This is a genomic window from Blautia sp. HA8986, from assembly GCF_056504635.1.
The window spans coordinates 346,029-439,564 of the sequence record NZ_JBWLUQ010000002.1; the positions used below are offsets into that span (position 1 = coordinate 346,029).

The 93,536-nt window shown below is 44.1% G+C and carries 90 protein-coding genes, 2 tRNA genes, 3 rRNA genes, 1 other RNA gene and 1 pseudogene (1 of these 97 only partly in view); 78 read left to right on the plus strand and 19 right to left on the minus strand.

The annotated features are described in order from the left end of the window. From AC04Q4_RS14300 to AC04Q4_RS14355, 12 genes are all read left to right on the plus strand, one after another. A protein-coding gene (locus AC04Q4_RS14300) for a hypothetical protein (protein WP_173737930.1) crosses the window boundary here: on the plus strand, window positions 1–201 show its 3' portion. 54 nt of this gene lie to the left of the window's left edge; the window shows 201 of its 255 coding nt (coding positions 55–255); its start codon lies off the left edge, out of view; it ends in the stop codon at window positions 199–201. 16 nt (window positions 202–217) lie between these two features. Then, a complete protein-coding gene (locus tag AC04Q4_RS14305; protein ID WP_476389185.1) occupies window positions 218–1,204 on the plus strand; it encodes a WYL domain-containing protein in 987 nt (328 codons plus the stop codon). A 264-nt stretch (window positions 1,205–1,468) separates the two neighbouring features. Then, window positions 1,469–2,473, plus strand: coding sequence for a biotin--[acetyl-CoA-carboxylase] ligase (locus AC04Q4_RS14310; protein ID WP_330604257.1), 1,005 nt, complete (start codon window positions 1,469–1,471; stop codon window positions 2,471–2,473). Between the two features lie 181 nt (window positions 2,474–2,654). Further along, window positions 2,655–3,320 (plus strand): F0F1 ATP synthase subunit A, encoded by a 666-nt coding sequence (locus AC04Q4_RS14315; protein ID WP_179976586.1) that lies wholly within the window; start codon window positions 2,655–2,657, stop codon window positions 3,318–3,320. A 48-nt stretch (window positions 3,321–3,368) separates the two neighbouring features. Further along, window positions 3,369–3,587, plus strand: coding sequence for an ATP synthase F0 subunit C (gene atpE, locus AC04Q4_RS14320; protein ID WP_021652814.1), 219 nt, complete (start codon window positions 3,369–3,371; stop codon window positions 3,585–3,587). Between the two features lie 50 nt (window positions 3,588–3,637). Continuing rightward, on the plus strand, window positions 3,638–4,138 hold the full coding sequence (gene atpF, locus AC04Q4_RS14325) for a F0F1 ATP synthase subunit B (RefSeq protein ID WP_476389186.1): 501 nt from the start codon (window positions 3,638–3,640) through the stop codon (window positions 4,136–4,138). Beyond that, entirely contained in the window at window positions 4,119–4,622 is a 504-nt protein-coding gene (gene atpH, locus AC04Q4_RS14330) for an ATP synthase F1 subunit delta (RefSeq protein ID WP_173737927.1), read from the plus strand. Before atpF ends, atpH begins: the two co-directional genes overlap by 20 nt. Before the next feature lie 7 nt (window positions 4,623–4,629). Continuing rightward, window positions 4,630–6,138, plus strand: a complete 1,509-nt coding sequence (atpA, locus tag AC04Q4_RS14335; RefSeq protein ID WP_173737926.1) for a F0F1 ATP synthase subunit alpha — start codon at window positions 4,630–4,632, stop codon at window positions 6,136–6,138. A gap of 8 nt (window positions 6,139–6,146) precedes the next feature. Next, window positions 6,147–7,037, plus strand: a complete 891-nt coding sequence (gene atpG, locus AC04Q4_RS14340; RefSeq protein WP_173737925.1) for an ATP synthase F1 subunit gamma — start codon at window positions 6,147–6,149, stop codon at window positions 7,035–7,037. Between the two features lie 5 nt (window positions 7,038–7,042). Further along, the gene (atpD, locus tag AC04Q4_RS14345; RefSeq protein ID WP_173737924.1) at window positions 7,043–8,440 is read left to right on the plus strand and encodes a F0F1 ATP synthase subunit beta; all 1,398 of its coding nucleotides are present in this window, start codon (window positions 7,043–7,045) and stop codon (window positions 8,438–8,440) included. 9 nt (window positions 8,441–8,449) lie between these two features. Beyond that, the gene (atpC, locus tag AC04Q4_RS14350) at window positions 8,450–8,857 is read left to right on the plus strand and encodes an ATP synthase F1 subunit epsilon (protein WP_173737923.1); all 408 of its coding nucleotides are present in this window, start codon (window positions 8,450–8,452) and stop codon (window positions 8,855–8,857) included. A gap of 186 nt (window positions 8,858–9,043) precedes the next feature. Continuing rightward, entirely contained in the window at window positions 9,044–9,892 is an 849-nt protein-coding gene (locus tag AC04Q4_RS14355) for a hypothetical protein (RefSeq protein ID WP_173737922.1), read from the plus strand. Window positions 9,893–9,948: 56 nt separating this feature from the next. Here the strand turns inward: AC04Q4_RS14355 and AC04Q4_RS14360 are convergent, their stop codons facing one another. From AC04Q4_RS14360 to AC04Q4_RS14370, 3 genes are read right to left on the minus strand one after another with little or no spacing between them, the layout of a single operon-like run. Further along, window positions 9,949–10,662, minus strand: coding sequence for a hypothetical protein (locus AC04Q4_RS14360; RefSeq protein WP_173737921.1), 714 nt, complete (start codon window positions 10,660–10,662; stop codon window positions 9,949–9,951). Window positions 10,663–10,666: 4 nt separating this feature from the next. Further along, on the minus strand, window positions 10,667–11,161 hold the full coding sequence (locus tag AC04Q4_RS14365) for an anti-sigma factor (RefSeq protein WP_173737920.1): 495 nt from the start codon (window positions 11,159–11,161) through the stop codon (window positions 10,667–10,669). Continuing rightward, complete coding sequence (locus AC04Q4_RS14370; protein WP_408609589.1) at window positions 11,162–11,590, minus strand: RNA polymerase sigma factor; 429 nt, start codon at window positions 11,588–11,590, stop codon at window positions 11,162–11,164. Window positions 11,591–11,834: 244 nt separating this feature from the next. On the opposite strand from AC04Q4_RS14370, the gene AC04Q4_RS14375 reads away from it, so the two are divergent. After that, the gene (locus AC04Q4_RS14375; RefSeq protein WP_173737919.1) at window positions 11,835–12,986 is read left to right on the plus strand and encodes an alanyl-tRNA editing protein; all 1,152 of its coding nucleotides are present in this window, start codon (window positions 11,835–11,837) and stop codon (window positions 12,984–12,986) included. Between the two features lie 5 nt (window positions 12,987–12,991). After that, window positions 12,992–13,882, plus strand: a complete 891-nt coding sequence (locus AC04Q4_RS14380) for an amidohydrolase family protein (protein ID WP_173737918.1) — start codon at window positions 12,992–12,994, stop codon at window positions 13,880–13,882. Here AC04Q4_RS14380 and AC04Q4_RS14385 read toward each other — a convergent pair. The 4 genes from AC04Q4_RS14385 to AC04Q4_RS14400 all read right to left on the minus strand — a co-directional run bounded on the left by AC04Q4_RS14385 (window position 13,852) and on the right by AC04Q4_RS14400 (window position 16,816). Further along, on the minus strand, window positions 13,852–15,015 hold the full coding sequence (locus tag AC04Q4_RS14385) for a hypothetical protein (RefSeq protein WP_173737917.1): 1,164 nt from the start codon (window positions 15,013–15,015) through the stop codon (window positions 13,852–13,854). The two genes, AC04Q4_RS14380 and AC04Q4_RS14385, sit on opposite strands and share 31 nt — an antisense overlap. 27 nt (window positions 15,016–15,042) lie before the next feature. Then, complete coding sequence (locus AC04Q4_RS14390; RefSeq protein ID WP_173737916.1) at window positions 15,043–15,237, minus strand: hypothetical protein; 195 nt, start codon at window positions 15,235–15,237, stop codon at window positions 15,043–15,045. A 134-nt stretch (window positions 15,238–15,371) separates the two neighbouring features. Then, window positions 15,372–16,136, minus strand: a complete 765-nt coding sequence (locus AC04Q4_RS14395; protein WP_476389187.1) for a GNAT family N-acetyltransferase — start codon at window positions 16,134–16,136, stop codon at window positions 15,372–15,374. A 2-nt stretch (window positions 16,137–16,138) separates the two neighbouring features. After that, window positions 16,139–16,816, minus strand: coding sequence for an SGNH/GDSL hydrolase family protein (locus AC04Q4_RS14400; protein WP_173737914.1), 678 nt, complete (start codon window positions 16,814–16,816; stop codon window positions 16,139–16,141). Between the two features lie 191 nt (window positions 16,817–17,007). Between AC04Q4_RS14400 and AC04Q4_RS14405 the strand changes: the two genes are divergently transcribed. The 13 genes from AC04Q4_RS14405 to AC04Q4_RS14465 all read left to right on the plus strand — a co-directional run bounded on the left by AC04Q4_RS14405 (window position 17,008) and on the right by AC04Q4_RS14465 (window position 27,702). After that, window positions 17,008–17,079 (plus strand) — tRNA-Glu (locus tag AC04Q4_RS14405). A gap of 274 nt (window positions 17,080–17,353) precedes the next feature. After that, window positions 17,354–17,866, plus strand: a complete 513-nt coding sequence (locus tag AC04Q4_RS14410; RefSeq protein ID WP_476389188.1) for a prepilin peptidase — start codon at window positions 17,354–17,356, stop codon at window positions 17,864–17,866. Then, window positions 17,863–18,876 (plus strand): P-loop NTPase family protein, encoded by a 1,014-nt coding sequence (locus AC04Q4_RS14415; protein ID WP_476389189.1) that lies wholly within the window; start codon window positions 17,863–17,865, stop codon window positions 18,874–18,876. The genes AC04Q4_RS14410 and AC04Q4_RS14415 overlap by 4 nt, the downstream gene beginning before the upstream one ends. Continuing rightward, window positions 18,873–20,063 carry an ATPase, T2SS/T4P/T4SS family gene (locus AC04Q4_RS14420; RefSeq protein WP_178773377.1) on the plus strand — a complete coding sequence of 397 codons (1,191 nt, stop codon included), beginning with the start codon at window positions 18,873–18,875 and terminating at the stop codon, window positions 20,061–20,063. The genes AC04Q4_RS14415 and AC04Q4_RS14420 overlap by 4 nt, the downstream gene beginning before the upstream one ends. Next, complete coding sequence (locus AC04Q4_RS14425; protein WP_476389190.1) at window positions 20,060–20,842, plus strand: type II secretion system F family protein; 783 nt, start codon at window positions 20,060–20,062, stop codon at window positions 20,840–20,842. The genes AC04Q4_RS14420 and AC04Q4_RS14425 overlap by 4 nt, the downstream gene beginning before the upstream one ends. 6 nt (window positions 20,843–20,848) lie before the next feature. Further along, entirely contained in the window at window positions 20,849–21,886 is a 1,038-nt protein-coding gene (locus AC04Q4_RS14430) for a type II secretion system F family protein (RefSeq protein WP_243251423.1), read from the plus strand. A gap of 32 nt (window positions 21,887–21,918) precedes the next feature. Beyond that, window positions 21,919–22,098 carry a Flp1 family type IVb pilin gene (locus AC04Q4_RS14435; RefSeq protein WP_173737909.1) on the plus strand — a complete coding sequence of 60 codons (180 nt, stop codon included), beginning with the start codon at window positions 21,919–21,921 and terminating at the stop codon, window positions 22,096–22,098. Between the two features lie 55 nt (window positions 22,099–22,153). Then, window positions 22,154–23,647 (plus strand): DUF5702 domain-containing protein, encoded by a 1,494-nt coding sequence (locus AC04Q4_RS14440; RefSeq protein ID WP_476389191.1) that lies wholly within the window; start codon window positions 22,154–22,156, stop codon window positions 23,645–23,647. Between the two features lie 19 nt (window positions 23,648–23,666). Further along, a complete protein-coding gene (locus tag AC04Q4_RS14445) occupies window positions 23,667–24,455 on the plus strand; it encodes a hypothetical protein (RefSeq protein WP_173737907.1) in 789 nt (262 codons plus the stop codon). 17 nt (window positions 24,456–24,472) lie between these two features. Further along, window positions 24,473–24,889, plus strand: coding sequence for a prepilin peptidase (locus AC04Q4_RS14450; protein WP_173755851.1), 417 nt, complete (start codon window positions 24,473–24,475; stop codon window positions 24,887–24,889). Window positions 24,890–25,061: 172 nt separating this feature from the next. Further along, window positions 25,062–25,493 carry a TadE/TadG family type IV pilus assembly protein gene (locus tag AC04Q4_RS14455; RefSeq protein WP_476389192.1) on the plus strand — a complete coding sequence of 144 codons (432 nt, stop codon included), beginning with the start codon at window positions 25,062–25,064 and terminating at the stop codon, window positions 25,491–25,493. A 1-nt stretch (window position 25,494) separates the two neighbouring features. Further along, window positions 25,495–26,979, plus strand: coding sequence for a DUF6382 domain-containing protein (locus AC04Q4_RS14460; protein ID WP_476389193.1), 1,485 nt, complete (start codon window positions 25,495–25,497; stop codon window positions 26,977–26,979). 120 nt (window positions 26,980–27,099) lie between these two features. Continuing rightward, window positions 27,100–27,702: a rhomboid family intramembrane serine protease gene (locus AC04Q4_RS14465; protein WP_330594818.1), complete on the plus strand. Its 603-nt coding sequence runs from the start codon at window positions 27,100–27,102 to the stop codon at window positions 27,700–27,702. On the opposite strand, the gene AC04Q4_RS14470 is transcribed toward AC04Q4_RS14465, so the two are convergent. Beyond that, window positions 27,669–28,343, minus strand: a complete 675-nt coding sequence (locus tag AC04Q4_RS14470) for a sensor histidine kinase (protein ID WP_173737903.1) — start codon at window positions 28,341–28,343, stop codon at window positions 27,669–27,671. The two genes, AC04Q4_RS14465 and AC04Q4_RS14470, sit on opposite strands and share 34 nt — an antisense overlap. A 129-nt stretch (window positions 28,344–28,472) precedes the next feature. On the opposite strand from AC04Q4_RS14470, the gene AC04Q4_RS14475 reads away from it, so the two are divergent. Both AC04Q4_RS14475 and AC04Q4_RS14480 read left to right on the plus strand, forming a co-directional pair. Continuing rightward, window positions 28,473–28,877: an HIT family protein gene (locus AC04Q4_RS14475; protein WP_178773373.1), complete on the plus strand. Its 405-nt coding sequence runs from the start codon at window positions 28,473–28,475 to the stop codon at window positions 28,875–28,877. A 24-nt stretch (window positions 28,878–28,901) separates the two neighbouring features. After that, window positions 28,902–29,432, plus strand: a complete 531-nt coding sequence (locus AC04Q4_RS14480) for an RNA polymerase sigma factor (protein WP_173737901.1) — start codon at window positions 28,902–28,904, stop codon at window positions 29,430–29,432. Window positions 29,433–29,500: 68 nt separating this feature from the next. Here AC04Q4_RS14480 and AC04Q4_RS14485 read toward each other — a convergent pair whose 3' ends face one another. Next, a complete protein-coding gene (locus AC04Q4_RS14485; protein ID WP_173737900.1) occupies window positions 29,501–30,568 on the minus strand; it encodes an undecaprenyldiphospho-muramoylpentapeptide beta-N-acetylglucosaminyltransferase in 1,068 nt (355 codons plus the stop codon). Window positions 30,569–30,660: 92 nt separating this feature from the next. Here AC04Q4_RS14485 and AC04Q4_RS14490 point away from each other — a divergent pair, with 92 nt between their 5' ends. The 3 genes from AC04Q4_RS14490 (at window position 30,661) to AC04Q4_RS14500 (ending at window position 33,989) form a co-directional block, all read left to right on the plus strand. Continuing rightward, complete coding sequence (locus tag AC04Q4_RS14490) at window positions 30,661–31,536, plus strand: DUF4367 domain-containing protein (RefSeq protein WP_476389194.1); 876 nt, start codon at window positions 30,661–30,663, stop codon at window positions 31,534–31,536. Window positions 31,537–31,595: 59 nt separating this feature from the next. Beyond that, entirely contained in the window at window positions 31,596–32,066 is a 471-nt protein-coding gene (locus AC04Q4_RS14495) for a DUF6147 family protein (protein ID WP_476389195.1), read from the plus strand. Window positions 32,067–32,372: 306 nt separating this feature from the next. Next, window positions 32,373–33,989 (plus strand): MBL fold metallo-hydrolase RNA specificity domain-containing protein, encoded by a 1,617-nt coding sequence (locus tag AC04Q4_RS14500; protein WP_173737897.1) that lies wholly within the window; start codon window positions 32,373–32,375, stop codon window positions 33,987–33,989. 66 nt (window positions 33,990–34,055) lie between these two features. Here AC04Q4_RS14500 and AC04Q4_RS14505 read toward each other — a convergent pair whose 3' ends face one another. Further along, window positions 34,056–34,304, minus strand: coding sequence for a TIGR03905 family TSCPD domain-containing protein (locus AC04Q4_RS14505; RefSeq protein WP_173737896.1), 249 nt, complete (start codon window positions 34,302–34,304; stop codon window positions 34,056–34,058). Window positions 34,305–34,650: 346 nt separating this feature from the next. On the opposite strand from AC04Q4_RS14505, the gene AC04Q4_RS14510 reads away from it, so the two are divergent. The 9 genes from AC04Q4_RS14510 to AC04Q4_RS14550 all read left to right on the plus strand — a co-directional run bounded on the left by AC04Q4_RS14510 (window position 34,651) and on the right by AC04Q4_RS14550 (window position 47,071). Then, window positions 34,651–35,352, plus strand: coding sequence for a 5'-methylthioadenosine/adenosylhomocysteine nucleosidase (locus AC04Q4_RS14510; protein ID WP_173737895.1), 702 nt, complete (start codon window positions 34,651–34,653; stop codon window positions 35,350–35,352). A gap of 78 nt (window positions 35,353–35,430) precedes the next feature. Then, complete coding sequence (locus AC04Q4_RS14515) at window positions 35,431–35,805, plus strand: hypothetical protein (RefSeq protein WP_173737894.1); 375 nt, start codon at window positions 35,431–35,433, stop codon at window positions 35,803–35,805. 61 nt (window positions 35,806–35,866) lie between these two features. After that, entirely contained in the window at window positions 35,867–37,030 is a 1,164-nt protein-coding gene (locus AC04Q4_RS14520; protein WP_476389218.1) for a methyltransferase, read from the plus strand. A gap of 1 nt (window position 37,031) precedes the next feature. Then, a complete protein-coding gene (locus AC04Q4_RS14525; RefSeq protein WP_476389196.1) occupies window positions 37,032–39,485 on the plus strand; it encodes a cysteine peptidase family C39 domain-containing protein in 2,454 nt (817 codons plus the stop codon). Window positions 39,486–39,623: 138 nt separating this feature from the next. Next, window positions 39,624–41,114 carry a UDP-glucose--hexose-1-phosphate uridylyltransferase gene (gene galT / locus AC04Q4_RS14530; protein WP_173737892.1) on the plus strand — a complete coding sequence of 497 codons (1,491 nt, stop codon included), beginning with the start codon at window positions 39,624–39,626 and terminating at the stop codon, window positions 41,112–41,114. A 105-nt stretch (window positions 41,115–41,219) separates the two neighbouring features. After that, window positions 41,220–42,701: an InlB B-repeat-containing protein gene (locus AC04Q4_RS14535; RefSeq protein WP_173755842.1), complete on the plus strand. Its 1,482-nt coding sequence runs from the start codon at window positions 41,220–41,222 to the stop codon at window positions 42,699–42,701. Window positions 42,702–42,900: 199 nt separating this feature from the next. Further along, on the plus strand, window positions 42,901–44,292 hold the full coding sequence (gene asnS / locus AC04Q4_RS14540) for an asparagine--tRNA ligase (protein WP_173737890.1): 1,392 nt from the start codon (window positions 42,901–42,903) through the stop codon (window positions 44,290–44,292). 106 nt (window positions 44,293–44,398) lie between these two features. Further along, window positions 44,399–45,460: a DNA repair exonuclease gene (locus tag AC04Q4_RS14545; RefSeq protein ID WP_178775231.1), complete on the plus strand. Its 1,062-nt coding sequence runs from the start codon at window positions 44,399–44,401 to the stop codon at window positions 45,458–45,460. 57 nt (window positions 45,461–45,517) lie between these two features. Then, window positions 45,518–47,071, plus strand: coding sequence for an ATP-binding protein (locus tag AC04Q4_RS14550; RefSeq protein WP_173737888.1), 1,554 nt, complete (start codon window positions 45,518–45,520; stop codon window positions 47,069–47,071). Between the two features lie 109 nt (window positions 47,072–47,180). Here AC04Q4_RS14550 and AC04Q4_RS14555 read toward each other — a convergent pair whose 3' ends face one another. The 4 genes from AC04Q4_RS14555 to murC form a co-directional block, all read right to left on the minus strand. Next, complete coding sequence (locus AC04Q4_RS14555; RefSeq protein WP_173737887.1) at window positions 47,181–48,365, minus strand: ribose-phosphate pyrophosphokinase; 1,185 nt, start codon at window positions 48,363–48,365, stop codon at window positions 47,181–47,183. Window position 48,366: 1 nt separating this feature from the next. Continuing rightward, window positions 48,367–49,353: an ATP-binding protein gene (locus AC04Q4_RS14560; protein ID WP_173737886.1), complete on the minus strand. Its 987-nt coding sequence runs from the start codon at window positions 49,351–49,353 to the stop codon at window positions 48,367–48,369. Between the two features lie 23 nt (window positions 49,354–49,376). Beyond that, window positions 49,377–50,489 (minus strand): DnaD domain protein, encoded by a 1,113-nt coding sequence (locus AC04Q4_RS14565; RefSeq protein ID WP_476389197.1) that lies wholly within the window; start codon window positions 50,487–50,489, stop codon window positions 49,377–49,379. 372 nt (window positions 50,490–50,861) lie between these two features. Further along, on the minus strand, window positions 50,862–52,241 hold the full coding sequence (gene murC / locus AC04Q4_RS14570) for a UDP-N-acetylmuramate--L-alanine ligase (protein ID WP_476389198.1): 1,380 nt from the start codon (window positions 52,239–52,241) through the stop codon (window positions 50,862–50,864). 315 nt (window positions 52,242–52,556) lie between these two features. Between murC and AC04Q4_RS14575 the strand changes: the two genes are divergently transcribed. The 4 genes from AC04Q4_RS14575 (at window position 52,557) to AC04Q4_RS14590 (ending at window position 57,054) form a co-directional block, all read left to right on the plus strand. Further along, window positions 52,557–53,834: a glucose-1-phosphate adenylyltransferase gene (locus tag AC04Q4_RS14575; RefSeq protein ID WP_173737883.1), complete on the plus strand. Its 1,278-nt coding sequence runs from the start codon at window positions 52,557–52,559 to the stop codon at window positions 53,832–53,834. After that, window positions 53,831–54,952 carry a glucose-1-phosphate adenylyltransferase subunit GlgD gene (glgD, locus tag AC04Q4_RS14580; RefSeq protein WP_476389199.1) on the plus strand — a complete coding sequence of 374 codons (1,122 nt, stop codon included), beginning with the start codon at window positions 53,831–53,833 and terminating at the stop codon, window positions 54,950–54,952. The genes AC04Q4_RS14575 and glgD overlap by 4 nt, the downstream gene beginning before the upstream one ends. A 59-nt stretch (window positions 54,953–55,011) precedes the next feature. After that, entirely contained in the window at window positions 55,012–55,305 is a 294-nt protein-coding gene (gene spoVG, locus AC04Q4_RS14585; RefSeq protein ID WP_119239840.1) for a septation regulator SpoVG, read from the plus strand. Between the two features lie 363 nt (window positions 55,306–55,668). Then, on the plus strand, window positions 55,669–57,054 hold the full coding sequence (locus AC04Q4_RS14590) for a PcsB-like coiled-coil domain-containing protein (RefSeq protein WP_476389200.1): 1,386 nt from the start codon (window positions 55,669–55,671) through the stop codon (window positions 57,052–57,054). A 288-nt stretch (window positions 57,055–57,342) separates the two neighbouring features. Here AC04Q4_RS14590 and pduB read toward each other — a convergent pair whose 3' ends face one another. Then, window positions 57,343–58,065: a microcompartment protein PduB gene (gene pduB / locus AC04Q4_RS14595; protein ID WP_173737880.1), complete on the minus strand. Its 723-nt coding sequence runs from the start codon at window positions 58,063–58,065 to the stop codon at window positions 57,343–57,345. Window positions 58,066–58,381: 316 nt separating this feature from the next. Here pduB and AC04Q4_RS14600 point away from each other — a divergent pair, with 316 nt between their 5' ends. The 4 genes from AC04Q4_RS14600 (at window position 58,382) to AC04Q4_RS14615 (ending at window position 61,020) form a co-directional block, all read left to right on the plus strand. Beyond that, window positions 58,382–58,933 (plus strand): biotin transporter BioY, encoded by a 552-nt coding sequence (locus tag AC04Q4_RS14600; RefSeq protein WP_173737879.1) that lies wholly within the window; start codon window positions 58,382–58,384, stop codon window positions 58,931–58,933. After that, window positions 58,923–59,363 carry a DUF1284 domain-containing protein gene (locus AC04Q4_RS14605; protein WP_476389201.1) on the plus strand — a complete coding sequence of 147 codons (441 nt, stop codon included), beginning with the start codon at window positions 58,923–58,925 and terminating at the stop codon, window positions 59,361–59,363. Before AC04Q4_RS14600 ends, AC04Q4_RS14605 begins: the two co-directional genes overlap by 11 nt. Before the next feature lie 162 nt (window positions 59,364–59,525). After that, a tRNA-Pro gene (locus AC04Q4_RS14610) sits at window positions 59,526–59,599 on the plus strand. A 296-nt stretch (window positions 59,600–59,895) separates the two neighbouring features. Further along, the gene (locus tag AC04Q4_RS14615) at window positions 59,896–61,020 is read left to right on the plus strand and encodes a DUF6128 domain-containing protein (RefSeq protein ID WP_476389202.1); all 1,125 of its coding nucleotides are present in this window, start codon (window positions 59,896–59,898) and stop codon (window positions 61,018–61,020) included. 52 nt (window positions 61,021–61,072) lie between these two features. On the opposite strand, the gene AC04Q4_RS14620 is transcribed toward AC04Q4_RS14615, so the two are convergent. Then, window positions 61,073–61,768, minus strand: a complete 696-nt coding sequence (locus AC04Q4_RS14620) for an anaerobic ribonucleoside-triphosphate reductase activating protein (RefSeq protein WP_476389203.1) — start codon at window positions 61,766–61,768, stop codon at window positions 61,073–61,075. A 205-nt stretch (window positions 61,769–61,973) separates the two neighbouring features. Here AC04Q4_RS14620 and AC04Q4_RS14625 point away from each other — a divergent pair, with 205 nt between their 5' ends. The 15 genes from AC04Q4_RS14625 to AC04Q4_RS14695 all read left to right on the plus strand — a co-directional run bounded on the left by AC04Q4_RS14625 (window position 61,974) and on the right by AC04Q4_RS14695 (window position 75,563). Beyond that, entirely contained in the window at window positions 61,974–63,170 is a 1,197-nt protein-coding gene (locus AC04Q4_RS14625; protein ID WP_476389204.1) for a helix-turn-helix domain-containing protein, read from the plus strand. A gap of 202 nt (window positions 63,171–63,372) precedes the next feature. Next, window positions 63,373–64,806 (plus strand): glycoside-pentoside-hexuronide (GPH):cation symporter, encoded by a 1,434-nt coding sequence (locus AC04Q4_RS14630; RefSeq protein WP_476389205.1) that lies wholly within the window; start codon window positions 63,373–63,375, stop codon window positions 64,804–64,806. Between the two features lie 94 nt (window positions 64,807–64,900). Then, window positions 64,901–65,827: a nucleoside hydrolase gene (locus tag AC04Q4_RS14635; protein WP_476389206.1), complete on the plus strand. Its 927-nt coding sequence runs from the start codon at window positions 64,901–64,903 to the stop codon at window positions 65,825–65,827. A gap of 19 nt (window positions 65,828–65,846) precedes the next feature. After that, complete coding sequence (locus AC04Q4_RS14640) at window positions 65,847–66,761, plus strand: ROK family protein (RefSeq protein ID WP_476389207.1); 915 nt, start codon at window positions 65,847–65,849, stop codon at window positions 66,759–66,761. A gap of 88 nt (window positions 66,762–66,849) precedes the next feature. Continuing rightward, entirely contained in the window at window positions 66,850–68,253 is a 1,404-nt protein-coding gene (locus AC04Q4_RS14645) for a 6-phospho-beta-glucosidase (protein ID WP_476389208.1), read from the plus strand. A gap of 144 nt (window positions 68,254–68,397) precedes the next feature. Then, window positions 68,398–68,700 (plus strand): urease subunit gamma, encoded by a 303-nt coding sequence (ureA, locus tag AC04Q4_RS14650; protein ID WP_173757458.1) that lies wholly within the window; start codon window positions 68,398–68,400, stop codon window positions 68,698–68,700. Window positions 68,701–68,712: 12 nt separating this feature from the next. Next, entirely contained in the window at window positions 68,713–69,072 is a 360-nt protein-coding gene (ureB, locus tag AC04Q4_RS14655) for an urease subunit beta (RefSeq protein WP_119240702.1), read from the plus strand. Between the two features lie 12 nt (window positions 69,073–69,084). Next, the gene (ureB, locus tag AC04Q4_RS14660; RefSeq protein WP_476389209.1) at window positions 69,085–70,806 is read left to right on the plus strand and encodes an urease subunit beta; all 1,722 of its coding nucleotides are present in this window, start codon (window positions 69,085–69,087) and stop codon (window positions 70,804–70,806) included. Between the two features lie 265 nt (window positions 70,807–71,071). Then, window positions 71,072–71,578, plus strand: a complete 507-nt coding sequence (locus AC04Q4_RS14665) for an AmiS/UreI family transporter (protein WP_173737869.1) — start codon at window positions 71,072–71,074, stop codon at window positions 71,576–71,578. Between the two features lie 18 nt (window positions 71,579–71,596). After that, entirely contained in the window at window positions 71,597–72,076 is a 480-nt protein-coding gene (locus tag AC04Q4_RS14670; RefSeq protein WP_173757460.1) for an urease accessory protein UreE, read from the plus strand. 9 nt (window positions 72,077–72,085) lie between these two features. Continuing rightward, entirely contained in the window at window positions 72,086–72,799 is a 714-nt protein-coding gene (locus AC04Q4_RS14675) for an urease accessory UreF family protein (protein ID WP_476389210.1), read from the plus strand. A gap of 19 nt (window positions 72,800–72,818) precedes the next feature. Next, window positions 72,819–73,427, plus strand: coding sequence for an urease accessory protein UreG (ureG, locus tag AC04Q4_RS14680; protein ID WP_173737866.1), 609 nt, complete (start codon window positions 72,819–72,821; stop codon window positions 73,425–73,427). 17 nt (window positions 73,428–73,444) lie between these two features. Then, window positions 73,445–74,239 carry an urease accessory protein UreD gene (locus tag AC04Q4_RS14685; protein ID WP_476389211.1) on the plus strand — a complete coding sequence of 265 codons (795 nt, stop codon included), beginning with the start codon at window positions 73,445–73,447 and terminating at the stop codon, window positions 74,237–74,239. 222 nt (window positions 74,240–74,461) lie between these two features. Beyond that, window positions 74,462–74,992 carry a tRNA adenosine(34) deaminase TadA gene (tadA, locus tag AC04Q4_RS14690; RefSeq protein ID WP_173737864.1) on the plus strand — a complete coding sequence of 177 codons (531 nt, stop codon included), beginning with the start codon at window positions 74,462–74,464 and terminating at the stop codon, window positions 74,990–74,992. 133 nt (window positions 74,993–75,125) lie between these two features. Beyond that, complete coding sequence (locus tag AC04Q4_RS14695) at window positions 75,126–75,563, plus strand: GatB/YqeY domain-containing protein (RefSeq protein WP_173737863.1); 438 nt, start codon at window positions 75,126–75,128, stop codon at window positions 75,561–75,563. A 221-nt stretch (window positions 75,564–75,784) separates the two neighbouring features. On the opposite strand, the gene ffs is transcribed toward AC04Q4_RS14695, so the two are convergent. Further along, window positions 75,785–76,046: signal recognition particle sRNA large type (gene ffs, locus AC04Q4_RS14700), an RNA gene on the minus strand. Window positions 76,047–76,192: 146 nt separating this feature from the next. Beyond that, window positions 76,193–76,948, minus strand: coding sequence for a hypothetical protein (locus AC04Q4_RS14705; RefSeq protein ID WP_173737862.1), 756 nt, complete (start codon window positions 76,946–76,948; stop codon window positions 76,193–76,195). A gap of 302 nt (window positions 76,949–77,250) precedes the next feature. Here AC04Q4_RS14705 and AC04Q4_RS14710 point away from each other — a divergent pair, with 302 nt between their 5' ends. The 8 genes and pseudogenes from AC04Q4_RS14710 to AC04Q4_RS14745 all read left to right on the plus strand — a co-directional run bounded on the left by AC04Q4_RS14710 (window position 77,251) and on the right by AC04Q4_RS14745 (window position 84,950). Then, window positions 77,251–78,333, plus strand: coding sequence for a 6-phosphofructokinase (locus AC04Q4_RS14710; protein WP_119240660.1), 1,083 nt, complete (start codon window positions 77,251–77,253; stop codon window positions 78,331–78,333). Window positions 78,334–78,399: 66 nt separating this feature from the next. Then, a complete protein-coding gene (gene dnaX / locus AC04Q4_RS14715) occupies window positions 78,400–80,022 on the plus strand; it encodes a DNA polymerase III subunit gamma/tau (RefSeq protein WP_173737861.1) in 1,623 nt (540 codons plus the stop codon). Between the two features lie 26 nt (window positions 80,023–80,048). Then, window positions 80,049–80,405: a YbaB/EbfC family nucleoid-associated protein gene (locus tag AC04Q4_RS14720; protein WP_173737860.1), complete on the plus strand. Its 357-nt coding sequence runs from the start codon at window positions 80,049–80,051 to the stop codon at window positions 80,403–80,405. Next, window positions 80,405–81,001, plus strand: a complete 597-nt coding sequence (gene recR / locus AC04Q4_RS14725) for a recombination mediator RecR (protein ID WP_173737859.1) — start codon at window positions 80,405–80,407, stop codon at window positions 80,999–81,001. The genes AC04Q4_RS14720 and recR overlap by 1 nt, the downstream gene beginning before the upstream one ends. A gap of 65 nt (window positions 81,002–81,066) precedes the next feature. Next, window positions 81,067–82,155 carry a substrate-binding domain-containing protein gene (locus AC04Q4_RS14730; protein WP_173737858.1) on the plus strand — a complete coding sequence of 363 codons (1,089 nt, stop codon included), beginning with the start codon at window positions 81,067–81,069 and terminating at the stop codon, window positions 82,153–82,155. Between the two features lie 304 nt (window positions 82,156–82,459). Next, window positions 82,460–83,113, plus strand: coding sequence for a fructose-6-phosphate aldolase (gene fsa / locus AC04Q4_RS14735; RefSeq protein WP_015525668.1), 654 nt, complete (start codon window positions 82,460–82,462; stop codon window positions 83,111–83,113). A 53-nt stretch (window positions 83,114–83,166) separates the two neighbouring features. Continuing rightward, window positions 83,167–84,024 (plus strand): annotated as a pseudogene (locus tag AC04Q4_RS14740) (transketolase); the annotation flags it as partial. Beyond that, window positions 84,012–84,950 carry a transketolase family protein gene (locus AC04Q4_RS14745; RefSeq protein WP_173737857.1) on the plus strand — a complete coding sequence of 313 codons (939 nt, stop codon included), beginning with the start codon at window positions 84,012–84,014 and terminating at the stop codon, window positions 84,948–84,950. The pseudogene AC04Q4_RS14740 and the gene AC04Q4_RS14745, both read left to right, overlap by 13 nt. A gap of 59 nt (window positions 84,951–85,009) precedes the next feature. Here the strand turns inward: AC04Q4_RS14745 and yyaC are convergent, their stop codons facing one another. Further along, window positions 85,010–85,564: a spore protease YyaC gene (gene yyaC, locus AC04Q4_RS14750; RefSeq protein WP_173737856.1), complete on the minus strand. Its 555-nt coding sequence runs from the start codon at window positions 85,562–85,564 to the stop codon at window positions 85,010–85,012. A 161-nt stretch (window positions 85,565–85,725) separates the two neighbouring features. Here yyaC and AC04Q4_RS14755 point away from each other — a divergent pair, with 161 nt between their 5' ends. The 6 genes from AC04Q4_RS14755 to AC04Q4_RS14780 form a co-directional block, all read left to right on the plus strand. Further along, window positions 85,726–87,090: a LysM peptidoglycan-binding domain-containing protein gene (locus AC04Q4_RS14755; protein ID WP_476389212.1), complete on the plus strand. Its 1,365-nt coding sequence runs from the start codon at window positions 85,726–85,728 to the stop codon at window positions 87,088–87,090. Window positions 87,091–87,153: 63 nt separating this feature from the next. Beyond that, window positions 87,154–88,386: a DUF5711 family protein gene (locus AC04Q4_RS14760; protein WP_330594812.1), complete on the plus strand. Its 1,233-nt coding sequence runs from the start codon at window positions 87,154–87,156 to the stop codon at window positions 88,384–88,386. 10 nt (window positions 88,387–88,396) lie between these two features. Next, entirely contained in the window at window positions 88,397–89,110 is a 714-nt protein-coding gene (locus AC04Q4_RS14765; RefSeq protein WP_173737854.1) for a CvpA family protein, read from the plus strand. A gap of 499 nt (window positions 89,111–89,609) precedes the next feature. Further along, window positions 89,610–91,140 (plus strand): 16S ribosomal RNA (locus AC04Q4_RS14770). 64 nt (window positions 91,141–91,204) lie between these two features. Next, window positions 91,205–91,322: ribosomal RNA gene (rrf, locus tag AC04Q4_RS14775) — 5S ribosomal RNA — on the plus strand. A 331-nt stretch (window positions 91,323–91,653) separates the two neighbouring features. Further along, window positions 91,654–93,536, plus strand: a 23S ribosomal RNA gene (locus tag AC04Q4_RS14780); the annotation flags it as partial.

The window sequence follows — 93,536 nt, forward strand, 5'->3', positions numbered from 1 at the left end:
GAGACAGGTGACAGTCATTACAGGAAGAAGAAACTTTCTTCCGGAATGGCTATGATACTGGGAGCACTTCTCACAATAGAGATCATGATTGGAGGGGCAATGCTTTTTAATTTTGATTTCCGGGGAGCTGATATCGTTGCCGTTGTACTTGCATTCATGGTATTATATTTTGCAGTAGTAGCTTCGCTGACAGATAAGTAGAACAGGAGGAATGCAGATGCCCAGGGTTTTTAACCAGAAAATAAAAATTTTATATCTGATGCGTGTTTTTCTGGAGAGAACCGATGAAGAACATCCTATGTCTGTGAAGGATCTGATCATTTATCTGAACAGTCTGGGAATCAGTGCAGAGCGTAAGACTATATATGATGATATTGAGACATTGCGGAATTTCGGCATGGATATCCTGAACCGGAGGGAGAAGCCGGCCGGCTTTTATCTGGCCAGCAGGGAATTTGAGCTTCCGGAACTGAAGCTTCTGGTAGATGCCGTGCAGTCCTCGCGATTTATTACCAGTGGTAAATCACGTCAGCTGATCGGGAAGCTGGAGAGTCTTGCCAGCGTGTATGAGGCCAGACAGCTTCGAAGACAGGTCTTTGTGGAGAACAGGGTCAAGACCATGAATGAGAGCGTGTATTATAATATTGATGAGATCCACAGGGCACTTACCGATAACAGGCAGATATCTTTTCAGTACTGTGAATGGACAGTGGAGAAAGAACTGCGGCTTAAGAAGAACGGTGATCGGTATTGTGTCAGTCCGTGGGGACTTGTCTGGCAGAATGAGAATTATTATCTTGTAGCTTATGATGAGAAATGCGAAACAGTGAAGCATTACCGTGTAGACAAGATCCTGCAGATCCGAATTGAGGAGGCTTCACGTAATGGTCGGGATATTTTTGAGAATTATGATGTAGGAGAACTGACATCCAGAACCTTCGGGATGTTTGGCGGCAGAGAGGAAACCATATGTCTTGAAGCACACAACCGTCTGGTGGGAGTTGTGCTGGACCGTTTCGGAAGAGACATTATGATACAGAGGAAGGATCATGAACATTTCAAAACGCTGGTTCGTGTAAACGTCAGTGGTCAGTTTTTCGGCTGGATAGCCAGTCTTGGACCGGATGCAGTGATCGCGTCACCGGATCGTGTGCGCGATGAGTACCGGGAATTTCTTGAGAAAAGTCTTTCTAATTACAAATGATAAATAATATTTACTTGATGAGGAATCTGCATATTATAGTGATTCAGGAAATTTTACCCTGAATCAGCAGATTTTCATAGAAATTATCTCTAAAAAAAGATATTAAAACAGACAAAAATGAGAAAAATCATATAATAACCGTATTTGAAATACAAAATTAATATGGAGAGCATGTCTAAAAAAGATAATAGACATTGCGATGTTTAAGTGCTATAATGCTTTCGTCTCTTAGAAGGGAATAAATTTTGCCATTTCAGGCAGATTATGGACGGTGAAGATATGACTGTAAAAGCAAGAATGCTGAAGCTTCTGGAGCAGCACGAGAATGAACTGATATCCGGAGAAGCGGCAGCAGCAGAACTGAACTGCACAAGAGCGGCCATCTGGAAAGCTGTGAAATCCCTTCGGGAAGAGGGATACACCATAGAAGCAGGACCAAACAAAGGCTATGTGCTTCGCGGCGGCAGCCGGTTATCTGAAGAAGGGATCCGGCTTTATCTCAATCATCCAGATGCTTCTGTAAAGATATACAGGGAACTGGATTCTACGAACAGAGCAGCCAAGGAGGCTGCATTTTCAGGAGAAGCAGGGCATGGCGCACTGATACTGGCGCGTCAGCAGAAAAATGGAAGAGGCCGGAGAGGCCGGAGTTTTTATTCCCCTGAAAATGCAGGACTGTATATGAGTATCGTTCTAAGACCGGAGCGAACGCTGAAGGAAGGACTCCTGATCACTACAGCAGCGGCAACTGCAGTTTACCGGGCTGTGAAGAAGATCTGTGGAATCGACCTCGGGATTAAATGGGTTAATGACCTGTATCTTCATGATAAGAAGGTGTGTGGGATACTGACAGAGGCTGTTACAGACTTTGAGAGTGGAAACATTGAGTTTGCTGTTGTGGGGATCGGCCTGAATCTGTATATACCGGAAGACGGTTTTCCGGAAGAGATACAGGGAACAGCAGGAGCATTGTTTGGAGGCAGGAAGGAAGCAGAACATATAAACTGCAGTCTTCTTGTTGCAGAAATTGTCAACCAGCTTCTTATGGAAGCAGAAACTCCGGAACTTTCCAGAGAATATACAGAAAATAATATCATTCCTGGAAATATGATCGTGATCACTGACGGAACGCGTACACGGGAAGCTTATGCAAAGACGATTGCTTCTGATGGAAGGCTGCTCGTTAGAGAACAGGATGGTTCAGAAACCCTGCTTTCTTATGGAGAAGTATCTGTGCGCAGGAAACCGGAAGAAGATCAGTCAAATTAATTGTTTATTTTGTATAAAAAAAAGATTCTTTTTTGTACAAAACAGGCAAAAATAATATTGACATTCTGGAAATGCGGAGTAAAATAAAGTCAACTACAAGGCGTGGTCATACCAATTATAAAAAGATGCGATCAGCGCCAAGAGAAAAGGAGGGAGAAAAACGGGAGATTTATCAAGTACACTGGCAGAAGAGCTGAACAGTAAGACAGCCTTTACCATTCCTGTGTTTGGTGGAATACCGATTGCAGAATGTGTAGTAGTCACATGGGTCATTATGGCGGTTCTTGTGATCCTGTCTCTGATTCTGGTTCGGAATCTCAGTGTGGAAAATCCGGGTAAGAAGCAGTTACTTCTTGAGTCCGGAGTAAGTTTTCTTCAGGATTTCTTTATGGGAATTCTTGGAGAAGAAGGCAAACAGTATGTGCCTTATTTGATGTCAACCGTAATTTTCATCGGAATAGCCAATATCGCAGGCGTGTTTGGATTTACACCACCTACCAAGGATATGAATGTGACCATTGCGCTGGCGCTTATGAGCATTATTCTGATCGAGTATGCAGGCTTTCATAAGAAAGGCCTGAAGGGCTTCTTGAAAAGCTTTGCGGAGCCGGTTCCGATCATGCTTCCAATCAACATCCTGGAAATCGCGATCAGACCTACATCTCTCTGCATGCGGTTGTTTGGTAATGTTCTGGGAAGCTTCGTAGTTATGAAGCTGCTGGAGTTTGTTTGTCCGGCTATTCTTCCCATACCATTCAGTCTGTATTTTGATTTCTTCGACGGATTCATACAGGCGTATGTATTTGTATTCTTAACATCCTTGTTCATCAAGGAAGCAATTGAGTAATCAGGCATTAAAAATGAAAAAAATTGTATTTTACAGGAGGAAAAAACTATGTTAATCGCAATTGGTGCAGCTATCGCAGTTCTTACAGGTATCGGAGCAGGTATTGGTATCGGTCTTGCAACATCTAAGGCAGTAGAAGCTATCGCAAGACAGCCGGAGGCAGAGAGCAAGATCAGTAAAGCACTTCTTCTTGGATGTGCTCTTGCAGAGGCAACAGCTATTTACGGTTTCGTAATCGGTCTTCTGATCATTATCATGCTTGGCTAATAGGTAAAGACGAGATACTAATTCAGGATTAAGAGAGGCAGGTGGACCAGGTGATTAAAATTGATATCAACCTTGTCTTTACTATTATAAACCTGATCGTTCTTTATCTTTTAATGAAAAAGTTCCTGTTCGGCCCAATCATCGGTGTCATGGAGAAGAGAAAAGCCATGATCGATGAGCAGTTTGCTTCAGCAGAAAAAACAACAACTGAAGCAAACCAGCTGAAAGGACAGTATGAGGATGCACTGAAATCTGCGAAGGAAGAATCCTTCAACATTGTAGAGCAGGCTAAGGACGAGGCAAAAGTACAGGCAGACAGCATCGTGAAGAAAGCTAATGATCAGGCTGGCGAGATTCTTGAGAAAGCAAGAAGAGACATCAGTACTGAGCAGGAAGCTGCTATGAAAGCGATGGAAGGCAAGGTAGCTGAGCTGGCTATGGATGCAGCATCCAGAATCATGGGAAAAAAGAACGACGAAGCACAGGATATGTCCCTATATGACCAGTTTTTAGAAGGAGCAGGTGATCCTCATGACAGAGACGTCCATTAATTATGCAAAAGCATTATACGGTCTTTCTGTCCCTGAGGAGGCAATCTGTGAAACCGAAAAGATTTTTGAGAATACCCCTGAAATAGGAAAAATGCTTGAAAATCCCCTGGTTTCTCTCAAAGAAAAAGAACAGGTAATAGAGCGGGTTTTCCCGCAGGAAATGAAGAATTTTCTTAAAGTAACCTGCAAGTATCAGAAGATAGACAGCATTCAGGAGATCATCGAGGCTTATGATGCTTACAGCCGGGAACAGAAAGGAATTCTCAAGGCAGAGCTTCTTTATGTGACATGTCCTACCGAAGCGCAGGAAGATAAGATGAAGGAGTTTCTCCGTAACCAGTTTTCTGCCAGCGAAGTAGAGCTTACCCTTACAGAGGACAAGAATCTCGTAGGCGGATTTGTTCTGCGGGCAGGAGATCGTGAGTACGACTGGAGCCTCATCGGACGTTATAAGAAACTGAAACAGAAATTAACCCGGAGGTGAAATTGAATTGAGTGCAATAAATCCAGATGAAATCATTTCGATTCTCAAGGAAGAAATAAAGAACTATGACGAAATCAGCAAGGACCAGGAAGTAGGCACCGTCATCTCCGTGGGAGATGGTATCGCAACTGTTTATGGCATTGATCATGCCATGTACGGTGAGGTCGTGACCTTCGAGAATGGTCTCAAAGGTATGGTACAGGATGTCCGTGCCAACAGCATGGGATGTATTCTTTTCGGAAAGGATACAGGAATCAAGGAAGGCACCAAGGTTGCCAGAACTGGCAAACAGGCAGGTATTCCGGTAGGTGATAAATTTATCGGAAGAATCGTGAACGCACTTGGTGAGCCTATTGATGGAAAGGGAGAGATCGAGGCGGAGGAATACCGGCCGATCGAGAACCCGGCTCCTGGAATCATTGACCGTAAATCTGTAACTGTACCGATGGAAACAGGAATCCTTTCCATTGATTCCATGTTCCCGATTGGCCGTGGACAGCGTGAGCTTATCATCGGCGACAGACAGACAGGTAAAACATCCATCGCAACAGATACGATCATCAACCAGAAGGGTAAAGATGTAATCTGTATCTATGTTGCTATCGGACAGAAGGCTTCTACTGTTGCAAAGGTAGTTTCCAATCTTGAAAAATATGGTGCAATGGAGTATACAACAGTATTCTCTGCAACAGCCAGTGACTGTGCACCTCTTCAGTATATCGCTCCTTATGCAGGTACTGCTCTTGCAGAGTATTTCATGTATCAGGGTAAAGACGTACTGATCGTATATGATGATCTTTCCAAGCATGCAGTGGCATATCGTGCATTGTCACTTCTGCTTGAGCGTTCTCCGGGACGTGAGGCATATCCTGGTGACGTATTCTACCTCCATTCCAGACTTCTGGAGCGTTCCAGTCGTCTGAGTGAAGCGGCAGGCGGTGGATCCATCACGGCACTTCCGATCATCGAGACACAGGCTGGTGATGTATCTGCATACATTCCTACTAACGTAATTTCCATCACAGACGGTCAGATTTTCCTGGAGAGTGATCTGTTCTTCTCAGGTATGCGTCCGGCAGTTAATGTTGGTCTTTCCGTATCCCGTGTTGGTGGTGCCGCACAGACCAAGGCTATGAAGAAAGCTTCCGGTAGTGTACGTATCGATCTGGCACAGTACAGAGAGATGGAAGTGTTCACTCAGTTCAGTTCTGATCTGGATGAGGCCACAACTGCACAGCTGAAATACGGAAGTTGTCTGATGGAGCTTCTGAAACAGCCACTTTGCAGTCCGTTAAGTCTTCATCAGCAGGTAATTACTCTCTGTGTTGCGACTCACAAGCTGATGGTAGATGTAGAAAAGAAAGAGATCAAGAAATATCAGAAAGATCTTCTGGAGTACTTTGATAATGTATATCCTGAGATCGGCAAAGAGATCGAGACTACAAAGCAGCTCTCTGATGAGCTTGTAGAGAAAATCGTAAAGGCGGCAGAAGAATTCAGAGATAAGAGCAGGTAGGTGTTGATATGGCAAATGCAAAAGAAATACAGACTCGTATGAAAAGCATTCAGGACACCATGAAGATCACCAATGCGATGTACATGATTTCTTCTTCCAAGATGCAGAAGGCGAAGAAGATCCTGCAGGACACAGAACCATATTTCTATAATATGCAGGCTGCCATTGCCAGAATCCTCCGTCATATGCCGGATATCCAGCATCCTTTCTTCAGTGAACGTCATCTTGTTCCGAAGGACGAAAGGAAGATAGGTACCATTGTCATTACAGGCGATAAAGGTATGGCTGGTGCATACAATCATAATGTACAGAAAATGACAGAAGACTTCATGGAAGAAGTACCGGGACATCATAAACTGTATGTCCTGGGTATGGTAGGGCGTCAGTATTTCGGCAAGAGAGATGTGGACATGGACGGCAGTTTCCACTATACTGTGCAGAAACCGACCATGCACAGAGCACGCCTTATCACTGAAGAGATCGTACGAGCATTTCTGGAAAGAGAGCTGGATGAGATTCACATTGTTTATACACAGATGCAGAATGCAATGGCAATGGAGAATGTGAATATGCAGCTTTTACCGCTGAAAAAAGCTGATTTTAAAATGGGTCAGGTTCCGGCAGATATCTATCAGGAGGAGATTGTGTTATCTCCGTCTGCAGATGTGCTCCTGGATACTATGATTCCGAACTACCTTACAGGTGTGATTTATGGATGTCTTGTAGAGGCATATGCCAGTGAGAACAATGCGAGAATGACAGCAATGCAGTCCTCTACAGATAATGCGAAAGCGATGCTGAAGGATCTTTCCATTCAGTACAACCGTGCACGTCAGGCTGCGATCACGCAGGAAATCACAGAGGTTATCAGCGGTGCTAAAGCACAAAAAAGGAAGTGATGACTATGAATAAAGGTAAGATTGTACAGGTTATGGGACCTGTTGTAGACGTTGTTTTTGAAGATGGACAGCTTCCGGATATCAAGGATGCCCTTGAAGTCGAGAACAACGGTAAGAGATGCGTTATGGAGGTGTCCCAGCACCTTGGAAATAATATCGTACGCTGCATCATGCTGGGAGCCAGCGAAGGTCTGCAGCGAGACAGAGAAGTAACAGCTACCGGAAGCGGTATTAAGGTTCCGGTTGGAGATAAAACACTGGGTCGTCTGTTCAACGTTCTTGGAGATACCGTAGATGGCGGTGATTCCCTGGACGGTGAAGAGCATTGGGTCATCCATCGTGATCCGCCTTCATTCGAAGAGCAGAAACCGGCTGTAGAGATCCTGGAAACAGGTATCAAGGTTATCGACCTTCTTGCACCATATGCCAAAGGTGGTAAGATCGGTCTGTTCGGTGGTGCCGGTGTTGGTAAGACAGTTCTTATTCAGGAGCTGATTCAGAACATCGCAACTGAGCATGGCGGATATTCTATTTTTACCGGTGTCGGAGAGCGTTCCCGTGAAGGTAATGACCTTTGGACCGAGATGAAAGAATCAGGCGTTCTCGAGAAGACAGCCTTAGTGTTCGGACAGATGAATGAGCCGCCAGGAGCACGTATGCGTGTTGCCGAGACAGGACTTACTATGGCAGAGTATTTCCGTGATCAGGAGCACAGAGATGTACTTCTTTTCATTGATAATATTTTCCGTTTTGTACAGGCAGGATCTGAGGTTTCCGCTCTGCTTGGTCGTATGCCGTCCGCAGTAGGATATCAGCCTACACTGGCAACTGAGATGGGTGAGCTTCAGGAACGAATCGCATCCACCAAGGAAGGATCTGTTACATCTGTACAGGCTGTATATGTACCGGCCGATGACTTAACTGACCCGGCTCCGGCAACAACATTCGCCCATCTGGATGCAACAACCGTTCTTTCACGTAAGATCGTTGAGCAGGGTATTTATCCGGCTGTAGACCCACTTGAGTCTACTTCCCGTATCCTGGAGGCAGATATTGTCGGTGAGGAACATTACGAAGTAGCACGTAGAGTACAGGAGATTCTTCAGAAATATAAAGAGCTGCAGGACATCATTGCTATTCTTGGTATGGAAGAGCTCTCAGAGGAAGATAAGCAGACTGTATTCCGTGCAAGAAAAATCCAGAAATTCCTTTCTCAGCCGTTCCATGTAGCTGAGAACTTCACCGGTATCAAAGGTAAATACGTACCACTGAAAGAGACGATTCGTGGATTTAAGGCGATCATTGACGGTGAGATGGATAATTATCCGGAGAATGCATTCTTTAATGTTGGAACCATTGATGACGTAATTGCAAAAGCAAAAGCCGAGGAGAACCGGCAGTAAGGAGCGGCTATGAGTGAGACATTTGGCCTGGAAATCTATGCCAGCAATAAACTGGCTTATGCAGGACGTGCCCAAAAGCTTATCATCCCGGCAGTGGATGGTGAGCAGGGATTTCTTGCTCATCATGCAAATGTCGTAGCAGCCATCATTCCCGGTGAGATGCGTTTTGAGGATGCAGAAGGCAATGAGCACGTTTTTGCAGTGAGCAGCGGTTTTGTTGAGATGATCAATAACCGTGCCAAGCTGTTCTGCCTCAGCGTAGAGAGCCCGGAGGAGATTGATATCCGCCGTGCCCAGGAAGCCAAGGAGCGTGCAGAAGAGCAGCTTCGTCAGAAGCAGAGCATCCAGGAGTATCATATGAACCAGATGGCTCTTGCGAGAGCGATGACACGTCTTAAAGTAACACATAAGCAGTAAAAAATATATTACAGAAAGCACCTGTTGAATAGTAAAATAAACGTAGATCATAAGTTGGTTACGTTTATGACCATGTGACAGAGCGGAATGAGAACAGCCGCTTTGTACAGAGAATATTCAAAAGGTGCTTTTTTATTATACTGATATAAAAAAGCCAGAGTATGCAAAGAAAAAGGAGGAGAAATAATGAAGAAAGGAAGAGCAAAAAAATTACTGGGTATCTGTATATTTCTTATGGGTTTCATGATCTTTTCCGTACTGCCAGTGCAGGCGGCAGCACCCAGGATGTATACAATTCAGCCGGGAAAAACCTGGACAAGGTATGATATCACCGGCGATGGAAAGAAAGACAAGATTAAGGTTGTCCGGAAAAAAAGTCAGTATGATGGGTGCTGGAACGGTGCAGATATTTATGTAAATAATACAAAAGTCTGTGCAATAAATAAAGCTTTTATGGATATGTCCATTCGTATTATTACATTATCTAATGGAAAACCTTTCCTGTGTCTGAGAGGTGGTACGGATAATGATATCAGTGTATTCCACGGACTTTATCAGTACCGTAACGGAAAAATCGTTCAGGTTGTAAATTTCATTAATGAAACATATGGACGACCGGTAAATGAAGCGAAAATTTACCTGAGTGGTAATACAGTTCGTGTAAGAACGGAGGCTATGTCATATTCTCTTGGATATTGTACAACAGAATTTACGTACAAATATCAGAAAGGAACATTACTTCGTACATCCAATTACGGAAAATATATAAAACTTAATGCTGCTAATAAGAGAACAGGACTTTTTGCAGCGGCAAAGAACATACAGGCGTACACAACTCCCACTTCCGGAAGTAAAGCATTTGTGATCCGCAAGAATACTGGCGTGAAAATTCTGAATTTCTGGACCGCTGGGAATAAGATGTATATCCGTGTAAAAAATGGTTCCAAAACAGGCTGGATCAAAGCAGTAACATTTAAGGAATCACAGGGCTATGCAGGGTCACCGCAGTTTTCCAGGGTTATGTATACAGGCTGATGAAAATAAAAAGATCCGTTGTCGGGAGACTTCGGATCTTTTTTTGAAGTTACTGATTATTCAGAGGGAGAGGTATCTTCCTTATTTTCGGAAAGGACAGTATTTTCAGAAGGAATACTATTTTCAGAAGAAATATTGTCCTGAGAAGAAAAGGTCTCAGGATTTTTTTCAGCAGCTTCTGAATTATCATCAGGGGAAGCTATTTGCTGATATGGACGGTACGGTTCCCAATAATGCTCATCTTTATTTTTTTCTTCCTCCAGTTTCTTTTTTTGTTGAGTGAGCAGATAAATACCTGCAGCAATGATACCGATAGCAATGGCAATCTGAGGAAGACTGTTGCAGATATTGTATACATAGTCTTCCAGATCATACGGTACAATGAGGTACAGAAGACTTGTGAAACGACTCCACAGGATACAGATACCAAACAGGATCAGGATCCAGGCAGTTGTATTTCGATGCTTCTGTAAGAATTTTCCGATATCACCGGAAAACTGATCCATGTGAAGAATGTAATTATCATCTACAGAATAAAATTCTTCTTCTGACAGTGACTTCAGATTATGGACATTGAAAAAACTGTAGAACCATATCACAGGGAGAAACATGGCCAGCCATCCAAGGCCGGTAATGGAAGCCAGCGCAATTGCTCCCCAGAACAGCAGCATAATACTGATTCCCTGTTTTTTGAATCCCATATACATTTCTCCGGCACCGGGGATCAGGGAAAAGATAAATACCCAGAAACCATGTTTTTGTTTTTTCATATATTTACTTGCCTCCGTTTATAATTTTATTCGTAAGATCACTCAGATTATCACTGATATTCTGAGAATTTTCACTGAGCTGGGAACCTACCTTCCTGGAAAGCTGGCTCAGATTGAAACCAATGTCAAGGGATGAAGATATCTTAGCTTTTGTTTCCGGTGAAGTATGAAGAGCTGTAAAATCTGTCTGTGATACAGAAAAAAGCATGATCAGCGCAAGACCCATACCCACTGCAGTACGTAAGCCTGTGCAGAGAAGCTTCATCCAGTAAGCAGTTTCATGTATTTTTCTGGAAGTTTGTACTTCAGGAGAAGCTGCTTTTTTCAGAATTTTATCCTGAAGATAGGCAGGAGCATGTTCAGAAGAAGTTTCTTCATCCTGAAGCAGCTGTTCCAGGCAGAAATCACATTGATCTATATGTTCCAGAAAATGGATCATTTCGTCTGTATTCATAGTCCCATCTTGAAATTTCTGTAATTCATCCTGTGGTATATGCATCTAATCACTCCTTTCCAACAGTGCCTTCAGCATAGATCTTGCACGGTAGATCTGAGTCTGGACTGTCTTTGTATTTTTATTTTGTGAAGCTGCAATCTCGGCTGCAGTTTTTTCTTCACAGAAATGAGCGGTGGCCACTTCTCTGTAGGGACTTTTCAGATCGGAACAAAGCTGTCGGATCCGATTCTGGAAATCTTTGTCCAGACAGGCCTCTTCTGGGGAGAATTCTTTATCACGGAGCTGTTCAAAATAAGTATCCTCTGTGGGAATGGTACGTCTGCCGGCAGCCTTCAGGTGATCCAGGCATTTTCGAACTGCGATTTTGCTGAGCCAGGCTTTTTCGTAGGTACCGTCAAAACGGGAGAGATTTTTGTAGGCGGAAAGAAAAACATCCTGTGTCAGATCTTCGGCGTCAAACGGATTGCCCACCGATTTCAGACAAATGGAAAATATTAAATTTTGGTATGTATGTATCAGATATTCCAGATATTCTTCCCGTGTAATGTGATCAGCTCCTTTCTCATCCCGTTCACTTATTATAACGCGTAAGACAGGGATAAAACTTCATTTTTTAAAAGCAATTTTTGAAAAAATTGGAATTCTTATAGCAGGGAGCCCCAAATTGGTCTATACTATAAAACGTCAAAGCAGAGATGCAGAAAGGATGGGACAGATGACAGAGACAAAACGTTTATATTATGAAGATGTATATAAAAAAGAATTCACAGCTAAAGTCCTGGAGTGCAGAGAAGCGAAAAAAGGTTTTCACATTATTTTGGACGAAAGTGCTTTTTATCCGGAAGGTGGCGGACAGCCAAGTGACATCGGATATCTGGGCGATGTGAAAGTAAAGGAAGTTCACGAAAAAGACGGGGAGCTTCTTCATTATACAGATAAGCCGTTAGAGGTGGGAGCTGAAGTTCAGGGACAGATCGACTGGGCAAGAAGATTTGACCTGATGCAGCAGCATTCCGGTGAGCATATGGTCAGCGGTCTGATCCATGAGGCTTATGGATATGATAATGTAGGATTTCATATGGGAAGTGACACCATTACTGTAGATCTGAACGGTCCGCTGGATGAGGCACAGCTTGCTGAGATTGAACGAAAAACAAATGAGAAGATATGGGAAGATTCTGAGGTGAAAATTCTTTATCCTACTTCGGAAGAACTGGAAAAGATTGATTACAGAAGCAAAAAAGAGCTTACAGGGCAGGTGCGTATCGTAGAATTTCCAGGTGCGGATATCTGTGCATGCTGCGGAACCCATGTGACACATACCGGAGAGATCGGCATGGTGAAGCTTCTTTCTGTGGAAAAATTCCGCGAAGGAGTCCGTATTGAAATGATCTGTGGAAAACGTGTTCTGGATTACCTCAATATGGTTAATGAACAGAATCATCAGATCTCAGTGAAACTTTCTGCGAAAATTGATAAAACCGCACAGGCAGTAGAGCGTCTTCAGGATGAAAACTTCCGTCTGAAAGGACAGGTCAATCAGTTTGTGGATGATATGTGCCGTAAAGAAGCGGAACGTTATGCAGGAAGCGGAAGTGTTCTGTTATTCGTAGACGGAATGGACAATGATGGAGTGCGTAAACTAGCAGATGCCGTGACACAGACATGTCAGGGTTGCTGTGCAGTATTTTCCAAAAATCCGGATGGAAGCTATAAGTACGCAATGGGCGAAAAAGATGGCGATCTCCGTCAGTTTACAAAAGAAATGAATACGAAATTAAACGGACGCGGAGGCGGTAAGCCATTCTTCGTACAGGGGTCCGTACAGGCAGCGGAGGAAGAGATCAGAAGATTTTTTGAGCAGTGATAAAAATGTTTGGAGAATGTCATGCACATATATTTCTCAATGGCTATGATTACCGAAAAGCTGTTGAGACACAGAAAAACGGACCGCAGGACGAGCTGATCCGTGCTCATCTTGAGGAATACCGGAAGCGTGGAATCCGTTTTGTAAGAGACGGAGGGGATCATTACGGTGTGTCAAAGCGGACTGCCAGACTGGCTCCGGAATATGGAATTGACTATCGCACACCGGTTTTTGCTATTTATAAAGAAGGTCATTACGGGAAGATCGTTGGAAAAAGCTTCTCAGACATGAAGGAATATCACAGAAGAGTTCTGGAAGCTGCCGCTGAAGGTGCGGATTTTATCAAGATCATGACTACAGGGCTTCTGGATTTTGAAGATCATGGAAGGATAACGGGAACTCCGCTTTCTGTTGAAGAAGTAAAAGAAATGGTACATATTGCTCATGAAGAAGGGTTTGCCGTGATGAGCCATACCAATGGTTCTTATGGTGTACAGGCAGCAGTGGAGGCTGGCGTTGACAGCATTGAACACGGAAATTATATGGATGATGAGACGATTTCCATGCTGGCAGACAGCGAGAGTGTGTGGGTGCCTACACTTGTAACGGTGAGAAATCTTAAAGGCTGCGGAAGATTTGAAGATACGATCCTTACTTCTGTTATCAGGACAGGTGCGCAGAATCTGAAGAAAGCTTTTGAGAAAAAAATCCATGTGGCAGTGGGAAGTGATGCCGGTGCATACCAGGTTCTTCACGGACAGGGTGTGCAGGATGAATGCAGAGCTTTTTTTGACATACTGGGTGATACACCGGAGGTACGAAGCTGGATGGAAGACGGGGAAAAAAGGATCCGGACCATCTTCCGTCACGGGTCTTCGAATTTAATACAGGAATAAATATTGGAGGTGCGTGATTTCGCAGGGTTAAAAGTAACCCGGAGGTCCGCACCTTCTTCCATTCCGCTGGTGGAAAGATCCTGGGCGTTTTCGCGGTCGCAGAGGATTTTTACTCCATCGTAAGTCTGGATCAGGACAGTATTGGCCGTTGTTCCAAGAATAGTTCCGGTTACAGTGGAAGAGATATTGCGGACAGAAAGTGTATCCGGATCTTCTCCTGTAACGCCGCGGATTTTCATTCCGCTGGTGGATTCTCCATTGAAATTCCCTGTGTAAGTAATGTTTACATAAGCTCCGGGAGCAATTCCACCTTTGAAATATACGGGAACAGAAGAAACAGGAACATTCAGTTCTGTATTTGCGGTCTGGGGAACAACAGTTATGGTATTGGTGCTGACACTTACAATTCTGGCCCGGAGATGCTGCTCTTTTTTCTTCGGCTCCGGCGAAGGGGTCGGAGTAGGCTCAGGAACTTTCATGGGATCTACATCAGAGACGCTGATTACTTTTGTGAAGCTTCCGTCATACTGTTTGGTGTCTATCTGGGATGAGCCTATGAATTTTCCACGGAAGTGAACATAAACCCACCGGCCTGCTTTGATGCCTTTTTTATAATACTGTTTTACGCCTGTTACCGGGAAGGTGACGGTATTACCTTTTTCTGTTACCATGACAAGAGCGTTGGCTGTAAGACGTTTTATTTTGCCTTTCAGGGTGCGGTCTTCCAGAGGAGTTTCATTGTGATACTGATCGGTTACTTTGATGGGAGCAATCGTGCTGATGTCAGTTCCGGAAAGCTGTCCCTCATAGATTATGCTTACATTATCACTGAGTACAATGCCATATTTACATTCAAGCCGTGTTTGTGAAACATCAAATGTATAAGTTTCTCCGTTACTGGAAATGGTAAGGTGGCTTCCGTCAAAATTCTGCAGAGAACCGGAAAGTTCATCCATATAGACACGGTCGTCCTGGGAAGAATTTCGGGTTTCCTGCTGTGCAGAAACAGAATCTGCTGCATCTGAAATTTTGTCCTGAAGAGAAATAATATGATCATCAGCGTGATCGTTGCTGCAGCCGCCCACAAAAAGGGAAATGCCGAGAATTATACATGCAGCAGACAGTTTTTTCATTTGTGTCCTCCGACCCTGGAATAACGGTCAGTCCTGTTTTTCTGTAAGATCTGGGGGCTCCGGCGTGAAATCAAAAATCTGCCGGAAAGAATCCCACTGCTCACGGCTGTCTATTCCATGGTTGATCAGACCCGTGCACTCAGTACAGGCATTGGTATCCAGATAATTTTTATATTGAATATGATAGGGATTTTTTGTATTTTTTTCCTGTGGATCTTTCATATGATCATTCTCCTTATATTTGATAAGGAGTAGTGTATGAAGACAGGAAGAATATTATGTAAGATAAAAGTATTATAGCAAAAAGAAATTTGAATTTCTACAGGGAGTTGGGGAAAATCCCCACAATCCCTGACTTACTGAAAACGCGTTCCCACAGGCTGGACGCGGAACCAATATGTGTAAAAATACCGGAATCCAAGCGAAGCGTAAAGTTTTTCAGCGGAATCATTATTTTTGACCACCTGGAGGTAAGCGTGGCTGGAACCTCTTTTTTTGCCTTCTTTGAGAAGTCCGGATACGATCTGACGGGCGTAGCCTCTGCGGCGGTAATCTTCACGTACATGAATAGCATAGATGCCGATATGATCACGATCCAGAATTCCAAGACCGGTGGCAATAATCTGGCCGTTTTTTGTAATAGAAGCGCAGACTGTTTCCTTGAGGATAGCGCGGTACATAGAAGGAACAACGGTTCTGTGGACCGGATTTGTAGTTCCTTTCAGATCAAACAGGCTGCGGATCCAGAAATCAGGGATTTCATTGGTAAAAAGAACGTCTGTGACAGGCGTATCCAGAACTGCTTTGTCCAGGTCTACAGTCATAACGTTGGTTACGTGCTGTACGGAATATCCACGGTTTTCCAGCATATAGTCGAAGTCCGGGGATACGAGAGGGCTGATCTTGAAGATGGCAGGTGTTCCCAGACGTTTGTAAACATCTTCACAGTAGGGGATTTTTTCCCTCCAGGGAAGAGTGGAGGTTCCGAATTGCTCCACGCTGTTGGTTCTGTGTGTATAAAAATAAGAAAAACGGAGGATCCAGCCATCGTAAAGCTCCATCTTGTGAGAGGGCCAGGCATTCAGAGACATATCCTCGATTTTTTTGATTGCTGTTTCCATATTTAAAACCTTTCTGTGATTGATGAATAAATTTTTTCAGCAAGGAACTGATGTCCCAGAGGTGTAAGGTGAATACCGTCGATGGTTATGGCATCCATCCCGACCCGGGAGGCTTCCTTTATCAGAGCATCCTGCAGAGGGACAAAAACGGCTCTGTATTTTTTACTGATTTTCAGAATCTGACCGGACATCTGCGTAAGAAGCGGCATCCAGGAGATGTAGCATTGCGGCCATGGGAAGATAAACGGTTCCAGAACAAAGAGCTTCCGTGTCGATGGTGAAGGAGTTGTGTGCTGTATTGCAGAGAGATTACGGATCAGTATTTCATATCGCACAGAAAATTCCTTCATGAGAGTCTGCTGCTGTTGGGGAGTACGGCGGGTGTTCATCATGATACCAATATCATTGATTCCGATAAGAACAGTGACAATATCCGGATCACAGGCAGTTATCCAGCCATCAATATTGTGGAGAAGCTTCTCGAGGGTAAAACCATCAATACCTTTATTCTCTATGGAAAAATGTCTGCCAGCAGCATGCAGCAGGACCGAAAGCTGTTTTACATATCCATTACCCAGCGGATCAGGAGAAAAAAGACGGCCGCAATCAGTAATACTGTCACCGAGGCACAGAAGATGAGTCATGGCAATTCCTTCTTTCTTGTGTTTTGATAGTAGCACTAACAACCACCGCGGTCAAGCATGAGAAATCCCTGAAAATGGGTAAAAAACGAATAAACATGAAAAACGTGAAAATTTTTAAAAAAAATTAAAAAAAGTACTTGCATTTTGAAAGAAAGTGTTATATACTAACGAAGTCGGTTGAGGGAAACAACAAATAACGAAATCAAGCGACACAAAAATATGAATATGGCCAGTTGGTCAAGGGGCTAAGACGCCGCCCTCTCACGGCGGAAACACGGGTTCGATTCCCGTACTGGCTATTAACTGAAAGCAGTTAGAATTTTATTCTGACTGTTTTTTTGTTGTTTCGAAAGAGATAAAAAACATAGGTGTCATCAAAAGTGTAATACAGATATTTGTGTTACTTTGGTATGGTCGGAATTTGTCGAACGAAAATGCTGGACAAAGCATTTGCAGAGTCCTATAATAAATCTCACCAGAGATCTTCTGGTATCGATCACCGCCAGGTCAGGCGGGAATTTCCACTATTATTTATTATAATTGAGGTATGTTTTTGGGTGAAAGGGGGCGCGTATGTCTTTTTATATGATTTTACCTGTGGTTATCTCCGCAATGGCTGTCTGGATGGACTTTAGAGAGGCATCTGTGGACAATGGATGGATTCTTTTTTCCTTTGTAACAGGGTTTCTGATCCAGATTACCGAAAGAGGACTGAAAGGCGGAGCCATATTCCTGACTGGCGTAGCAGTTCCGGTTATCCTGTTAGGGATTCTGTTTGTGTTCCGGATGCTTGGAGCTGGTGATATTAAGCTTTTGTGTGCTTTGGGCGGGATTATGGGACCGCGGACAGTTACAGAATGTATCTTTTATTCTCTGCTTGCAGGTGCAGGCATTTCTCTGGCAATTCTTATTTCTACAGGCGGTATCCGCCAGCGATTCCTTTATTTCTATCAGTATATGAATGAATTTTACTGTACAGGTGAAATGCGGCCTTATTACAGAAAGGGGACAGGCTTTCCGGAGAATTTTCATTTTACAGTACCGATATTCTTGAGCGCAATGCTTTATGCAGGAGGTGTGTATTGAAGAAAAACATATTTGCAGTCTGTGATCTGGAAGTAGATTATGCCTTCAATTTCATGGATTATCTGAACCAGAAAAAGAATCTTCCTTTTGAGATTCAGGCATTTACTACAGCGGAGAGTTTGCTGGCCTATGGAAAAGAAAACCATATTGAGTTGCTGCTGATTTCTGACAAGGCCATGCAGAAGGAGATCCGTGAGCTTGGAATTGGCAAGATCATTATTCTTTCGGAAGGAGTTCACCCGCCGGAATTGGATCAGTATTCAAGTGTGTATAAATATCAGTCATCCTCCGATGTAATAAGAGAAGTAATGGCCTGCTATGGAGAGGAAAAGGCATTAAATCCAGTGGCTTTTCCTGTGCTGAAAAGGACGATGGAGGTTATCGGCGTTTATTCACCTCTTGGCAGATGTCTGAAAACCTCTTTTGCACTTGCTCTGGGACAGATCCTGGCTAAGGACAAGGCTGTTCTTTATCTGAATCTTGAAGAATATTCAGGATTTGAGGAACTGCTTGGTAAGAAATTTCCTACAAATCTCAGTGATCTTTTTTACTATGTGAGGCAGGGAAATGAAAATCTTATCCATCGCATGAACGGGATGATTCAGACGGTAAATAATCTGGATTTTGTGCCGCCGGTAAGGACTCCATCGGATATCCGGACTGTGTGTTGGGAAGACTGGGAGCAGCTTTTGCAGGAGATTACTTTGCACAGTTCCTATGAGGTGTTGATCCTGGATATGGGAAGTGGTATAGACGAGAATTTTCAGCTGCTGGATCTATGTGGGAAAATTTATATGCCAGTTCTTAAAGATGCCGTATCTGTGTGTAAAATGACTCAGTTCGAAAATCTTCTGCGTATCTGGAACAAAGATAAGATTCTGGAAAAAACCGAAAAACTGCATCTTCCTTTTCATATGGACAGCATATCTTCGGAATCTTATGTGGAACAGCTGGTGTGGAGTGAGCTTGGCGATTACATACGGAAGCTTCTGAGAAAGGAGTATTCATGAACAGAGAAAAATTCCGGAAGCTCCATGATCTGCTTATGGGACAGCTGGATGTTTCCAGGGAATTGTCTGATGAGGAAATCCTGGAGGTGATCGATGATCTGATATTAAATCAGGTAAGAGAAGAATTTTTTTCGCTGAAAGAAAAAGTGGATCTCCGGCAGGAACTGTTCTGTTCTGTGCGAAAGCTGGATGTATTGCAGGAGCTTATTGAGGACGAAAGTGTAACGGAGATCATGGTTAACGGACCTGATGCTATTTTTGTGGAAAGAGCCGGTAAGCTGGCCAGGTGGAACAAGGTTTTTACATCCAGAGAGAAGCTGGAAGATGTGATCCAGCAGATCGTAGGACGATGTAATCGCGTTGTAAACGAATCGTCACCAATCGTTGATGCAAGGTTGGAGAACGGGGCACGTGTCAATGCTGTAGTCTATCCGGTAGCTTTGAATGGGCCGATCCTCACGATCCGGCGTTTCCCGGATGATCCGATCACAATGGAGAAACTGATTTCCCTGGGAAGTATTACCCGGGAATGTGCAGACTTTCTGAAAAAACTGGTGCAGGCCAGATATTCCATGGTAATCGGCGGAGGAACCGGAAGTGGAAAAACTACTTTTCTTGGGGCTGTTGCAGAATATATTCCAAAAGATGAACGGCTGATAACGATCGAGGATAATGCTGAACTGAAAATCAGAGGAATTGATAACCTGGTGTGTCTGGAAGCGAAAATGGCCAATATGGCAGGAGCAGCTTCTGTAACAATACGTGATCTGATCAAATCGGCCTTGAGAATGCGGCCGGATCGGATAATCGTTGGAGAAGTCCGCGGCGGGGAAGCCGTAGATATGCTGCAGAGTTTAAATACAGGTCATGATGGCAGTCTTTCCACACTTCATGCCAACAGCAGCCGGGATATGCTTTCCAGAATTGAGACCATGACTTTGATGGGGATTGACCTTCCGTTGGAAGCAATACGAAGGCAGATTGCGTCAGGTGTGGACATTCTGGTACATCTTGGAAGGATGCGTGATAAAAGCAGAAAGCTTCTGGAAATCACAGAGGTATGTGGGTTTGAGAATGGAGAGATCCAGACACATCCACTGTATCGTTGGGAAGAAGAAAACGGGCTTGTAAAGGCAGGAGAACTTTTACATTGTGAAAAATTGGAACGGGCAGGAATTAAGTTATGAAAGAACGGAAAGGAAAAAATCAAAGATGGGAATTTACGAGGAAAGATTACAGGACGTATCATTTTACGGCGAAGGAGATTGTAAGATATCTTCTGGAGGGAGCTGCCGTATGCGCTGCAGCCGATTATCTGTTTTATCAGAATATTCTGGCACTGCTGTTTATGATTCCGGTATCAGTGCTGTATCTGAAGATGCAGAAAAAGAAATGTATTGCCAGACAAAAGCGGGAGCTGAATTACCAGTTCCGGGATGCGCTGACCGCTATGAATGTAGCAGTTCAGGCAGGATATTCAGCGGAAAATGCAGTGCGGGCCAGTGTAAAGGATCTGGGAAGACTCTACGAGAACGGAAGTGATATTCTGGATGAATTTCGATATATTGAGAGCCAGATCCTCTTAAGTGTTCCGGTAGAAGATTTATTTATAGATCTTGGAAAACGAAGTGGTGTGGAGGATATCGAGAATTTTGCGGCAGTGTTTTATACAGCGAAACGGACAGGTGGAGATATGACACAGGTAATTCAGAAAGTAGCCAGAATGCTGGGCGATAAGATTGAAGTAAAAAAAGAGATCGAGGCAACACTGGCTGCAAAAAAATCAGAACAGATGGTTATGAGCATAATGCCGGCAGGTATTATCTGCTATCTGAAGCTGACTTCTCCGGGTTTTATGGATGTACTGTATGGAAATCTTTTTGGAATCTGTGCCATGACAGTATGTATGGTAATTTATGGATTTTCCTACTGGCTTGGCGTAAAAATCGTAGATATAGAAGTGTAGGTGTTGATGATGTGGGTACATATTGTGATATTTATGTTGATTCTGGGAGCTTTTCTTGCGGGAAAGCTGGGGCGGCTGCCTCCGTGGGCTGACAATGCAGAGGGACAGAAGCTTTTTGTACTGGTAGCACTTGCCGGAAATATCATAGGAATGCTTCTGACATTTCAGAGTGGCGGTGGTACGGTGTATTCATCCGGATACCGTATGGAAAAAGAGGAGACAGGTGCTTATGAAGAGAAATTTATGGTATCTGTAGACGGAAAAAAATCCGGTTCTCTGTATGTGCAGGTACCGGAAAAAGAGACGGAAGAATCGGGCGAAGAGCCGGAAACAAAAAAAGAACTGAGTGAGGAGCAGCAGCGCGAGAAAGAACTGCAGGATATGATCGTACAGTACAACCAGAAAAAGAATGATCCTGAGTATTATTATCTACCGGATGAATGGAACGGCAGACATCTGGAATGGCAGCAGCCAAAAGACACTACGGGAAGTCTGATCTCAGGGTTGGGACTGATTGCGGCGGCAGTGCTGGTGATCGCAAAAAAACGGGAAGAACAGAATGTTCAAATAAAACGAAGAGAACAGATGTTGATGGATTATCCGGGGCTGATCATGAAATTTACACTTCTTGTGCAGGCAGGCTTAACTGCAAAAAAGGCATTTCAGAAAATTGCCTTAGATTACGGAAAGAGAGAAGATGAAGGAAAACGTGCAGCTTATGAAGAAATCCGGACAGCATGTTATGAGATGGACAGCGGGATATCCGAAGCAGAGGCCTATCGAAGATTTGGAGAGCGATGTGGGCAGGTGAAATATAAAACCTTGTCAACGCTTCTGATTCAGAATCTTCAGAAAGGAAGCCGGTATCTGTCCGATCTGCTGGAAAAAGAGGCTGTAGAAGCCTGGGAGGAAAGAAAAAGAAAAGCAAGAGTACTGGGGGAGGCAGCTGCGACGAAACTTCTTCTGCCAATGATCCTGATGCTTCTTGTAGTAATGGCTGTGATCATGCTTCCGGCCGGTCTTTCCTTTTACAGTGGAACATAACTGTTAAAGAGCATGGAAATGTGAGGTGACAAATGAAAAATCTGTGGAAATATATGAAAGAGTTTGCGATGGAAGAGGATGCAGTAGGAGTTGTGGAGATTATCCTGATTCTGGTGGTTCTGATCAGTCTGGTCGTCATCTTTAAGGAACAGCTCACATCTCTCGTAAAAAAGATCCTCTCAAAAATCACAAAACAGAGCAATGCGATCTGACAAGACTAAAAAACGGTAAGTTCTGATCTGCCGTTTTGGAAAGGAGAAGTACCCCTTGGCGAAAAAACTCAAAAAAGGCAGTATTACCATTTTTCTGGCTCTGATCCTGAGCCTCATACTTTCTCTTGTATGCGCCAGTATTGAATCTGTGCGGATGGCAGCTGCCAGAACCCAGATAATCAACAGTATGGATATCGGACTTTACTCTCTGTTCGGGCAGTATGACAGGAATCTTCTGGAAGATTATGATCTGTTTGCTTTGTATGCGGGTGGAAAAGAAGAACCGGATAGGGCATCAGTGTATGATAATTTTCAGTCTTATATGAAACCTGTATTAAAACAGAACAGTCAGAAACTTACTCTTCTTCAGGGGGGATTTAACGGATATCAGCTGTTGACAGATGGAAATGGAGAAGTTTTTTATCAGCAGGCTGTGAAAACTATGAAAGAGACTCTGGGGAGCCAGGGGGTACAGGTCCTTCTTCGTAAATTGAAAGATCAGCAGAAGAAAACTGATGAAGCAGAGAAAAAAGGGCAGCAGGCAGAGAATGGAGGAACATTAAAATCTTATGATTCTGAAATTTCTGACGCTACACAAAAAAGTGAGGAAGCAGAAAAAGAACAGCAAAATCAGACAGATTCGGGTGAACCTGGAGATGGAGGAGATGCAGATGATTTTACAGGTGGTATAAATACAGAGGTGGAGAATCCAATTCCTGTTATTCGCAAAGTACGAAAAATGGGACTGCTGGATCTTGTAGTTCCGGCAGAGAAGGGAATTTCTGATTCTTCTGTTAATAAAAAATACCTGGCATCAGGCAGAAAACTACAAACGGGCCTGGAAATGGATACTAATATACAATCTGATAGTTCGTATACGTCTGGAATACTTTTTGATCAGTATCTTCTTAACAAACTTGGAAATTATACAAAGCCAGCTTCGTCAGGCCTGAAATATCAGGTGGAGTATATTCTTGGTGGAAAAAATAATGACAGGGAAAATCTGAAATCGGTTGCTGCGAAACTTCTTCTGATCAGACAGGGAGTAAACATGGCCTATCTTATTTCAGATGGAGGAAAGAGGATTCAGATAGAGACACTTTCCCTGGCTATTGCATCCGGTTTTCTGGTTCCGCCGGCAGCAGTTGTGATAGAGGCGGCATTGATATTCTGTTGGGCATTTGCAGAGAGTATTCTGGATGTGAGAGAACTTTTTGCAGGAGGCCATGTACCGCTTGTAAAAACTGCATCTGACTGGCAGCTGTCTCTGAGTAATCTGTCCAATATTCTGGACAGTTTAGATTCTTCAAGAAAGGATTCGGGAGCCGGTATGTCTTATGAAGATTATCTTCGGATAATGCTTATGACAACAGGAAAACATCAGCAGGTTACGAGAGGAATGGATATGATCGAATGCACGATCAGAGATAAGGGAAACAGACCGCAGTTCCAGATGGATCACTGCATCGTTGCTCTTGAAGCATCAGCAGATGTGAGGGCAAATAAAAAGAAGATATTTACAGTTACAAGACGATATGCTTATGAGTAGTAAAGAGAGGTGCGCAGGGATGCTTTTTCAGAAAGAAAAGAATGATAGTAATCAGATAGACAGACTGGATCAAAAAAGAGAAAGGCGCTCTCCGAGAAGAAGATATTTCCTGTTTCCCCCGATAATCAGGAATCTGCTTTCTGGAAAAGTATCCCTGTGTACCTTTCAAAATAAGCTGAAAAAGGCAAGTCTTACAGTTGAGGCTGCTCTGGTACTTCCGCTTTTCTTTTTCGGAGTGATCACTTTGCTGTCCTTTATGGATATTTATAAAATTCAGACAGAGCATCTGACAAAGCTCTGCCAGAATGCAAAGGAAGCAGGAATGTACGCGTACGGAGCAGGAGGTTCAACAACGGACAATATTATACTGCCGGATGTGTATAGCTATCAGCCTGTGGGCGGACTGATTCCTCTTCCGAAAATCTGGTTTCATAACACTGTGAAAGTTCATGCATGGACAGGTGTTCAATATGAAAATGAAAAGAATGAAACTGCAAATCAGCCTATGGTGTATGTAACAGAATCAGGAACCGTCTATCACAGGAAACTTGGATGCAGTTACTTGAATCTTTCTGTACAGCAGATTTCCGGGGCAGTTGTAAAAACAATGAAAAACACTTATGGTGAGAAATATCAGGCCTGTGAACTATGCAGTCGTGGACAGGAACCGGCAGGCGTAGTGTATATAACGAAAAAAAGTAACCGCTACCATAACAGGGAGAATTGCAGCGGGTTGAAAAGATCTGTACGTATGGTAAAGGAATCAGAAGTTTCCGGTGAAATGAGTGCCTGCGGACGGTGTGGCTGAGAGGAGATGCAGACAATATGAGCAGCAGTGAATTATGTATGGTGGTATTTCTGGGAATTAATACATGGACAGATATTCGAAAGAGGGAGATTTGTCTTCCAGTGTTTTTGCTGTTTCTCGCAGGTGGGATTTTGTGGAGAATAAAAGCTGGAACTGTGTATCCGGAGGGAATACTTTCTCTGGGAATTGGAGTTGTAGCAGCAATAGCATCTGTACTGAGCAGAGGAAAAGTGGGTATGGGAGATGGATTGATGATCTTTGCCATGGGTTCGGTACTAAATGCAGGAGAATTAATAGAGATTCTTTGCCTGTCATTTCTTTTGTGTGGAATTTATGCAGGACTTCAGTTAGGTCTATTAAAAAAGAAACGTAATACGGAAATACCATTTGTTCCGTTTTTACTGGTGGGTTATCTGGGAGGAATTCTCACATAGTGAACCTGTTTAATGATATTTCCACCTAAAAAAAGAGGTGCACCTGCATATCAACAACAAAATGGGCGGGCAGATCTGATATTGATGCCGGGATGCCTTAATAATCAAGGTGACTGTAACAAGATTTCATTACTATCTGTGCCGACGACTTGGCGGCTGAATGGAGATTTTTATGAGAAAGATTAAAAAAGGAAGTTTTACAGTGGAAGCGGCACTTCTGATGCCTGTAATTTTTCTGGTACTGATGGGACTTTTGTATCTGAATTTTTATGTACATAACAGAGCGTGGCTGACTGCAGCTGCTTATGAAGCAGCAGTCAGCGGAAGCATGGAAGGATACAGTAAAAATGGAAATAGCTATGAAAAAGCAGATAATCAGGGAAGAATGTTAGGAAGTACAGGGCTGCCAGGTGGCGAAAACCTTCGTATGCAGATAAGTACAGGTAAAAGCGTACAGGTGACATATCGGATGGAGATACCGGCAGGCTTTCTGGGACTGAAATGGAAAATAAAAGCAACGGGGAAAGCAGTACCTTTGCGTCCGGTCGGATGGATACGAAAAGTAAAGAGTTCCAGGGATGCGGTGGAAGAGGTGAGGCAGTAAAATGAAATCAGAGTATAAAAGAGATATGAACCATAATTACCTGATCCTGACTGGAGAAGATGTAATTAATACAGATTCCTATCAGGTAAGAATGATCGTGGCTAATGTAGTTCCGGATCTTCTTCAGTGCAGGATACAGGGAATAGATGGGAAATTTATGGTGTATTATGATGTGACCTCCAGACATTCGCTTACTGCACTTTTTGAAGACAGAAAATTGGGGATAGAAGAACTGCAGGTAATTCTTGGAGGGTTTATACAGGTGATGGAAGAAATGTCAGAGTATCTTTTAAATCCCTGCCAGCTGATTCTGGAACCGGAATATATTTATATGGATTCAGAAAAGAAAAATGTTCGTTTCTGTTATCTTCCGGGATTTCATGGAGAAGTACAGAAACAGTTTCAGAATCTTGCGGAGTATTTTCTGCCAAAACTGGATCATGAGGACGGAAAAGCGGTTATGCTGGGATATGGGGTATATCGCAGGGCTTTGGAGGATAGTTTTCACCTGGAGCATATCAAAGAAGAACTGTATAAAGTACGGGAAGGCAAAGAGTCCGATTTTATGGATTATGAAAAGAAAATAGTACAGCAGCCGGAGAAGATAGATTCCGGAAAAGAAGAACAGCAGAAGGAATTATGGGAGAGTGGCAGCTGGGAAAGAGAAAACAATGTAAATTCAGAAAAGAAAATACAAAAAAGGAGGAGCGAGAAGAAAGATAAAACTAAGAAAACAAAAGATGTCAAAATATGGAAATCCGTGGCTGGATTTGCAGGAGCACTTTTGATTTTACTTGGTATTACAACAGGAATGGCTGGAGGATATCTTCCACGGGTAAGTACAGAAATTCTTCTTGGAGTGATTCTGTTGTTAATGGTACTGGGAATGTTAGTATATATTTTATTAAAAAAAGTTTCAGGAAATGAACAGAAAAAGAGCGATATAGAAGAAAAGGTACAAAGTACTGATGAACGATATAACAGACAAAAAGAAATGATGTTGCAGACTTGCGAAGCAGGCGAAAAGAAAAACAGGATGGAAGAAGCAGCTGTCGCCGGAGAAGGTATTACAGAAAAGAGGAATCCTGTAAGTGAAAAGATAACAAAGGATGTAGAGAAAAGAAAGAAAACAGAAGAAGTTTCGGAGGGATTTGGTGAGACGATGGTTCTTTCTTCAGGGGCAGTAAAAGGTCCGGCCACACTGGTGAGCAGGGAACCAGGAGAACTTGCCACGATCTATCTGGATCAGGATATCACTGTAATAGGAAAACTGAAGACTGCAGCAGATGCAGTTATCAATGTTCCCACGGTAAGCCGTATTCATGCAAAAATAAGAAGAAGGGATGGTGAGTATTATCTGACAGATCTGAATTCCAGAAATGGAACATCTGTAAACGGACAGATGTTGAAAACAGGAGAAGACTATTTCTTAAAAGATGAAGACGAAGTAGATTTTGCACAGGCGCGTTATATTTTTTTGAAATAGAAGAGAGAAAATAGAGCTGTTTTGTCGTATTATATAAGAGACACAGGTTGTGCAAAAATCCAAAATCTGTTAAAATGTCCAAAAATCTGTTAATTATCAGAAATGGAAAAGAGGATTTAAGTGGAAGAAATAAAAAAAGAGCCTGTGACCGTATTACTGATTCTGTTAAATACACTGATCTTTCTAATCGTAGAATTCACCGGTGGCTCAGAAAACGGACAGCATATGCTGGAATGCGGAGCTGCCTATGCGCCTCTGATCCTGGAACAGGGACAGTGGTATCGAGTTTTTTCAAGCATGTTTCTACATTTTGGGGCACCCCATCTTATTAATAATATGCTGGTTTTGTTTGTACTTGGACAGCGGTTGGAACCAGCTGTTGGCAGACTGAGATTTTTACTGATTTATATTGCAGGAGGTCTGGGTGGTAATTTTATTTCTCTGTTCTGGGATATGCGTACAGGCGATTATTCTGTATCAGCAGGTGCATCCGGGGCTGTTTTTGCAGTTATGGGAGGTATGATCTATGTGATCATCCGGCACAGGGGAAGAGTTGCAGACCTTACTATGAAACAAATGCTTATCATGGCCGCATTCTCTCTTTATTTTGGCTTTGCAAGTGAAGGTGTAGATAATGCGGCGCATGCAGGTGGTCTACTGTGTGGTTTTCTGGCAGCGGTAATATTTTATCATCCAAGAAAAATATGGAAAACAGTTCCCTGATCTGGGGTGCTTTCAGCAGAGATAGAACCATGATGTGCTTCAACGATCTGTTTTACAACAGGAAGGCCCAGTCCGGTTCCGGATTCTTTGGTTGTGAAAAAGGGTTGAAAAATAGTTGCCTGATCTTCCGGTGAGATTCCGCATCCGTTGTCCTGAATATCGATGGCGATGCCGTGATTTTTCGAATAGGCGGATACAGTTATTTTTCCACCAGGAACAGGAACTGCTTCCCAGGCATTCTTCAGAAGATTAATCATCATCTGTCGGATTTTGATCTGATCGAGCATCATTACAGGAAGAGAATCCGGGATATCTGACTCCAGTGTGATTTCGAGGTAGTCCAGAGTAGGTTTGACAGAAGAGAGAATCGTTTTCAGATAGGCACAGGTGTCTGTGGCTTTGGGTGTGATACGGTTTGCATTGTTAAATGCGGAAAGCTCATCAAGAAGATCTCTGACATAGTCAAGATTATCTATGACATCGTCCCATTGTTTATATTCCTGTACTTCCGGATGAGCAGCTGCGATCATCTGAAGCTCACTGTTGATGAGCGTTATAGGATTTCGGATCTCATGAGAAAATTTCGAAAGAGTATAATGGAATTCATTTTTTAATTTGTCAACTGTATTATCGTTGCACATATTATCACCTCGAAAAAATATTAACATCAGAAATTTTAAATATCAACAAGAACAGTATTGAAAAAATCGAGAAAATACGACAAAATAAGGATAACCAGAAATCTATTTTCAGAAGAGGAGGATACAGAAATGGGAGACTGTATATTTTGTAAAATAGCGAACGGAGAGATTCCGTCAGCAACACTTTACGAGGACGAAGAATTTCGTGTGATTCTGGATCTTGGACCTGCGAGTAAGGGACATTCTCTGATTTTGCCGAAGAAGCACGCTGCCAATATTTATGAACTGCCGGAAGAGACTGCTGGAAAAGCTATGATACTTGCAAAAAAAATGGCTGGGAAGCTGACAGATGCACTGAACTGTGATGGTTTCAACATTGTTCAGAATAACGGAGAGATTGCAGGACAGACAGTATTTCATTTTCATATGCATCTGATTCCGCGATATGAGGGAGATGGTGTAGGTCTGACCTGGAAACCGGGACAGCTCAGCGATGAGGATAAGGAAGAAATCCTGAATAAAGTAAAAGAGTAACTGTAAATTTACCAAAGAGAAAAAATGAACGAAATTGAATATGAAGAATTTTATTTGAAATATCGTCAAATAGCTAAATCATATGCATATGGAATTCTGGAGGATTGGTATCTGGCGGATGATATCAGTCAGGAAGTACTTTATAAAATGTACACCATAAGAAATGATCTGGATCTCGAAAATGAAAAAATGCTATATGCGCTGATCCGGAGAGCTGCTGTAAACAAAGCTCTGGATTATAAAAAGAAATCCAGCACAAAACATGAATTCTCCTGTCACGATGATGAGACTGCATCGGTTCTGGATCGGAGAATTCATGTGAATGCAGAAGATCAGATATTGAGGCAGGAAGAAAATAAATTTATGCATATGATACTGGAAAGATTTCGCGCTGAACAGCCAATTAATTATGAAATTCTGATTCAGACAAAGTTTATGAATGTTCCTGTTGAAACAGTGGCAGAAGAGTTCGGACTGACAAAGAGTGGTGTGAATAACAGGATCTATAAGGCGAAACGCTGGTTGAAAGAAGAGTATGAGAAAACTTATGAATAAAAGAAAACTCTGCCAGCTCCCAAATGGGCAGTGGCAGAGTCTTTCATACAGGAATATTAATATTGCTGTCAGGAGCGGGCACATTCTTCAATAAGATCTGTGATCTTACGGATGGAGTCTACGTGACCGTTTCCTGCCATGGCATCAATATATTTCTGGCGGTCTGTATAAAGCTGGCGGATAGTATCCAGAAGCTTGGCTTCTGTGATTTCTTCTTCCTCAAGAACCATGCTGAATCCCTGACGTTCAAATGAACGTGCGTTAAGAATCTGGTCACCTCGGCTGGCTTTTGCTGAAAGGGGAATCAGAAGATTTGGTTTATGGAGTTCGCTGATCTCACAGATTGCATTGGCACCTGCACGGGAGATTACGATGTCGGCAAGAGCAAACAGATCCGGAAGTTCATCTTTGATATATTCATACTGAACGTAACCGGCAGTTCCGTTTAAACTTTCATCGGTTTTTCCTTTTCCACAGAGGTGCACAACCTGGAATTCTTTCAGAAGGTCAGGAAGGATCTTGCGGATATTGTCATTGACGGAAGCTGCTCCAAGGCTGCCGCCAATAACCATAAGAACAGGTTTGTCAGCATTGAAACCACAGAATTTACGACCGGCTTCTGCATTTCCGGAAAGGAGTTCCTGACGAATTGGAGTTCCGGTAAGAACAGCCTTATTAGCAGGAAGATTGGATACTGTCTCCGGGAAATTGCAGCATATTTTTGTTGCGGAAGAGAGGCAGAGCTTGTTGGCAAGACCAGGAGTCATATCAGACTCATGAATAAGTGCCGGAATTTTCAAACGGCTGGCTGCGATTACAACAGGAACCGTAACAAAGCCTCCTTTTGAAAAAACAACATCCGGTTTCAGCTGTTTCAGAATTTTTCTGGCCTGGCTGAATCCTTTCAGTACGCGGAATGGATCGGAGAAATTCTTGAGATCAAAATAACGTCTCAGTTTTCCTGATGAAATTCCGTAATAAGGGATACCAAGCTCTTCAATGAGCTTTTTCTCGATTCCTTCATAGGAACCGATATAGGAAATTTTATAACCAAGCTCCTGGAGTCTTGGAATCAAAGCAATATTAGGGGTTACATGGCCGGCAGTACCACCGCCGGTAAGTACGATGTGTTTCATTTGGATTCCTCCTGAATAGTCATATACTATCATTAAATATGAACTCTAAAGAGGAAATTGTCAAGAAAAGATGGGTTTACAGGTGAAAAATAATGGGAAATTTCAGCGATGAAGAACTGAAAAAATGGTTGACTGAGGAATATAATAAAGAAATTGATGAAATGGAAAAAATTATGTTTCCAGATGGCAATATTCCTGAGGATGGTGAAACCGAAGAAGAAGCCAGAGCTGCATATGCAAGACTTGTAGAGAGACTGAAAGCAGATGGCATTTATGAAGAAGAAAATGTCAGTGAGAAAGCTGATAATCATAGAAAAATTAACGAAAAGGCAGAAGAACCGGAGAAGGTAAAAATTGTTTATCTTCCTGCAAAACCTGAAAAAAGAAATAGGCTTGCCCGTGTAGCGGCAGTGATGTTGGTATGCGCTGCCGGAGTATTTGCAGCGAGTATGACTAGCCAGGCTAATAGAAGTTATTTTATTGATTCCGTGAAGCTTTGGACTGGGAATGATACGAAGATAGTGCTGGGAAACGATTCAAGAAATGATTCCAGCAAGATGGAGGAGGATGAAGAAGGAGCAATAACCAATATAAGTGAACAACTTAAAATAAATGTTCCGCGGTTTGTGTATCGACCTAACACATTTGAATTTAAAGATTATGAAGTTGATAAAAACTTAAAATTTGGTTTAATGGAATATCAATATAAGAATACAATTGTAACTTTGTATGTAGATCAGAATAGAGATGTGCAAAATAGCAGTGCAATTGGTTTAGATGGTCGTGAAATAAAAAAAATAGAATTTAGTGATGACGATATTGTAATTACATTAATGGAAGTGGAAGATAAAAAGGACCAAGATAGAAATTATGTAGCATACTGGAAACAGGAGGCAGTATATTATCAAATTAGTGGAAAAATGGAAGAAAAAGAATTTGAAAAACTTATTAAAAATATACGATTTTAAGCGAAAACCTAAATATAAATTCGTATTAAATATGTAATGGAAGTTTGGAAGGAGAGAAGATGCGAAAAAAGATATTTAGGTTAATTAGTGTTATTATGATTGTCGGAATTTTATGTGGAATGAATATCACAGCAGTTTTGGCAGAAGATATTTCAGATAATGTGTTAGAAACAGATCTGGATTTCTCTGAAGATACTACATATAGTGTACTTCGAGGCACGAATTTGAATTATGGAACTACAAAGATTGCTAAATTAGCAAGTAATAAAGTTGCTGTTGGAGGAGTTACGCAGTGCCATCATAATTGTACTAAAGTCTATTTAGATTTATATTTGGAAAGAAAAGTCAATGGTACATATTCTACATATAAAAGTTGGAGCTTCACGGCAGCAGATGTAAGTCATTTGGCTAAAAGCTTGGAAGTAATTGTTCCAAGGGGCTATTATTATCGTGTACGCGGTTATCATGCAGCTAAAGATGGAAGCAAAGAGTCTGTAAAGACTTTAACAAAAGGCGTTTTAATCAAGTAATCAAGTAAAACTCATCACCATCCCCAGCGGTGCCCCAAACCCCCATTAAAAAAATCCAGTAAACTTACATTACCATCGCTGGGGAATCTTGAAAAAATCTGAAAAATAAAACAATTCTAATCGAATTTTACAATCTCCGTTAATTCTAAGAGAAATCAATACAAAAAATCATATATATCTCACAAAAAGACTATTAAAAATCACGAAATTCATGTATAATAAATACAATAAAATAACAGTTAATAAACGAAATATCTATCATTTGCTTTCATAGTTGTAAATAGACGGACAAAAGGGGGCTTGTTCATGAAGATAATGTTTATCGGTGCAACGCATGAGGTGACCGGAAGTTGTTATTATCTGGAAGCTGCAGGAAGGAAATTTCTGGTGGATTATGGTATGGAGCAGGGACCGGATTATTATGAGAACAAGGATCTGCCTATAGCTCCGGGAGATCTGGATTTTGTACTTCTAACACATGCGCATATGGATCATTCCGGAAATCTTCCGGCATTATATGCCAAAGGATATCAGGGACCAATCTATGCAACAGAAGCAACCTGTAATCTTTGTGATATTATGCTTCGTGACAGTGCGCATATCCAGATGTTTGAGGCTGAATGGCGAAACCGTAAGGGGCGAAGGGAAGGTAAACCGGAATTTATTCCTGCATACACAATGGAAGATGCCATGGGGGTTCTGCGTAATTTTGTCAGATGTCCTTATGATAAGATTATTAAACCTGCGGAAGGAATTGAAGTACGTTTCGTGGATGCCGGTCATCTTCTCGGTTCCAGCAGTATTGAGATTTGGATGACAGAAGACGATAAGACAGAGAAAATTGTATTCTCAGGAGATATCGGAAACGTAAATCAGCCGCTGATCAAGGATCCTGTATATATTAAAGAAGCAGATTACGTTGTTATGGAATCCACGTATGGTGACAGAAGCCATGGAGAACGTCCGGATTATCCGGTGATGCTGGCTGAGATTATCCAGAGAACTTTTGACAGAGGCGGAAGTCTGGTAATCCCGTCTTTTGCAGTGGGCAGAACTCAGGAGATGCTTTATTTTATACGGCAGATCAAGGAACAGGGGCTTATCCACGGGCACGATGGTTTTACAGTATATGTAGATAGTCCGCTTGCTAATGAAGCTACTACGATTTTCAGTGAGAATGCGTATACCTGTTATGATGAGGAAGCGATGGATCTTCTGAAAAAGGGAATCAATCCGTTGTTTTTTCAGGGCCTGAAGACATCTGTTACAACGGATGATTCCAGAGCTATCAACTTTGATGCAGATTGCAAGGTTATTATTTCCGCAAGTGGCATGTGTGATGCCGGACGTATTAAGCATCATCTGAAGCATAATCTGTGGAATCCTAAGAATACAGTACTTTTTGTTGGATATCAGGCAATTGGAACCCCTGGCCGTGCTCTTCTGGAAGGTGCAACGGAAATGAAACTGTTTGGTGAAACTGTTCAGGTAGCTGCTGAGATATGTAAAATGCCGGGAATCAGCGGTCATGCAGATGTGAACGGACTGCTGGACTGGGCCAGAGCATTTGATAATAAGCCGAAGCATGTGTTTGTTACACATGGTGACGATACAGTGACAGAAGTTTTTGCACAGAGACTGAAAGAAGATCTGGGATATGATGCTACAGCACCATTCAGTGGAACGGAGTATGATCTTCTTGAGAATAAATGTATCCATGAGGCTCCGGGAATCCGTATTGTCAGGGCTACGGCATCTCCGAAAGCAAGTCGTGCTACACGTGCATACGAGAAGCTTCTTGCAATGGGCCGCCGTCTGATGACAGTGATACGCAAGAATGAAGGCTGCCCGAATAAAGATCTGGACCGTTTTGCAAGAGACATACAGTCGCTGTGCGATAAATGGGACAGAGATGATATCTAAATAAAAAGAGCACACTGTCAGGGATTATTCGCTGACAGTGTGCCCGAAATATTACAAGGAATTCTCTTAATTCTCTCCAATAGCCTCGCGGATAGCCTTAGCGAGCTGATCCGGACATGAAGTTGGCTTGAAACCGCAGCGGATACCTTCCAGACGGCTGATAACCTCATCTGCATCCATACCTTCTGCAAGCTGAGCGACACCCTGGGTATTTCCGGAGCAGCCGCCTGTGAATTTTATGTTGTGAACTTTCTTATTATCATCGATCTCGAACTCAATTCCCTGAGCGCAGACACCTTTTGTCTTATAAACCATTCTATTTACCTCCATTTTGATATTTATTAATACGATATACGTTACTGTTCACTCCGTTCTCAGCAACACGCTTCGCGATGCACAGAATTTATGCTTATCGCATAAATTCGCGCGGCATGTCTCGGGTTTTCTGTGACCTTCGTTCACAAAAAACACCTCGCGGGATATTACCAGTGAACGGTAACCGATATACGTCAATGATTATATCATCTCCGAAAAAAAGTTTCCATAAAAAATAAAATTTGTTATAATGAACGTTGTAGAAAAAGAAAATGAGATGCCAGAAAGAAAATTTTAGCCCATCTGGTACTATAACATACAGGCAGAAAGAGAGGATTTGACAATTATGAAATGCGTTGGAATCATAGGTGCAATGGAACAGGAAGTTGCCAGACTGAAAGAGGTCATGGAGAATGTAAAGATCACAACAAGAGCAGGAATGGATTTTTATGAGGGTATTCTGGAAGACAAGAAGGTAGTTGTAGTACAGTCCGGAATCGGTAAGGTAAATGCAGGTATGTGTACACAGATTCTTGCAGATCTTTTCCAGGTTGAGGCTGTGATCAATACAGGTATTGCAGGAAGTCTGAATAATGATATCAATATTGGTGATATTGTTCTTTCCACAGATGTACTTCACCATGACATGGATGCGACAGGTTTTGGTTATCCCAAGGGACAGATTCCACAGATGAAAGAGTTTTCCTTCCAGGCCGATGAGGGTCTTCGTAAGATCGCTCATGAGGTGTGTGCAGAGGTAAATCCGGAGATCCAGGTATTTGAAGGCAGAATCGCTTCCGGAGACCAGTTTGTATGTGATCAGGGAGTGAAAGATAATATTGTAAAAGAGTTCAGCGCATATGCAGTTGAGATGGAAGGCGCAGCGATCGGACAGGCAGCAGCACTTAATGGGATTCCGTTTCTGATCATCCGTGCGATTTCAGATAAAGCTGATAACAGTGCAAATATGGATTACCCTGCTTTTGAGAAACTTGCCATTGAGCACAGTGTCCGTCTGACTCAGGGAATGCTGAAACGTATGGCTTAAGGCCGGATAAAAGAAGCACCGTCATATTTCTGCTGCATATACTGTAAGAGATAACAGTGAGAGGACAGCAGAATAGTTATGCTTTATCAAGAGTTTTATCCGTTTTATGCTGCACAGGGAAATCCTGGTTTTTATAATGAAGAGAGAGAGCAGGAAAGAGAATTTGACCTGATGAAATCTTATTATCCGGATACAGCCAGAAAGATCCAGGAGAAAGCAGAAGCACAGTGCCAGCTTCTGGATTATGAAGGCAGCCGGCTTTATGATGAATGTCCGGATCGTTTCATGCTGTATCATATATGCAGCCAGGTAAAAGAAGAAATATCTTCTGACACCAGTGCGCAGGAGATGCCAGGAAGTTTTCTGGACGATCTGATCGAAGTGCTAGTCTACCAGGAGATTTCCAGAAGACGGTGCAGACGGCGCAGATGCAGACAGTGTCGAGTGTTATGACAGATTCTGCTAACATCTGTCCATATACAGGAAAATAGAAAATGAATATAATGGGAATATGATGAAAACAATAAGGGAATTTTTAGAAGAACAAATTAATGAACAGCTGATCCAGGCTGTTTTAAGCGGCCGCAGGACTGGCGAAGGCCCTTCAAAGGTGAAGCTTCGTCCTGTGGAGCTGAAAGGAAAGATTTGCTACCAGGCCTCTATGACAGAAGGCCCTAAGGTTTATCATAAGAATTATTCAAGAGAAGAGATTATTGATTATCTGGAGAGCTCCATGGAGGAATTTCGTCAGCTGCAGACAACAGGACGCAGACAGGACGGAAGCATTCTTATCAGCAAAAAAGGAAAGGCAACCATTAAGACGAAGCACCACGAAGCTGTACAGAATGCGAAGATCGCTCCGCATAATCGTGTGAAGCAGTATATTATGAAAGAAGGAACTGCAGCTCCGTTTCTGGTAGATCTGGGAGTTATGACAAAAGATGGAAAGATTGTAGCTTCCAGGTATGATAAATTCCGCCAGATTAACCGTTTTCTGGAATTTATCCGTGATATTCTTCCGAAACTTCCGAAAGACAGGGAGATCACTATCCTGGATTTTGGCTGCGGGAAATCTTACCTGACTTTTGCAATGTACTATTACCTCCGGGAGCTGGAGGGATTTGATGTGAATATCATAGGCCTTGACCTGAAGGAAGATGTGATCCGTCACTGCAGTGAGCTGGCCAGATCTTACGGCTATGAGAAGCTTCATTTTTATCAGGGAGATATTGCCGGTTATGAAGGCGTATCTTCTGTAGATATGGTTGTTACGCTTCATGCCTGCGATACAGCTACTGATTTTGCTCTGGCAAAGGCTGTGGAATGGGGAGCACAGGTGATTTTGTCCGTTCCATGCTGCCAGCATGAACTGAACAGACAGATCAGAAATGATGTGCTGCAGCCTGTTATGCGTTACGGTATCCTGAAAGAGAGGATGGCAGCGCTGATCACAGACGGTTTTCGGGCAGAACTTCTTGAGAGTAAAGGTTATGAGACTCAGCTTCTGGAATTTATTGATATGGAACATACACCTAAGAACATTCTGATCCGCGCAGTAAAAACCGGAAAGAAAAAGAGCAGAGACAGTTTTGCTGAGTCTATGAAAGCACTTCATGTAAATCCTACTCTGGATCGTCTTCTTTATCCGGAAGAGTCGATCTCACAGAAGGGAGAATGACATGAAGAAGATCATATGCAAAGGAGCAGTATTACTGGTGCTTTTCGTAGTGGTTGTGGCTGGAAGTTCTCTTCTTATGAATAGCCAGTCTACAGATAACCGCTCGGATATGAACGATGCTACGCTTCCGGAAGTCATGGTAAAAATTGGAAGTACCCAGGCAAATAAGATGTATGGCTATAAACAGGCTATGCAGACAGACTTTATGCGAGGCAGTATTACACCGCTGGATACGACCAAGAAGCTGACTTTTGAGATTAATCCTTATGCGGATTCTGTGACAGGACTTGCTTATGAGGTACGTACTTCTGACGGAAGCAAAGTCATGGAGAACCGTAAGATCAAGAATCTTACAAAGGAAGAGAATGGTTATCTGAGTGCAGAGATCGAGATTGGAAGTGACTTGAGAATGAACCAGGAATATTCCATGCAGATCACTTTGGATACCAGCGAAGGTGAGGTTTATTACTATACAAGAGTTGTTTCCAGAACTCAGCTGAATACAGAATCTTATCTGCAGTTTGTAAAAACGTTCTCTGCCAATTGTCTGGATAAAGAGAAGGCCGATAAACTGACAGGTTATCTGGAGGCAGAAGATACCTCCGGTGGAACCAATTTCAATAATATTACTATTAATTCCGGACTTTCCAATATCAGCTGGGGTTCACTTGCTCCGAAGCTCTATATGGAAGGTGTGCCGCTGATTGATGATATTAATGAGACAACTGCCAGTATTACACTGAACTATCAGGTTTCGGCAGAGGATGATGAGGGAGAAACAGAAATCTATGATGTTACGGAATTCTATCGTATGCGTTACACAGAAACCAGGATCATGCTGCTTGATTTCAAGCGTTCCGCTACGAAAGTTTTCGATCCGTCACAGACAGTTGTTTCAGATGCGGGACTTCTTCTTGGAGTCAGGGACAAAAATGTAACCTATTCTGCGAACAGTGATGGAACGATCGTAGTTTTTGAGCAGGATGGAGATCTGTGGTCCTATGCGCCGGCCGGTGGTAAGATCACCAGAATTTTCAGTTTCCGTAAAGAAGAAAACAACGATTCCAGATATGTGCGTAATGAACATGACATCAAGATCATTCGAGTGGCAGATAATGGAGATGTGGATTTTGTGTTATATGGATACATGAACAGAGGAATCCATGAAGGATACAGCGGTGTCTGTGTTTACCATTATAACAGTGACCGGAATGTGGTTGAGGAGAAGGTTTTCATACCAAGCACAGAATCCTACGAATTTCTGAAGGAAGATCTTGGAACTCTTACTTATGTAAATAAAGATAATCAGCTGTTCTTGCTTTTCGCGCAGAAGCTGTATCAGGTAAATATAGAGGAAGGAACTTCTGAGATTCTTGAGGAAGGTATCAAGCAGAACTGTTTTGTGGTTTCTGACACGAAAGCTCATGCAGCATGGCTTATAACATCAGGTGATGATGAAGGAAAGATCAGAGAGATTGAGTTCGATTCCCTGAAGACAAGGGATATTGCCCCTGAAAGCGGACAGAAGCTCCGTGCACTTGGATTCATGAACGAAGATTTTATTTATGGAATTGTTGCAGATGGAGATATCCTCACAGATGAGAATGGTCATGAGAAAGAGGGAATCAGTACTTTCCGTATTGAAAGTTTTGAAGGAAAACTGAAAAAAGAATACCATCAGGACGGGCTTTACATTACAAATGTAACGGTTGGTACAACAATGATGGAATTCGAACTTTCTGCAAAATCCGGAAATACTTATACAGCCCAGAAGAAAGACAATATCATGAACAATAAGAAGGTATCCGGAAGTCAGATAGATGTGGCTCTGATTACAACAAACCGGGCAGGAACGCTGATCCGTCTCACGATAGGCCAAAAGCCGGAAACAGATGATCCACTTCTTGTTTATTCCAAGATCGAGAGTATGGAGGATGTCTCTGTAACGTTGGATACAACGGTTCCGCAGGGTGAACTTTATTATGTTTATGCTTATGGATCTCTGGATTGTATCTATACAGATCCGGCAGCAGCTGTGAAACGTGCTGACGATCAGACCGGTGTTGTACTTAACCGTGCACAGCAGTATGTCTGGGAGAGGGGAAATAAGAAAACGAAGATCCAGCTTAATATAGAAGATGTACCGGAGATCATCCGCACAGCGAACTGGAAGAAACAGGAACTTCAGGATGGACTTGGCGATGCGGGAACTGTAATTGATCTTACAGGCTGCAGCCTTGATAATGTTCTTTACGAGGTAAGCGCGCAGCGTCCGGTAATTGCAAAAACAGGGGATAATTCAAGTGTTGTGATCGTAGGTTATGATGAATACAACACATATCTTTATGATCCGTCAACAGGGCAGACAAGCCCATATGGAATGAATGACAGCACGGCATTGTTTCAGAGTGCAGGAAATGTATTTTTGACCTATATAGAAAACGTTACAGAGTAACGGGGATCCTGTGATCCGGGTATGGATAATGGGATGAAGCAAAGACAGCGAAACGGAATTATCCGTTTAGCATAAAAGGCGGACAGGCTGAATACCTGTCTGCCGAAGCAAAAGCGCGACAGGAAAGGGGAAAATGCAATGTTAAGTGAAAGTATCAAAAAACTGGTGCAGTATGGAGTAGAAAGAGGAATCACACCGGAGTGTGAGAGAATCTATACGACGAATCTTCTTCTGGATGTTTTTGGTGAAAGTGAGTATACAGAACCGGAAACAGAGTATGCTAAAATTGACTTGGAAGAAGTATTGAATGAGCTTCTGGATGAAGCTGTAAAGAGGGGAATTATAGAGGACAGTGTTGTATACAGAGATCTTTTTGATACAAAACTTATGAATTGTCTGATGCCCCGTCCGGCACAGGTTCAGAAAGAGTTCTGGGATGCTTATAAGGAAGACCCGGAGAAGGCTACCGATTATTTTTATAAGCTGAGCCAGGACAGTAACTATATCAGACGCTACCGCGTTAAAAAAGACCAGAAGTGGACAGTTGACAGTGAGTATGGTAAGATTGACATCACCATCAACCTTTCCAAACCGGAGAAAGACCCGAAGGCGATTGCTGCTGCTAAGCTTGTAAAATCCAGCAGTTATCCGAAATGCCTGCTTTGTCCGGAGAATGAAGGTTATGCAGGAAGAGTCAATCATCCGGCGAGAGAGAACCACAGGATCATTCCGATCACTGTTAATGACAGTCCGTGGGGATTCCAGTATTCACCGTATGTTTACTATAATGAGCATTGTATTGTGTTCAACAGCCAGCATACACCAATGAAAATCGAGAGAAATACATTTGTGAAACTGTTTGATTTCGTAAAACTGTTTCCACATTATTTCCTGGGCTCCAATGCAGACCTTCCGATCGTAGGCGGATCAATCTTAAGCCATGATCATTTCCAGGGTGGTCATTATACATTTGCCATGGCCAAGGCTGAGATTGAGAAACATGTGACGATTCCGGGATATGAAGATGTAGAAGCCGGTATTGTGAAATGGCCTCTTTCTGTTCTGCGTATCCGCAGCAAAGATGAGAAGAGACTGATCGATCTGGCAACGCATGTACTGGCGAACTGGAGAAGCTACACAGATGAGGCAGCATTTATTTTTGCAGAGACAGACGGAGAGCCGCATAATACAATTACGCCGATCGCACGTAAAGTCGGAGATACTTTTGAGCTGGATCTGACATTGCGTAATAACATTACAACAGAAGAGAACCCGCTGGGTGTTTATCATCCACATGCATGCTATCACCATATTAAGAAAGAGAACATCGGACTTATCGAGGTTATGGGTCTGGCTGTTCTTCCGGCACGTCTGAAAGAGGAGCTGGAGCTTCTGGAAGAGTACATCTTAAGTGGCAGAGATGTCGCTTCCAATGAAAAAATCGAGAAGCATGCGGCATGGGTTGCAGAATTTCTGCCGAAATATGAGAAACTTGACAAAAATAATATCCAGGAAGTTCTCCGCAGGGAAGTTGGAAACGTATTTGTTCATGTTCTGGAGGATGCCGGCGTTTATAAATGTACACCAGAGGGCAGGGATGCATTTATGAGATTTATCAACACTCTGTAAGGCTTCAGAGGCAGACCGGTAATCTGATATCTCCGGCTGTGGCAGCCGGAAAGAGAATTTCCTGTATGAAACATGACAGATGTATATTTCAGGAGGAGCATTTATATGAAGAAAACAGAAAGAACCGGAAAAGCCTTTCGTATAAAATGGCTTTTGCTGGCGGTTGTTGCAATGGCACTGATCTTTATGCCGGCAGCTTCACAGAAGGTATCTGCAAGCAAGCTTGTATATACAGTGAAGTTCAATAACAACTCTGGCACCAGTACAAGCAAGACGTATACGTCACTGACAAGAAATGTTACGCTGAATACCAGGATCAAGCTTCCGGCAGTTCCGAAAGCTGTAGGCTATCAGAGTCTTGGATGGACCACGACCAAGGGAAGCAGCAAGGTGGTATATAAAGCCGGAGCCAGAGTGAAAGTCAAAAAAGATATGAAACTCTATGCTGTCCGGAGAAAGAGTAAATATTATACAGTAAGCTTTTATCTTGGAAATGGAAGCAGCAATGCTGCATATAAGAAGCTTCAGAAAAAAGTAGAAGAAGGTACGTACTATACATTGCCGTCAGTTCCAGCAAGAACAGGTTATGTAAACCTTGGATGGTCCACCAGTGTAAACGGTAAGACATCTACAGCGAAGAAGGCCGGAACCAAGATCAAGATTGCCGGAAATATCAAGTATTATGCAGTACAGATGCAGTCGGTAAGTGTGAAGCTCTGTAAGGCAAACGGAACAGTATGGAAGACAGTTACTCTTGGAAAGGGCGGTTATCTGAAACTTCCTTCAGCATCTAACAGTACAGGATATACGTTTATGGGATGGGCCAAAACCAAACGGAGCGGATCTTCGGCAGCACCGGATTATGAAGCAGGAGAGCTTTTGAAGATCAGCAAGACTACTACGCTGTACGCAACAGTGTTTAATCGTGCCACTGAGAAGGATATCAGTTCAGAAACAATGGCGCGTCCGGCGATCAACATGAAGTACAGCAAGGTGATTTTTGTCGGAGATTCCCGTACAGTGGGAATGAATGCAACGCTGAACAAACAGATGAGCAGTTCTGTTACCAGCGGAGTTTCATTTATTGCCAGCGCAGGACAGGGATTAAGCTGGTTCAAGAGTGAGGGATATTCACAGCTTCTGAAAGAAATCAATAAGACGGAAGGTACACTTCCGATTGCGGTCGTCTTTAACCTGGGTGTGAATGATATGGCTAATGTAAGCAATTATGTAAGCTATATGACAGGTATTGCATCAACGCTGAAGAGCAAAAACTGCAAGCTTTTCTATATGTCAGTGAATCCTCTGAACAGTACCATGATCGCAAAGGCAGGAAAAGGTGCCCGCACAGAGGCACAGGTGCGGGAATTTAACAGCAAGATCCATTCCGGTCTTTCTTTAAATTACAAATACATTGATACTTACAATGTGCTGATGAAAACAGGGTATGGAACCAATGCTTCCTATGTTGGTACAGACAGAGATTCTGATGACGGACTTCATTATACAACCAGGACCTACAAGAGAATCTACTATTACAGTGTGATATATCTCAATACAGGAAGTATCAACCAGATTTACTATTAAAAGAACAAAAGATTCCGCATGTCGGCACATTTTCCGGCATGCGGGATTTTTTATGTCACAGGAATTATACCAGGGCAGCTAATTCCTTCCAATTACTCCTTGCGCGAACCATAAGAATAGTCTATACTTAATTCGATACGGACATTTATATGTCCGAAGGGACGGGAAATCCTGAATTATGAGGAATGAGGTATAGATTATGAAACTGACAACAGTTAAAGAGATTTACAGAAACCGTGAACAGTATCTTGATAAAGAGATCACAGTAGGTGGCTGGGTGCGCAGCGTTCGTGATTCCAAGGCATTTGGTTTTATCGTGCTTCATGATGGAAGTTTTTTTGAAACTCTTCAGATTGTATATCATGATAACATGGAGAATTTTGCAGAAGTTTCCAAATTAAATGTAGGTGCAGCCATTATCGTTAAAGGAACACTGGTAGCAACACCGCAGGCGAAACAGCCATTTGAGATCCAGGCATCAGAAGTATTCGTAGAGGGAGGTTCTGCTCCGGATTATCCGCTTCAGAAGAAACGTCACAGTCTTGAATATTTAAGAACTATGACACATTTAAGACCGAGAACAAACACTTTCCAGGCAGTATTCCGTGTACGTTCTCTCTGTGCATATGCGATTCATAAATTCTTCCAGGAGAGAGATTTTGTCTATGTGCATACACCACTGATCACAGGAAGTGACTGTGAGGGCGCAGGAGAAATGTTCCAGGTAACAACACTGGATCCTAAGAACATACCGATGACAGAGGATGGAAAAGTAGATTATTCTCAGGACTTCTTCGGAAAAGAGACTAATCTTACAGTAAGCGGTCAGCTCAACGGTGAGACATTTGCACAGGCATTCCGCAATATCTACACATTCGGACCAACTTTCCGTGCAGAGAACTCCAATACAACACGTCATGCAGCTGAGTTCTGGATGATCGAGCCGGAGTGTGCATTTGCAGATATTCAGGATGCTATGGAGCTTGCAGAAGCTATGCTGAAATATGTGATCCGTTACGTTCTTGAGAATGCACCGGAGGAGATAAATTTCTTCAATTCCTTCGTAGACAAGGGACTTCTTGACAGACTGAATCATGTGCTGAACTCCGAGTTTGCACATGTAACATACACAGAGGCTGTTGAGATCCTTGAGAAAAATAACGATAAATTTGATTACAAGGTATTCTGGGGCTGTGATCTTCAGACAGAGCACGAGCGTTATCTGACAGAGCAGATCTACAAGAGACCTGTATTTGTTACTGATTATCCGAAAGAGATCAAGGCCTTCTATATGAAACTTAACGAAGATGGTAAGACTGTAGCAGCTATGGACTGTCTTGTACCGGGAATCGGAGAGATCATCGGAGGAAGCCAGAGAGAGGATGACTACGGTAAACTGAAAGCACGTATGGACGAGCTTGGACTTAAACCGGAAGATTACGATTTCTATCTGGATCTTCGTAAATACGGTTCTACCCGTCATTCAGGATTCGGACTTGGATTTGAGAGATGTGTAATGTATCTTACAGGAATGGGCAACATCCGTGACGTGATCCCATTCCCGAGAACTGTAAAGAACTGCGATCTTTAATCTGCTCTGATATCAGCAGCATGAACATTTTGTGCTGTAAGCGGCAGAGCTGAAGAACAGGTTCTGTAACACTGATTTTGAGTAATACACAACAAGGGAGAACATTATGAGATTTATTCATCTTGCAGACGTGCACCTGGGAGCTGTTCCTGACAGGGGATGCCCATGGAGCAAAGAGCGGGAGGAAGAAATCTGGAATACTTTCCGCCGGGTTATTGCGGGCATCCGCCAAGACCCGGTGGATTTGCTATTTATATCCGGAGATCTGTTCCACCGCCAGCCGCTAATGAGAGAACTTAAAGAAGTAAATTATCTGTTTTCCACCATCCCGGATACAAGGGTATATCTTATGGCCGGAAACCATGATTTTATCAGCAGGGATTCTTTTTATAATACATTTGAATGGAATCCCAACGTCACATTCTTTAAGAACAGAGAGCTTACTTACGTTAAAGATTCGAAACTGGATGTTTATGTATACGGACTCAGCTATTATGACAGGGAAATAAAAGAGGGGCTTTATGACAAAGCATCTCCGATCCAGGAGGAAGGCATTCACATTCTTCTTGCACACGGCGGGGATGAGAAGCATATACCGCTCAGTGCTGCATCTCTGGCAGCAGCAGGATTTGATTACATAGCACTTGGACACATTCATAAACCACAGATCCTCATCAGGGATCAGGCCGCTTTTTCAGGGGCACTGGAACCGATAGACAGAAATGATACAGGTGATCATGGATACATGGAAGGAAGGCTTATAAATGGCAGAATCCGTACGGAATTTGTGCCTTTTGCATGCCGTTCCTATCAGCAGCTGATACTGACACTTCACGAGGAAACCACGCAGATATCGCTGGAAGAAGCTGTGAAATCGCAGATATTCCGCAGAGGCGGAAGAAATATCTACCGTATTATCCTTCAGGGAATGCGGTCACCGGATCTTCTGCTGATCCCGGAAAAACTGAAAAATCTGGGAAACATCACAGATGTGATCGATGAATCCTGGCCAGCCTATGATCTTTCGGAGCTTTACAAACGCTACAGCGGTACGCTGATCGGTGATTATATCGGTTATTTTCTCTCAAAGGGAGAATTGGATACTGTAGAAAAAAAAGCTCTGTATTACGGCTTGCAGGCTCTTCTGGAGACTGGAAGCAGGAGATGACAGGGAAAGGCGGAAGACAGGATAACGGTTGCTGTTCACAGGAGGATTGCTGAAAAAATGGTCATCAGACGTTTGAAAATAAAAAATTTCGGTAAAATACGGGATAAGGATGTGGTACTTTCTCCGGGACTGAACGTGCTCTATGGAGAGAATGAAAGCGGTAAAACAACGACACATACATTTATCCGTTCCATGCTTTACGGAGTGCGCAGGCTCCGCGGCAAAGCGGCGCAGAACGATACATATACGAAATATGAGCCCTGGGAGAATCCGGTTGAGTATGGTGGAATCATGTGGTTTACATCCGGCGGAAAGAATTATCGTCTTACCAGAAATTTTTATAAAGAAAAAAAATTCGGAGAACTTCTCTGTGAGGATGACGGAAGCCTTGTGGATGCAGAACAGGGGGCTTTGGAGGCCATTCTCGGAAATGTAAGTGAAGCTGTTTATGACAATACGGTTTCAGTAGCACAGCTTAAGAGTGTTACAGGCCGTGATCTTGTGCGGGAGCTGCAGAATTATATGGCCAGCTATCAGGGAGCAGGAGACAGTTCCATTGATATGGGCAGAGCTATGCAGATGCTTAAGATGTCAAGAAAAGGTTATATGACAGAATCTGCCCGCAGAAAGAAAGAACTGGAAAAAGAGCGGGAAAAGATTTCTTCCAATATGGATTATATCCGAAAAGAGATCCGGGAACTGGATGAGAAGCGGAATAAAGTAACGCAGCAGCAGGATGGAATGAATATGGGAACCCGGGACAGAAGTGCTGAAGATCTGCTGGATCTGCGTATTGACAGGGTAAAAAAGAGACGGGAAGCGACAGATGCTGTACTTGCTGTGGCAGTAATTGGAGGAATTGCAGGTACTGGCTGTCTGGCGGCTTTTTCCAGCTATGTGATCTTAAGTGTCCTGGCCGGCGTTGCAGCTGCGGCAGTCAGCGTTGCGGCGTTGTTTTTCCGTACAAGGCTTAGCCGTGAGCTGAACAAGCGTGAGCGGCAGAGAGAACGCTGGCTTTCCAGACATGATGAACTTACCTGGAGCAGAAACAATCTGAATCAGGATTATGAGGAGAAATATACGGCTCTTTCCAATCTTCAGGCTGAGCTTGCTGAGTGTGAGGAGAATACCGAAGTAATGACGCCGGAGGAAACGGAGATACAGGCACTTAATATGGCGATGGAAACCATAGAGGCTCTTTCCGGAAATATCACGGATCAGGTCGGGGACAGGCTGAAGCACCGTACTTCGCAGATCCTAAGTGAGATCACCGGCGGCAAATATAAAGAAGTGATCATGGACGAGGAGCTTCATATTTTTGTTAATACAGGAGAACGGACAGTTCCGGCCGGAAGACTGAGCAGAGGAACTCTGGAGCAGATATATTTTGCACTGCGTATGGCAGCAGGAGAGCTTTTTTGCAGGGAAGAAGCTTTTCCGGTGATCCTGGATGATGTGTTTGGAATGTATGATGAAGAACGTCTGGCCTCTGTGCTTCGATGGCTTGATAAAGAAAACAGACAGGTGATCATAAGCACCTGCCATAAAAGAGAGATGGAGATCCTGGATAAAGAGGGAATTTCATATCAGAAAATATTGCTGCAGGTATGATCAGTGCGTTAAAATGCCCCGGTTTTCAGCGAGTGCGGATTACGAATATCCGTCCGAACAGAGAACCGGGGTATTTTTGTTATAGCTTTATTGTATTTCAGGTGGAAAATTATTTCTCATACTGGCTCATGTAGTTGTTTACACAGCGTTTGATTCTGTCTACCGGGTTGAGAAGGTGGCTGATAGATGTATCATGATTCAGTGTATCAATGATCAGCGCAATATACTTGCTCATGTCACAGCTGATGTAATACGGTTTCTCAAGAAGCTCCGGTGACTGGTAAACCAGGTTGGTTGTGAGGAGCTTGTCAAAGTAACCTTTCTTATGAGCTTCATCGAATTTCTCAAGTCCGTCTGTGAAGAATCCGAAAGTGGAGCAAATGTAAACTTTGCCGGCACCTTTCTCTTTAAGGAGAGAAGCAATTTTAATGATGGTATCGCCAGAAGAGATCATATCATCGATGAGGATCATGTCTTTGCCCTCAAGCTTCGGTCCAAGGAACTCATATGCAGCGATCGGATGGCGGCCGTTTACATATCTTGAGTAGTCGAGACGCTTGTAATACATACCCATATCAACACCAAGTACGTTGGCAAGATAGATGGCACGGCTCATGCTTCCCTCATCCGGGCTGATGGTCATGAAATGATCTTTGTCAATATGAAGCCCCTCTTCGTTGTTAAGAAGAGCTTTGATAAACTGATAGGATGGCTGTACAGTTTCGAATCCGTGGAGCGGAGTAGCGTTCTGTACACGGGAATCATGTGCATCGAAAGTGATGATGTTCTCAACTCCCATATCGATCAGTTCATGAAGTGCATTGGCACAGTCAAGAGACTCTCTTCCGACACGTTTGTCCTGGCGGCTCTCATAAAGATATGGCATGATTACGTTAACTCTGCGGGCTTTTCCGCCGATGGCAGCAATGACACGCTTCATATCCTGGAAGTGATCATCCGGAGACATGAGGTTGGTGTAAGGTCCGATCGGATAGGACAGGCTATAGTTAGTCACATCTACCATAACATAGATATCGTCACCGCGGACGGATTCGTTGATGGTACACTTGGCTTCACCGGAACCGAAACGAGGATTCTTGGCTTCAATAATGTAGGAATCGCGTTTGTATCCCTCGAATGCGAAAGAATCCATTCCCGGATACTGTCTCTCGACACGCCATTTAACCAGCCAGTCATTCACCTTACTGCCTAATGTGCTGCAGCTCTGAAGGGGAATCAGTCCAAGTCTTCCTACCGGAAGTGTGGAAAAATCTTTTGTAGTTACCAGTGCCATTTTAATTTCCTCCTAAAAAAATTTTCTGTATACGGATGTCTTTCCCGATCAGTGAGATCATCTGATAGTTGCTTGCGATTCGGGAAAAAGTTCTCTCGGAATAGGTATCCGAGAAATTTTTGAGCGTCAGATTCGTGGAAATGATCGTAGATTTCCTGCGCATGATACGCTCATTGAGACAGAGAAAAAGCTGCGAGGACACAAAGCTGTTGGTAAGCTCCGTTCCAAGGTCATCAATGATAAGAAGGTCGCAGTCATAGATCAGTTCTTCATCCGTGCCTGTATCTTTTCGGGAAAAAGAATTCGCAGCCATCATATCAAAGAGATCATAGGCTGAAAAATACAGGACGCAGTGAGTGGATCTGAGAAGCTCCCGCGCGATGCAGTGTGAGAGAAAAGTTTTTCCCACGCCGGTATCGCCATACAAAAACAGATTTTCGAATTTGTGATCGAAGTCCTGCACAAAACGCTGTGCAGTGTCGTAGGCCCGCCTGGCTGTATCCAGAGCAGACAGTCCCGTGGCTTCGTTTTTTATTGTAGCAGAATAATAGTCAAATGAAAAGCTGTCAAAATTCTCTTTTTCAAGAATTTCGTTAAGATTAGACTGTGCATAAAGCAGTTCGATCTCAGCTTTCCTGAAACAGGTGCATTTTTTGCTGCCAATATAGCCGGTGTCCTGGCAGAGCGGGCAGGTGTAGGGCATCTCCAGATAATCCCCGGGAAAACCGTTGGCAACGAGAAGAGTGATCCTCTCATCGGAAAGCTCCTGGATAGCTGCTTTCAGATCAGAAGTTCCCTTTTCCCTGCCGCTTAAAAGCCGCCGTACTTTGTCAGCACTTAAAGTAGCAACCTCATCGTCAATCTCCTTAAGACGGGGAATCTTCGCATAAGCCCGGGAAGTGTGCTCCTCCAGGATACGGTGGTTCTGGGCCTGACGGCGACTGTATTCTCTCATTATAGTATCATACTGAAAATTCTGTAAAGGCATAAAAAGCTCCTTATTGATAAAGCTTACTGATTATTTAAAAGACGTTTCTCATACTCTGCGAAATCATAGTCTCTCTGATGGAAATTATTGAAGCGGTTATTCGCCTGCGGCTGTTTAGCCGGCTGTTTCTGGTGGGAAACGGATTTCTCAAGCTGACGTTTCTTATGCTCTGCATCCAGCAGCCGGATATCTTCCAGAGTATGTACGTTTTTCTTTTTCCAACCGGACAGGATCTTATCTGCGTACTGGAAACTTGGCTGCCCTGTTGTGAGGACTGTCCGGCTGCAGGCTTCCTGGATCAGCTCCAGATCAAAGCCGTAAGTCTTGCGCCAGGTATCAATGTAAGAAATCTCGTTCTCCACAGGATTCCGTCCGCTGATGCCCATTGCTTTCAGGATCGTGTAATAATCCCTGGAAAAACGGGAGCTTGCCTCGCGGGCCATTTCCACAGTTGTAACTCCGTCCCTGAACCAGGCAAGGGCAACCGTTTCAATGTATCGTATACTCTTGCGTCCTCTGGAGACACAGTACTCCACAAGATATTCGATAAGATCCGCTGACATTTTAAGTTCATCATAAAAGTAAAGGATCTTCTGTATTTCAGTAGGTGTCAGCGTTTTGCAGAGATATTGCTCGGTGATGTAGAGAAGCTGGCTGACCTCCTCGTTCTGTTTGAGCTCTTTTACCCGGTCAGGAGTGAGCCGGCTGGCTGTATTCGCATTCGTCTGTGTGGGTGCGGCAGAAACAGGATCTGTTCCGACAGCAGAAGCAAATGCAGAAGCTGTTCCGCCGGAAAATGCTCCCTCACTGGAAACACTGCTCTCAAGCTGCCCGGCATCACCAGGTTCCAGAAGGGTGATGCCGGACAGCAGCTGGTCTGTTGTGTAAGTCAGGGAGATCAGCTTCTCGGCTTCCCAGTATTTCAGTGCGCGGGAAATGTCTCTGTCTGTACAGAGAAGACGATCTGCCATATCCTCCAGATTAAAAGAAGAAGGAGCTGCAGATACCACCCGGAGAAGGTAGATATATACCTTCACAAATTCTCCGTTGGCACGAGGCATGAAGTTGTCAATAAAACGGTTGGAAAGAACCGTAACCTCCGTTTCGGAGGAATTTTTAAGAGAAATCAGGCTCATGATCTGCGCTCACCTTTCTTTTTAATATATTGACAGCGATTTGGAATCTATAGCACTCCCGGCAGCTGTCACGTAAATTACAGCGGACATAAAAAGTCCGCCATGCTAATGAGGATTATAGCACAACCACTTTTAAATGAGAATAGTTTATTTTCACAGGAGCTATCCACCAATCCACATGTGGAAAATGTGGATAGTGTGGATAATTTTGAGGATAACATTATTGGAAACTTGAATAAACCACGATTTTATAAGAAAATTGCGGTATTTGCAGAAATATGTTGTCGAGTTATGTCAAGTGGGTTATACACAAAAAAATCCACATGCCGGGCACCTCTGGAATGTGCATAAGCATGTGGATAATGTGGATAACTATTTTCCGAGGATGTGTTCTCCAATATTTACAACGTCTCCCGCGCCCATAGTTATCAACAAATCACCATGTGCACAACTTTTTAAAAGAAAGCTCTCGATCTCATCGAAAGTCGGGAAATATTCACAAGGGGTTCCCAGTTCCTGGATCTGTTTCTGGAGATCCTGGGAGGAAATGCCAAGGTCATCCGTCTCACGTGCTGCGTAGATATCAGCAAGAACTACGTGGTCAGCAAGAGTCAGGGCTTTGGCAAATTCAGGAAGCAGAGCCTTGGTACGTGTGTAAGTATGCGGCTGGAATACGCACCATACTTTCTGATGAGGATAATTCTTCGCTGCGTGAAGAGTTGCCTCGATCTCTGTTGGATGATGTGCGTAGTCATCAATAATGGTAACGCCTCCGATTTCGCCCTTATACTGGAAACGGCGGTCTGTACCTGTAAAGCTTCCAAGTCCTTTAACGATCACCTCATCAGGAAGGTTGAGAAGACGTCCTACGGCGATGGATGCAAGTGCATTGGATACATTGTGGATACCCGGTACACGGAGATAGTAGCTGCCGATTTTTTTGCCCTGGAAAAGGACGGAGAAAGAAGGATGTCCGTATTTATCCCAGGTGATATCTGTGGCTGTGTAATCAGCATCGTTCTCAAGGCCATAGGTAAGTACCTGACATGGGAGGTCACGGGTGATCGTTTCATATTCCGGGGTGTCCGCGTTGATGATCAGCGTTCCGTCAGCCGGCAGAAGCTCTGCAAACCTGCGGAAGGAGTGGCGGATATCATCAATGTCCTTGAAGAAATCAAGATGATCTGCATCCATGTTCAGGATCACGCTGATCTTCGGGAAAAAGCTGAGAAAGCTGTTGGTGTACTCACATGCTTCAGTGACAAAAGTCTCAGAATTTCCAACACGGATATTGCCGTGGATGGCAGGAAGGATACCGCCAACACTGATGGTAGGATCGCAGTCACCCTCAAGAAGGATGTGGGAAACCATGGAAGTTGTGGTTGTTTTGCCATGGGTACCGGAAATCGCAATCGGTGTGTCGTAGTTGCGCATGATCTGTCCAAGAAGCTCTGCACGTGTGAGCATTGGAAGACCTTTCTCCCTGGCGCAGGCGAATTCAGGGTTGTCCGGATGGATGGCTGCTGTGTATACAACAACATCTACATCATCCTTGATATTGGAAGCGCGCTGTCCATAGTAAATCACTGCACCGCGCTCCTCCAGTGTGCGGGTAAGCGGGCTGGCTTTTGCATCGGAGCCGGAGATCCTGAAATTCTCTTCAAGAAGGATCTCTGCAAGGCCGCTCATGCTGATGCCGCCGATTCCGATAAAATGAATGTGAAGCGGTTTGTGAAAGTCTATCTGATACATAATAATCTCCTTATATATATGTGTTGTTTTCGGGATTCTCTGATCTGTTTTATTATACCGCGTCCGGAATCAATTGAAAAGTGGTACTTTCGGAGAAAAAAGTGGTTTTGCGCGGATTATAAAAGTAGCCAGAAAATATCGTCGAAAAATGTTGAAATTTACCAGAAGAACAGAAAAAATGATTAGTCAGACCAATTTATAGTATACAATAGCGATAAAAAAAATAAAATGTAGACAAAATAATTGTAAAAAATGTTCACTAATACGGTAAAGTATGCTATAATTAAATAATCATAACATACAAGAGGTGATCGCATGATTAAGAAAGAGATGATTGCCATGCTCTTGGCCGGTGGGCAAGGCAGCAGGTTAGGAGTTTTGACAGAAAAAGTTGCAAAGCCGGCAGTCGCTTTTGGTGGTAAATATCGTATTATCGATTTTCCACTGAGCAATTGTATTAACTCAGGAATTGACACAGTGGGTGTGCTGACACAGTACCAGCCACTACGTCTGAATACACATATCGGCATCGGTATTCCGTGGGATCTGGACCGCAATGAAGGCGGTGTCACAGTCCTGCCGCCGTACGAGAAGAGCACAAGCAGTGAATGGTACACAGGAACTGCCAATGCAATTTATCAGAACCTGGCGTATATGGAGCAGTATAATCCGGATTATGTACTGATTCTTTCCGGAGACCATATCTATAAGATGGATTACGAAGTAATGCTGGATTTCCACAAGGCGAACAAGGCAGATATCACGATTGCATGTATGCCGGTTCCTATTGAGGAAGCCAGCCGTTTTGGTATTATGGTAACTGATGAGAGCAACCGTATTACCGAGTTCGAGGAGAAGCCGGAGCATCCAAGCAGCAACCTGGCATCCATGGGTATTTATATTTTCTCATGGCCGGTTCTGAAAGAAGCACTGCTCGCACTGAAAGATCAGAATGGATGCGATTTCGGTAAACATATCCTTCCGTATTGCAAGGAAAAAGATCAGCGTCTTTTTGCCTATGAATACAATGGCTACTGGAAAGATGTCGGAACTCTTGGTTCTTACTGGGAAGCTAATATGGAGCTGATCGATATCATTCCGGAATTTAATCTTTACGAGGAATTCTGGAGGATCTATACCAAGGGAGATGTAGTTCCGCCGCAGTACATTGCTGCAGAGGCAGTTGTGGACAAGTGTATCATAGGCGAGGGAACTGAGATTTATGGTGAAGTACATAATTCTGTTATCGGTCCTAATGTAACCATCGGCAAGGGAAGTGTGATCCGTGATTCCATTATCATGAAGAACACTGCAGTTGGAGAGAATGTTGTTATGGATAAAGCGATTGTAGCTGAGGATGTATCCATCGGAAACAACGTTGTGATCGGCTGCGGTGAGGAAGCACCGAATGTTCTGAAGCCGGCAGTATATTCCTTTGGCCTTGCTGCTATCGGAGAGAACAGCGTGATTCCGGATAATGTGAAGATCGGTAAGAATACCGCTATCTCAGGCGTTACAACAAAAGATGACTACCCTGACGGAGAACTGGCAGGTGGCCAGGTAATTGCAGCAAAGGACGGTGGGAAAGAATGAGAGCGATAGGTATTATTTTGGCAGGCGGTAACAATAACCGCATGAGAGAATTATCAAACAAGAGAGCGATAGCAGCTATGCCTATTGCAGGAAGCTATCGCGCAATTGACTTTGCTTTAAGCAACATGGCGAATTCACACATTCAGAAGGTTGCTGTTCTGACACAGTACAATGCCCGTTCCCTGAATGAGCATTTAAGCTCTTCCAAATGGTGGGATTTTGGAAGAAAGCAGGGAGGTCTTTATGTTTTCACTCCGACTATTACCAAGGACAACAGCTTATGGTATCAGGGAACTGCAGATGCGATCTATCAGAATCTCACATTCCTGAAGAACAGTCATGAACCGTATGTTGTGATCGCTTCCGGTGATGGAATCTACAAACTGGATTACAATAAAGTTCTGGAATACCATATTGCGAAACGGGCAGATGTTACAGTTGTATGCACTACCTGTCAGGATCAGAGCCAGGTTGAGAGATTTGGCGTGCTTCGCATGAATGAAGACTGCAGGATCGAGGAATTTGAGGAGAAACCAATCGTTTCTTCTTATAATACTGTATCTACAGGTATTTATGTTATCCGAAGAAGACAGCTGATCGAGTTGATCGAGCGTGCTGCTCAGGAAGGAAGACATGATTTTGTAAATGATATTCTCATCAGATATAAGAATCTCAAGAGAATTTATGGCTATAAGATCGATACTTACTGGAACAATATTTCCACAGCAGAGGCTTATTATCAGACAAATATGGATTTCCTGAAACCGGAGATCCGCGATTATTTCTTTAAACAGGAGCCAGGGATCAAGACAAAGATCGCAGATGTGCCGCCGGCTAAATATAATCCGGGTGCAGATGTGAAGAACAGTCTGATCTCCAGCGGATGCATCATTAACGGTACAGTGGAGAATTCTGTCCTGTTCCGTGATGTATTTGTAGGCAATAACTGTGTTATTAAAAACTCTGTGATTCTTAATGACGTATACCTTGGAGATAATACGCATATCGAGAACTGCATTGTTGAGAGCCGGGATACGATCCGGGCGAATTCATATTACTGCGGCGAAGAAGGAGAAGTGAAGATCGTCGTGGAGAAAAACGAACGCTACGTATTATAAATTGCAGAAATTCAGAAATTCCCGCAGATACGTTAGGCGGTATGAAAGGGGCAAGTAGCATGAATATTACAGATGTACGTGTGAGGAAGGTAGCAAAAGAAGGGAAGATGAAGGCCGTTGTGTCTGTCACAATAGATGACGAGTTTGTAGTACATGACATTAAGGTTATCGAAGGTGAGAAAGGCCTGTTTATCGCAATGCCAAGCCGTAAGGCCAGTGACGGGGAATACCGTGACATTGCACACCCGATCAATTCTGCTACCAGAGAGCGAATCCAGACTATCATCCTGGACAAGTATCAGGAAGTGATGGCTGAGGAAGCTGAAGGAGAGGTTCTGGAGGCCGCAGAATAAAACGGCTATGGGTTTGACAGCGGAGAAAGATCCGCCTGACTGACGACGTGGGAATTGAAACTGCGTAGGATTATTTTAAGAGAGGCTGCTGCTTTGCGGGGAAACCTGTGAGGCGGCAGTTTTTTTACGTCATAGGAAATTACTCCGTAGCGCAGGATTCTTTCTTATTAATGGTGGGAATATCTTAAAAATTACAGAAACATATTTTGTAATAATTTTATAATATAAACTTACTTCTACAATGAGATTTCATGGTGCTGGAAAACTAAATATTACGTACTTGTTACAAAAATAAAATAAAAATGTTGCTTTTTATGAAAAATATGTTATACTAGTACCCATGAAAGGACGAAAGGTGTTTATATGAAGAATAGAAAAGTTTTCACATTACTGCTTACAGGTATGCTTTCATTTTCCATGGGAAGCAACGTATACGCATCCAGCACAGAAGCCGCGATCGCAGATGCACAGGCGCAGAAACAGGCCGCTGAAGAAGGTCTTGCACAGGTACAGAGCAGCATCGGCAGTCTGGAGAGCAAGAAGCAGGAGCTGGAGAGCTATCTGGCCGATTTAAACGCACAGTATGAGGATCTTACCAACAGCATCTCTGAACTGAGTATTCAGGCTGCTGAGAAGGAAGATGAATTAAATAAAGTAAAGACAGAACTTAAGAAAGCGAAGAAAGCTTCCGCAGACCAGTATGAGTCCATGAAGCTTCGAATCGCATATATGTATGAGAATGCAGGATCATCTGCTCTGGCAACCCTGCTTTCCTCTGAGAGCCTGGCAGAGTTTCTGAACCGCGCAGAGAATGCGATCCAGATTTCTACATACGACAGGAATATGCTGGATAAATATGTAAGCCTTCAGGAGAACATTCAGGAGAATGAGGAGAAGGTTGAGAAAGAGTCAGCAGAGATCGATAATCTGATGACAGAGCGTGCGGCTAAACAGCAGGAAGTACAGTCTATGGCTGCAAGTACAAGTGATGATATCAGCTCTTATGTAAATCAGATCAGTGCCAGCCAGGAAGAGGCTCAGCAGCTGATGGCAGATATCAGCAACGCAGACAGTAATATTACTGCACTTGTTCAGCAGGCAGAAGAAGAGAAGGCTGCAGAGGAGAAGGCAAGAGCTGAGGCCGCAGCAGAAGCAGCTGAGGAAGCACAGAATACAGAGTCTGATTCTGACAGCTCCGGCGATACAGAGGATGATTACGGATATGATCCGGATGAGGATACAACAGAGTCTTCCAGCAGTTCTACAAGTTCAGATGTTGTTGTAGAGGAAGAAGAAGATGAGGAAGACGATGTTCAGTACGGAAATTCTGAGGATGAGAGCAGTGAAGATAGTTCTTCTGAGGATTCTTCTTATGATGAGTCCGGGGATACATCTTCAGAGGAGACTTCTTCCGATGAGGCAGCTGATACATCAGCAGATACTTCCTCAGATTCCGGTTCTTCCAGCCAGGGAACATATCTTGGCAACTTTACACTGACTGCATACTGTAACTGTGCACAGTGCTGCGGTACAGCAGGTAATCTGACAGCCAGCGGTACAGTTCCGACAGCAGGACGTACAGTAGCCATGGCAGGAGTTCCTTTTGGAACTAAGCTTCTGATCAATGGAACTGTTTATACAGTAGAGGATCTTGGAACTCCTTACGGACATGTAGATATCTACTGCGGAAGCCATTCAGAGGCATTAAGCTTTGGACTTCAGTCCGCAGATGTATATCAGGTGGGCTGATAAGCGGGGAAAAACAGTTCGGATATTGAGAATATAAGAAATGATAACAGCGTTATGGGATCATATGTGTTGATGATCCTGTGACGCTGTTTTTTGCGTAAAATCATGTTATGAATGTTTGATAATATAATGAAGCGATAAATGCCTATATGTGATAGAGAAACGAATGTGGATTATGAATATTCGTTTGATATGCAATGTGCGGTTGAAATACAGAATTATGGTTTATACGAAAATCCCACTCTGTAATAGGGTGTTATATCCTGGCTTACAGAGTGGGAAAATTTTTTATAAATATGGTGTACCTGGAATTTCAGGATAAGTTCCCATACCGATCAGAAGCTCGAGACCGGTCTGGCGGCCTTCCAGCACGGCAGCTTTTACTGCACTGGCGTCACCGGAGATGGCAATGATCACCTCGTTGGAATGGCTGGTCCCAATATTCGGAGTCATGTATTTCGTAATAGAAACAGCGGCAGATTTTATAGCATTGTCAGCCATAACAAGACCGATAGCAGCAGGGGAACCGGCCATAAATCCGAAAGCTTCGCCCAGCGGCGTGCCAAAAGCCTTATGGATCGCAGGGCCTGCGCTTGCGGAAAAAGCAAATTCCAGATGACCGGATTCGCTGATGTAAACCTCACCAGCATATTTATTGGTAAGCTCTAATGCCAGGGAAATGGCATGACGCACATCGGAAACATCATTTCCTCCAAGTACAATGTAGTTGCCGTGACCGCCCCATCCCTTAGTATCTCTTGGAAGCTCAATGGAAAGAACCTCCGTGTTGGTAGCTTTGACTGCGTCATCAATAGCTGTGATCTGACCGGCAGCGCCTGTACGGGAGCTGAAAAGTCCCAGACAGTGATATTTCGTGCCAATGTTCATCTCCTTAAGCAGAGAATCGTCAACTCCGGAGATTACAAGACCGATCGTGTCAAGGACCGCAGTTCCTACGAATTCAGTTCGTGTGCAGCTGGTACTGATATTTTGGATATCCTGTATATTCATGTGGAAAAATCCCCCTTTTTGCTGAAAAAATCGTTAATTTTAGTATAACATTGGACGTGGGGATTTGAAAGCGGAAATTAGAAATAAGCAGATATCATGTTTTACATAATGAACTGCCTGAATTTTATTTGTCAAAGTGAATGATACGGCACCCTGGTAAATTTGATGAAAAATGTAAACTGTAAAATATAAATGCGTTGACAATCGGGACGACGTGTGTTAAATTGTTAACAGCTAAAAACGGATATCATCAGAGAAAAGATGAGATGATCTTCAGCAGCGGAAAGCAGCAAAGGAAAGAGAGGATAAGATTATTATGACAACAGCGGCAGCAACCAGAAGCAAGACATACGATCTTGTTTATATTGCAGTTTTTGCAGTAGTTATGGCAGTCTGCTCATGGATTTCCATTCCGGCGCAGGTACCGTTTACCCTGCAGACATTCGGAGTATTCATGGCAGTAGGCGTACTTGGAGGTAAAAGAGGAACGATGGCAGTTCTGGTTTACGTTCTTCTTGGTGCAGTAGGAGTTCCTGTTTTTGCAGGATTTTCCGGAGGAATCGGAGCTCTTCTCGGAAATTCCGGAGGATATATCATCGGATTTATTTTCTCTGCACTTGTGATGTGGGCATTTGAGAAATTCCTGGGAAGAAAACCGGTAGTTCAGATTATTTCCATGATTGTTGGTCTGATCGTATGCTACGCATTTGGGACAGCATGGTTTATGGTTGCTTATACAAGAAGCACTGGTGCAGTAGGTCTGATGGCAGTTCTCGGATGGTGCGTATTCCCGTTTATCATTCCGGATCTGATCAAGATTGCACTGGCTTATGTTTTATCAGGAAAGGTACGTAAATATGCAAGATAAGAGCATGGCTTCGGCATATGCTTCTGATGAGGGCACAGAGGAAAAAGCGATTCCCCTGCGCCCTCATCATGGTATGTGCCTGGCTTATTTCAAAGGTGAAGGGTACAGTAACGGTTTTACCGCCCATATGGCAGAGATGCTGGAGATTTTTTTGTCAGGAAGAAAGATAAGGCTGCATGTAGATACAGATGAAATCTGTTCAGCCTGTCCAAATAACTGCGGAGGCCACTGTACACCAGGCGGTAAGGTTGTGGAGTACGATCAGGCAGTGCTGGATCGCTGTGGATTTGAGGCTGGTCAGGTTCTGGAGTTCAAAGAATTTACACATCAGGTTCAGAAAAAAATCCTCGCGACAGATGGCAGGAAGGAAATCTGCGGAAACTGCCAGTGGAACAGTATCTGCGAAGAGCAGAAGAGCCGTTGGGCATAGAAAAACTGCTTCGGGTCTGCAAAAATGCACTCCCGAAGCAGTAAAAAAGAAAAAATTCGATTTTTTTGAAATTTTTTAATTTTTTCTATTGACAAAAAACAGAAACTCTAATATAATAGCTCTTGCAGTTGAGCAACACACAAACAACTGAAAACAAAATAACGAAGCGTGGCTCAGTTTGGTAGAGCGCTGCGTTCGGGACGCAGAGGTCGCAGGTTCAAATCCTGTCGCTTCGACTAAAGCTTTGAGAATCCCTTGGTTGAGGGATTCTTTTTTGTTTGTGAAAAATAAAAGAATGTAGGTTTGTGTTACTTCAATGAGAAAAGAAAGGAGTATCTGCTACATTTGCCAGGAAAAAATAAAGATAAAGGAAAATAAGAGATCAGATATATCCGATAGAAAGTTACATATCTGAGAAACAGGGAGAATATTTTGTTTATAATTTGCAGGTGCAGTGTAGCTGAAATGTAAGGAATGATTTCCCGCAATCTTCATATATATTAACGAAGCCGAATTACCGGAGGGACACGCGTTGGCTGGATATCAGCGTTTTGTTGCGTATGTGTACGAGTATCGTAAGGGGAAAAAGGATGGCAGCAGTGGTTATGTGAGAGTGGAAGCCATGGACCGGAAGTGTCGGATGGAGGTTCATCTGCGCTGTGTTGGGCTGGAACCGGGGAGCAGGTGCCGGGTGTATGGCTTTGTGCGGCGGGAAGGGCTGATGGACGGGATTCTGATCGGTAGCTGTGTTACAGGGCAGGAGCGGATCGAGTGTATGCTGGAGACGGATGCCGGAGATATCGGAGGCATGGGAAAAAGTCTTCAGGATCTTGGAGGAATGCTGCTGATCTCGGATGCAGGTGGATTCTGGGGAACAGAATGGGACGATCAGCCGATCCGGCCTGAGAATTTCCGGGAGTGGAAAGAGGAGAAAACAGAATCTCAGAAAGAAGAGGAAAGGAACAGAAAAGAACGAGAGAAAAATAAAGAAACAGAAGAGGGAGAGATGGAGCAATCGGGAGCTTCTTCTGAATTATCAGAAAATGAAGAAGCCAAGATCATGAAAGCGGAGGAAGTTCTGGAAGAAGATATTGGGTTTTCAGCAGAATCAATACAGCAATCTATGGAATTTCAGCAGGAGAGTACAGGGGCAGCAGAGACAGGGTTACCCAAACCACCAGAACCGCCCCGGCGAGATCAAGTGAATCCGGGTTCTGATCCGCGCCCGCCGGAACCGCCCAGACCAGGTCAGCCACGCCCGAATCCAGGTCCACGACCGCCGCAGCCAGGGCCAAATCACCCGAATCCGGGCTCGAGACCGCCCCACCCACTTCCTGGCATACCTTGCGATGTACCTTTCAATGACGGCCAGTTCACAGACTGTCGGAAGATCAAACCTTCTGATTGCTCTATTTTATGTAAACAAAACGGCTGCTTTTGCAACAACCGTTTTGTCATATATGGATATCAGAATTTCGGGCATCTTCTGCTATGCAGGAATCACCGGGGGCAGTACATACTGGGAGTTCCCGGCGGATACAGCCAGCAGGAAAGGTTTATGGCCAATATGTTTGGATTTCCCTACTTTAAGGAATGCCCGGATATCCACATTCCAGGTGGCAAAGGTGGATACTGGTACAGCTTTATCAACGTCTGATCGAAAAGTTTTCAGATATACGAGTAAGCAGATTGTTTTGCAGATCTGCAGCTTACAGATCCATACCGCGAATTTCAACTACCGGGATCGTCTCAAGGAGGATATCCCGGTAGTTTTTCATTTCTTCCTCGGAGCAGGCGGAGAATCCCGGCATCAGAACCCCGTCAGAATCCCGGTAAGCCTGGAGATAATAGGATTTCGCACCGCTTAGCCACTGACTGATCTCCTGAAAATCTTTTTCAGAATGAAGCTCACGTACAACAGTAGTACGAAATTCATAATCAAGATCTCCGTTCAGCAGCCATCCGGCAGTTTCACGGATCGCGTCCAGATCAACATTCACGCCGGTAAGCACATGATAGTTGGAAGGACAGGCCTTGATATCCATTGCGACCTTGTCAATGAGGCCGTCTGCTGCGAGTTTTTTTACCACAGAGGGACGTGACCCGTTGGTATCAAGTTTCACATCATAACCAAGATTTTTGATCTCGTGAAGAAAATCCGGAAGTCCGGCAGAAAGCGTCGGTTCGCCTCCGGACACGCATACTCCCTCCAGAATCCCTTTTCTTCTTTTCAGAAAAGCCAGAATTTCATCCTGAGAATAACCAGGCTGGGTGTCCGCTTCCACTACCAGAGCTCCGTTCTGGCAAAAAGGACAGCGGAAGTTGCAGCCACCCAGGAATATAGTGCAGGCCACCCGCCCCGGGTAATCCAGTAAAGTTGTTTTGTTAAATCCGCATATTTTCATAGGAAAATCCCCTTGTTTCTCTTATTTATGATATTACTAGCATACTCTCCTACGAAAAAAGCCGCAAGACTTTTTAACCGAATCAAGTAAGTTCCCTGCGGAGTTGTGAAAAGTAATAAGTGGTTGGTGACTTGCACATGGAAGAAAAAAAACATATAATTTATTCCAATAACAGTTCTATAAATACGGATGAAAGGATATTGACATGGCAGAATATACATTGCTGAGAAAACTGGAAAGTCTGTGGGGAATTCCCATTTTTTATGCAGATGAAGCAGGGGGGAATATCCGGAGTCTTGGGGTTTTTTCCGAAAAACAGAATCCGCTGACTGTATCAGAGGAATTGCGTCGTTCCCTGATCTGCCAGACAAAGGAAAAGAATGTACCGACTGTTTATAAGGTCTTTGATAAAATTTATTTCTTCTGTGTTCAGAGCGGTCAGGATTTCTATCTGTCAGGTCCGGTATGTGCAGAAGAGCTCAGCTATGTGGAAATCCATCAGTTTTATAAGAAATATCATATGTCAACGAAAGAAGAACGTCATCCGGACAAAATGACACTGAACCGAATGCTGAATTTCGTAAGTTTACTGTATGAGCTTCTGGAGGGAAAGGATATTCAGCCAGACGACCTTATGGAAAAAAATAATCTCATTGAGGAAAAAGAGGTTTGGCAGGAGGGCGAAACAGTTCGCATTGAACTGGACAAATCGGATACGGCAGCCTATCATCATACATACATAGAAGAACGATATGTACTGGACAGTATACGTGAAGGAAATGTGGAAGAGGTTAATGAACGAGCCACGGCACTTTTGGAAAAGGGTGGGATTCTTTCCAGAAAACATTTTAATCATCAGAGGAATCAGGCTATTGTGATAACTACACTGGCAACAAGAGAAGCTATAGCAGGAGGAGTCTCGCCGGCAGATGCATATCGTCTCAGTGATTATTTTATCAATCAGATCGATCAATGTCGGACTATGGAAGAAATGATCGAACTGAATCAAAGATGTTTTTATAAATTTACAAAACTGGTGGCTGATACCAGAAAAACCAGAAGTTTTTCCAGCTACACAGAACAGTGCAAAGATTATATTTCACAGAATTACCACCACAAGATCTATATGGAGGACATTGCAGAAGCAATCGGGATCAGCCAGGGGCATCTGTCCCGGGTCTTCCGTCAGGATACCGGAGAAAAAATCCAGGACTACATTCTGAAATTCCGGATAAAAAGAGCTGCCAATCTTCTGAAGTATTCCGATGCCACCCTGTCAGAGATCAGTGACTATGTATGCTTTAACTCCCAGAGCCATTTTGGCAGCGTATTCAAAGAATATATGAAGATGACCCCAGGACAGTACCGTGAGAAATATAAACGCAAGGAATTTTATTTCTGAATAAGTTTATAAAAATATTAGAAATATGTTGAAAAAATGATAAATACATCAAAAATATGATAACAAAAACGGAAAATCTTTGCTTATAATATGCTTGTCGTTGAGACATACCTGATTGATCCGCCAGAAACAGGGCGCGCAGAAAAAATTTACATGTTCCTGAGTGGATCGTTAAATCAACATAAAAAGGTGGAGGAAAGAAATGCAAAAGTTAAAACACGAACCGGCATATTATGAAACAACAAAGTTCAAATGGAGACAGCGTATCGGTTTTGGTATCAGTGATTATGCTTGTAATCTTGCATACCTTCTTGCCAATACATATCTTCTCTTTTATTACACAAACTGCGCGGGACTTGCAGCCGGCGCTGTTGGATTTATGTTCGTTGTAACAAAATTCATCGATGCATTCACAGACTATATGGTAGGTGCAATGATCGACCGTACAGATACAAAAATGGGACGTTACCGTCCATGGATGCTTTACGGTGCACCGGTCCTTGCAGTTGGTATGGTTCTTCTGTTTTCCGTTCCGACAGGATGGAGCGCAGGTGCAAAGCTTGCATGGGCATACATAACTTACGTTATCTTCTCATTTGGCTACACTCTGGTAAATATTCCGATGGCACCGATTGTATCTTCTCTGTCAGCATCCGCAACAGAGCGTACCAAGATTTCTACAACACGTACTGTATTTTCAAACCTTGGATCACTGACATCTTCCTTGTTCGTGCTTCCGATGGTATACTTCTTCTCCGGCTCCAAGGATGCAACGGGTGCAGCGCTGGCTACCGGATACCGTAACACAAACATTGTACTTGGAATCATCGTTATCATCATCATGGCAATCTGTGTATTCTCTATCGTAGAGATCAACCCGCCGACAAAGTCAGCAGGAAAGAGTTCTCTGATCAAGGATATCGGAAGTCTTGTAAAAAATAAATATTACCTCATGTTCCTTGGCGAGGTATTTTTCCTTTTCCTTGGATATCTTTCCATGTACGGAGCAATGCAGTACTATTATACTTACATTGTTGGTGATGTAAGCGGAATGTCACTGGCACTTACTTTACTTACCTTACTTGCAATCCCGACTATGATCCTTGCAGCTTATCTCAATGGTAAGGGAATTGCCAAGATCAAGCTGATCCAGTTTGGAGCGATCGTAGATATCGTTGGATATGCGATCCTGTTCTTCACATCTGACGGAACAATCGCAACAGCAGCACTTGGACTGATCGGACTTGGATTCGGTTTCCGTTCCAGTATGTTCTTCTCGATGATGCCTGATATCTTTGACTATACAGAGTGGCAGGTAGGAAGAAACCTTGGCGGAACACAGAATGCAATCCAGGGATTCGTAAACAAGGTTTCCTCAGCAGCAGCGTCAGCTATCGTATCTGCTCTTCTTGTATGGGGTAACTATGATGCAGCAAAGCTTGATAAGGCAGTGGCAGAGGGTATCAGCATTGCAAAGGAGTTCCCGCAGACACATACAGCGATCAATTTTGCATTCGGTGGTCTTGCACTGGTAGCTACAATACTTTCTATCGTTGTGCTGATTCCATATGATCTGGATAAAAAATATCCGCAGATCCGTGCAGAGCTGAACCAGCGGAATAAAGAAAACGCATAAATTAAAATCGAACAAAAAAAGAAAAAATAAGGAGCATCGAAAGGTGCTCCTTTCGATTACCAGAACATCTATTTTATATAAGGAGGAAAATATTATGTGGAATTACGCCTATACAGTACCGGAAAACAAAAAAGTAAGGGTGATCGTACATACAGACTGCAAAAACGAGGCAGATGACCAGTATGCAGTAGCACATCATCTCATGACACCAAGATTCGACGTAAAAGGCCTTGTTGCAGGTCATTTCTGGAAAAACCCACAGCAGTACGGCGAGCTTGGTACTGCACAGGCAAGCTACGATGAGATCATCAAAGTTATGGATCTTATGGGACTTAAGGACCAGTATCCGGTAAAGCTTGGTGCACCGCGCGCCCTTGAGGATGAGCATACACCAATCGATTCCGAGGGTGCAAGATTCATTATCGAGGAAGCGATGAAAGACGATAAGAGACCGTTATACATCGCATGCCAGGGAGCAATCACAGACGTTGCATCCGCACTTCTGATGAAACCGGAGATTGCAGAGCGAATGACCGTGATCTGGATCGGCGGAGCTGACTACCCAAAGGGAGGATTTGAGTTCAATCTGATGATGGATATCAACGCTGTAAACGTGGTATTCTCCTCCAAAGTGCCGGTATGGCAGGTACCGATGAGCCTTTACAAAGTGATGGCTGTTTCTCTTGCAGAGCTTCAGCTGAAGGTACGCCCATGTGGAAAGATCGGAAAATATCTTTTTGAGCAGCTGGTGGATTTCAATCATGTAGCAGCCAAGTACGAAATGGACTGGCCACAGGGCGAGATCTGGGGACTTGGTGATCAGGGAACCATTGCCGTTCTGATGGAAGAACTGGAAAAGGTAAGCTACGATATGGTACCTGCACCAAGAATTGCAGAGGATATGACATACATCCATGGTAAGGACAACCGTGAGATCCGTGTTTACAAATATCTGGATGCAAGACTGACACTGGAAGATTTCTTTGCAAAGCTTGCGTTGAATTTTGGTGATGAGAAATAAAGTTTGAGGTAAAATGAAAATGAAAAATTATCTGGTTTTTGATGCAGGCGGAACATTTACGAAATACGCGTTAATGGACGAAAATGCGGAAATTCTTGAAAAAGATAAGGTTCCCACACCAGACTATCATACAAAGACAAAAGAGGACTATTATGCAGTTCTGGACAGTGTTGTGGAGAAATACAAAAACCGCATTGAAGGTATTGCCATCAGCATGCCTGGTATGCTGGACAACAGGAATGGATATTGTGTAACAGCAGGATATCTTGCATATCTTGCAGGAAGTACTGTTGGCACAGAGCTTTCCCAGCGTTACGGAATTCCGGTTTCCGTGGAAAATGATGGAAAATGTGCAGCACTTGCCGAGTTCTGGAGAGGAAGTCTTAAGGGCTGTACAAATGGGGCTGTTATTGTTATCGGAACCGGTGTTGCAGGCGGGATCATCCTCAACGGAAAGCTTTTCCGCGGAAATCATTTCACCGCAGGCGAATACAGCTATATATGCACAGAGGCGAAGAATCCGGCAGAGATGGACAACTACTGGGGAATGATCAGTGGTGCGGAAGGACTTGCAAAGACTGTTGCAAAGCATACAGGAGAGGACTGGCAGATTTACGACGGATTGAAGATATTTGGTCTGGCAAATGAAGGTGATGAGAAAGTTCTGGCAGGTCTGAGAGAGTTTACAGACCGTCTTGCAGTACAGATCTATAACCTGAATATTTATCTGGATCTGGACATCATTGCTATTGGCGGAGGCATCAGCCAGCAGCCGCTTCTGCATGAATATCTTCAGAAGAGCCTGGATGAAGTAATGAAGAATATTCCACTGCGAAAGATAACACCATATGTTCCGGAGCCGAAGATCACAAACTGTCAATTCTACAATGACGCAAATTTAATAGGTGCTTTATATCACTTCATGAACAAATAAGCGGTTATTCCGCTTATTTGTTCATGAGGAAGTAGCGAAGCGGATTCCGAATGTCCGCTTGAATATATTACATAAGGAGGATTCCAGAATGTCATTTCCAAAGAATTTTTTATGGGGTGGCGCAGTTGCTGCCAACCAGTGCGAGGGTGCATACAACGAAGATGGAAAGGGTTTATGCACACAGGATGTAACACCACACGGAATCGTAGGCCCCAGAACGGAAGAGCCTACACCGGATAACATGAAACTTATCGGAATCGATTTTTATCATCGTTATAAAGAAGATGTGAAATTATTTGCGGAGATGGGTTTTAAAGTATTCCGTACATCTATTGCATGGAGCCGAATTTTCCCTAATGGCGATGAGGAGACACCAAACGAAAAAGGTCTTCAGTTTTATGATGATCTTTTTGACGAATGCCATAAATACGGAATCGAGCCACTGGTCACAATCTCCCATTATGAGACCCCGCTTCATCTTGCAAAAACCTACGATGGCTGGGTAAACAGAAAGATGATCGGTTTTTATGAGAGATATGTGAGAACTATTTTTGCAAGATACGGCAAGAAGGTTAAATACTGGCTGACCTTCAATGAGATCAACTCTGTTCTCCATGAGCCGTTTTTAAGTGGTGGTATTTATACAGAGAAAGACAAGCTTTCCCAGCAGGATCTCTATCAGGCCGTGCATCATGAGCTGGTCGCAAGTGCCCTTGCTACAAAGATCGGACATGAGATGATGCCGGATGCAAAGATCGGCTGCATGATCTTAAGCATGCCTACCTATCCTCTGACCCCATGCCCGGACGATGTGATCAAGACTATGGAGAGTGTTCACAAGAACGATTTCTTCGGTGATGTACATGTCCGCGGATATTATCCGGGATATATGAAACGTTATTTCCGTGAAAATAACATTGAGATCAAATTTGAGCCAGGCGATGAGGAAATCCTCAGGAATACAGTAGATTTCGTTTCCTTCAGCTATTACATGAGCATCTGTGAGACAGCAGATCCGGCGCAGGCAAAAGGAAAGGGTAATCTTATGGGCGGTGTTCCGAACCCATATCTGGAAGCATCTGAATGGGGATGGCAGATCGATCCGCAGGGTCTTCGCTATGTGCTGAACTACTACTGGGATCGTTACCAGAAACCGCTGTTCATCGTTGAGAACGGACTGGGCGCAGTAGACAAGCTGGTTGAGAAGGACGGCGTTATGACAGTTGAGGATGACTACCGTATCGACTACCTTCAGAAACATCTTCTTCAGGTTGAAGAGGCTGTCAGGGACGGCGTAGATGTTATGGGCTACACATCCTGGGGCTGCATTGACCTTGTCAGTGCGTCTACGGCAGAGCTGAAAAAACGCTACGGCTACATCTATGTGGACCGCAACGATGACGGAACAGGTACACTGAACCGTTATAAGAAGAAATCCTTCTACTGGTATAAAGACGTGATCGCTACCAATGGAGAGTCACTTCATAAATAATTTCACTGCTTGACTTTACAGAAAAAAACAGATATAATGCAGACATTGACGCAGACAATGGAGTTCGCGAGAGCTTCCGTTGCCTGCGTTTTTTTACTGGACTAAATTAGTGAAGACTAACAGGCGAAAAAGGAGGAAGAAACAATGAGACTTACCCCGAAGGAACAGGAAAAACTCATGCTCCATATGGCCGGAAATCTGGCGAAGGAGAGGAAGGAACGCGGACTGAAACTGAATTATGTGGAAGCATTGGCTTATATCAGCTCTGAGCTTCTGGAGCTGGCTCGTGACGGAAAAACTGTTGTAGAGCTGATGCAGCTTGGAACCAGGATCCTCACAAAAGGTGATGTGATGGATGGTGTGGCAGATATGCTTGGTGAAGTACAGGTTGAGGCAACATTTCCTGACGGAACAAAGCTTGTGACTGTACATAACCCGATTCAGTAAGGAGGAATTGACATGAAGATTGGCGAAATCATTCCCGCAGACAGAGAGATCGTACTTAATGAAGGGAAAAAGACCACAAAGATCATGGTTGCCAACAAAGGTGACCGTCCTGTACAGGTAGGCTCTCATTTTCATTTTTTCGAAGTAAACAAATGCCTCTCTTTTGACCGTGAGGCTGCATATGGTTATCATCTGGATATTCCGTCCGGTACTTCTGTCCGCTTTGAGCCGGGAGAAGAAAAAGAAGTGCAGCTGACTGAGATGGGCGGCAGAAAACGCGTATTTGGTCTGAATGACCTGACAAGAGCAAGAGCAGCAGAGGACACGAAAAAGGCCTCCATGGAAAAGGCAGCATTAAAGGGATTCTTATAAGGAGGGACACAAATGAGCGTAAAAATTTCCGGTGAAAAATATGCAATGATGTACGGCCCTACAACTGGTGACAAAGTAAGACTTGCAGACACCAGCCTTGTAGTGGAGGTTGAGAAAGATTACACCACATATGGCGATGAAGTAAAATTCGGCGGCGGTAAAACTATCCGTGACGGAATGGGACAGTCTGTAAAAACCTGCAGCTGTGACGGTGATCTGGATCTTGTTATCACCAATGCCCTGATCGTGGATACCACAGGAATCATCAAGGCAGATATCGGAATCAAAGATGGAAAGATCGCAGGAATCGGTAAAGCGGGAAACCCGGATATCATGGATGGGGTGACACCTGGAATGACTGTCGGAGCATCCACAGAGGCACTGGCAGGAGAAGGAATGATCGTTACAGCCGGCGGTATTGATACCCATATCCATTTCATCAGTCCTCAGCAGATCGACTGTGCACTGTACAGCGGTGTTACAACCATGATCGGAGGAGGAACAGGCCCTGCAGACGGAACCAATGCAACTACCTGTACACCTGGCCCATGGAATCTTCGTATGATGCTGAAGGCAGCAGAAGAATATCCTATGAACCTTGGATTCCTTGGAAAAGGAAACTGCTCCGATGAGGCTCCGCTGATCGAGCAGGTAAAAGCCGGTGCCATGGGTCTGAAGATCCATGAGGACTGGGGTGCAACACCGGCAGTTATCGATCATTGCCTGAATGTTGCAGATGAGTATGATGTACAGGTTGCCATTCATACAGATACTCTGAATGAGGGTGGATGTGTGGAAGATACACTTGCAGCTATTGGTGGAAGAACGATCCATACATATCATACAGAAGGTGCAGGCGGCGGACATGCACCGGATATCATCCGCGCCGCAGCAGCAGGAAATGTTCTGCCGTCTTCGACCAATCCTACCATGCCATATACAGTAAATACACTGGATGAGCATCTGGACATGCTGATGGTATGCCATCATCTGGATAAAAAAATTCCGGAGGATGTGGCTTTTGCAGATTCCCGTATCCGCCCTGAGACTATTGCAGCAGAGGATGTCCTTCATGACATGGGAATTTTCAGCATGATGAGTTCCGACTCCCAGGCTATGGGCCGTGTTGGTGAGGTGATCACACGTACCTGGCAGACAGCCAGCAAAATGAAGGATGAGCGTGGTGCCCTTCCGGAAGATGAAGGTAAAGGAAATGACAATTTCCGAGTAAAACGCTACATTGCAAAATATACCATCAATCCTGCTATCACACATGGAATTTCCGGCTATGTAGGCTCTGTTGAGAAAGGAAAATTCGCAGATCTTGTTCTGTGGAATCCGGCATTTTTCGGAGCAAAACCGGACATTATCATCAAAGGCGGCATGATCATTGCATCCAAGATGGGTGATGCCAACGCATCCATTCCGACTACACAGCCGGTAATGTATCAGCCGATGTTTGCAGCGCATGGAAAAGCAAAGAACGAAGCGTGTCTTACCTTTGTTTCCCAGGCTGCATATGAGGCTGGAATCAAAGAAGCCTATGGCCTGGAAAAAACAGTGGTTCCTGTAAAGGGATGCAGAACTATCGCTAAGAAGGACATGGTATTTAATAACCGTACACCGAAGATCACGGTGGATCCGGAGACATACGAGGTAACAGTAGACGGGGAGACAATTACATCCAGACCTGCGGAAAAGCTTCCGCTTACACAGCTCTACAATCTGTTCTGAAAAAATATAACACGCAATATTTGTCCGGGCACAGCCTTGCAGAGCTCATAAAGTTATGCTGAGGTTGCCATCCGGGCAGACAGACTTTAACCGAATCAAGTAAGTCCCCTGCTTCAAGTGCGAGGAGCAATAAGCAGTGGGTGGGACTTACTTGTATCAGGAGGGGTACAAGCCCCTCCTGATAAACTGCGGAGCAGTTATTCGGTTATGAGCAAGTAGCGAAAGCGGATTGCGAATATCCGATTGACTATAGGGAGGAAAACAGATGTTAGGAGTATGCCTTTTATTCGTAGGAATCGTTCTGATCAATAATGGAATGTGCACCTTATATAACGTAGATGGAAAATCCACAGCTGTCATGAATATTTTTACTGGTGGACTTTCGCTGTTTATTAATTTTGTGAATCTGGTACAGGGAAACTATTATGCAGCAGGAACAGGACTTCTGTTCTGCTTCACTTACTTGTTTGTAGCTTTTTCTAAGATACTGAAACTGAGTCCGATCCCGTTTGCATGGTTTTCCACATTTGTGGCTGTCAATGCAGTGGTATTTGGAACTATTGAAGGATTTCTGGGAAGCAAAACACTGGGGATCACACCGGATATCCGCTGGGCAGGAATCTGGTATCTCTGGGCGATTCTCTGGGGAACTGCCTTTGTAGAAGATATCATGGGAAAAAAGCTCGGAAAATTTGTTCCGGTGCTTCAGGTGATCGAAGGCGTAATTACGGCCTGGGTGCCGGGAGTGATGCTGCTCCTTGGAGTATGGTAAGAATAGAGGAGAAAATATATGCTTTGTGAAAAAATTCTGGGAAAACTAAAGGATTTTGATCTGACCGGAAAAACGGTGGAATATGTGGATGTTGAGTGGCATGAAGCATTTAAAAAAATCCACAGAAAAACTACAGACAGTGGCCGGGAGGTAGGAATCCGGCTGGATGATTCTGTGCTTACAAGAGGACTTTTTCAGGATGATGTGATCTATTCGGATGAAAATCTGGTGATCGCAGTAAATACACCACCCTGCGAAGTGATAGAGGTATCTCTGAAGCCGGGACACGAGAAATATGTGGCAAAAGTCTGCTACGAGATCGGAAACCGCCATGCACCGCTTTTCTGGGGAGATCAGGAAAATACATTTATTACGATCTACAATGAGCCGATGATGGTCATGCTGGAAAAGCTTCACGGTGTAAAGGCAGAGAAAAAGACAGTGAAGCTGGATTTTGACCGCAGGATCTCAGCTGCCATCCATAATCATCATCACTGAGGAAATTATATGGATAAAATAAAAGAAATCCGCCGTTTTTTTCTTCTGCAGGTAAATGATGCGCTTTTTCCCATAGGAGGCTACTCACATTCTCAGGGACTGGAAACCTATATCCAGCAGGGTATTGTGCACGATGAAAAAACAGCGGAAGACTATATCAGAAGAAAACTGAAATTGAACCTGGCCTGCACCGATCTTCTTGGAGTACGTCTGGCTTACGAGTATGCACTGAAGGAAAATGTGGCGGCACTGGATGATTTGGAGGAGATCCTTGGGGCATCCAGGATCCCCATGGAGCAGAGGGAAGCATCCAGAAAAATGGGATCCCGTTTTACAAAGACAATCTGTAAACTGCCCCAGGAAAATATTCCCATGGAAAAAAGGGAAATCTTTGAAGAATATCTGGAAGCCCGGAGGGGGAAGCCTGTAAGCCATTGCTGCGCATATGGGGTTTTTTGTGCAGCAATGGGAATCGAAGAAGAGGAAACCCTGTATCATTATCTCTATGCCCAGACCTCTGCAATGGTGACAAACTGTGTAAAAACCATTCCGCTGAGTCAGAGCGCAGGGCAGAAGCTTCTCTGCGGATGTTATGAAGAGTTTGAAAATATACTGTCCTATATTTCGGACTGTACGGAAGATGATCTTTGTCTGTCGGCACCAGGATTCGATATTCGGGGAATCCAGCACGAGAAGCTTTATTCCAGACTTTATATGTCGTAAACAGAGAGGAGTAATTTTTATGTCATATGTAAAAATCGGTGTTGCCGGACCGGTAGGTTCCGGTAAAACAGCTTTGATCGAGGCTTTGTCAAGAAAAATGGCAAAAGATTACAGCATTGGTGTTATCACGAATGACATTTACACCAAAGAAGATGCTCAGTTTCTTGCAAAAAACAGTGTACTTCCGGTAGAGCGCATTATTGGCGTGGAGACAGGAGGATGTCCTCATACTGCTATCCGCGAGGATGCGTCCATGAATCTTGAGGCTGTAGATGAGATGATGGAGCGTTTTCCGGATATCCAGATCCTTTTTATTGAGAGCGGCGGAGATAACCTTTCTGCTACATTCAGTCCGGAGCTTGTAGATGCTACGATCTTTGTTATTGATGTGGCTGAGGGAGACAAGATCCCGCGAAAGGGCGGCCCTGGAATCACAAGGTCAGATCTTCTGGTGATCAACAAGATCGATCTTGCACCTTATGTAGGCGCAAGTCTTGAAGTTATGGATCGGGATTCCAGAAAAATGAGAGGAGAAAGACCATTTGTTTTCACAAATATCCGTGGTGATGAACAGGTAGATACTGTTGTGGAATGGATCAAAAAAAATGTGCTTCTGGAAGACATGTAGGAAAGGCGGGCTGATCTTTGACAGAAAATAAATTCGGAAAACTTTCCAGATTGTCTCTGAAAACCGGCATCAGAGAAGGAAAAACCATCGTGGAAGATGTGGCTTTTACAGCCCCCTATAAGATCATGAATCCTTTTCCGAAGAAAAACGGCGGGATCTCTGTTATGCCGCTTTGTGCTTCAGCGGGGATCATGGAAGGAGACAGGCAGGAGTTTGATTTTTTTGTGGCAGAAGGAACGGAGCTGGAATTTCTGTCCCAGTCCTTTGATAAAGTCCACAGGATGAAAGATGGGGAAGCTATCCGCCATGTAAAGGCGAAGGTGGAGAAAAATGCGGTTTTTTATTATTATCCGCAGCCGGTGATTCCCTATGCCCAGTCTGCTTTTGACAGCACCATGGAATTTGATCTGGCAGATGAAAGCTCCGGACTTTTTCTGCTGGAGATCATCTCCTGTGGAAGAAAGGCTTCTGCTGAGCGGTTTTTGTATCGTAAATTTGCCTCCAGGGTAAATATCAGACGTGCCGGGAGACTGATCTATCGTGATAATACCCGCTATGAGCCTGATAAAATGGACATGGAAGGGCTTGGCATGTATGAAGGATATACGCACATGGCCAATATTTTTCTGAGTGGACCGGCCTGCGATATGCAGGAAAAAATATGGGAAGTTCTTGAAAATGAGAAGGAATGTGCCGGCGGTGTAACACAGCTGGTTCATGGAGATCTTGCTGTCCGTATTCTGGGACGTCGGGCACAGAAGCTGCAGGAAACAGCAGAGGAAATAAAGGCGATTTTTGAAGAGAATAATTAGGATGAATTGCAGACGCTGCGGGAATTATTATGAGAAATTCCTGCGGCGTTTTTTAATGTCAGGGTAATGTGACTTTGCTGTGCGGCAGGAGCGTTGAGCAGTGAAAAAAATGAAATCAAGAGAATGAAGAGAGCATTTGGAGGCAGATTGACACCGAATACGAGGAAAGATATAATCGAATGGATAAATGTATGAAATACCATAAACACAGGAGGAACGAACGTGACAGACCAGGAACGTTTTATGAAAGAGGCGATACGCCAGGCGAAAAAAGCCCGCGCATTGGAAGAAGTGCCTATTGGCTGTGTGATCGTATACGAAGGCAAGATCATAGCCAGGGGCTACAACCGCCGCAATACAGATAAGAATACCCTATCCCATGCAGAACTCAATGCTATCCGCAAAGCCAGCAAAAAGCTGGGCGACTGGCGGCTGGAGGGCTGCACCATGTATGTGACCCTGGAGCCCTGCCAGATGTGCTCCGGAGCTCTTGTACAGTCCAGAATTGATGAAGTAGTGATCGGCTGCATGAACCCGAAAGCAGGATGCGCAGGCTCTGTTATGAATCTTTTGCAGATCGAAGGTTTCAATCATCAGGTAAAGATCACAGAAGGCGTTCTTGAAGAAGAATGCTCTGAAATGCTTTCCGCGTTTTTTAGGGAACTGAGGGAAAAAAAGAAGCAGGCAAAAATTTTGAAAAAACAGGAAGCAGAGCGCCTTGTCGGGCAGCAGATGCAGGAAGGACAGGTGTAGCAGATATTTTCTCTTGACAGAATTACAGGGAAATATCAAAATAAAATCATAAATGAGATTCCGGAGAAAGGGGTTTCATTCAGATAAAACGAGAGCTGTCCGGATTGGAGCAGCAGAAATGGAGGATCACATAATGGAACTTGAAGTTTTAAGAAAAGATATGGTAGCAGCAATGAAGGCTAAGGATAAGGTAACTAAGGAAGCAGTTTCTGCATTGATCGCAGCAGTGAAGAAAGTTGCCATTGATGAGGGATGCCGTGATGACATCAAGGGTGATCTGGTAGACAGAGTTATCCTGAAAGAGCTGAAGACAGCCAAAGAGCAGATCGATACATGCCCTGCAGACCGTACAGACCTGAAAGAAGAGTATCAGGCAAGATATGACATCATTGCAAAATATGCTCCGAAGCAGATGGATGAAGCTGAGATCAAAGCTTATATCGAAGAGAAATTTGCAGATGTTCTTGCAACAGGAAACAAGGGCCAGATCATGAAAGCAGTCATGGGCGACCTGAAAGGCAAGGCGGACGGCAAGCTGATCAACCAGGTAGTTGCTGGCTATTGTAAATAATTAACCAAATTAAGGAAGTTCCTGGATTTAGCTGCAAATATTTGCTTGATCCAGTAAGACTTATCATGTATGCAGAAAACCGCCGTATGATATCAGAAGTATACGGCGGTTTTTGTATGCATGATTTTTGAAGAGGCAAATAAAAAATCCCGCCGGATCAGTCATAAATGACGAACCCGGCGGGAATGCTGTTTATATAGAGATCATTATAATCTTTATTTACGCGCGCCGCACCTCGGAATGGTCTCACAGACGTTACCTCTACAGTTAACTCAGCCCAGGCACCCTCACGGCACACAAGAGCTTCTGCTTAGTGCTGCTGCATTCCTGCCCTGACACGGTTCACAGATTCCTGTTGCGTAAGACCCAAACGTCAACGCCACTTATAGAGGGCTGCTCCACAAGATACAAGCCTCAGATTGGCATCACCCCTGCTGTAGCGGATTGCAGGTACAGGGCACCGCTATCTCCCCGGCTGCGCGGAATTTAATTATAGACTCTTAAACCGGATTTGTCAAGGCGCGATACATGGAAAAAAATAAAAAAGGAGCTCCCCGTCGCTAAGAGGGGAGCTCCTGAAAAAAATACAGATTCAGTATAAATGTGCAGGTTTTGTAAGGATGACAGGATCAGCTGAGATCAATATAGCAGTTCTGTGAACCACCGGTCTTGGTATTGGTCAGATTAACTGAAATATAGCCAGTCTGTTTTGCTGCGAGAGTTCCGGCGTGAAGAGTAACGGAAGAAACACCTTTGTTGCTGTAAATATTGCGGGAAATACCAGTTTTTTTGTTGTAGTAATAAATAGACTCGATCTTCCAGCCGCTTGCAGCAGTACATTTGATAAGGGCGTTGCTTTGAGCTTTTTTGATCCGAAGGTTGGAAGCAGAGCTGTTTTTGCTGAATCTTGATGCAAGATTTCCAACGCCTGTTACGGTAAGGCTCTTGAGCGGGTTGGTGTATGGAAGAACCTTTACTGTGGTGGAGTAGGTTTTGCGTCCAACCTTGTACTGAATCTTGGCAGTTCCGGTCTTGAGCATATTGTAACCGATTCTGTAAGTGTGGTTAGAATAGGAATAAGCTTTAGCTCCTTTTGCGAAGTATTCGGTACGGCCGCTGGATACATCTTTGGTAAGGCTTTCAAGGGAAACGACAGACTTTCCGGAAATAACCTTAATGTTGGATTTTGAAATGCTTGATTTACTTGGAACATTGTAAAGCTGGATAACACCATATGCATAATAGTTTGATTTGGCACCCATGTAGGAAACCTGAGTCTTCGGTGGAACGAAACTGGAATCTGCACTTGCAGTAAATGGTGTGATGGCGCAGATCATAGCTGCAGCCAGTAAAGCGCAGGATAATTTCTTGAAAATATTTTTCATACAATTTCTCCTTCCTCTGAGATAAATTTTGATAAAAAATGGTAAACCTGCAAAACTTACTGATAGCTATATTTTACGACCGGAAGCAAATAAAGTCAACAAATATACTCTGTATTTCCAGGCTTTTTTGGCTATTGTATGCGGACTGAAAATGCTTTATAATATTATAATGTGTAAAGCTCTGTAAGAAGAGAAAGCAATGGAGCTGTTTTGCAGGAAAAGATCCGCAGAAATGCCGGTTTACTGTAACGGACAGCAACAAATAAAATGTGCACATAAGAGAGCACAGAATGGAGGACGCTATGATTAAAAGAATCGGCCTGCTGACAAGCGGCGGTGACTGTCAGGCACTGAATGCGACCATGAGAGGCGTTGTAAAAGGACTGAGCAACAGCGTTGAGAACCTCGAGGTATACGGATTTGATGATGGCTACAAGGGACTGATCTACGGGAAATACCGTATGCTCACAGCTAAGGATTTTTCCGGAATCCTGACACAGGGCGGTACCATCCTGGGAACATCCAGACAGCCGTTTAAACTGATGCGTGTACCGGATGAGAAGGGGCTGGATAAGGTTGAGGCCATGAAACAGACTTATTATAAGCTCTGTCTCGACTGTCTCGTGATCCTCGGTGGAAACGGCACACAGAAAACAGCCAATCTTCTCCGTGAAGAGGGACTGAATATCATCCATCTTCCGAAGACCATTGATAACGATATCTGGGGCACAGACATGACATTCGGTTTCCAGAGTGCACTGGAGATTGCAACCAATGCCATTGACTGCATCCATACAACAGCAGCATCCCACGGACGCGTATTTATCGTTGAGATCATGGGACACAAGGTAGGAAGCCTTACACTGAATGCTGGTGTTGCAGGTGGCGCAGACGTTATCCTGATCCCGGAGATCCCATACGATATCAACAAGGTTGCAGAAGCTATCCAGAAACGCAACAAGGCAGGCAAGCGTTTTACCATTCTTGCAGTAGCTGAGGGAGCCATTTCCAAAGAAGATGCGGAGCTTCCGAAGAAGAAATACAAAGAGAAACTGACAGAGAGAGTGAAGAAATATCCGTCTGTATCCTATGAGATCGCAGATCAGATCCAGGCAGTAACCGGAAGTGAGGTACGTATCACAGTTCCGGGACATATGCAGCGAGGCGGAGAACCATGTGCATATGACCGCGTTCTTTCTACAAGGATCGGTGCAGGCGCAGCACAGGCTATCATGGATGAGGAATATGGTATCATGATCGGTGTTATCAACGGAAAGATCAAACGTGTTCCTCTTGCTGAATGTGCAGGCAAGCTGAAGATGGTATCACCGAAAGATCAGCTTGTAAAAGCAGCCAAACAGATTGGAATCAGTTTTGGTGATTAATTATAAGTCATATGGCCGCCGCGGAAGTCTTTCCGCGGCGACTGTGGCGAAGAGAAGGAGTGTTTTATGAGTTATACTGCTCTTTACCGTAAATTTCGTCCTGATAATTTCGACGATGTAAAAGGCCAGGATCATATCGTGACAACACTGACCAACCAGATCAAGGCCAACCGTATTGGACACGCATACCTGTTCTGCGGAACCAGAGGTACCGGTAAGACTACGGTTGCGAAGATCCTAGCGAAGGCAGTAAACTGCGAACATCCTGTAAATGGCAGTCCCTGCAATGAATGTGCCATGTGCAAGGCCATCCAGGCAGGAACCGCTATGAATGTGATCGAGATTGATGCCGCATCCAACAATGGTGTTGACAACATCCGTGAGATCCGCGAGGAGGTAGCCTACCGTCCTACAGAGGGGAAATACAAGGTTTACATCATCGACGAGGTGCATATGCTCTCAACAGGAGCATTTAACGCTCTTCTGAAAACACTGGAAGAGCCGCCCTCCTATGTTATTTTTATTCTTGCGACAACAGAAGCACATAAGATCCCGATCACCATTTTATCCAGATGTCAGCGTTATGATTTCCATAGGATTTCTATTGACACCATAGCAGCCAGGCTTTCCGAACTTCTGAAAGCAGAGGGGGTGGAAGCAGAGGAGAAGGCAGTGCGCTATGTGGCAAAAAAAGGCGACGGTTCCATGCGAGATGCCTTAAGTCTTCTGGATCAGTGCATCTCTTTTTATCTGGGACAGGTTCTTACCTATGATAAAGTCCTGGATGTACTGGGAGCTGTAGATACCGAGGTATTCAGCAAGCTTCTCCGAAAAGTTCTCGGAGGAGATGTGACAGGTTCCATCCATGTGCTGGAGGATCTGATCACAGGAGGTCGTGAGCTTGGACAGTTTGTGACGGATTTTACCTGGTATATGCGTAATCTCCTCCTTGTAAAAACTTCCGGGAATCCGGAAGATGCGATCGATGTTTCTTCTGAAAATCTGAAGCTTCTTAAGGAAGAGAGTGAGATGACAGATGTGGAGACACTGATGCGGTATATCCGTATTTTTTCTGATCTGTCAAACCAGATCCGTTTTGCAAGTCAGAAGAGAGTACTGGTGGAGATCGCACTGATCAAGCTTTGCAGGCCGGCTATGGAGACCAATCTGGACTCCGTTCTGGACCGTATCCGTGTTCTGGAGAAACAGATCGAAGAACGTCCTGTTCAGCAGGTGATCGTCCGCGATGGCGGTGACGGAGCAGCACAGGAACCGGGAATGGCAGCAGGCAGTGCAGTGCAGAGTCAGCAGCCGGCACCACAGAAAGCAGCACCGGAGGATCTTCAGAAGATCGTTGCAGGATGGCGTGCCATTGTGGGGCAGACAACAGGACTTTTTAAACAGTCACTGCAGAGAGCAATCCCCAAGTATAACGGAGAGACCGGAGATCCCGTACTTTTTGTGGAATTTCAGGATTTTCTGGGACAGAATTATGTGGATAATCCGGAAGCCCAGCAGGAGCTTCAGGACATTATCGCAGCCCGCACAGGGAAAAAAGTTGAGATACATATGCTGGTAGCCAATAAACATCAGCATACCAATCTCGCACAGATCACAGTAGACGATGCACTCCGGGAGAACATCCATATGGATATCGTAGTGGAAGAAGACCCGGACGACGAAGTATAAATTAAAAAAATCAGGAGGACTTTTTTATGGCAAAAAGAGGTGGATTCCCAGGTATGGGTATGCCGGGGAATATGAACAATCTAATGAAGCAGGCGCAGAAAATGCAGCGCCAGATGGAAGAGAACCAGAAGGCTCTCGAGGAAAAAGAATTCACAGCAACAGTAGGCGGCGGAGCTGTTTCCGTTACTGTTTCCGGAAAACGTGAAGTAACAAAAGTTACACTTTCCGAGGAAGCTGTAGATCCGGATGATATCGAGATGCTTGAGGATATGATTGCAGCAGCAACCAACGAAGCTCTTCGTCAGGTTGAGTCTGAGTCTGCGGCAGTTATGTCTAAACTTACAGGTGGTCTTGGAGGACTGGGCGGAGGCCTTCCTTTCTGATGGAATATTACAGCAGCCATATCAATAAACTTATTGAGCAGCTATCCCATCTTCCGGGAATCGGAGCCAAATCCGCACAGCGTCTTGCGTTTCATATCATGAACATGCCGAAAGACCAGGTGGAGCAGCTGACTTCTTCCATCACGGATGCAAGGCAGAATGTTCAGTACTGCAAATGCTGCTACACACTGACAGATCAGGAACTTTGTCCCATCTGTGCCAATCCGAAACGTGATCACAGCACCATCATGGTAGTTGAGAACACAAGAGATCTGGCAGCCTACGAAAAAACCGGAAAATTTGACGGTGTTTACCATGTGCTTCATGGTGCGATCTCCCCGATGCTGGGAATCGGACCGGATGATATCAAGCTGAAAGAGCTGATGACACGTCTTCAGGGAGATGTAAAGGAAGTGATCGTGGCGACCAACTCAAGTCTTGAAGGCGAGACAACAGCGATGTATATCAGTAAGCTGATCAAGCCCACAGGGATCAAGGTCAGCCGTATTGCCAGTGGAGTTCCGGTGGGCGGCGACCTGGAATACATTGATGAAGTGACACTTCTCCGTGCACTTGAGGGAAGAGTGGAACTTTAAACGAATGAGGAATCCGAATATACGACTGACTGAGGCGGTATTTTCGTGCCGGAGGAGGTGAGACGGTGGCTAAAAAGAAAACAACTTCTTCAGACGTGGCAGCGCGTGCCGGGGTTTCCCAGGCAACCGTATCCATGGTCCTGAACCGGAAATATAATGTTTCTTTTTCCAGGGAAACGGTGGAACGTGTAGAGCAGGCGGCAAGAGATCTGGGCTATGAGCTGCCGGGGCGCCGGAAGCGGAAAGACAGCCCGAAAGAAAAACTGATCGTTGTTTTCTGTCCTACGCTCACAAGCCCCTACTATGTACTGCTCCTTCAGGGTATTGAAGCCGTGGCAAATGAACAGGGCTACGGAGTGTTTATCTGCAATACCCAGAGAGATGCCGGACTGGAAGAGAAATATCTCCGGATGATGCAGACCATGCAGCCCTGTGGGATCATCTATACCTGCAATCCTCATCCTGATTTTCAGCATCAGGTGGAAAAGATTGCAAAAGAGACCCCTTTGGTCATCATCAGCAATAAAGAAAAAACTACCACAGTGGATGCCATTAATCAGGATAATTCCGTAGTGGGAAAAATGATGGCCAGACATCTTCTGGATCTTGGACATACAGACGTGGCTTTTATCACGCCGCCTCTTACCAAACGGCAGTGGCAGCGCTCCAAAAGAGTAGAAGGCTTTGTACGCGAATTCGAGAAAGAAGGAAAAAAAGATCATGTGATCATCAAGGCGGCAGATGAATCCAATGACAGAAAGATCCCCCGTATGGATTCCGAGTATGCCATGGGATATGATCTGACCATGGAACTTCTCAATGAAGGAAAAAAATTCACAGCGATTGCAGGCCAGAATGATATGATGGCCATCGGAGCCATTGATGCGCTCCGTGAGATGCGCCTTCATGTGCCAAAAGATGTTTCTGTTATCGGCTGTGATAATATTTTTTATTCCGGTATCCAAAGAATTTCGCTGACGACTATCGATCATTTTGTTGCGCTGAAAGGCCGTGATGCCTGCGATATCGTTATCCGGAAGATTGATATGAATGATAAATTTTATTTTGATGAAAGACCTGCAAGTCTTTACAATATTGAGTATACTCCGAAGCTGATCATGCGCCGGACAACGGGGTATGCAAAGGTGGATTGAGATAGGTCTGCCGTCAGAAAAATAAATAATGGCGCATAAATTATTAATAATAATATATAGAGAGACTTCCGCAAGTACATTTAATTGTAAAAGTTAAAAAAACCGATATTTACAGCAATGTGTGAGGTTTTGGAAAATGAATGTAAGCTGTTATGGGTGAAAAAATTGACAGGCTCTGTTAATAAAACATAACTTTATTAATAAAATATTTATTAATAAAAAATAAGAGCCTTGACCCTCACAATGAGTTTGTTATAATGAAATCATCAAGAAAAAGAACGAACGTAAACAGGAGGAAAAAACAATGAAATTTTTTATCGACACAGCTAAAGTAGAGGATATCAGAGAAGCTAATGACATGGGAGTTATTTGTGGTGTTACAACCAACCCGTCCCTTATTGCAAAAGAGGGAAGAGACTTCAACGAAGTAATCAAAGAGATCACAACTATCGTTGACGGACCGATCAGCGGTGAGGTTAAAGCTACAACAACAGATGCTGAGGGCATGATCCGTGAGGGACGTGAGATCGCAGCGATCCATCCGAACATGGTTGTTAAGATTCCGATGACAACAGAAGGACTGAAAGCGGTTAAAGTACTTTCTTCTGAGGGAATCAAGACAAACGTTACTCTGATCTTTTCCGCTAACCAGGCACTTCTTGCAGCAAGAGCAGGTGCTACATATGTATCTCCGTTCCTTGGAAGACTGGACGACATTTCTACAGATGGTGTTGAGCTGATCCAGCAGATCGCTGAGATGTTTGCGGTTGCAGATATCCCGACAGAGATCATTGCAGCAAGTGTTCGTCATCCAATGCACGTAACAGCATGTGCACTTGCAGGTGCTGACATCGCTACTGTACCGTTCAAGGTAATTGAGCAGATGACACATCATCCGCTGACAGATGCCGGTATCGCTAAATTCCAGGCTGACTACAAAGCAGTATTCGGTGAGTAATTAACTGGAAGCTCTTTTATATATAAACACTCCGGCATGACCGGAGCACCAAAAAAGGAGACATTTATAACATGGATAAGTTAGAACTTCAGAAAGTTGCCAACGAAGTCCGCAAGGATATCGTAACAGCAGTCCATGCAGCAAAGGCCGGACATCCGGGTGGATCCCTTTCTGCAGCAGATGTGTTTACTTACTTATATTTCGAGGAGATGAACATCGACCCGAAGGATCCTAAGAAAGCAGACCGTGACCGTTTTGTTCTTTCTAAAGGACATACAGCACCAGGACTTTACTCTGTACTTGCAGAGAGAGGATACTTCCCGAAAGAAGACCTGAAAACACTTCGTCATCTTGGTTCCTACCTTCAGGGACATCCGGATATGAAACATATCCCGGGCGTTGATATGTCAAGCGGTTCCCTTGGACAGGGGATCTCTGCAGCAGTAGGTATGGCTCTTTCCGCTAAACTGAGCAATGATGATTATCGTGTATATACATTGCTTGGAGATGGTGAGATTGAGGAAGGACAGGTATGGGAGGCTGCTATGTTTGCAGGATTCCGTAAACTGGACAACCTGGTTGTGATCGTGGACAATAACGGACTTCAGATCGACGGTGATATTGCAGATGTATGCTCCCCGTACCCGATTGACAAGAAATTCGAAGCTTTCAATTTCCATGTGATCAATGTTGCTGACGGCAACGATATGGATCAGCTGAAAGCTGCTTTTGATGAGGCAAGAGCTACCAAAGGTATGCCCACAGCTATCATCATGAAGACCGTAAAAGGCAAGGGCGTTTCCTACATGGAAAACGCAGTAGGCTGGCACGGAAAGGCTCCGAATGACGAGCAGTATGCACAGGCAATGGAAGATCTGGAGAAGGTAGGTGAAGCGTTATGTCAGAAGTAAAGAAAATCGCAACAAGAGCAAGCTACGGCAGTGCCCTTGTAGAATTAGGTAAAAAACACGAGAATCTTATCGTTCTGGACGCTGACCTTGCTGCAGCTACACAGACAGGTATGTTCAAGAAAGAATTTCCGGAGCGTCACATTGACTGCGGTATCGCAGAGTGCAATATGATGGGTATTGCGGCAGGAATTGCTTCCACAGGCAAGGTTCCTTTTGCAAGTACATTTGCTATGTTTGCAGCCGGACGTGCTTATGAGCAGGTTCGCAACTCCATCGGATATCCGAAGCTTAATGTAAAGATCGGAGCAACTCATGGCGGTATTTCCGTAGGTGAGGACGGTGCCACACATCAGTGCCTTGAGGACTTTGCACTTATGAGAGTAATTCCTGGAATGGTTGTTGCAAGCCCGTCTGATGATATCGAGGCTAAGGCTATGGTTGAGGCCGCTTATGAGCATCAGGGACCGGTATACATGAGATTTGGACGTCTTGCAGTTCCGGTTATCAATGACAGACCAGATTATAAATTTGAGCTTGGTAAAGGTATCGTTCTCCGCGAGGGAAAAGATCTTACCATCATCGCAAACGGACTTTGCGTTGCTCCTGCTCTTGAGGCAGCTGAGAAGCTTGCAGCAGACGGAATCGATGCAAAAGTTATCAATATCCACACCATTAAACCTCTTGATGAGGAGCTTGTTGTTGCAGCTGCCAAAGAAACAGGCAAGGTTGTAACTGTTGAGGAGCACTCCATCATTGGCGGTCTTGGCGGAGCTGTCTGCGAGTGCCTGGCTGAGAAGGCTCCTGTACCGGTTAAACGTATCGGAATCCATGATGTATTCGGTGAGTCCGGTCCGGCAGCAGAGCTTCTTCATAAATATGGTCTTGATGCAGATGGCATCTACAGCCAGATTAAAGACTTTGCATAAAATCGCGAAGTGATTTTATACATGTAGCGAAAGCGGAATGAGAAGCTCCGCTTTGTAAATCAACAGGAGATTATATCTGTCTCTGCGGGAAGGATCTTTAAAATTCCTTCGGCAATGGCATCTGCCAGTGCTACTACGGTGGAGAGCCGTGTTGTCTGCAGAGTGAGATGTTCCAGCATTCCGGCAATGTTCACAATGCCTGTGATGTGGATATCTCCAACAGGCGGAAGGTTTTTCTGAACACCAGCACCTGGGTACAGTGCACCATTTCCAATGGTCACATAGCCCAGGTGCTTTTTTTGTCCAAGAGAAGCATCGATAGCAATGACCAGGGCATGAGGGTGGAGCTGTCCGATAAGCCTGGAGCATTTTTCCAGATTCAGGGCATGTACCGGGTCGGAGAGCGTTCCGTAGACAAAGATCCGCGGACTTTCGTGGGGGTGAAGCAGGTGTCCTATATATGGGCCTAAGCAATCGCCGGTGATCCGGTCACTGCCAATGCATAAAAAAACAATCTCAGTCCATTTTTTTGGACAGTGAAGAATGCATTTTTTTAAAAGATATGCAATTTCTCCGGAAGAACCGGTTTTATTTGAATCAATGTAAAAAGCCATGGGGAACCTCGATTCTTTTCTTTTCCCTTCATCTTATCCCGAAAATGGAAAAAATATGCACGTTGCAGAATCTGTCGGTAAATTATGGGAAAAGCATCTTACATTATGATAAATTCCGCGTTTTTCCTGTGCTATGCTGTTATCTGAAGGGGTGATATAAGATGATAGAGGTCATTTATAAGGAGGAAACAGCAGAGCAGGATGGAGTGCAGGAAACTTTTTCCATGCCGAGAAACGTCCGGCAGATCGGACTTGCCAACGGAAATTACAGAATTTATGTGGAGGATTATGTATATACATTTCTGAAGCGGCTGTCGGAAGAGGAGAAAGAGCAGGGAAAAGTAGCTATTCTCACAGGTGAGATCAAATGGACAGAGGATATGATCTGTGTTTTTGTAAAAGGAGCACTGGCTGCAGACGAGATGGAAGCCACGGTGGAACATATTGATTTTTCAGAAGAGATATGGCAGAGACTGCAGGAAAACAAAGAAAAATATTTTCCGGATCAGGAAATTGTTGGATGGTTCTTTGCACAGCATCAGTCGGCTGTGGAGATCACGGATCTGCTGGTGAAAACACATTTAAGGTATTTTGGAGGGGAAAAGATCCTGATACTGATGGAACCGGTGGAACGTGATGAGGCATTTTTCCGTTATGATGGCGGAACGATGGTGAAGGTAGAGGGCTATTACATTTATTATGAAAAAAATTCTCAGATGCAGACGTATATGATCGAAAGAAATCAGAACGCCGGACCGGAAACATCTGAGAAAGTAGAGGATAAAGCTGTCCGGAATTTTCGCAAGATCATAGACAGCAAAAAGCCGGAGGAACGGGAGGAGGAAAAGACTTCCGTTTTTTCTTATGCAGCGACGGTGTGTCTGGCCCTGGCAGTGCTGGCAACCGGAGTGGCATTTTTTCAGAACCGGCAGAACAGCTCCGGGATTCCGGAAGATGCTGCAACTGCGTCTGCAGTGATCGCACAGGAGACACCGGAAGTAACTGTGGCAGTACAAAACAGTACAGATGAAAAGCCTGCCGGCGAGGTGGCTCCTGTACCGGAAAAGTCAGTATCGATCGTACCGATAACTGCCGCAGTAACCCTGAAAGATGACAGGCCGGCTGCCGCGGAGACACCTGCTGATGCCGGAAAAAATGATATTACACGGACACCGGCACCATCTGTAACAGAAAAGGCTCAGAAATTTGCAGAGGATAATTCAAGAAGTTCAGGAGCGAAAAAAAATCAGAAAAGTTACCCGGAGAAGAAATCTGAGAAAAATATAAATGAAGACAAAGACACAGATAAAGATCAGAATGCACAGCAGAATACCCGGCAGACAGCAGAAACAGCAGCATCAGCAGAGAATACACATTCGACATATGTGATACGGCCAGGAGATACTTTGTACCAGATCAGTCTGCGATGCTATGGAAACGCGGGAGCTATGGAGGAAATCTGCAAATTGAACGGAATTTCTGCTGACGAAATTATTTATCCCGGGCAGGTAATTGTTTTACCCTGACTGAATGTGCTATAATAACTGGAAAACCAGTTTACAATCAATGATAAGGTAAGGGATACAGTTGTGAATATCATAAAAAAACTTCAAAAGAAACAAAAGCGTAAAAAGCTGATAAAGCAGAAAGCCAGGCTGGCTCAGGAACAGGCTGACAGAAGCAGTGTTTACCGTGGAAAGAATTCGCATCGCCGCAGGATTTCAGGTAGAGGAAAAAAAGCGATCACAGTTGTGGCGGTGATAGCGGCAGTATGCCTCGTTTTTCTCTATGTTGAGAAGCGGAGCTACCATAGTTATAAAGTGCTGAATACCAGTGAACAGGAAGATGTTGTTTCTACTCAATATGTAGAGATGGATGGTGATATCCTGAGATACAGTCCGGATGGAGTGTCTGTGGTTGACAGCAGTATGAATACAGTGTGGAATGAAACCTATACCATGCAGAATCCTATTGCAGATGTTAACGGAAGCAGGGCAGTTATTGCAGACAGTGAGGGAACATCTCTTTATATCTGCGATAAGAAAGGTGTTACAGGAACTGTTACAACATCCTATTCCATTGTAAAAGTGCGTGTTGCAGCCAATGGAATGGTAGCCGCGATCCTTGACAATGATGAAAATACCTGGATCAATTTTTACAATTCAGACGGAAGCCTGGTAGCAGAAAACCTTACGAAGATAGATGATCCGGGATATCCGATGGATGTTGCTGTTTCTGATAATGGCGTGATGATGGTAACATTCCAGTATGTAGATGGAAGCAAGACTACCAGCTATGTTGCTTTTTATAATTATGGAGATGTAGGACAGAACGAGGATGATAGGATCGTGAGCGGTTACACTTATGAAAATGTGGTGATTCCGCAGGTTGAATGCATCAGTGAAAGTCAGTACATTGCTCTGCGGGATGATGGATTTTCTACTTATCAGGGAAATCAGATTCCCAAAGAGGTAAAAACTATCAATGTAAAACAGGAGATCGTAAGCACATTTTTTGATGATCAGAGGATCGGACTGGTATTTAAGAACAATAGTAAAGATAGTGAATATACAATGGAAGTCTATAGCATGAACGGTCAGTTAAAATTCCGGAAGAATTTTAATGTTGCATACAGCACCATCAAAATGAGCGATGGTAACATAATCATGTACAACAGTTCTCAGATCTGCGTGATGAACAGTCGCGGCGTGCAGAAATATATGGGAAGTGTGGATGGAACGATCCGAGATTTCTTCAAGATCGGCTGGAATAAGTATCTTATGGTGATGGACAACGGAGTTAGCACTATCAAATTCAGTTAAGGAGGCAGATATGAGCTGGACATGGCTTGGACTGGCTGTGCTTGTACTGCTTGCCTTTTCCATGGTTGACGGATACAGGCGCGGCTTCATAAAGGAAGTAGTGTCGGTGGTACTCGTTCTGTTGTCTGTTGTGGTGGTATGGCTGATCAACCCATATGTGAATACGTTTATCCGGGAAAATACATCTGTTTATGAAAAGATCCAGGATGTCAGTGGAGCTTTTGTGGAATCTCTGACAGATGGGGAGACTGTAGTGGACGGAGAACAGCAGAATGAACTGATCAGCGGTATGAATCTTCCTGGATTGCTGCAGAACGGAATTGCAGATAATAATACGGCAGCAGTGTATCAGTCCCTTGCGGTAAATACATTCGGAGAGTATGTTTCGCATTATCTTGCTAACATAGCGGTGAACTGTCTTTCTTTTCTGGTGTCTTATATACTGGCATCGGTGCTGATTCATGTGTTTGCTTATGCACTGGATCTTCTGGCGAGACTTCCGGTGCTGTGTGGGATAAATAAAATGGCAGGAGCATTGGTTGGCGGAGGAAAATGTATTATTTTCATATGGGTGGCAATGCTTGTAGTGACAATACTCTGCAATACGAAAATAGGACAGGAAGGGTTAAGGCTGATCAGAGGAGATACAGTATTAAACTTTCTCTACGACAAAAATATCTTTATACGAATCTTTGCAGGAATAAACCGCATTCTGCAGACATGATCCTACCGGATTTCCGGGAAAATCGTGCCTGCGGAGTGCGGTTTTTGGCTGAAAAACACATTTTTTGGAAAAAAATGGATTTTTAGTAAAAAATATGTTGACAGCTATTTGAAAAGATGATATCCTAACAGAGTTGTTGGGAACAAATTGTTTTTGAAAAAATGATAACAATATCATCTTTCAGAAAAAATAAAAAAGTTGTTGACAAAAGACAGAAGATATGATAAAGTATCCAAGTCGTCAACGAAACGACAACAAAATCTTAACTCAAAAATGTTTGAAAAAAACTTAAAAAAGTGCTTGACAAACAAAAAGAGATGAGATAAAATAAACGAGCTGTCTGAGAGACAGACACAACAAACCTTGATAACTAAACAGTGAAACACATACGATTCTCGAAAATTTCTTTACATTTATTTAAAGAACGGTTTAAACAAACCAAAAGCAGTAAAAACGAGAGATAGCCAAACGGTTGTCTTGAGTAAATGAATCAAACATTTTATCAGAGAGTTTGATCCTGGCTCAGGATGAACGCTGGCGGCGTGCTTAACACATGCAAGTCGAACGGGAATTATTTTATTGAAACTTCGGTCGATATGATTTAATTCTAGTGGCGGACGGGTGAGTAACGCGTGGGTAACCTGCCTTATACAGGGGGATAACAGTCAGAAATGGCTGCTAATACCGCATAAGCGCACAGAGCTGCATGGCTCAGTGTGAAAAACTCCGGTGGTATAAGATGGACCCGCGTTGGATTAGCTAGTTGGCAGGGTAACGGCCTACCAAGGCGACGATCCATAGCCGGCCTGAGAGGGTGAACGGCCACATTGGGACTGAGACACGGCCCAGACTCCTACGGGAGGCAGCAGTGGGGAATATTGCACAATGGGGGAAACCCTGATGCAGCGACGCCGCGTGAAGGAAGAAGTATCTCGGTATGTAAACTTCTATCAGCAGGGAAGAGATTGACGGTACCTGACTAAGAAGCCCCGGCTAACTACGTGCCAGCAGCCGCGGTAATACGTAGGGGGCAAGCGTTATCCGGATTTACTGGGTGTAAAGGGAGCGTAGACGGATGGACAAGTCTGATGTGAAAGGCTGGGGCTCAACCCCGGGACTGCATTGGAAACTGCCCGTCTTGAGTGCCGGAGAGGTAAGCGGAATTCCTAGTGTAGCGGTGAAATGCGTAGATATTAGGAGGAACACCAGTGGCGAAGGCGGCTTACTGGACGGTAACTGACGTTGAGGCTCGAAAGCGTGGGGAGCAAACAGGATTAGATACCCTGGTAGTCCACGCGGTAAACGATGAATGCTAGGTGTCGGGGAGCAAAGCTCTTCGGTGCCGCCGCAAACGCATTAAGCATTCCACCTGGGGAGTACGTTCGCAAGAATGAAACTCAAAGGAATTGACGGGGACCCGCACAAGCGGTGGAGCATGTGGTTTAATTCGAAGCAACGCGAAGAACCTTACCAAGTCTTGACATCCCCCTGACCGGAACTTAACCGTGTCCTTTCCTTCGGGACAGGGGAGACAGGTGGTGCATGGTTGTCGTCAGCTCGTGTCGTGAGATGTTGGGTTAAGTCCCGCAACGAGCGCAACCCCTATCCTCAGTAGCCAGCATTTAAGATGGGCACTCTGTGGAGACTGCCAGGGATAACCTGGAGGAAGGCGGGGATGACGTCAAATCATCATGCCCCTTATGATTTGGGCTACACACGTGCTACAATGGCGTAAACAAAGGGAAGCGAGCCTGCGAGGGTAAGCAAATCCCAAAAATAACGTCCCAGTTCGGATTGTAGTCTGCAACTCGACTACATGAAGCTGGAATCGCTAGTAATCGCGGATCAGAATGCCGCGGTGAATACGTTCCCGGGTCTTGTACACACCGCCCGTCACACCATGGGAGTCAGTAACGCCCGAAGTCAGTGACCTAACCGCAAGGGAGGAGCTGCCGAAGGCGGGACCGATGACTGGGGTGAAGTCGTAACAAGGTAGCCGTATCGGAAGGTGCGGCTGGATCACCTCCTTTCTAAGGAAAAAAGTACGAGAAACAAGAAATGTGTTTTACTGTTTAGCTATCAAGCTGAAAGATTTCTGGTGCCGATGCGGTTGGGGGACACACCCGTTCCCATCCCGAACACGACGGTTAAGACCCAATCGGCCGATGGTACTGCACTGGAGACGGTGTGGGAGAGCAGGTGGGCGCCAGATCAAAAAAAGAAAAACAGGAGAGATCCTGATGAGAATAAAAGCTGGTTTTACCAGTGATCAGAGTTTACAAAAACAGTTTGTGAGTTCTGATGGCTGATAAAACATCAGTCAGCATTGTACCTTGAAAACTGCATACATGAAATTTGATTAAGTTAATCAAATATCCTTAAACGCAAAGTATTAAGAAATTAATGCAAACGCAAAGATAGGAAGACATCGATTTATCTGTTATGAACAGAGTAATCAAACACACGTTGTAAGATACGCGAGTAGCGTGATACAACAGAGAATCAAGAGACCGCATCACCTACGCTAGGGTGATGAAGCGAAAGGTCAAGCAATAAGGGCACAGGGCGGATGCCTTGGCACTAAGAGCCGATGAAAGACGTGATAAGCTGCGAAAAGCTTCGGGGAGGAGCAAATATCCCGTGATCCGGAGATTTCTGAATGGGGAAACCCGCATGAGAAGACCTCATGCATCCATACGCCAATCCATAACGTATGGAAGGGAACCCGGGGAACTGAAACATCTAAGTACCCGGAGGAAAAGAAAGAAACATCGATTCCGTAAGTAGCGGCGAGCGAACGCGGAGGAGCCTAAACCGGTGTGCGTGCATGCCGGGGTCATGGACTGCATTTAAGATTCAGCGAAGTTAACAGAACGGTTTTGGGAAAGCCGGCCACAGAGGGTGAAAGCCCCGTACGTGAAAGCCAAGCTGACTGAGCAGGATCCGGAGTACCACGAGACACGAGGAACCTTGTGGGAAGTAAGGGGGACCACCCCCTAAGGCTAAATACTACTTAGTGACCGATAGCGCATAGTACTGTGAAGGAAAGGTGAAAAGGACCCCGGGAGGGGAGTGAAAGAGAACCTGAAACCCTGTGTCTACAAGCTGTGGAAGTGCTTTATATGCACAACCGCGTACTTTTTGTAGAACGGTCCGGCGAGTTACGCTTACTGGCAAGGTTAAGCACTTCAGGTGTGGAGCCGTAGGGAAACCAAGTCTTAAGAGGGCCTAGAGTCAGTAGGAGTAGACCCGAAACCGGGTGATCTATCCATGTCCAGGTTGAAGCTGCCGTAAGAGGTAGTGGAGGACCGAACCCACATCCGTTGAAAAGGGTGGGGATGAGGTGTGGATAGGGGAGAAATTCCAATCGAACCCGGAGATAGCTGGTTCTCCTCGAAATAGCTTTAGGGCTAGCCTCGGTGTGAGTCTTGCGGAGGTAGAGCACTGAATTTCCTAGGGGGCGTCAAAGCCTACCGAAGAATATCAAACTCCGAATGCCGTGTAGATATCACCGGGAGTCAGACTGCACGAGATAAGTTGGGCGGTCAAAAGGGAAAGAGCCCAGACCTACAGTTAAGGTCCCAAAGTGCGCGTTAAGTGGAAAAGGATGTGGGATTTCGAAGACAACCAGGATGTTGGCTCAGAAGCAGCCATACATTCAAAGAGTGCGTAATAGCTCACTGGTCGAGAGGTCCTGCGCCGAAAATGTCCGGGGCTGAAACGCGCCACCGAAACTAAGGAATCCGAAAGGATTGGTAGAGGAGCATTGTATATGGGAAGAAGCAGTACCGTAAGGAGCTGTGGACTGTATAGAAGAGAGAATGCCGGAATGAGTAGCGAGATAGAGGTGGGAATCCTCTAGGCCGAATATCCAAGGTTTCCAGGGTAAAGCTGATCTGCCCTGGGTGAGTCGGGACCTAAGGTGAGGGCGGGAGCCGTAGCCGATGGACAACAGGTTGATATTCCTGTACTGCAGTATAACAGAACTGTGGGGACACGTAAGGAGAGCGGGAGCCGGGAATGGAAAGTCCGGTACAAGCGAGGTACCAGTATGGTAGGAAAATCCGCCATGCAATGGGAAGACGTGATGTGGAGCGAAATTTAGTAGCGAAGCCCGTGAGCCATGCGTCAAGAAAAGCCGCTATTGTTTATACTGTACCCGTACCGTAAACCGACACAGGTGGATGAGGAGAGAATCCTAAGGCCGGCGGAAGAAGTATTGCCAAGGAACTCGGCAAAATGGCCCCGTAACTTAGGGAGAAGGGGTGCCTGCGAGAGCAGGCCGCAGAGAATAGGCTCAAGCAACTGTTTAGCAAAAACACAGGTCTATGCGAAACCGAAAGGTGAGGTATATGGGCTGACGCCTGCCCGGTGCTGGAAGGTTAAGAGGAGAGGTCAGACGTAAGTCGAAGCTTTGAATTTAAGC

Bases quoted from the DNA above. Each gene is read 5' to 3' on its own strand.
- AC04Q4_RS14425 (WP_476389190.1), top strand. From the start codon at position 20,060: ATGAAAGAACGGAAAGGAAAAAATCAAAGATGGGAATTTACGAGGAAA.
- atpH (WP_173737927.1), top strand. From the start codon at position 4,119: ATGACAGAGACGTCCATTAATTATGCAAAAGCATTATACGGTCTTTCT.
- AC04Q4_RS14765 (WP_173737854.1), top strand. From the start codon at position 88,397: ATGAGCTGGACATGGCTTGGACTGGCTGTGCTTGTACTGCTTGCCTTT.
- AC04Q4_RS14500 (WP_173737897.1), top strand. From the start codon at position 32,373: ATGAAGATAATGTTTATCGGTGCAACGCATGAGGTGACCGGAAGTTGT.
- AC04Q4_RS14635 (WP_476389206.1), top strand. From the start codon at position 64,901: ATGTGGAATTACGCCTATACAGTACCGGAAAACAAAAAAGTAAGGGTG.
- AC04Q4_RS14675 (WP_476389210.1), top strand. From the start codon at position 72,086: ATGGATAAAATAAAAGAAATCCGCCGTTTTTTTCTTCTGCAGGTAAAT.
- AC04Q4_RS14555 (WP_173737887.1), bottom strand. From the start codon at position 48,365: ATGGCACTGGTAACTACAAAAGATTTTTCCACACTTCCGGTAGGAAGA.
- AC04Q4_RS14525 (WP_476389196.1), top strand. From the start codon at position 37,032: ATGAAGAAGATCATATGCAAAGGAGCAGTATTACTGGTGCTTTTCGTA.
- AC04Q4_RS14720 (WP_173737860.1), top strand. From the start codon at position 80,049: ATGGCAAAAAGAGGTGGATTCCCAGGTATGGGTATGCCGGGGAATATG.
- asnS (WP_173737890.1), top strand. From the start codon at position 42,901: ATGAAACTGACAACAGTTAAAGAGATTTACAGAAACCGTGAACAGTAT.
- AC04Q4_RS14535 (WP_173755842.1), top strand. From the start codon at position 41,220: ATGAAGAAAACAGAAAGAACCGGAAAAGCCTTTCGTATAAAATGGCTT.
- atpC (WP_173737923.1), top strand. From the start codon at position 8,450: ATGAGTGAGACATTTGGCCTGGAAATCTATGCCAGCAATAAACTGGCT.
- AC04Q4_RS14495 (WP_476389195.1), top strand. From the start codon at position 31,596: ATGCGAAAAAAGATATTTAGGTTAATTAGTGTTATTATGATTGTCGGA.
- AC04Q4_RS14755 (WP_476389212.1), top strand. From the start codon at position 85,726: ATGATAGAGGTCATTTATAAGGAGGAAACAGCAGAGCAGGATGGAGTG.
- AC04Q4_RS14310 (WP_330604257.1), top strand. From the start codon at position 1,469: ATGGACGGTGAAGATATGACTGTAAAAGCAAGAATGCTGAAGCTTCTG.
- dnaX (WP_173737861.1), top strand. From the start codon at position 78,400: ATGAGTTATACTGCTCTTTACCGTAAATTTCGTCCTGATAATTTCGAC.
- pduB (WP_173737880.1), bottom strand. From the start codon at position 58,065: ATGAATATACAGGATATCCAAAATATCAGTACCAGCTGCACACGAACT.
- AC04Q4_RS14565 (WP_476389197.1), bottom strand. From the start codon at position 50,489: ATGAGCCTGATTTCTCTTAAAAATTCCTCCGAAACGGAGGTTACGGTT.
- AC04Q4_RS14705 (WP_173737862.1), bottom strand. From the start codon at position 76,948: ATGAAAAATATTTTCAAGAAATTATCCTGCGCTTTACTGGCTGCAGCT.
- AC04Q4_RS14355 (WP_173737922.1), top strand. From the start codon at position 9,044: ATGAAGAAAGGAAGAGCAAAAAAATTACTGGGTATCTGTATATTTCTT.
- AC04Q4_RS14640 (WP_476389207.1), top strand. From the start codon at position 65,847: ATGAAAAATTATCTGGTTTTTGATGCAGGCGGAACATTTACGAAATAC.
- AC04Q4_RS14550 (WP_173737888.1), top strand. From the start codon at position 45,518: ATGGTCATCAGACGTTTGAAAATAAAAAATTTCGGTAAAATACGGGAT.
- AC04Q4_RS14480 (WP_173737901.1), top strand. From the start codon at position 28,902: ATGAACGAAATTGAATATGAAGAATTTTATTTGAAATATCGTCAAATA.
- atpE (WP_021652814.1), top strand. From the start codon at position 3,369: ATGTTAATCGCAATTGGTGCAGCTATCGCAGTTCTTACAGGTATCGGA.
- AC04Q4_RS14365 (WP_173737920.1), bottom strand. From the start codon at position 11,161: ATGCATATACCACAGGATGAATTACAGAAATTTCAAGATGGGACTATG.
- ureG (WP_173737866.1), top strand. From the start codon at position 72,819: ATGTCATATGTAAAAATCGGTGTTGCCGGACCGGTAGGTTCCGGTAAA.
- atpD (WP_173737924.1), top strand. From the start codon at position 7,043: ATGAATAAAGGTAAGATTGTACAGGTTATGGGACCTGTTGTAGACGTT.
- AC04Q4_RS14600 (WP_173737879.1), top strand. From the start codon at position 58,382: ATGACAACAGCGGCAGCAACCAGAAGCAAGACATACGATCTTGTTTAT.
- AC04Q4_RS14545 (WP_178775231.1), top strand. From the start codon at position 44,399: ATGAGATTTATTCATCTTGCAGACGTGCACCTGGGAGCTGTTCCTGAC.
- glgD (WP_476389199.1), top strand. From the start codon at position 53,831: ATGAGAGCGATAGGTATTATTTTGGCAGGCGGTAACAATAACCGCATG.
- atpG (WP_173737925.1), top strand. From the start codon at position 6,147: ATGGCAAATGCAAAAGAAATACAGACTCGTATGAAAAGCATTCAGGAC.
- AC04Q4_RS14575 (WP_173737883.1), top strand. From the start codon at position 52,557: ATGATTAAGAAAGAGATGATTGCCATGCTCTTGGCCGGTGGGCAAGGC.
- AC04Q4_RS14560 (WP_173737886.1), bottom strand. From the start codon at position 49,353: ATGCCTTTACAGAATTTTCAGTATGATACTATAATGAGAGAATACAGT.
- AC04Q4_RS14630 (WP_476389205.1), top strand. From the start codon at position 63,373: ATGCAAAAGTTAAAACACGAACCGGCATATTATGAAACAACAAAGTTC.
- AC04Q4_RS14450 (WP_173755851.1), top strand. From the start codon at position 24,473: ATGAGCAGCAGTGAATTATGTATGGTGGTATTTCTGGGAATTAATACA.
- AC04Q4_RS14375 (WP_173737919.1), top strand. From the start codon at position 11,835: ATGACAGAGACAAAACGTTTATATTATGAAGATGTATATAAAAAAGAA.
- ureA (WP_173757458.1), top strand. From the start codon at position 68,398: ATGAGACTTACCCCGAAGGAACAGGAAAAACTCATGCTCCATATGGCC.
- ureB (WP_476389209.1), top strand. From the start codon at position 69,085: ATGAGCGTAAAAATTTCCGGTGAAAAATATGCAATGATGTACGGCCCT.
- AC04Q4_RS14670 (WP_173757460.1), top strand. From the start codon at position 71,597: ATGCTTTGTGAAAAAATTCTGGGAAAACTAAAGGATTTTGATCTGACC.
- yyaC (WP_173737856.1), bottom strand. From the start codon at position 85,564: ATGGCTTTTTACATTGATTCAAATAAAACCGGTTCTTCCGGAGAAATT.
- AC04Q4_RS14305 (WP_476389185.1), top strand. From the start codon at position 218: ATGCCCAGGGTTTTTAACCAGAAAATAAAAATTTTATATCTGATGCGT.
- AC04Q4_RS14490 (WP_476389194.1), top strand. From the start codon at position 30,661: ATGGGAAATTTCAGCGATGAAGAACTGAAAAAATGGTTGACTGAGGAA.
- AC04Q4_RS14745 (WP_173737857.1), top strand. From the start codon at position 84,012: ATGTCAGAAGTAAAGAAAATCGCAACAAGAGCAAGCTACGGCAGTGCC.
- AC04Q4_RS14620 (WP_476389203.1), bottom strand. From the start codon at position 61,768: ATGAAAATATGCGGATTTAACAAAACAACTTTACTGGATTACCCGGGG.
- AC04Q4_RS14360 (WP_173737921.1), bottom strand. From the start codon at position 10,662: ATGAAAAAACAAAAACATGGTTTCTGGGTATTTATCTTTTCCCTGATC.
- AC04Q4_RS14390 (WP_173737916.1), bottom strand. From the start codon at position 15,237: ATGAAAGATCCACAGGAAAAAAATACAAAAAATCCCTATCATATTCAA.
- galT (WP_173737892.1), top strand. From the start codon at position 39,624: ATGTTAAGTGAAAGTATCAAAAAACTGGTGCAGTATGGAGTAGAAAGA.
- ureB (WP_119240702.1), top strand. From the start codon at position 68,713: ATGAAGATTGGCGAAATCATTCCCGCAGACAGAGAGATCGTACTTAAT.
- AC04Q4_RS14445 (WP_173737907.1), top strand. From the start codon at position 23,667: ATGCTTTTTCAGAAAGAAAAGAATGATAGTAATCAGATAGACAGACTG.
- AC04Q4_RS14710 (WP_119240660.1), top strand. From the start codon at position 77,251: ATGATTAAAAGAATCGGCCTGCTGACAAGCGGCGGTGACTGTCAGGCA.
- recR (WP_173737859.1), top strand. From the start codon at position 80,405: ATGGAATATTACAGCAGCCATATCAATAAACTTATTGAGCAGCTATCC.
- AC04Q4_RS14695 (WP_173737863.1), top strand. From the start codon at position 75,126: ATGGAACTTGAAGTTTTAAGAAAAGATATGGTAGCAGCAATGAAGGCT.
- AC04Q4_RS14460 (WP_476389193.1), top strand. From the start codon at position 25,495: ATGAAATCAGAGTATAAAAGAGATATGAACCATAATTACCTGATCCTG.
- AC04Q4_RS14455 (WP_476389192.1), top strand. From the start codon at position 25,062: ATGAGAAAGATTAAAAAAGGAAGTTTTACAGTGGAAGCGGCACTTCTG.
- spoVG (WP_119239840.1), top strand. From the start codon at position 55,012: ATGAATATTACAGATGTACGTGTGAGGAAGGTAGCAAAAGAAGGGAAG.
- AC04Q4_RS14395 (WP_476389187.1), bottom strand. From the start codon at position 16,136: ATGGAAACAGCAATCAAAAAAATCGAGGATATGTCTCTGAATGCCTGG.
- AC04Q4_RS14505 (WP_173737896.1), bottom strand. From the start codon at position 34,304: ATGGTTTATAAGACAAAAGGTGTCTGCGCTCAGGGAATTGAGTTCGAG.
- AC04Q4_RS14435 (WP_173737909.1), top strand. From the start codon at position 21,919: ATGAAAAATCTGTGGAAATATATGAAAGAGTTTGCGATGGAAGAGGAT.
- AC04Q4_RS14605 (WP_476389201.1), top strand. From the start codon at position 58,923: ATGCAAGATAAGAGCATGGCTTCGGCATATGCTTCTGATGAGGGCACA.
- AC04Q4_RS14485 (WP_173737900.1), bottom strand. From the start codon at position 30,568: ATGAAACACATCGTACTTACCGGCGGTGGTACTGCCGGCCATGTAACC.
- AC04Q4_RS14665 (WP_173737869.1), top strand. From the start codon at position 71,072: ATGTTAGGAGTATGCCTTTTATTCGTAGGAATCGTTCTGATCAATAAT.
- AC04Q4_RS14645 (WP_476389208.1), top strand. From the start codon at position 66,850: ATGTCATTTCCAAAGAATTTTTTATGGGGTGGCGCAGTTGCTGCCAAC.
- AC04Q4_RS14520 (WP_476389218.1), top strand. From the start codon at position 35,867: ATGAAAACAATAAGGGAATTTTTAGAAGAACAAATTAATGAACAGCTG.
- AC04Q4_RS14430 (WP_243251423.1), top strand. From the start codon at position 20,849: ATGATGTGGGTACATATTGTGATATTTATGTTGATTCTGGGAGCTTTT.
- AC04Q4_RS14410 (WP_476389188.1), top strand. From the start codon at position 17,354: ATGTCTTTTTATATGATTTTACCTGTGGTTATCTCCGCAATGGCTGTC.
- AC04Q4_RS14420 (WP_178773377.1), top strand. From the start codon at position 18,873: ATGAACAGAGAAAAATTCCGGAAGCTCCATGATCTGCTTATGGGACAG.
- AC04Q4_RS14510 (WP_173737895.1), top strand. From the start codon at position 34,651: ATGAAATGCGTTGGAATCATAGGTGCAATGGAACAGGAAGTTGCCAGA.
- fsa (WP_015525668.1), top strand. From the start codon at position 82,460: ATGAAATTTTTTATCGACACAGCTAAAGTAGAGGATATCAGAGAAGCT.
- AC04Q4_RS14385 (WP_173737917.1), bottom strand. From the start codon at position 15,015: ATGAAAAAACTGTCTGCTGCATGTATAATTCTCGGCATTTCCCTTTTT.
- AC04Q4_RS14470 (WP_173737903.1), bottom strand. From the start codon at position 28,343: ATGTGCAACGATAATACAGTTGACAAATTAAAAAATGAATTCCATTAT.
- AC04Q4_RS14380 (WP_173737918.1), top strand. From the start codon at position 12,992: ATGTTTGGAGAATGTCATGCACATATATTTCTCAATGGCTATGATTAC.
- AC04Q4_RS14475 (WP_178773373.1), top strand. From the start codon at position 28,473: ATGGGAGACTGTATATTTTGTAAAATAGCGAACGGAGAGATTCCGTCA.
- AC04Q4_RS14515 (WP_173737894.1), top strand. From the start codon at position 35,431: ATGCTTTATCAAGAGTTTTATCCGTTTTATGCTGCACAGGGAAATCCT.
- AC04Q4_RS14625 (WP_476389204.1), top strand. From the start codon at position 61,974: ATGGCAGAATATACATTGCTGAGAAAACTGGAAAGTCTGTGGGGAATT.
- AC04Q4_RS14590 (WP_476389200.1), top strand. From the start codon at position 55,669: ATGAAGAATAGAAAAGTTTTCACATTACTGCTTACAGGTATGCTTTCA.
- murC (WP_476389198.1), bottom strand. From the start codon at position 52,241: ATGTATCAGATAGACTTTCACAAACCGCTTCACATTCATTTTATCGGA.